Here is a 115,343-nt window from a genome sequence, read left to right as displayed (position 1 = left end):
CTTCGTCTGTACAGCCGGGGATGCCGGTTGGAACGACGGAACCAGAGGACGATAAAAAAGTGGTATACCTTACATTTGATGATGGCCCTTCTGAAAATACAAAAAAAATACTGGATATCCTTGAACAGTATGATGCGAAAGCTACGTTTTTTATAACTGGTGCAAATGAAGACTGCCGGCATTATATAAAGGAAGCCTATGACGCCGGTCATACGATCGGGCTTCATACATACACTCATGATTATGACAAAGTATATGAGTCTGATGAGGCATACTATGATGACCTGGAGAAGATTGGAAATGTCGCCAGGGAACAGATAGGATTCGTTCCGTGCTTTATCCGTTTTCCTGGTGGGTCTTCGAATATGGTATCAGCCCAGTACAATAAGGGGATTATGTCGAGACTGGTCGAATCTGTCGCTCAAAAGGGCTACCAGTATTATGACTGGAACCTTGACAGCGGCGATGCGGCAGGATGCGGCAAAGGTGAGATAGAGCAGAATGCGGTTACTGACAAAATGAATCATATCATGATCCTCTTCCATGATACACAGACAAAAGATGCGACAGTTGAGGCGCTGCCAAAGATTTTGGAGTATTATAAGGAAAAAGGATACGAATTTCAGGCAATAGACAGAGATAGTTATGTATGCCACCACAGCGTGCAGAATTGATGCGGGGGCAGGATTTATACAGGTGGAGTATAATGAAATAAAGCTTTATCGACTTATACCTCTTTCTGTGCTATGATTATGAAGGCATAATTATAGAACAGAAAGGGGTATTTTCTATGGGAAATACGTCTGATAATAATAAAGAGAACAAGACAGCGGGGCAGCGGAAGAGACGACTCAACGTCGGTATCCTCGCCCATGTGGATGCAGGAAAAACAACATTATCGGAGGGAATGCTCTACCTGAGCGGCAGCATCCGTGATATGGGAAGAGTGGATCACGGGGATGCATTTCTTGATACATATGAGATGGAAAGGGAACGGGGCATCACGATATTTTCCAAGCAGGCGGTCCTTAGCTGGAAAGATATTGAGCTCACTCTTCTTGATACGCCGGGGCATGTGGATTTTTCTGCTGAGATGGAGCGTGTGCTGCAGGTGCTTGATTATGCTGTCCTGGTGATCAGCGGTACAGACGGAGTGCAGGGGCATACAGTGACTCTGTGGCGTCTGCTGAAGCGTTACAATGTTCCGGTATTTTTATTTATCAACAAAATGGATCGGGAAGGAACGGACCGGAATGCGTTAATGTCGGAACTTAAAGGCAGGCTCGACGAAGGCTGCACAGATATTGAAGCAATCCGGGAAAATAATCCGGACAGACTGGAAAGTCTCGCCGTCTGTGACGATGCGATGCTGGAGGAGTATCTTGAAACAGGCAGTATCTGCAAAAATACACTGAGACGGACCATAGCAGAGCGTAAAGTATTTCCTTGCTGGTTCGGTTCGGCCCTGAAAGCAGAAGGAATAACAGAGCTTCTGGACGGAATCAGGGAATATAGTATCAGTCCGGAGTATCCGGAAAAGTTCGGGGCAAAGGTATATAAGATCGCCAGGGATCCGCAGGGGAACAGGCTGACTTATCTCAAAGTGACAGGCGGAGAACTGAAAGTAAAAGAACTGATCCCGGGCATAGAAGGAAAAGTAAACCAGATCCGTATCTATTCCGGAGTCAGATATGAGCTGGTGCAGAGTGCGCAGGCAGGAATGGTCTGTGCAGTGACTGGGCTCGAAGGAACGTATCCGGGGCAGGGAATGGGAGAAGAGAAAGACTCTGATATCCCGGTACTCGAACCAGTGCTCACTTATCGAGTAGAACTGCCGGAAGGATGCGATGTCCATACAATGCTGACGAATCTTCGTCAGCTTGAGGAAGAGGAGCCGGAGCTTCACATCGTGTGGGCAGGAGAAACGCAGGAGATACACATCCAGCTTATGGGAGAGGTGCAGACTGAGGTGCTGCAGCGACTGATCAAAGACCGGTACGGAGTTCTCGTAGAATTCAGAGAGGGCAGGATCATATATAAAGAGACGATCGCAGGCCCGGTGGAAGGCGTCGGACATTTTGAACCGCTGCGTCATTATGCGGAAGTACATCTTCTGCTGGAGCCGGGAGAGCGAGGATCCGGCATGCAGTTTTCTTCCGAGTGCAGTGAGGATATCCTGGACCGTAACTGGCAGAGACTGATCCTGACACATCTGGAGGAAAAAGAGCACAGGGGCGTGCTCACAGGCTCTGTGCTGACCGACGTGCGCATCACCCTTGTGGCCGGAAGAGCACACCAGAAGCATACGGAGGGCGGAGATTTCCGGCAGGCCACATACCGGGCAGTGCGTCAGGGGCTGATGAAGGCAGAAAGCGTCCTGCTGGAGCCGTATTATGAGTTCCGTATGGAGCTCCCTATGGAAAATGTAGGGAGAGCTATGACAGATATCCAGAGGATGAACGGGACTTTTGAAGGCCCGGAGGCAGAGAATGACCAGGCGGTCCTTACGGGGAGCGCCCCGGTATCTGAGATGCGCGGCTACCAGAAAGAGTTTGCCGCATATACAGGCGGATTCGGCCGGCTGTTCTGTACATTGAAAGGGTATGATGTCTGTCATGATGCGGAAAATGTTGTCGAGGAGATCAACTATGATCCGGACAGCGACATCGACAATACGGCGGATTCTGTATTCTGTGCCCACGGAGCCGGTTTTATCGTGCCGTGGTATCAGGTGGAAGAATATATGCATGTTGAGAGCACGATGAAAGCTGCAGAGGAACAGGGGGAAGGAACGGACCGGCGGCAGGCGGCACGGCTTGTACGGGCTCAGGCTGCGTCGAGGACGATCGAACTTACCCGGGAAGAACTGGATGCTATCTATGTTCGTACACCGGATCCTGTCAGAAGGAATATCAGCAGTACTCCGGTAAAAGTATCGGCTGCCAGCGAAGACGACAGATGGCGGAACCGGGATACATCAGCAGACAGGAAGAGAAAGACAAGTGGAGAGGAATACCTTCTTGTAGACGGATACAATATCATTTTCGCGTGGGACGAGCTGCGGGAGCTTTCCGAGATCGATCTGGCGGCGGCCAGGGGGAGGCTTGCGGATATCCTGTGCAATTACCAGGGATACCGGAAATGTACTTTGATCCTTGTGTTTGATGCATATAAGGTGGAGGGTAATCCGGGCGAAGTCGCGAAATACCACAATATCCATATAGTCTATACGAAAGAGGCTGAGACAGCGGATCAATATATAGAGAAGACGGTACGGAAGATTTCAAAACACCACAGTGTCACGGTGGCCACTTCGGATGCGCTGGAACAGGTCATCATCCTTGGGCAGGGGGCACACCGCATGTCCGCAGCGGGACTGAAAGAAGAGGTAGAGCTTGCACTGAAAGAAATCAGGGGAGAACATCTTGAGAAAGGGGATATCCTGCGGACATACCTGTTTGACTATCTCGGAGAAGACACGGCAAAAGAAATGGAAGAGATCAGACTGGGAAAAGGAAACTGGCCTGTATAAAAAAGAAGAAACTGGACGTTTTAATAAAACCAGTTGGGTGATAATATACTGTAGCAGATAAGTATATAGAAAAGGGGAATCACCTATGGAAAGAAGAAATGAAACGTTGATCAAACTTGCGCAGACCGGATTATTAGCGGCTCTGTGTTTTGTGACTTTTACATTTGGACAGATCAAGATACCGCTGCCTGGTGGAGGGGCTACTTCCTTTCATGTAGGAAATGCGTTCTGCGTACTGGCGGCGCTGATCCTTGGTGGATGGTACGGGGGACTTGCAGGAGCGATCGGGATGGGAATCGCTGATATTATTGACCCGGTATATATTACAGGCGCTCCGAAAACATTCATACTTAAGCTCTGTATCGGACTGATCGTGGGCCTGGTAGCGCACAGGATCGCAAAGATCAATGAGAGCACAGACAGAAAATATATCCTTCGCTGGAGCGTGATCGCCTCGGTCGCAGGCCTTTTGTTCAATGTGATCGCAGATCCGCTTGTCGGATTTTTCTATAATCAGTACATTCTGGGACAGCCGCAGCAGATGGCGGAAGTGCTGGCGAAGTGGAGCACGGCGACAACATTTGTCAACGCGATTCTGTCTGTTATAATAGCCGGCGTGCTGTACAATGCGCTCAGACCTGTACTTCTCAGACTGGGGATGATCCATCCGGTAAAAGTGAAAACTGCTTAAGGGGGATTTAAAGCAGCTCTGATGGAATTTAACAAAGTTTTTGATGATTTTTAGCTCATTCGATGGTATTATAAATGCAGTACTGCAATAAGTATAATACGATTTGAGAGTGAGGTATGCAAAATGAATTGTACCAATTGTTATCAGGAAATTCCGGACGGTTCAAGATTCTGTCCGCACTGCGGAGCAAAGCAGCCGGAACCGGCGGCTCAGACAGAAACAGACCAGTCCGCTTCTGATGCGTATTCAACATATACACAGACAAACAGTACGCAGCAGGATACTCAATATCAGGATCCAAATGCACAGAATTACGGATATGACTATCAGAACAGCCAGTATCAGACCCCACCGGTATATCAGTCGGCATATGAGCCGGAAAAACCGATCAACTGGGTGCCGTATCTTGTACTTTCTATTATATCGACAGTATGCTGTCTTCCGTTTGGTATAGTAGGTATTGTATATGCTGCAAAGATCAATAGTGCGATGAATGCCGGCGATTATGCGGAGGCAGAGAGGTCTGCGAGACTGGCAAAGATATGGATTATCGTTGCTTTTGTAGTCGGCATTATAGTAAATGTCATTTACACACTGATGATCTTCGCAGGTATAGGAAATTATTATTACTATTAAAATCCTAAAAAGGAACAGGCTTATCATATGATGAAGTTGGCAGCGCGTATCCGGCGGAACAGAAAAATGAGGGTTGCTCTCGTACTATGTGCGGGAGCAGTTTGTCTTATCGGGGCGGTTTATCTGTATTTTCATAATCCGTACAGCTATCCCCTGCCCTGTATTTTTTATTCCATAACAGGGTTTTATTGTCCGGGATGCGGGGCTGGAAGAGCATGCTATTCTATTCTCCACTTGCGTTTCGCGGATGCGTTCTGCTATAATCCTCTTATGACTATACTGCTTCCATTGATCGGGATTTATATCGCGGCCCGCGCGATTGACTGGATGATCACGGGCGGTAACCATATCGATGGAAAAATCAGTGTGAAACTGCTCGTATGGATACTGATAGTTATTTTTATATACGGAATACTCAGAAATATCCCGGTATTTCCGTTTAATCTGCTGGCCCCGGGAGGGCTTGCGCAGGTTCTGTGAGAGCGTCTGAAGGAAGAGAGACTTCGGGCGTTTCTTTTTGTTTTACTATAGTGGGGACTTATGGTATGATAATTGACAGGTACATTTGAGAAAATGGAGGAAGAGCAGATGATTAATAAATTAGTGGAAAAGATCAAAAAGACAGGAGCGCCGATCGTAGTCGGACTCGATCCGATGCTCAATTACATTCCGCAGCATGTGCAGGATAAGGCGTTTGCGGAATATGGAGAGACACTTGAGGGAGCTGCGGAGGCAATCTGGCAGTTCAATAAGGAAATCGTGGACAAGACTTATGATCTGATACCGGCTGTAAAACCACAGATTGCTATGTACGAGCAGTTTGGTGTGCCGGGAGTCATGGCATTCAAAAAGACGGTAGATTACTGTAAGTCAAAAGATCTCGTGGTGATCGGAGATATTAAAAGAGGTGACATCGGGTCTACTTCTGCTGCATATGCGACAGGACATCTCGGAAAGGTGAAAGTTGGAAGCAAAGAATATGATCCTTTTGACGAGGATTTCGCTACAGTGAACCCGTATCTCGGATCTGACGGAGTAAACCCGTTCATCAATGTGTGCAAGGAAGAGAAGAAAGGTATCTTCGTGCTCGTCAAGACATCCAATCCGTCCAGCGGAGAATTCCAGGATCGCGAGGTCGACGGACGCCCGCTCTATGAGCTGGTAGGCGAGAAGGTTGCCGAGTGGGGAGCTGACTGTATGGGCGACGAGTACAGCTATGTGGGCGCTGTAGTCGGAGCAACTTATCCGGAGATGGGAAAAGTCCTTAGAAAGATCATGCCGAAAGCATACATCCTCGTGCCGGGATACGGAGCACAGGGCGGACAGGGCAAAGACCTGGTACACTTCTTCAATGAAGACGGGCTCGGCGCGATCGTGAATTCCTCGAGAGGCATTATCGCGGCATATAAGCAGGAGGCTTATGCGAAGTACGGCGCAGAGAATTTCGGCGATGCGTCCAGGGCAGCAGTCGAGGCAATGATCGCCGATATCAGCGGGGCGCTGGCGGAGAAATAAATGTAACAGTTCAGCCATCAGCGACGGGTGCGGGCTGAATTGCCAGAACGTGTGAAAAGGAGCAGTTATGACAAGCAAGAAAAAAGAAAACGCGCAGGTCATCTCTCAGGAGAGGATCGCGCAGGGGATTTACAGCATGTGGATCAAAACTGAGGCTGCGGCTGAAGCAAAGCCGGGGCAGTTTATCTCCATGTATACCAATGACGGAAGCAAGCTTCTTCCCCGACCGATCAGTATCTGTGAGATTGACAAGGAAAACGGCAGCCTTCGTGTTGTGTACAGAGTGACCGGAGAAAATACGGGAACAGAGGAATTCTCCCGGTTGAATGCCGGAGATACGATCCCTGTGATCGGGCCTCTCGGGAACGGCTTTCCGACAGAGAAGGCGGCTGGAAAACGGGTATTCCTGATGGGAGGCGGTATTGGCGTTCCGCCGATCCTTGAGCTTGCAAAGCAGATGGAATGTGAGAAGAAACAGATCGTGGTAGGCTATCGTGATGCTGAGACATTCCTGCGGGAAGAATTTGAGCAGAACGGAGAGGTATATATATCGACAGAGGATGGCAGCGTCGGCACAAAAGGAAATGTAATGGACGCCATTCGGGAGAATACTCTTGAGGCAGATATCATTTACGCCTGCGGTCCGACGCCTATGCTCCGTGCGATCAAGTCATATGCAGAGGAGAACGGCATCGAGTGCTACATTTCTCTTGAAGAGCGCATGGCTTGCGGGATCGGAGCCTGTCTGGCGTGTGTGTGCCAGTCAAAGGAGAAAGACCACCACAGCAACGTACACAACAAGCGGATCTGCAAGGACGGTCCGGTATTCCTTTCTACGGAGGTGGAGATCTGATGAATATGAAAGTAAATATCGCCGGTGTAGAGTGGAAGAATCCTGTTACAGTAGCATCCGGAACTTTTGGCTCGGGCGCGGAATTTGCGGATTATGTGGATCTGAACCGTCTTGGCGCCGTGACAACAAAAGGCGTGGCAAATATCCCGTGGGCGGGAAATCCGACACCGAGAGTTGCGGAAACGTACGGCGGGATGATGAATGCCGTTGGGCTGCAGAACCCGGGCATTGATGTTTTCTGTGAGAGGGACATCCCTTTCTTAAGACAGTATGATACGAAGATCATCGTGAATGTGTGCGGGAAGTCTGAAGAGGATTACTGCGAAGTAGTGGAACGTCTGGCTGGTGAGGATGTGGACATGCTTGAGATCAATATCTCCTGTCCGAATGTGAAGGAAGGCGGTATCGCCTTCGGTCAGGATCCGAAAGCGGCAGAAGCTATCACAAAGGCTGTGAAGAAATATGCAAAACAGCCGGTGATCATGAAGCTGAGCCCGAATGTGACGAGCATCGCCGAGATGGCAAAAGCTGTGGAGGCAGGCGGCGCGGATGCAGTCTCCCTGATCAATACGATCACGGGAATGAAGATTGATATTAACCGCAAAAGCTTTGTCCTGGCAAATAAGACGGGCGGTGTATCAGGCCCGGCGATCCATCCGATCGCGGTGCGCATGGTCTACGAGGCGGCGAATGCGGTGAAAGTGCCGATCATCGGTATGGGCGGCATCGCTGCGGCTGAAGACGCTATCGAGATGATCCTCGCAGGGGCAAGCGCTGTGTCTGTTGGAACGGCGAACTTCCACGATCCGGGCGTGACGATGAAGATCGTGGACGGGATTGAAGAATATATGAGACGACAGGGATTCGAGTCAGTTGATGAAATGGTCGGGCTCGTGAAATAATAAGAGATGCGGACGGGATACTTTTGGATCCGCATTACAGTGCAGGTGTAAAGCTGTTAGGTCGGCTTACACCTGTTTTCTGATTTAAACAGATTTTAACATTTATCATACATACATTGAACGCAGTCTTGAAGAAGGAGCTTCTCTTTTCTGATAAAGTAGTAACGTAGGCATACAGAAAGGAGAACAGACAATGAACAAACACTGGAAAAAGTTACTTGCAGGCGCATCTGCATTTGCGCTCACTGTATCGCTTCTTCCTTCAGATCTGACTGTGTCGGCAGCAGAAACGGAGGCGGGCACACCGTATACAGCAGAGGGGGCCTATGATGTGACAGTACCCCATGTGATCGTCAATCAGGTTTACGGCGGATCGGACGATGGAGCTGCAAGTCACAGCTTTATTGAATTATATAACCAGACAGCTGAAGATGTAGATCTGTCAGGGTGGAGACTGGCTTACCGATCCAGTGAGGATGGTGACGACAGTGAGCAGTGGAGCTATTTGGAACTGACAGGCGTGATCAGGGCGAACGGGTATTATCTTGTACGCTGCGGAGCGACAAGCGGAACAGACTATACGGTACCGGCAGGAGATCAGGAGTGGGATATCCAGCTTCACAATAAAGGAGTATCTGTAGTGCTTCTGGATGAAAGTGCGGAAGACCTGACAGACACATTTACAGGAACGGTAACAGAGGAAAACCGGCCGGAAGGATATATAGATCTTCTGGCCGTGCAGGGAAATGATACAGAAGATTCCCAGATCCCTCCGGTATATGAAGGGGCATATGAGGATCTTCAGTCTAAGAAGAAAGCAGTGCGAAGAGATGATTTTGCAGATACGGACAACAACGCAGATGATGCATCTGACGTGGATTATGAAGATCCGGTAGATGCGGAGATCGGGCCTCATGGTCCGGAAGAGAGCGGAGACGGTACGACCGATCCCGGAACAGGCGGCGAGGGCAGTACGGAACCTGGAACAGGCGGCGAGGACGGCACTGAGACTCCGTCACAGACATACTGGAATGACAGTTTTAACGGGGAAGCATCTCTTCAGATGAGCCGGACAGGCGACGTAGCACTCGGTACGGCGAATGCCGACGGCGGTGTAGCAGAGATCGTGTCTTACAATCCGGATAACAATAAAGCTTATGTAGTAAACGGGCAGGCGGGCGTTCTGAACGTAGTTACAGTAAACGCTGACGGAAGCCTGACTACAGAAGAGTCCATTCAGGTACAGGAGCTGATCGGTGGATTTACATATGGCGATATGACCAGTGTGGCGGTGGATCCGGTCAATGACCATGTTGTGATCGCCCTGCAGGCGGCAGACTATGCGGCGGCAGGACGCATTGCAGTCCTGGACTATGACGGAAATCTGCTGAAAAGCTATGAGGCAGGCGTACAGCCTGATATGGTTACAGTCAGCAGTGATGGAAAATGGATCCTCACCGCAGATGAGGGAGAACCCCGGGAAGGTTACGGAGCAGGGACAGCAGACCCGGCAGGAAGCGTAACACTTGTAAATACGGAGACTGATGAAGTGAAGGTGATCGGCTTCGAGGGATTTGATTCAGCGGCACTTGCGGGACAGGGAATCCTGTTCAATAAAGTGGACGGACAGATCCTGAGCGCTGCACAGGATCTGGAGCCGGAGTATATCGCGCTGAGCAGCGATAATTCAAAGGCTTACGTTTCTCTTCAGGAGGCCAATGCCATCGCAGCACTTGATATTGCGTCCGGAGAATTTACATCGATAAAAAGTCTCGGTTTTCAGGATCTCTCGGATGAGGCAAACAGCGCAGACCTTGTAGAAGACGGGGGATATACTGTGGCTTCTTATGAAAATGCTCTGGGTGTGCGCATGCCGGACGGGATCAGCACATTTGAAGTAAACGGCACGACTTACCTTGCAACAGCAAACGAGGGTGATGCGAGAGAGTGGGGCGATTTCATCAACGAGGCGGAGGTGTCTCTAACGGATACTGACGGAAATGAAGCTGAGGATGTAAGAGTCCTGGATCCTGAGGTGACAGCAGGTCTTACCGAGGGAACGAACTATCTCTTTGGCAGCCGGTCTTTCAGCATATTTAATGCGGATACGATGGAACTGGTCTATGACAGTGGCAATGATTTTGAGAAGCTGACAGCAGATTATCTGAGCTGGTGGTTCAACAGCTCTAACGATGACATAGATATCGACAGCCGCAGCGCGAAGAAAGGACCGGAGCCGGAGACAGTTACGGTGAAACAGATCGGAGACAGATGGTACGCTTTTGTAGGGCTTGAGCGAATTGGCGGCGTAATGGTATACGACGTGACGAACCCGTCCGGGGCGTCCTATGTAAATTACATCAATACGAGAGATTTCTCGAGTGAGATCGCAGGAGACGTGGCACCGGAAGGCCTTGCATTTATTCCGGCCGCGGACTCTCCGTCAGGCGGTCCAGTCCTTCTGGCAGCGTGCGAGGTGTCCGGTACATTAGCTGCTTATACCTTAAGCGGAAGTGCGGTGCCGGCACCGGAAGATCCGAAATCTGAGGGTGCAGTCGTGCTCTACACGAATGACGTGCATTGCGCTACAGACGGATATTCTTATCTGGCAGCATATCGTGCGCAGCTGATCGAAGATGGATATGATGTGATCACTGTTGACGTGGGAGATGCGATCCAGGGAGAAGCTATTGGTTCCACCTCGGAAGGCGCGGCTATAGTGGACATGATGAATACAGTGGGGTATGATTACGGAGTGCCGGGGAATCACGAGTTTGATTATGGGCTTGAGAGATTTCTGGAGATCGCCACAGGGGATGCGCCGGAGGCACAGTATAAATATCTGAGCAGCAATTTTGTGGATCTTCGGACAGATGAGACCGTGCTTGCTCCATACGATATTGTAGAGATGAACGGTGAGGACGTAGCTTTTGTCGGTATCAGCACACCGGAGACTTATACAAAGTCAACCCCGACCTATTTCCAGGATGAGAATGGGAATTTTATCTACAGTTTTTCAGAAGATACGTTCTACGATACTATACAGGATGCAGTCGACAATGCTCGGGCAGAAGGCGCTGACCGGGTGATCGCGGTAGGCCATCTGGGAATCGAGGGAACCACAGAGGGATGGAAGTCCACAGATGTGATTGCCAACACGACAGGAATTGATGCGTTTATTGATGCACATTCCCATGAGACAATAGCAGAAAATGAATATGAAAACGCGGATGGCGAGATGATTCCGCTGACATCTACAGGAACTAAATTTGCAAATTTTGGTGTGATGACATTGAATGAGGATGGTACATACACGACAGAGTTAGTGGCCCCGTCCAGTGTGGATGTGCAGAGTTCAGATGCAGCTGCATCTGCATACAGAGAAGTGCAGGACAAAGTGGACGAATATAACGAGGAGCTTGCATATCTCAATGAGAAACTGGGAACATCTGAAGTGGAGCTTACGATCAATGATGCGGACGGCGTGAGAAGAATCCGCAATGGAGAGACTAACATGGGAGATTTCGTTGCTGACGCCTACCGTACAATGACAGGGGCAGATATTGCTCTGGTAAACGGTGGTGGAATCCGCGATTCTATAGCGGCAGGAGATGTGACGAGAAAAGATCTGATGGATGTGAACCCGTGGAATAATGAGATGTGCGTGATCCGTGCCACCGGACAGCAGATCCTTGACGCTCTTGAGCACGGAGCGAGAATGAATCCCGAGGAGAGCGGCGGATTCCTTCAGGTATCCGGCCTGACGTATGAGATCCATAATTATCTGGAAAGTCCTGTTATTACAGACAGCATGGAAATATTCCAGGGCATCGATGAGACGAAAGACAGACGCGTGCAGAACGTAATGATCGGCGGCGAGGCGCTGGATCCGAATAAGACTTACACAGTGGCGGGAAGCTGCTATACGCTGCAGGAGCAGGGAGATGGCTTCTCGATGTTCCAGGGAGCAGAGGTAGTAGAGCAGGAAGGACTTCCGGTCGATTCCGAGATGCTGATCAACTATTTTACTGAAGAACTGGACGGCAAGGTAACTGCAGAACAGTATGGCAATCCGCTCGGTGATGGCAGGATTACAATCCTGACTGAAGCACAGGCTGGGACGGAAGATCCGGAGAATCCTTCAGGAGACCCGGGCGATGAGCCGGCAGGCGGAAGTGAAAATGGTAATACTGATGACAAAAACAGTAACGGATCAGATGGCAGCGTGAAACCGGTCCAGACCGGAGATGACAGCCGGATCTGGCCGATAGCCATCGTCATGGCGGCGGCATTGATCGCAGCAGGCGGATCAGGCATCTATATGATCAGAAGAAGAAAGAACTATTAGTAACCGGCGAGGGGCACTTCATTCTTATGAGGTGCCTTTCTTAATTGAAAATACTATTGACTTGTGTTAAAATTGTAAAGAATCAGAGATCATTATGCCCTGTACATAACGAAAACAGAGGCATCTTATGCATACAGGAGGTTATTATATGGAACAGTATAAGCAGGAATTTATACAGTTTATGGTGGACAGTGATGTGCTCAAATTCGGAGAATTTACATTAAAAAGCGGAAGAAAATCTCCGTTTTTTATGAACGCAGGGGCATATGTGACGGGCTCCCAGTTAAAGAAACTCGGCGAGTATTATGCAAAAGCTATCCACGATAAGTATGGCGATGACTTTGACGTACTGTTCGGGCCGGCTTACAAAGGTATTCCGCTCAGTGTCGTGACAGCTATCGCTTACAGCGAACTGTATGGCAAGGAAGTACGCTATTGTTCTGACCGCAAAGAAGAAAAAGACCATGGTGCAGACAAGGGAAGCTTCCTGGGCAGCAAGTTAAAAGACGGAGACCGTGTGATCATGATCGAGGATGTGACTACATCCGGAAAATCTATGGAAGAGACCGTGCCGAAGGTAAGAGGAGCGGCTGATGTGACCATCGTCGGACTTATCGTCTCCCTGAACCGTATGGAAGTAGGCAAAGGCGGTGAAAAATGCGCGCTCGACGAGATCAAAGATCTTTATGGATTTGACACGGCAGCGATCGTGACCATGGAGGAAGTGGTAGAGTGCCTGTACAATAAAGAATATAACGGAAAAGTTGTCATTGATGATACATTAAAGGCGGCAATTGATACATACTATGAAACATATGGTGTAAAATAAGGAGGCGCGTAATATGGAAAAAGCATATACGACAATGAAGAGCAGCGGTGTCGGAAGTATCGTGATCGGGATCGTTATCCTTACAGTTGGAGTTACAGCAGGTATTCTTTCCATCGTGAGCGGCGCCTGCCTGCTGAAACATAAAAAAGAAATTACGTTTTAATGGTATGGTCAGTGCCGTTCGGTGAACACTGCACGGTAACCCATCATATTCAGATAGCAGCATAAGGGGGCGGCAAAAAGAGCCGGTCCCCTTTTCAAAGTGTCAGGGGAATTGTCTTGGGTATAAAAAAAGCGAAGATTATCAGGGCGTTTGGCAAGGTCCTGTTTTTGTTATATGTTGGTTTTCTGATCTACTTTCTGTTCGTCGCAGAATGGTACGGAAGGACGGAAATCGCGGAAGATTACCGGTATAATCTGGAACTCTTCAAAGAGATCAGGCGTTTTATCACATACAGGGAGCAGCTGGGTACATTTACTGTATTGGCAAATCTGGCCGGAAATATACTCATTTTTGTCCCGTATGGATTCTTTATCTCCATGGCGAGCAGGTCGAGAGGCTTTTTTAAGACCCTTTTCTGCAGTATGGGTCTGAGCCTGGCAGTGGAGATTGTCCAGCTCTTTACGAGAGTGGGGAGTTTTGATGTAGATGATATCCTGCTTAACACTATCGGCGGTGTGCTGGGATATATTTTATTTGTGATATGTAATGGCATAAGGAGAAAATATCATGTTCGGAGTCGGAAAAAGCGCTGAGGAGCGCCAGAGAGAGAAGGAGAGGAAAAAGAGGGGAACGAGAAAATACGGACAGGCGAATTTAAAACAATCCCGAAAAGGTGTGCTTTCCTGTATAAACGGTTTCGGCGGGCTGCTTATCCTTGCCGGCTGTATTTTCTATGCTTTTATGGCAAGAGGAAATGCTCATGGCATTGTCGGCGGGCTTGCGATCCTGGCACTGGTCCTGGCTGTTAACGGGATCCGCCTTGCGATCGGCGGCTTTTACGAGCGGGAGCGCAATTATCTGACGTGTAAGGTCGGGCTTCCGGTCAGTTTCGTATCGGTGATCTTTTTTCTCGCAATATTCATAGGCGGCTTAAGCTGATTTAAAGGAGGTCTTTTCAGATGAATATAAGAGAAATACAAAAGGAGAGAAATGCACAGTATGAAGAGCGCCATGCCCTGGCGGTCGGAAGGCTGCGCGGAATCGTTTCTGAGGAGACGGTGCCGGAGCAGTATCTGCCATATTTCCAGGATGTGGCGATTTTTTTATTGGAACTTGAAAATGTAAGACGTAAAGTGGAAAACGGAGAATGGGAGAGATACAGCATTGAGGAGATGAAGAGTCTCAATGAGATCCTGTACAGTGATGTTCTGGAAGAACACTACGGAAGAAGCTATGCAAACCCGACCTATGCAGCGGATAAATATGGCCTTGAAATGGGAAGGCTGTTAAGTATGCTCTATGCAGAAATGCGCTCGGGCATCCCGTATTCATTCGAAAACAGGATGGACTATCTTACAATCTTATATGAGTTATTCATCGAAGTATACAATTCATTTGAGAATACTGAGCAGGAAAAAACGCAGGGAATACAGGAAGATACGAGCTCTGATGTCAGGACGGTACGGGATATTCTTTACTGGTATGCAAGTGACTACTGCGATGTGTTTCTGACGGATCGTATTATGGAGCAGATTGATCCGACGTACTCGCCGTTTGCAGCTGATATTATTGAAAGTGCGGACCTTGATAATGACAGATACTTATATAGTTTTGGCGAATTTATTACGGCGAATGAGCTGGGAACAGCACGGCATCTGCGCACACTCCCGGAGGAGACGCTGAGGAAGATGGCAGATGTGTACACGGAAGGTTACCGCATCGGATTTATCAATACAGGCAAGGACCTGTCAAAGAAATCGGTGGTAAACATCCGATACAGTCTCGGATTTGAGAAGGTCATCCGCATTGCTATAGAAAATTTCAGGAAAATGGGGCTGGAGCCGGTTATTTACCGTGCGGCTTCCGGCATTATCACAAAGCGGGAACATCATAAGATCGGCTATTACGGCGCAGTGGCAAACTGGCAGTATGAGTATGATCACCGGCAGGATCAGGCTCTTATCATGGACAAACGTTATATCGAGCGGCGGCTGGAAGTGCTGAAAACTGTCTATGAACAGCACCGGGAGCAGGCGGCACAGTTTGCGGGTCCGGCGGTCATGGAGACATTCGGGGAGAAGCCGTTCTCACCGAAAGCGGTTTCGGAAGCATCTGCCTATAATGACGAACAGAAAAAAATGGCGGTCAGCTATGACAGCCGCTCCGGTCAGATTACAAATGAGTATATCAGAGGGGAGGAGCGCAGCTTTACGATCGTAGCGTATCCGGTGCCTGAGATAGGGGAAAACTATCCGGAGATATTTAATGAAGTGATACGCATCAACACACTGGATGCAAAGCTTTATGAAAAGGTACAGCAGACAATCATCGATGCCCTTGACCAGGGACAATATGTCTGTGTGAAGGGCAAGGGAGAGAACCGGACTGATATCAGAGTGACGCTGCATCAGCTCGAAGATCCGCAGAAAGAGACGATTTTCGAAAACTGTGTTGCGGATGTCAATATTCCGGTAGGAGAAGTGTTTACTTCGCCTGTACTTGAAGGAACATCCGGGGTACTTCATGTAAGCCGGGTATATCTGGAGGGACTGCAGTATACGGATCTGGAACTGACATTTAAAGACGGAATGATCACGGATTACCGCTGCGGAAATTTTGATGATCCGGAAGAAGGCGGCAGATATATAGCGGACAATGTGTTGAAGGGGCATGAGTCGCTGCCTCTCGGAGAGTTTGCGATCGGCACGAACACGACAGCTTATGTGGTCGGGAAGAAATACGGTATTGAGGATAAGATGCCGATTCTTATTGCGGAGAAGACCGGCCCGCATTTTGCTGTTGGGGACACATGCTATTCATGGAGTGAGGATATCCGGGTATACAATCCCAACGGGAAAGAAATCATTGCGAAAGATAATTCTGTCTCCATTAACAGAAAAGAGGATGTATCGAAAGCATACTTTAACTGTCACACAGATATAACCATACCTTATGAAGAGTTAGAAGAAATATGTGTAGTGACAAAAGAAGGGAAACACATTATACTATTAAAAGACGGAAGATTTGTTCTGCCGGGAACGGAAGTATTAAACGAACCGTTGGAGAAACTTGAAAGATTGTAACAGTTCAGCCCGCGCCATTCGCAAAACCGCACTTCGTGCTTATTGCGGCTGCCGCCGCTGTTTTGCTCATTGACGGGCGCTCAGCTCATCTGATTATCAGGCGCCGGATCTTTATGCAAGCATAAATCCGTCGCCTGATATCAGATGGCTGAACTGTTAGAAAAGTTCATTTATAAGGAGGAGTTATGATGCCAAAAGTAGCAATCGTAATGGGCAGCGATTCAGACCTGAAGGTGATGAGCAAGGCTGCATCAATGCTTGAAAAACTGGGAATTGACTATGAGATGACGATCATTTCCGCACACAGGATGCCGGATAAATTTTTTGACTGGGCAAAAGGGGCAGAGGACAGAGGTGTGAAGGTGATCATTGCGGGAGCAGGTATGGCAGCACATCTTCCGGGAATGTGCGCAGCACTCTTCCCGATGCCGGTGATCGGCGTACCGATGTCCGGTAAGAATCTGGACGGCATGGATGCACTTTATTCGATCGTACAGATGCCGCCGGGAATCCCGGTAGCGACAGTTGCAATTGACGGAGGCATGAATGCGGCGATCCTTGCGGCTAAGATCCTTGCTGTGTCGGATCCGGCGATCCTTGAGAAATTAAAAGATTATTCTGAAGAGATGAAAGCAGGCGTTCAGGCGAAGGCAGACAAGCTGCACGAGATCGGATATGAAGCGTATTTAAATAATTAGTTCAGCCAAACGAAAATTTCGAAAAATCAAGAATAATTAACAGGAGAACAGAGAATGGATTATAAGAAAGCAGGCGTTGATATCGAGGCCGGTTACAGATCGGTGGAACTGATGAAAGAGCATGTGAAAAAGACGATGCGTCCGGAAGTGCTCGGCGGGCTCGGCGGATTTTCCGGAGCGTTTTCCCTTGCTAAGATTAAGGAGATGGAGGAGCCGGTCCTTCTGTCCGGTACAGACGGATGCGGCACTAAAGTGAAACTGGCAATGATCATGGAAAAGCATGATACGATCGGGATCGATGCGGTTGCGATGTGCGTTAATGATATTGCGTGCGCAGGAGGAGAGCCGCTCTTCTTCCTGGATTATATTGCATGTGGGAAGAATGAGCCGGAGAAGATCGCAGATATTGTCAAAGGTGTGGCAGAAGGCTGCCTGCAGGCAGGCGCAGCTCTGATCGGCGGAGAGACAGCGGAGCATCCTGGCCTTATGGCTGCTGACGAGTACGATCTCGCCGGCTTTGCAGTAGGTGTCTGTGATAAAAAAGATATGATCACCGGAGAGAATTTAAAGGCTGGGGATGTGCTCATCGGAATGGCGTCAACAGGTATCCACAGTAACGGATATTCTCTTGTGAGACAGGTATTTAATATGAAGCGCGAGGCTCTGGATACATATTACGACAGTCTCGGATGCACACTGGGAGAGGCGCTTCTTGTTCCGACCCGGATTTACGTAAAAGCTCTTAAGAGCATTAAGGATGCAGGCGTGACAGTCAAGGCTTGCAGCCATATCACAGGCGGCGGATTTTATGAAAACGTACCGCGCATGTTAAAAGAAGGCACAAGGGCAGTGATCAAAAAAGACAGCTATCCAATCCCGCCGATCTTCAAGATGCTCTCAGTAGACGGAGATATCGAAGAGCAGATGATGTACAATACTTTCAATATGGGACTCGGTATGATCGTAGCCGTGGATGAAGCGGATGTAGACCGCGCCATGGAAGCGATCCGCGCTGCGGGTGATGCGCCGTATATAGTAGGACGCATCGAGGCAGGAGATAAAGGAGTAGAATTATGCTAGAGAGCACAGGTGCAGCGGTGAGAGAGCCGCTGCGCGTTGTCGTGATGGTGTCAGGCGGCGGAACAAATCTACAGGCGATCATCGACGGCGTAAAAGACGGTACGATCACAAACACGCAGATTGTCGGAGTGATCAGCAATAATAAAAATGCATATGCTTTAAAACGTGCAGAAGAGAACGGGATATCATCCCGGTGCGTGTCACCGAAAGATTTTGAGACCCGGGGCGATTTTAATGTCAAACTGCTGGAAACTGTGGATGGTTATGAACCGGATCTTGTCGTGCTGGCAGGCTTCCTTGTAGTTATCCCGCCGGAGATGATCGAAAAATATGAGAACCGAATGATTAATATCCATCCGTCTCTTATCCCGTCTTTCTGCGGAAAAGGATACTACGGACTGAAAGTTCATGAAGCAGCGCTGGAGCGCGGCGTAAAAGTAGTTGGCGCTACGGTGCATTTTGTGGATGAAGGAACCGACACAGGGCCGATTATCCTGCAGAAGGCGGTGGAAGTTCAGCAGGGGGATACACCCGAGATCCTTCAGCGCAGGGTGATGGAACAGGCAGAGTGGAAGATCCTGCCCAGGGCAATCGATCTGATCGCAAACGGAAAGGTGAGGGTTGACGATCATAAAACAATGATCATGCCGTAACGGGCTGCAGCCCGGAGACGGCAGGCAGTTTAATTCAGAGCATTATAAGGGCAGAACCGAGTGAGGAGGTTTACAGATGAAAATACTGATCGTGGGAAGCGGCGGAAGAGAACATGCTATCGCGGCGAGCGTGGCGAAGAGCCCGAAAGCGGACAAAATCTATTGTGCGCCGGGAAATGCAGGAATCGCAGAATATGCTGAATGTGTGGATATCGGCGCCATGGAGTTTGACAAACTGGCGGCATTTGCTAAGGAAAATGAAATCGACCTGTGTATTGTGGGAATGGATGATCCGCTGGTAGGCGGTCTTGTGGACGTTATGGAAGATGCGGGAATCCGCACATTCGGACCGAGAAAAAATGCAGCTATCCTCGAAGGATCGAAGGCATTTTCAAAAGATCTGATGAAAAAGTATAATATTCCGACAGCAGCATATGAGAACTTTACAGATTCCGATAAGGCTCTGGAGTATCTGGAGAAGGCAAAGTTCCCGATCGTTCTGAAGGCTGACGGACTTGCACTCGGCAAAGGCGTACTCATATGTCAGAATCTCGAAGAGGCTAAAGAGGGCGTGAAAACGATCATGCTGGACAAGAAATTCGGCACAGCAGGAAATGAGATGGTCATCGAGGAGTTCATGACCGGACGTGAGGTATCTGTCCTTTCCTTTGTAGACGGTAAGACGATCAAGACGATGACAAGCGCTCAGGATCACAAGCGTGCCGGCGACGGAGATACGGGACTGAACACAGGCGGTATGGGAACATTTTCTCCGAGCCCGTTCTATACAAAAGAAGTAGAAGAATTCTGTGAGAAATATATTTATCAGCCGACAGTTGATGCTATGGCTGCAGAAGGACGTCCGTTTAAGGGTGTTATCTTCTTCGGACTGATGCTGACAGCGGACGGGCCGAAAGTGCTGGAGTACAACGCGCGTTTCGGAGATCCGGAGGCCCAGGTAGTACTGCCCCGCATGAAAAACGATATCATCGATGTGGTAGAGGCGTGCATCGACGGCACACTGGATCAGATCGATCTGCAGTTTGAGGACAATGCTGCTGTCTGTGTAGTGCTCGCATCCGACGGATATCCGGTGAAATATGACAAAGGTTTCCCGATCAAAGGTCTGGATGAGTTTAAAAAGCATGAAGGCTATTATTGCTTCCACGCCGGAACAAAATTCGACAACGGACAGATCGTGACCAACGGTGGCCGTGTCCTCGGCGTGACGGCAAAAGGAAAAGACCTTAAAGAAGCAAGAAAGAACGCCTATGCCGCGACAGAGTGGGTAGAGTTCGAAAATAAATATATGAGACATGATATCGGTAAAGCGATTGATGAGGCGTGATTCACATCCGGCGATGGAGTCAAGGCTGATTCTGGCTCCGGTTACAGGGAATAAGGCAAACTAACAAAGCAGGAAAATGGTTAAAAACAAGTGGAAAAACGAGCAACTCGCAAAGCTCAGACAGTCTCGTTTTTCCACTTAACACCATTTCCCTGCTTTTAATTTTGGTGTGTCCAGCAAAGCTGGACCACACTAGCCGGTGCAAGTCCGGTCACAGTAATCGCCAGTGAGCTGTGTAGCTAAACTCGGTGCGTTGCAGTAATGCAGGGTACTAAGCGAGTGGATAAAGTAGCCTCGATAAGAGGAGCGAGCAATCATGCAGACCGTAACATAAAGTGAATTCTGCCGTATCGTTAAAAAGGTCTCGAAAGAGAGCAAAGAGAAGTTGAGTCCTGCGAATATGGGCGAAAACCATGGAACGTGTGAAGAAACTGGAAAGCAGCACGGAAGAATCTCTCGGTATAGAGGAAGCGGTATGTATGAAAAGTGTGGTTCGGAACTGGAGAGACCCTACCCATCACCGAAGGGTAAAGAGAAAGCGTATAAGCTTGGCGAAATCGTATTTCTGATGGGAGGGAGTCGGAGAGGAACATAGTACCGATAATGGCTGTGCAAGAAAACGCAGTCTATGGGAAGGTTCCTTACTTCATTCATGTTTGTAGAGAGGGTAAGAGTGAGAGAATGTCATGCAGACTAATAACTCCAAGGAAAAAGTTCGACAACTTCAAAACAAACTATATCTAACAGCCAAGAAATGTGCTAGCCGAAGATTTCATGCACTATACGATAAAGTATACCGGGATGATGTACTTTTCGAGGCATGGAAACGGGTAAAAGCTAATAAGGGTTCCAGTGGAGTGGATGGTATCGGAATTGAGGATATTGAAGCGATAGGAATTGAGAAATATCTGACAGATATAAAAGCAGAACTGGCGGACGGCAGATACAAACCGTCCCCAGTAAAGCGGGTGATGATACCAAAGCCAGACGGAAGTAAAAGACCCCTTGGAATACCAACGGTCAAAGACAGAATCGTGCAGATGGCTGCAAAGATAGCTATAGAGCCAGTTTTTGAAGCAGATTTTAGAGACTGCTCCTATGGCTTTAGACCCAAAAGAAGTGCTAAGCAGGCGCTTGAAAAAGTCAGAAAAGCATGTAACAACAAAGGCTACTATGTAGTAGATGCAGATATTGAGAAATTCTTTGACAATGTAAACCAGGACAAGCTGATGGTGTTAGTAGAACAGAGAATATCAGACCGGAGAATACAAAAGCTGATAAGGCAATGGCTGAAATCAGGAGTATTATACGGGAATATACTGACAATCTCTGAACTGGGCACAAGTCAGGGATCAGTTATATCTCCGGTACTGGCAAATATCTACCTGAACACACTGGACAGATTGTGGGAAAAGTATGGACTCACCCACGGTATTCTTGTGAGGTACGCAGACGATACAGTAATCATTTGCAAAAATAAGAAAAGTGCAAACCATGCACTGAACTTATTGCGTTACATCATGGCAAAACTGGACTTAAAGCTGCATCCAAAGAAGACGAAGATTGTCAGCATGTGGGATGGAAAAGAGGGATTTGATTTTCTCGGAATGCATCACAGAAGAATGACAACGGAAACAAGCAAAGGACAACTGTATAAGGAAACATATCAGTATCCAAGCAGAAAAGCCATGAAGAAAATGAAAGCAGAAATCAAAAGGAATATAAACAGCCGAAGTCTGCTGGTAGCAAAAGAGGAAGATTTAATAAAGAATCTGAACCCGAAAATCACAGGGTGGAAGAATTACTATTCTACCAAGACAAACGAAAGGTGGATGCAGACGCTCGACTGGTACATTATCTGTACTTTTACAAGATGGTATAACAAGAAACACCAAAGGCGTAACCATATGTCAAAGGTGGGATCTGTTAGAAATAGCATTTACGAAAAAGGATTAAAGAAAATGGCTAGAGCATGACGTAATGCTGTAGAAAGAAGAATGTCGGAAAGCCGTGTGAGGGAGAACCTCATGCACGGTTTGATGAGGGGAAAGAGGGCCAAAGCCCTCTAACCTACTCTACCCTAATCCCCTTTCACAGTCGCCATCATCAGTCTTGCCCCATCTACGGAACGTGTATCAGCCCTGTTACATCTTACGAAGTTTTTCTCTACGAGCATGAATATATGTGGATATGACCATGGGGTATGGTATAATTTAAATAATAAGAGATGATATGTTTTGAAGGGAGGAGGGCGATGTTGTTATGAAGAAAATAGTGTATGCTGCCCTGGCGGCGATCGGTATTTTTGTTGTGCTTATTTTTATAGTGCAGCTTTCTGGGGAAATGGAATCCAGCATGTCAAATGAAAAACCGGTCATCTATCTGTACCCCGAACAAGAGAAAGAGGTATCTGTCCGGCTGGATTATGACGGGAAACTGACCTGTACTTATCCTGAGTATGATGATGGCTGGAATGTGACTGCTGCGCCGGATGGCCGGATCACAGATGAGAACGGGCAGGAGTATAATTACCTTTACTGGGAAGGAGAGACGGAGCAGGAGTACGATTTCTCCGAGGGCTTCTGCGTGGCAGGAGAGGATACGGCAGAGTTCCTTGAAGACGCCCTTGAGAAGCTTGGTCTCACACGCAGGGAAGCAAATGAATTCATTGTATACTGGCTGCCCAGAATGGAACAGAATGAGTACAATCTCATTTCTTTCCAGAGCGAAGCATATACGGACCATGCCCGCCTTTCCATACAGCCGGAGCCGGACACCGTGATCCGCGTCTTCATGGCATATAAGCCTGTGGAAAATGAGCAGGAGATACTGGAACAGACGCTCGCGGCGCCGGAGCGCAGCGGCTTCGCAGTTGTAGAATGGGGTGGCTGCGAACTGCCCTGAATCTTAAGAAATTCTTTGGAATCTTATATCAGCTCCCTTTAGATTTACAGCTTATCCTGTAATCATGAAAGGGGGCTGTATTCTTTATGACTATTCAGGAACTTACCCGTTATTTTCTCCAATACGGTGCTTTTTTCATTTACCTGATCGTACTTTTGGAATATCTGAATCTTCCGGGATTCCCTGCAGGTGTTATCATGCCGTTGGCAGGGATCTGGGCGGATCGGGGAGCGATAAGTTTTCCGGTTGTCATGGTGCTTACAGTGGCGGCAGGGCTTACAGGAAGCTGGGCTCTCTATCTGCTTGGAAGATTCGGCGGCAACAAGGTGCTCGGATTCTATTTTAAGAAATTTCCGAAGCATAAGCCTGTCATTGAGGAGAAGATGAGTTATCTGAGAGAGAAGGGATGTATCGGCGTATTCGTGAGTAAACTGCTTCCGATGGTGCGCACGCTCATCTCGATTCCGGCAGGCATGGTAAAGATGGATTTTGCAAAATATACAGTGAGCTCCGTCTGCGGAATATTCCTCTGGAACCTGACATTTGTCGGAGCAGGATATTTCTTCGGAGATGCGGCAATCAATTTTTTTACATAGAGGAGGGGCAGGACATGAAGATCGCAATGCTGACGAATAATTACCGGCCGTTTGTGGGAGGAGTCCCAATCTCAGTGGAGCGGCAGGCACAGGAGCTTGTAAAGCTGGGGCATCAGGTGACAGTATTTGCGCCGATGTACGAAAGCGACGAAAAAGAACAGAATGAAAGACTTCAAAAGGAGATACAGGCAGAAGATGAGAGATCGCCGGAGCGCGTCATCCGCTATCACTCCCAGAAGAAAAAGATGGATAACGGGATGGTCTATCCGGGAATTTATCCGGCGGAAATATTTGATGTATTTGAAAGAGAGCGATTTGACTACATACATGTGCACCACCCGATGTTTGTCGGGCCATGGGCGCTGTGGCTGGGAAGAAAGTACGGCATACCGGTCATCTATACATACCATACGAGATATGAAGACTATCTGCATTACATCCCGTGCTTCAGGACCAGAGAGGAAAGCACTGTTGTAAAAAGAAAAGCAGTAGAGTGGATACAGAAGAAAGTCATTCCGGCTTATATGAGATGGTTTTGCAACCGGTGTGATCTTGTGCTCGCGCCGTCCGAGGGGATGCAGCAGATGATAAAAGGATATGGAGTAAATACGCCGGTCGCAGTATTCCCGACCGGACTTGATGAATCATTCTTCAGAAAAAATGCCAGGCGGGCGCAGGAGATCAGAGAAACATGCAGCAGAGGAAAACGTCATCTCCTTGTCACAGTATCCAGACTGGAAAAAGAAAAAAATTACGGTTTTCTCCTGCGGGGGATCGCAGAGCTTGAGAGAAAGATGGGAGATGATTTCCACGTACTTATTATAGGAGATGGAAGCCAGAAGGCAGAGCTGAAGGTGAGAGCATCTATCCTCGGGATTCGGGATAAGGTGACTTTTGCCGGAAACATTCCCAATGATCAGGTGAAAGACTATCTGAATGCAGCGGATCTGTTTTTATTTGCATCAAAGTCGGAGACTCAGGGGATTGTGCTCGCGGAGGCGCTTGCGGCGGGAACACCGGTCGTGGCGGTGCATGCGGTGGGATCGGATGACATCATCAGGAATGGAGAAAACGGATTTCTGACTGCTGAGCGGGAAGACGAGTGGGCGGAAAAAGTCATCGAGACGCTGCAGGAAGAAAATCTTGAGAGGATGAAGAGTGCGGCTTTTATATCTGCCGGTAATTACCGCTCCTCAAGACTTGCCATCTACGAGGAGATGCTCTACAATCAATGTGGGTTCAGGAAAGGAGACAGACTTTATGAGACTGAAGAAGGTCGGAGAGAACGCTCTGCAATGGCTCTTCGTTAATTATCTGAGATGGATCGAGCGGACTGTTACGATCCGGTGGAGTGAGGAGAACCGGTACGGGGACAGCCAGATATTCGGGTTCTGGCATGAAGACAGCTTCTTTATGAATCTTGTCCTGGAGAAACTGGCGCATAAGACAACGCCTGTAGATGTGATCGTGACTGCGGATACACGCGGAAACTATATAGAGAACATGGTGAAAAGATGCGGCGGAAATGCGCTGCGTGTGCCGGACGGATATAAAGCCTTTGCAGCGCTGAAAAAGATCATTCAGGATTCCTATGAGAAGACACACTCTATTGCCGTGGCGCTGGACGGACCGCTGGGGCCGAGACACGAGCCTAAAAAGCTGGCATTTTACCTGTCAGAGCATGCAGAAGAAGATTTTGTCGGTATCTGTCTTGCGTATTCTTCCTGCATCAGGCTGAAACACCGCTGGGATAAATATGTAATACCGCTGCCGTATACTACAGTGACGGTAGAGGTAAAGAATTACGGAGTGGTAATGAAAAACCGGATACCGGAACTTCCGACAGCGGCGGGGAAGACAGAAGCGGCTGCGGCGGCAGGAATCTTTTCGGCATATTAAAAAGATAATTTGAAAAAACAAAGGGAGAAGAGGAGACATCATGGAGACAAATAACATATTGATCGTAGAGGATGACAAGGAGATCCGCGAGGGCGTCCAGATATATCTGCAGAGTCAGGGATATAAAGTGTTTCAGGCTGCAGACGGCATTGAAGGGCTTGAGATCATTGATAAAGAGGATATTCACCTGGCCATTGTAGATATCATGATGCCCAGGATGGACGGTATCCGAATGACGATGAAACTGAGAGAAAAGCATGACTTTCCGGTGATCATGCTGTCGGCAAAGTCCGAGGAAGTGGATAAGATCACGGGATTGAATATCGGAGCGGATGATTATGTGACGAAGCCGTTCACCCCGATGGAACTGATGGCGAGGGTAAATTCACAGCTCAGGCGCTACCGTAAGTTTCTGGAGAAACTGGCGCCGCAGGAAAATGTGCATGTGATCGGCGGACTGGAGATCAATGAGGATGCAGTGGAAGTGACGATGGACGGAAAGCCGGTCAAACTGACACCCATCGAGTATAAAATCCTGCTCCTGCTGGCGAAGAATCCGGGGAGAGTATTCTCCTCCGAGGAGATCTACGAGCGGGTATGGCAGGAAAAGGCGATCAATACGGATACGATCATGGTGCATGTAAGAAACATAAGAGAAAAGATCGAACTTGATCCGAAGAATCCTAAATATTTAAAGGTGGTGTGGGGAGTTGGATACAAAATCGAAAAACAGCCGTAAGACAGGGATTATCGTAGTCGTTATATTTTTAAGTATCTGTTCCATGATCATGATGTCGCAGTACGGCAATATGAAGTACGCTATAGACAGTGCAAATACCGAGACTACTGAGGAGAACACGCAGTCGGCATTATATGAGAATGCGCTCTTATCTATCAGCTATGATCTGGCAGAAGGCAATTTCCTTCTTTATAATGAGTATTCCGGGGAGACTGATCCGGCTGAAGTGCTGGATGAATATGGACAGAGAGATTTCGATTTGACGAAAAAATATTTGGATTACGGTGTGTTTGATGAAGAAGGGCAACAGCTTCTTGACAATATAGATGAAGAAACAGTTGAGCGGCTGGATTCAAATGGTGAGGCTGCTTCCGGTTATGCATTCCGGGCTCATTATACTTTTTCTGATAGCGGGGAACTTTCTTCTGTTCAGATTGATGGAACTGCAATGAGTCCCGAGGAAGAATATAATCTGGAATCCACGTATCTGTCATCCGCCCAGGAAGTGGAATACAATGAGGAAATTTCAAGTATTGCGGTTCCGGAGAGTATTTCTGTGATTTATGGAATGGATCAGGAAAATCTGGAGGAATTTACTGAAGCCTATTCCCTGGAATATGGAGAGTATGAGGTACAGCTTAATAGTGTGGCGGATACATCATATTATGGAGAGACACTCCGGACTCTGTGCTTTGTCGTGTTCCTTGTGGCGCTGCTTCTTCCGGTCAGAAGAAAACTGGATATCAGTGATATGAAGATATTTGATGTTCCCTTTGAAGTGCCGATACTAGTATGGCTCTTTATATATATGGTTTATCTGGATGAACTTCCGGTACGGATTGTGGATCTGACGATAGAGGGGACGCTGCTTCCAGGTATGGGGCACGGAATGGAAATCCTTGCAACGGCATTGAATTTTGTTATGTGGTTCTTTATCTTTGGCCTGATATTCTGGAGCGTGACATCTCTGCGTGCTATGTTCCGCATGAAGGGAGCATACTGGCGTGAGAGGACATTGACGATGAAGCTGATCCGGCACTATCGCGGTCAGGGAACAGAGAGCGATGAGGAGATGGTGAGAAAGGCAGGCGGTCTGATAAAAAGAATCAAGGGTTTTCTTGCGAAACAGTATGACGCACTGCAGCATATTGATTTCCGGGAGAAGACGAACCGGACGATCCTTAAGATCGTGATCATCAACTATATCATTCTGGCGATCGTATGTTTCTTCTGGTATTACGGAACACTTGCACTTATCATATATTCAGTGCTCCTGTTCTTCTTCCTCAGAAAGTATGTAAAGGATCTGCAGGAAAAGTATAAGCTGCTCTTAAAGTCAACAAACCAGCTTGCGGAAGGCCATCTGGACGTACCGATCGAGGGGGATATCGGAGTGTTCAACCCGATCCAGGAGGAGCTGAAGAAGATTCAGAAAGGCTTTAAGAAAGCAGTAGATGAAGAAGTAAAAAATGAGCGAATGAAGACTGAACTGGTTACAAATGTTTCTCATGACCTGCGGACGCCTCTGACGGCGATCATCACATATACGGACCTTCTGAAAAATGAAAAGGACGAAGAAAAACGAAAAGAATACATCGATGTGCTGGAGCGCAAGTCGCTGCGTCTGAAAGTCCTCATTGAAGACCTTTTCGAAATCAGCAAGGCGGCAAGCAAGAGTGTCACAATGCATTTTATGAAAGTGGATATTGTGGATCTTCTCAAGCAGGTGGGGCTTGAAAATGACAGTAAGATAAAAGGCGCTAATCTTGAAATTCGATGGAAACTGCCGGAGCACAAGCTTGTCATGTGGCTGGACAGCCAGAAGACATACCGGATCTTTGAGAATCTCATCGTGAATATTACAAAATATGCGATGCCCCATACGCGAGTCTACATCGAGATGACGGAGCAGGAGAATGACGTGCATATTTCTATGAAGAATGTCTCGGCAACAGAGCTGAACTTCGACACCGAGGAGATCACTGATCGTTTCGTACGAGGAGATACTTCGAGAAATACCGAAGGTTCCGGTCTTGGTCTGGCGATCGCCAAGAGTTTTGTGGAACTGCAGCACGGTACACTGAAAATTTCTACGGAGGCAGATCTATTTAAAGCAGATATCACACTGCCCAAACTGGAAATCCCGCCGGAGTAGTTACTCCGACGGGATTTTATGATATTATGTCAGTAACGAATAAATGGAGTGAAAAAAGGAGAAAAAATATGAAGTATGAAGTTAGAGGCAATGAACTCCCAGTGGTAATCTGTTATCTGGAAAGCGGGGAATCTATGATAACCGAGCGCGGCTCCATGAGCTGGATGTCGCCGAATATGAAGATGGAGACGACGTCCAACGGCGGGATCGGGAAGGCTCTTGGCAGAATGTTTGCCGGAGAGGCAATCTTTCAGAACAGATACACAGCGATGGGAGGCAATGGAATGATCGCGTTTGCATCCAGTTTCCCCGGACAGATCAGACCGTGGGAGATCAGGCCGGGAAATGAGGTTATCGTTCAGAAGACGGGATTTCTTGCGGCAGAGGAGAGCGTGGAACTGTCCGTGTTTTTCCAGAAGAAGCTGGGTGCCGGATTCTTTGGCGGTGAAGGATTCATTATGCAGAGGCTTTCCGGTCATGGCATGGCGTTTCTTGAATTCGACGGTCATGTAGTGGAATATAATCTTCAGCCCGGCCAGCAGATTGTAGTCGATACAGGATATCTTGCGGCGATGGATGTTACCTGCAGTATGGAAATTAAAAGTGTTCCGGGTCTGAAAAATATGGTCTTTGGCGGTGAGGGAATATTCAATACAGTGATTACCGGGCCGGGGCGGGTATGGCTTCAGACAATGCCGCTGTCAGGCGTTGCAGAGCAGATACTTAAATTCCTGCCGCCGAGCAAATAAGGGGGAGGTCAATATGGCAGACAGGTTACACACTGCGCAGCTTGTGATAAATGAAGTAGAAAAAGCAGTCGTGGGAAAGCGGGACATACTTACAAAGATCATGACAGCGATTCTTGCAGGAGGACATATATTGATAGAGGATATTCCGGGGACAGGTAAGACAACAATGGCGCTTGCATTCTCAAAGGCTATGGGACTCGAGGCCCGGCGTGTGCAGTTTACTCCGGATGTGCTCCCGTCGGATTTGACGGGGTTTACCGTTTATCAGAAGGAAACGGGACAATTTGTATATCAGCCGGGAGCGGTCATGTGCAATCTTCTGCTGGCTGACGAGATCAACAGAACGTCTCCGAAGACCCAGTCTGCCCTGCTGGAAGTAATGGAGGAGCGGCAGGTTACGGTAGATGGAGTGACCCGCCGGACAGGGGAGCCATTTATCGTGATCGCCACCGAGAATCCTGCGGGATCAGCAGGCACCCAGCTTCTGCCGGAGTCCCAGCTTGATCGTTTTATGATCTGTGTCAGTATGGGATATCCTACTGTGGAGGAAGAGATGGAGATCCTGCGCAGGAGTCAGGATGAGGACCGGACTGCAGGAATCTATCCGGTTCTTGACGCGGCGGCTTTGCAGGAAATGATACGCGAAGCGAGAGAAATTTATATGCATGACAGAATCTGCCGGTACATTGCAGAGCTGGCCAGAGCATCCAGGGAAAACACATGGACAGAATTAGGCTTAAGTCCGAGAGGGACAGTTGCGCTGACTGCGATGGCGAAAGCCTGTGCCTGTCTGAAAGGACGCGAGTATGTAGTCCCGTCTGATGTAGAAGAAGTATTTCCATGTGTTGCAGCCCACAGGATCATTCTGAATATGAAAGCTAAGGTAGGGCATGTGAAAGTTGAAGAAGTAGTCCGGCAGATTCTTGAAAGTACGGAAAAGCCGGCATTAAAGACAAGGCGGTAGTGAAATGGTCAGAAGAACAGCAGGATATCTGGCGGTGCTGCTTGTCACCGCGTACCTGTTTTTTATGTATGATGCTCCGGTACTGTCCGGTATACTGGTGTTTTGTGCCGTTTATCCGGCAGCCTCCGGCGTATATCTCATAGCAGCGGGGAAAAAAGTTGTCCCTGATCTTGAGAGAGTTCCGCCGCTGGGGGAAAAGGGGAAGAAAATCAAGGCTGGAATATCTGTAAAAAACAAATCAGGCAGGCTGAGTCTGCGCTATGAGTTTCAGGTGGCGGTCAGAAACAGCAGCGGCAGAAAATGCGGGAAAAAGCGCTTCCGTGGCGTACTCATTCCAAAAGGAGAGGAAACGGTCTGGCTAACATTTGACACAGAGTATTGCGGCGTTATGGAAATTTGTCTTGACAGCATAAGAATATATGATTTCCTCGGTATATTTTACAGAAAAGTAAGGTGGAAGAAAACTGCCGGAATCAAAGTGATGCCCCAATTTGAACTTATGCCTCTGGAAATCACGCGCAGGACGAGAGAGTTTCAGGCGGACGCGCAGGAGTTTTCCCAGGAGAGACGGGGAGATGATCCGTCGGAGATCTATCAGGTCAGAGAATATCGAGAGAAGGACTCTCTGAAGGACATTCATTGGAAATTAAGTGCAAGAGAAGAGCAGCTTATGGTAAAAGAACGGAGCTTCCCTCTGGGGTGTGTAGTACTGATCTACATTGATTACCGGTCAGGAGATCGGTCGGTAGCAGGATTTTCAAAGATGCTGGAGACGGTTGCTTCTCTTACGATTACTCTGGTTTCCGAAAAATGTATCCATATGGCGGCATGGTATGAAGAAAAAAACGAGAGACTGGTCAGATGGCGTATCTCTGACGAGGAGAGTGCGTGCGATATGATATGGAATCTTATGGAGATACAGCCGTACCGGGATGCAGAAAAAGCACAGGTGTGTTACGATGACGCATTTCGGGGTCAGGAATTTTCCAGTGTTGTTACTATAGACAGATACGGAAACATGAAAAATAATGGGGAAGGCTTTGAGTTCCTGAGATTATGACAGTGTCAATGCGCAAAGAGAAACGGAGAGCGGCGAAAATGAGAAACAGGAGTTCAGGTATAAAAATATATCGGGCGGGGCCGGAGGAGAGGAAAAGAAACAGGGGAAGTCTTTCAATTTTTCTCCTTCAGGCAGCAGCCATGTGTTTTCTTATGATTGCGTGGTGGAATGCATTTCTGTCGGTATTCCGGCTGCCGCTTCACACTGGATGGCTGTATGGTGGGACTGTGGCTGCAGTTCTCCTGCTGGGTACAGTTAACCGGAGATTCGGTGCGAGGGCAGTGGGGGCAGGGCTGGCTGTTGCAGCAATTCTTCTCTGGTATGGCAGAGATCTGGCTATTAACCTCTATGAGTGGATCGGGCAGAATTATGAGACACTGTTTTCGGCACAGCCTGCAGGGCAGGCAGCCTACAGCTATGCGTCGGTACTGATCAGTGTGCCTGTCCTGGAATTGCTGCTGTGTGTACAGCGGACAGGGAGAGGAAAGGCAGCGGCAGGGCTTGTGATCTGTGCACCTTTCATCACTGCGGCCTGCGCGGGATGGTTTCAGACCGTGCTGCCGTCCTGGCTGCTGATCATGGGAGCGGCTGCATACTATGCTTCTTCGGTTTCCGGGGCAGGAAGGACAGGCAGAGGGCTGTTCATGTGGAGACATGCCCTGCTGACGATGGCAATGTGTTCAGTGCTGGCTATTCTGTCCTTTCAGGCAGGAAAAGGTCTGGATGCGGGAAGGGAAGCGGAGGACAGCTTCTATTTCCGGATGCGAGGAACGATTACATCGGAAGTAGTCGGAGGAATAGAGGATCTGATGACAGCTGTGACAGGGGAAGACCGGACGGAAGAAGCAGCGGAAGAAGAAAATACGGATTTGGCAGATGACGAGACTTTGGAGGGGATGCAGCAGGATGAAAACATTCAGGACGAGTTCCGGCAGGATGATATAGCTGCAGAGGAGGCGATACAGGAGGATATCACAGCAGGGAGCGTATTCGACAGTCCGTCTTATCATGCGGAGAGCGATACAGTTAATCTGGGAAGTATTGCCCGTTTTGAACCTTCCACGGCTGAAATGCCTGAAATAAGAATGGACAGGAGGCCGGAAAGTACAGTATACGTTGCAGAAAATCTGGGGGGTGTCTATTCTGATAATTCCTGGAACATGACAGATACCCGGCCGTCGGATGAGGAATGCAGGGAGTATCCGGCGGAACTTGAAGAAACACTGGCGGCATTGTGCGGAAGCTGGGCAGACGGTTCTTTTGAGGAGGTGCGGCAGGGAATCAGCCGGGAACTGACAAGTCGTGCCGTGTATGATACAGCCCCCGGAGCGACGCCGGCGGGCGAGGACTTTGTGGAGTATTTTTTGTTTGAGAATCATAAAGGGTTCTGTGTCCATTTCGCTACAGCGGCTACACTGATATATCGTTACTGTGGATATACTGCGAGATATGCGGAAGGGTATGCCATACCTGCTTCTGCTTTCCATGAAGACGAAACAGGAGGGTATGTGGCTCAGATCACGGGAAATATGGGACATGCATGGTGCCAGGTGTATGATGAGCAGACAAGGGAATGGCTGGATATGGAGCATACACCTCCTGCACCGGCAGATACATCCGGAGCGCCTCCGGCAGCAAGTTCTGAATATGAAGAGACGATCAGAGAAAAAGTAGTGTATGAAATCCTGCCCGTCCTGCTCCCGGTATGCCTGACAGTCTTTCTGTGCGCCGCACTTTTCTTCGGGCAGGCCGCACTCAGGAGCGCGCGGCGCGAGCAGCGGTTCCGGAAGAAAAAAGACGGTGAGGGAATCAGAGAGATGTATGCGGCTGTTTTAAAAACGGCAAAGTTTCAGGGGGTGGAGATCAAAGAACCTCTGGCTGAGGATATGGCGGAGCAACTGTATACAGAATATCCCGAACTTGAAGAAAAAGAATGGGAATGGATGTACAATCGGGCAATGGAAAGCATGTTTTACCATCTGGATCATGAGAAAAACGACTGGGTGAAAATGAGAACATTGTATATACATTTCCGGAAAGCAGCTCTCGGACGTATGAGCCGGGGACAGAGATGGCGGTTCCGGTATGTATACTGTTTATAAAAAACGGTAAAGGGGACGTAGTAAAACCGCGTTTTACTACGTCCCCTTTACCGTATTCGGTTAATCAGAAGCGAAAATCTCTTCTGTTATCCTGTTCAATGAGTCTTAAATTTTCCAGTACGACAGCGCGCGCCTTTTCATTCGGCACGTTGAGGACTTCTCTGTCGATCAGTTTATCTCCGATTGCCTTTGTCTCCGGAGATGCGTAATCCATCAGGTATTCTTTGAGTGTCATAAGTGCATTGGGATGGCAGCAGTTCTGGATCTGTCCGCTCTTGCACAGTGACATGAATCTGTCTCCGGTACGTCCTTCGCGGTAACATGCAGTGCAGAAGCTCGGGATGTAATCCATCTCCATGAGCCAGCGTACGACTTCATCCAGTGTGCGGTTGTCGCTGACGTCGAACTGCTCGGATTTCTCATCCTCCGGTTCCGGCTCGCAGTAGCCGCCCACGCTTGTTCTGGAGCCGCCGCTGATCTGGGAGATTCCCAGATGCAGGACGCGCTCTCTGGTCTTCTGGTTTTCGCGCGTGGAGATGATCATGCCCGTATAAGGAACGGCGATGCGGATGCAGGCGACGATTTTGGCAAATGTATCATCATCGATGCCGTTGTCAAAGTCCTCGGGATTAATGTCATCCGCGTGTTTCAGTCGCGGTACGCTGATCGTGTGCGGTCCCACGCCGAATGCTGCTTCCAGATGTTCCGCATGCATCAGGAGTCCTGCGAATTCGTAGCGGTATTTGTCCAGGCCGAAGAGGACTCCCAGTCCTACATCATCGATACCGCCCTCCATGGCGCGGTCCATTGCCTCTGTGTGATAGTTGTAGTCGTGCTTTGGACCCGTCGGGTGCAGTTCGAGATAGCTTTCCTTGTGGTAGGTCTCCTGGAAAAGGATATAAGTACCGATCCCTGCTTCTTTGAGGAGGCGGTAGTTATCGACAGTCGTTGCCGCAATATTGATATTCACGCGGCGGATGGCGCCGTTTTTGTGTTTGATGCTGTAGATAGTCTCGATGGATTTCAGATAATAGTCCATCGTATTTCTTACCGGATCTTCACCGGCTTCCAGGGCGAGACGCTTGTGCCCCATATCCTGGAGTGCGATGACCTCTCTTCTGATATCTTCCTGGGAAAGCTGTTTTCTCGGGATGTGTTTGTTCTTTGCATGATACGGGCAGTAGGTGCACCCGTTGATGCAGTAATTGGACAGGTACAGGGGAGCAAACATCACGATTCTGTTTCCGTAGAAATCTTTCTTGATCTGTTCTGCCAGCTTATAGATTTCCTGATTCTTTTCCTCAATAGGACAGGCGAGCAGTACGGATGCTTCCCTGTGAGTGAGCCCTTTTCTCTTCTTTGCCTTCTCGATGATCGAGTCGATGAGTTCGATATTTTCTTTGTTTTCATCGGCATAAGCAAGTGTCTCAAGGATTTCCTCGTGATTGATAAAATCATCTGCACATTTTGAATTTACGTCATACATTATACATTCCTCCTATTTCAGTAAATTAAATTTTGTCTGCAGCAGTTCCGCCCGCTGACATCAGATGGCTGAACTGTTTTATATATTCAGTGAATCGCCCCGGTCCACAGTGATGTGATATCCGATTTTTTCCATTCGTTCTTTCAAATTGTTCAGGCTTTCAGCCGCCTCGTCTCCGGTACAGATCTTATTGTCATACAGAAGATACTTTTTCCTGACCTGTGCGGGGGATAGATTCGGCATGACTACATTTGCTCCGGCAAGTATGCCTTTTTCCCTTCCATCAGGATCAATGGTCCCGAGTGCAGTGGTGGCCGGGAGCAGCACGCGGGGCAGCAGGAGCCGGATCAGTCCGAGCATGAAGACCGTCAGCTCTGCAGTTCCGCCGGGCGCATCGGCAAACGGGGTGTCATGGTGCGGGACAAAAGGGCCGATTCCGACCATCTGGGGATTCAGTCTTGCAAGAAACATCATATCGTCCGCAAGATTTTCCGGTGTCTGATATGGGGATCCTACCATGAACCCGGTGCCCACCTGGTAGCCGGTCTTCTTAAGATTCCACAGGCACTTGCGGCGATGTGAGGCGGAGAGCTGCGGCGGATGCAGTCTGCCGTAATGCCCGCAGTCATATGTCTCGTGGCGGAGCAGATACCGGTCAGCGCCGGCATCATAAAGTCTCTGGTAACTCTCAGGGGAGCGCTCGCCCACCGAGAGGGTGATCGCACAGTCGGGGAAACCGGTGCGTATTGAAGAAACGATATCGCAGAGGCGGTCATCGGTAAAATATCCGTCTTCGCCGCCCTGGAGCACGAAGGTGCGGAATCCGAGTTCATACCCGTGCTCACAGCAGGAGAGGACCTCCTCTTTTGAGAGGCGGTATCGCTGTGCGTTTCCGTTGCTTTTGCGGATGCCGCAGTAGTAGCAGTCGTTTCTGCAGTAGTTGGTGAACTCGATCAGTCCGCGGATATAGATATCGTGACCGTAATAGCGGATACGGACAGCCCGGGCCAGCTCAAACAGATATTCGGCGGTGCCGTGGGTACGCTCCCGGATGAGCGTGACCCATTCGTCACGTTTCAGTTCCCGTGTCAGGCAGAGCTTATCGATGAGCGCTTTTACTTTTGCTTCTCTGTCATTCGGCGTCATATGTTTTTCCCGTAGATCGTCTTTGTGCTCACTCCGGGCAGCATCCCCAGTTTGCCTGAGAGGGCACTTATGATATTGTTCGGCGCATCCATCGCCACACTGATGACATGGATGCCTTTCTCCCTGTAGGGAATCCCCATCCTGCCGATCACATATTCTCCGTATTCGCTCAGCAGATGGTTCAGTTCATCGACAGACTCTCTTGACTCGAGGATGATGCCGATGAGGGCGATTCTTGTCTCCATATAAACCTCCTGAAAATAAAAACAGCGCCGTACGGCGCCTGAGTATCAAAAGCAGAGAGGGATAAGCCCTCTGTACAGCTTCCGGTATGCGCGCCTTTTTGCTCAGGTCATATATATTACAGCCTTTGCAGTCAGAACGTATGTCTCCTCAAGTATATCATGAGGAAAACTATTATACAAGCATGACGCGGTTTACGGTATAACATTGACGGTTTACGTTATCTGTTATTTTTACAGTAGAAAAGATGCTATGATAGCATCAGTGAATCAGGGGTATGACAGTGGCATACTGATGAAGAAGAAAGGAGCACACGGGGAGCTATGAGAAAGCTGGATTTTAACAGAGGATGGACGTACAGACGGGCCCGGGAAGAAGGAGCCGGAAAGGAAATAAGGCTTCCGCACGATGCCATGATATCCGAGCAACGTACTGAGGACAGCGCGGGCGGCATCAACACAGGATGGTTTGAGGGATTTGATTATATTTATGAGAAGGAATTTGATGTCCCGAAAGAGTATGAAGGGCAGTATGTCAGTTTTGAATTTGAAGGAATATATCATAATGCAGAGGTATATCTGAACGGGAAAAAGGCGGCATTCCGGCCGTACGGATATTCCGACTTCTATGTCGATGCGGCAGGATATCTGAAATACGGGGAGAAGAATCAGATACGCGTGATCGCCCGCAATGCGGACCAGCCCAACAGCAGGTGGTATTCCGGCGCCGGGATCTACCGCCCGGTGTGGATGTATACGGCGCCGGCGGGACATATCCTGACGAACGGCATCCGGATCCGCACCCTCAGCACAGATCCTGCAATGATCGAGGTGGAGATCCGAACTACCTGCGCGGGAGAACTGAACATACAGATCATGCCTTTGGCGGAGGACGGGAAGGCAGAGCCTGCTGTGGTCACGATAAGTGAGTATACGGACGGGGCGGCTGTCATTCAGGCGGAGATCCCGGACGCTCGGCTCTGGAGTCCGGACACGCCTGATCTTTACCGGCTCAGGGCGGAGTTTTCCCCGGAGTATCAGCTCCCCGTGGAGACGGTGAGCTCAGACCGGGATCATGACACGGAAGAGATCACGTTCGGTCTTCGCATCGTCGGCTGGGACACGGAGAAAGGTTTCTCCATCAACGGGAAAAGGGTGATCTTAAGAGGCGCATGTATCCACCACGACAACGGTGTGCTGGGCGCCTGCTGTTATCCGGAAGCTGAGGAACGTAAGGTACGGCTTCTGAAAGAGAACGGCTACAATGCCATCCGTTCTGCCCACAATCCGTGTTCCAAAGCGATGCTTGAGGCATGCGACCGTCTGGGAATGCTCGTGATGGATGAATTTGTAGACGTATGGTACATCCACAAGACCGAGTATGATTATGTCAGTTATTTCGAGGAGTGGTGGAAGCAGGATCTCAAGGATATGGTACGCAAAGACTATAACCACCCGTGCGTTGTCATGTATTCGACCGGAAATGAAGTGTCTGAGACTGCGCAGCCGAAAGGAATCCACCTGACGAAGAAGATGACAGAATACCTGCACCATCTGGACAGAACCCGTCCGGTGACCTGCGGCGTCAATATTTTCTTCAATTTCTTAAGTTCTATCGGCTTTGGAGTGTACAGTGACAAGAAAGCGAAGAAAGAAGCAGAGAAAGCAGAGAAAAATAAGGCGGGCGGTCCGAACCAGAAGAAGAAAAAAGCGGTCGGGAGCCAGTTCTTTAATGATCTGGCGGGAATGCTCGGAAGCGGATTTATGAAGACCGGAGCTACATTTTACGGATGTGACGTGAAGACGAGGGACGCCTTTGCCAATATGGACATTGCAGGATATAACTACGGCATCAAGCGATACCGCCACGACCTGAAAAAGTATCCGGACAGGCTGATCCTCGGAAGTGAGACATTTTGCTCGGACGCGTATGAATTCTGGGAGATGGCAAAGAAGAATCCGAGGATCATCGGAGACTTTGTTTGGGCCGGAATAGATTATCTCGGAGAGGTGGGAGTCGGTTCCTGGGAGTACAGTGACTATGCGCCGGACTTTTCCCACGGACCGGGCTGGATCACGGCGGGGAGCGGAAGGATCGATCTGACCGGAAAGCCTCTCGCAGAGGCAGGCTATACAAAGACAGCTTTTGAACTGACAGACAGACCGGTCATTGCAGTGCGTCCGGTCAACCACACAGATGAGAAGCACTCTCCGTCGGCATGGAAGATGACCAATGCAGTAGAGTCCTGGTCCTGGGCAGGCTGCGAAGGGAAGAAAGCGTATGTGGAAGTATATGCCCGCGCTGCAAAGATCGCTCTCTTCCTGAATGGAAGACTCATAGGCAGCAGGGAATTAAAGAACCGGTGTGACACAACATTTACTGTGGAGTACAGACCGGGCAGGCTTGAGGCAGCAGCCTATGATGCCGGCGGCAGAGAGATTTCCAGAAGCGCTCTTGAAACAGCGGGCAGTGAGACAGTACTGCGGGCTGTGCCGGAGAGGAAGAACGTGCGGCCGGCCGGACTGTGCTTTATCCGGCTTCAGTATACTGATAAAGCAGGAACAGTCAAGCCGCTTGAGAGGGGGATCCTCCGTGTAAATGTGACGAACGGAGAGCTTCTCGGTCTGGGAAACGGGTGCCCGTACAATGAGATCGGATACTGTGAAGATAAGACGGACACATATTTCGGCGAGGCGCTTGCGGTCGTGAGAGCTGCAGAAGGCACGGGCGCGAGACCTGTTGTTGTGGAAGTGACTGACGGGAAGCGGACCGGTCTGACGGAAATTGAGATTGAATACAGCGCAGCGGATTCTGAGTGATTTACTGAAAAAGTGTAACAGTTCAGTCCGCGCCATTTGCAAAGTCGCATAAAGATATATAGATGGGCCTACAAGACAAAACACGTCAAAAGAACGACCATTCACGGACGTTTTGATCTGCGGAAGAGGTAAAGTGCTATGATAGCGACAGTGAAAGGAGTTTTGGGTGAGGGGCCTAAGAGGAGGAAAAAGTAATGCTGAAAATCAGCAGTCTGACAGTAGAGCATCTGTCGGAAGGGTGTGTGACGGATAAGCCGGATCCGGGGATCTCATTCCGGCTTACGAGCGACCGGCAGAATGTGAATTTGAAAAAGGCAAAGATTACAGTAAACGGATGGACGGAAGAGACGGATTCCCAGATCCTCATACCGTACAGAGGAAATGCACTGCAGCCGTTTACCGTGTACCGGGTAAATGTTACGGCGGAGGACGATGCCGGAGAGACAGCACAGGCAGCAGTCTCTTTTGAGACCGGCAGGATGGGGACGCCGTGGAATGCAGAGTGGATCTCGGACGGAGCATACAGCTTTACGGAAAAGAAAGTGTCTCCGGTACCGATGATGTTCCGGAAAAAGATCAAGTGCACAAAGAAAGTGAGAGAGGCGAAGCTGTACGCAACGGCGCTGGGGATTTATGAACTGGCTGTGGACGGGAAAAAAGTGGGAGACAGGTATTTTGCCCCCGGCTTTACTTCATATAAACATGAGATGCAGTATCAGGTCTATGATGTCACTGATATGCTCACAGGAGATAACACACTGACAGCGGTCGTCGCCGGAGGATGGGCGGTCGGTTCCTTTGTATTTACGAGGATCAACCGGCATGATGCCGACCGGCAGGCACTTCTGGCGGAATTGAGGATCACTTATGAGGACGGCACGCAGGAGGTGATCGGCACTGACAGCTCGTGGGAAGTGACTGAGGACGGACCATACCGGATGGCAGATATCTATGACGGCGAAACTTATGATGCTTCGGTAGATGAAGAAAAAATCATATGGAGGCAGGCCCTTCCCGAACGATTGAAATTCGTCCCGGACCTGAGGGCGGATTACAGCAGCCCGGTGCGCTCCCATGAGGAGATAAAGCCCGTATCCTGCAATAAACGTTCCGACGGGACTTTGATCTACGACTTCGGTCAGAACTTTGCAGGTGTGATAAAGCTTAAGATAAGAGGAAGAAAGGGCCAGGTCATTAAAGTAAGGCATGCGGAGATCTTAAACAAAGACGGCAGCCTGAATGTGGAATTCCTGCGCACGGCTAAAGCGACAGCCACGTATACATGCAGGGACGGACAGCAGGAATACAGCCCCCGGCTTACCTATATGGGATTCCGCTATATCAGTGTAGAGGGGATCAGGCAGGAGGATATAGAGGTCACGGCTCTGACCCTGTATTCGGATATAAAGGAGATAGGGAATTTTATCTGTTCGGATGAGAGGATCAACCGCCTCCAGAGAAATATCCTCTGGAGCAGCAAATCAAACTTTGTGGAAATCCCTACAGACTGTCCGCAGAGGGACGAGCGTATGGGATGGACCGGAGATATCGCGGTATTCGCTCCGACGGCATGTTTTAATTTCGATATCGGCCGTTTTATCAAAAAGTGGCTTATCGATGTCAAGGCGGAACAGCTGCCCACCGGAGGTATCCCCAATACGGTTCCGGCACAGGGATACGGTTTCCCGGCGACTATGCCGTCCATGGCGATCGACTGGTGGGGCGACGCCTGTGTGCTCGTGCCATGGGCACAGTACATGGCGGCAGGAGATGAACAGGTCTTAAGGGACATGTATCCTGTCATGAAAAAATATGTGAAGGCCTGCCGTTTCTGGGCAGGATTCGGCATAGGCAGGCACAGATATATCTGGAATACTCCCTCTGTGCTGCATTTCGGAGACTGGGTAGCCCCGGATGTGCCGAAGATGTCCCAGTGGCAGAAGAGGAGCAAGTGGACAGCAACAGCCAGCCTGTACAATACGAGCCGTCTTACGGCAATGACAGCAGATATCCTGGGAGAAAAGGAAGACGCAAAATATTTTAATCAGCTCTCCGAAAGAGTTGCGGATGCATATATCTCCGTATTTACAGACGGAAACGGAAAAATGAAAGAAGAATTCCAGACCGCATACGTACTGCCTCTGTGGTTTAAGATGTTCCCGGAAAATGTACAGAAGAAAGCAGCGGAAAACCTTGCAGAACTGGTGAAAGCATCGGATTACTGTATCGGTACCGGTTTCCCGGGCACGCCTTATATATTGTTTGCGCTTGCAGACAACGGGCAGGAAGATACGGCATTTAAAATGCTGACAAATACAAAGTGTCCGTCATGGCTCTATGAGGTAAAATCCGGAGCAACTACTATATGGGAGCGCTGGGACGGGCTGGACGAGAACGGAGAATGCCCGATCAGCGACGATGGAACCGACATGATGATCTCTTATAATCACTACGCTTCCGGCGCCGTAGGGGCGTTCCTCTATGAGAGGGTGGCCGGAATCGAGGCGATAGAACCGGGATACAGGACATTTCGGATCCGGCCTCTGGCGGGCGGCGGCATCACTTACGCAAGAGGAACTACAGTCACTCCGTACGGCAGGATCGTATCAGACTGGAAGATCGCGGACGGAACATTTTACCTGGACATAGAAGTTCCTGTGGGAACAAAGTGCGCAGTCACTATGCCGGACGGGCGTACATCGGAGTACGGCAGCGGGAATTATCATCTGAGCTGTCCGTACACATAGACGATGTCCGGGAAGATAAGCAGTGCCCGCACAGTTTGCGCGGCAGATGATCCGGAGCATTCCGCTCTGTTTATAGAAAGAAAAGAGAAAGGAAAAGGGGAATTATGAGTCGGCAAAAACAATCAAACTTCTGGAATACACCGCTGACATCCTCCCTGATCAAAGGGAAAGATGTCCGCCCTCCCGAGATGCTGATTGGGTATTTTATCGGACCGATCGGAGGACTTCTCTCATCGGGGATATTTACCAGTATCCTGAACACCTATTTTACAGATGTTCTGAAACTGGATCTGACATTTCTGACGACGCTGCAGCTGTTTTCAACGATACTGATCGTCATAGCGAACCTGGTTGTCGGACAGCTGATCGAGAGAACGAGGGTGCTTGCGGGAAAGGCAAGACCATGGATACTTCTGTCAGCTCTTACACTGTCAGTGGCATCGGTACTGATGTTTATCGTGCCTTTTGATGGTGTGATGAAGATGGTATGGATCGCGATCGCATACAATTTGTTCTACTCGGTCGCATATCCGATCTATAACACGGCAAACTCTACACTTGTCGCTGTATCCACGAGAAATTCGGATCAGAGAGGACAGCTGGCTTCCTTCAACAATATTGCAGGACTTGTGGCAATGGGAGCGGGATCCATGGTTTTCCCGATCCTCGTGTCATTTGCCCTGAAGGAAAACCAGGCATTGTGGTTTGCTGCGATGCTGGCAGTGGGCATCATTACGGCACTTACGATCTTCCTGCAGTATAAGTTCAGCCGGGAGCGCGTCACGGAAGAGCTCATGGCCGGCGGAGCGGGAGAGGAAGAAGGTAAGTCAAAGGTAAAAACAGCATCCATGGGAACACAGTTCAAAGCCGTGGCATCGGAAAAATGGTGGTGGGTCGTCATGATCTTCTATATGATCTTCCAGTTTTCCGGCGCCATCAAGAACGGATCTATGTCTTACTTCTGCCGGTGGGTACTTGACAACTCCGCGCTGGGACCGGATGGCTGGGGCACTTATCAGTCGATCCTTGCCGTGATGGGAGCAATCCCCATGGCGGTGGCAATGCTCTTTGTAAATCCGCTGTGTCAGAAGTTCGGCAAGCGAAAGACAGTAAGTGCTTTCTTAATACTCGGTGTTATCGGAGGCGTAATCGCCATTATGGGCGGAAGCAATATTGTTCCCGTGGCAGTCGGAGTAGCGCTGAAATGTCTGGGATCTTCGCCGGCATGCTACATGATCCTTGCCATGCTGGCTGATGTCATCGACCATATCGAGTGGAAGACAGGGCTTCGTACAGACGGCCTGACGATGTCTATCTACAGCTCACTCATGGTAGCGGCGTCGCCGGTCATGAATGCGGTATTCTCAGCCATCCTGAATATGGTGGGATACGATCAGAACCTGGTAGTCGGAACTGACATGCAGAGTGCTCTGGCACAGACGGGAATCTCGGTCAGCTATATCTGGTTCGAGACGATCGCATACGTGATATGCGCGATCCTTCTGTTCCTGTTCTTCCGCGTGGAAGATAATCTGAAAGAAGAGCAGGCCGAGATCGAGAAGAGGAACAATACGGATCTCACAGCTCATTAAGCTGAAAAAATAGATCAATAATCAAAGGAGGAGAAATTATGAGAGCAAAAAAACTTGCACCTGTCATGCGCGGTCTATCAGCGATAACTGCTTCCGTGATGGCACTGTCTATCGTGGGCGCGGACATTGCAGACGGATACCGCGCACGAATCGACGACTTTCTGGGAACCCAGAGTTACGTTACTAATACGGATGAGGATTCGGCACGATTTGTCAGTGACTATGCGACCTTCGAGGAAATGAAAGCCGCTGCGAAAGACATTGCCGTGCGGGAAGGAGAAGAGGGTACAGTCATTATGAAAAATGACAACAATGTACTGCCTCTTTCCGGCAAGAGTGTGGCACTGTTCGGTCTGGCAGCTTACGCGCCGTATCCTTATGCGAGCGGCGACCTTAAGGCGGGAAATGAAGATGCGGTGGATCTTGTACAGGCATTTCAGGATGCCGGGATTGAGATCAACCAGACTGTGATGGACTTCTACGAGAATGGCATCCTCAACGAGCATACGGAAGAGGTGCCGAACCAGTGGACCGGTGAGATAGAGATCCAGACAGCGTACGACAATATTTACGTGACTTCCCCGGGAGATATGACCACATATCAGATCAACGAAATACCGCCGTCAGAGTATGAGAACTTCGGTGCTCCGGCTGACTGGGAATCACAGATTGACAAGGATAATACAGTGGGAATCTGTGTATTTGCCCGCGGAGCAGGCGAGAGTAATACATATGCGCCCGGTTCAGCTGTAAATTATGCAGGAGAGGAGACCGGAGAAGATCCGCTTGCTCTCTCAGAGGATGAACTGGCCGTGATCGATGCGGCGAAAGAGACATGTTCCCAGGTAGTCGTTCTCATCAACTCGGGAAATACAATGATGCTCTCAGACATCGCAGCAGGCGGTGAGCACGAAGTAGACGGTATCGCATATATCGGATGCCTCAATGACTACCAGGCAACAGGCGTTGTCAATGTCCTTACAGGACAGATCAATGCGACCGGAGCCCTTCCGGATACTTATGTAGCAGATAACGCATCAATTCCGGCAGTACAGAACTTCGGCGGCGGCTACTATGCCGACTACGAAGTTGTAAACAGCGACGGAGATGATTCCCGTTATCCGGGTACAACTATTGAAAATGTTGAGGCAGGTTCTTTCGGCGGTACATCACCTACATATAACGGAGGAACTTATATTGTAGAGGCCGAAGGCATTTACGTCGGATATAAATACTATGAGACAAGATATTATGATTCCATTGCAAATCCGGATTCCGGAGCTGCTTCGAGTGCAGGCGCTACGCAGTCTGATGCATGGAATTACAATGAGGAAGTGATCTACGACTTCGGTCACGGTCTCAGTTATCTGGATTACGAGCAGTCTCTCAAGAGCATCGATGTAGACAGGACTGAGGACGGCAATATTACTGCGGTAGTTGAGATTACAAACAACAGCGATCAGGACGGACGATTCCTGGCTCAGCTGTATGTACAGCAGCCGTATACAGATTATGACAAAGAAAACAATGTAGAGAAATCTGCGGTAATGTTCCTTAACTCGGCGAAAGTAGACGTAGCTGCAGGGGCAACAGAAGAAGTTACGATCACGATTCCGACCAAGTATCTGGCAAGCTACGATTACACAAATGCCAAGACATATATCCTGGATGAAGGCGACTACTACTTTACGGCAGCAGCAGGTTCCCACGAGGCGGTAAACAACATCCTTGCCGCACAAGGCTATACGACTGCAGACGGTATGGACGCAGAGGCTTCCGGAGATGTACAGACATGGAATCTTGCAGAGTTTGATAATACCACATTTGCTATATCCAATGATACAGAAGTCACAAACGTGGCGGACGATGCAGATCTGAACTACTGGACAGAAGACGATACTGTAACATATCTGTCCCGTCAGGACTGGGAGGGCACATGGCCCGTTAACTACAATGAAGTTGAGATCAATATCAGCGACAGTCCGAAGAGTGAGGAGTGGATCGCAGAGCTTCGTGGCGAGACTTATACGATCCAGGATGGGGATGCCGCGACAGAGGGAACAGACAATGGACTCAGATTTGATACGACAAACATTCAGTACGAGCAGCTTGAAGATATTGCAGATCCGTTCTGGACAGAGCTTGTCGGACAGATCACGATCGATGAGGCAGTAGGAGCTGTCATCCACGGCGGAAGCCAGACAGATACACTGACCAATGTTGACAACCCGGTTGTTGTACAGAACGAAGGTGTCAGCGGTTTTACGGCTACATATACAGACGAAGAGACAGGTGAGACTTACCGGTTCAACGTACATTCACAGACACTGCTCGGATCATCTTTCAATCCGGAACTGGCTTACGACTGGGGACGTGTGGAAGGAAACTCCGGACTCTGGCTGCAGCGTTACCATCTGTGGGGCGTCGGTCTGACACAGAGACGTACACCTTACAATGGACGTAACTATGAGTACATTTCCGAGGATCCGATGCTGACGAACCGCATGGGTTACGGCGTGCTCCAGGGATGCGCTGACATGGGTATCCTCAACGGCCCGAAACACATGGGATTCAATGATCAGGAGCACAACCGTGCAGGTATCTCTGTTTACCTGAATGAGCAGAAATTCCGTGAGACAGATCTGCGCTGCTTCCAGGGCGGACTTGAGGATGCCGACGGCATGGCTGTAATGATCGCCTTCAACCGTATCGGTGCAACAAATGCTTCACACTATGCGCCGATGCTCCAGACGATCCTCCGCGGTGAGTGGGGATACACAGGTCTGATCTCGACCGATATGATGAACAACAACTATTACTTCAATCCGGAATCCATGATCATGGCAGGCATCACACAGGTTGCCGACTTTGCGACGAATGATAACCACATTAACATGGGAGACGGAGGAACAGACGCTACATGGGCTTATATTTCCGAGGATGCGGTGGCAAATGATGCTTCACTCGTTGATCAGGCCCGTGAGAACCTGAAATATCAGTTGTATACTTTCGCAAACAGTGCTGTTATGAACGTTTCCACAGAGAGAGTCCAGACATGGTGGGATACTGCCATCAGTACCGTGACATACGTCAGCGGAGCTCTGGCCGTGATCACACTTGCGGCATGGATCGTGCTCACTGTGAAACCGGCGAAGAAAAAGGAGGACTAACTATGATTAAGAAACAGTCTGTCGGAATCTGGTTTAATATTATCGTGGCGGTACTGACGATTGTATCCGTCATTGTCTACAGCGTGAATATTTCCGGCGAAGGATATTTCCAGAATGCTTCTGTTGCCAATCTGGTCGCATATTGCGTGATTGCCGTGGTCATGCTGGCGGCGGTCATTGCCCTGGCACAGCCAAAGGTAACCGGAACGGCTGCTATTGTGACAGAGATCATTTCCGGACTTTTAAGGATAGCGGTTCCGGTACTGCTCACACTCTGTCTGGTCAATCTGATCAGCGCAAGAGCGGAAGGACTGGGCTTCATCTATTTTTCGAATGCTGATGTCCTTCAGGAAGTACAGACGCCGGCAAATATGTCTTCCGCAACCGGAACGATCGCAAATATGATCTGCCTGGGAGCTGCTGCTGTATTTGCTATGATAGCTGCTTTCTTCACACTTCGCAAAAAAGAGGCATAGAGAAGCAAATAAACTGAATATGAGATAAAATATTCCGGCTGCGGATCTGACGTGAACAGAACACGTCAGGTCTGCAGCCGGTTGAATTTTGTTTTCATATTAGTGTAAAAGATGGTATACTGATACATAGGATGCCGGGAGTAAAAGTTACTTTGCACCAACAGATACTGAGGAGGAAAGGAGAGGCGGGCATGTACCATATCGCAGTAGTGGAAGATGATAAGATGTATGCCGCACAGTTGAAGGAATACCTGAAGCAGTACGAAAAAGAGAAAAAGCAGAAGATATCTGTCACTATGTTTTCTGACGGAGAAGACATCGTGACGGATTACTCTGCAGATTTCGATATCATCCTCATGGACATTGAGATGAAATTTTTAGATGGAATGTCTGCGGCGGAGCGGATCAGGGAGAAAGACTCCGAAGTTATTATTATATTCATAACTAATATGCCTCAGTATGCGATTCAGGGATACCGTGTGGATGCGCTGGATTACGTGCTCAAACCGTTGTCTTATTTTGCGTTTTCTCAGCGGATCGACAGAGCGCTTTCAAGGATACGGAAGAACGATGTACGGTTTGTCGTGATTCCGCTGAAAGGAGGCAGAAGGAAGGTGGACGTATCGCTCCTGTGTTATGTAGAAGTGCGGGATCATGATCTGATCTACCATACAGTCGATGGGAATTTTACGACAAAAGGAACAATAAAAGACGCGGAAGATGCTCTGAAAGAAGAGAATTTCTTCCGATGCAACCGCTGCTATCTCGTTAATCTCGATTATGTGGAGAACTTTCAGGGGAGCGATGTTACGGTGAACGGGGATGTGATACAGGTGAGCCGTTCGCGGAAGAAAGTATTTCTTGATGCACTGAACGACTATATGAATGAGGTGGGAAAATGAGCGGAATTGTGAATACGCCGGGATATTACTATTCCATCGCGTATATTCTTGCCGCGTTTATTGTGACGTGTACGAATCGCAAAAGAGTTACGGGATGGAAGAGATATCTGACACATTTTATATTTTTTGCCGCCCTTATCTGCTTCATGTGGATGACGGACGGCGTGCGGCAGGTGCTGTTCCTGCCGGCGATGACAGTGTCGATCACACTGATCATGCTCTATCTGTATGTGAGCTGTGAATTCACTGTTTCTGAAGCGGGCTACTATTGCGCCAGGGCGTTTATTACGGGAGAGTTTGCGGCATCCCTGTGCTGGCAGATCTATTTCTACACGAGAGGAAGTATCCAGGACGGGCATGATTCCCTCTGGAAATGGGGAGAACTGATCGTGGTATACGGCATTATTTTCCTGGTCATCTGGCTGATCGAGAGGGGGCTTCAGAAAGACGTGGTGAATGTCCGGATCAACAGGCGGGAGCTGATGACGGTCATCGTGATCACGATTGCCGTGTTTGCTGTGAGTAATATGAGCTATCTGGATCAGAATACGATGTTCAGCAGCCCGTTTGCAGGGGAAATGTTTACGATCCGCACTCTGGTGGACCTAAGCGGCATGGCAGTTCTCTACGCCTACCATATCCAGACGAGAGAGCTCCAGATGAAGTTCGAGGTGGATACTCTCCAGAATATCCTGGAAATGCAGTATAAGAACTATCAGCTCTCTCAGGAGAGCATAGAGATCGTCAATCAGAAGTATCATGACCTGAAGCACCAGATCACACTGCTGAAAGCAGAGGCAAACAGCAGGAAATCGATAGAGTATCTGGAAGAAATGGAACAGGATATCCGCTCCTATGAAGCACAGAACAAGACAGGGAATAAGGTGCTCGATGCGGTGCTGACAAGCAAGAGTCTTTACTGTCAGAATAATGATATCAATCTGACCTGTGTGGCGGACGGCACGCTCCTTGACTTCATGGCAGAGATGGACATCAGCGCCCTGTTTGGCAATGTGCTCGACAATGCGATCGAGAGTGTGCAGAAACTGGATGATAAAGAGAAGCGTCTGATCCACCTGTCGGTGGCGGAGCAGAAGAGCTTTTTGAGAATCCGTGTTGAAAATTACACAGAAGAGAAGATATCATTCAGGAACGGAATGCCTGTCACAACTAAGAAGGACAAGCACCTGCACGGATTCGGGATGAAGAGTATCCAGAGCACAGTCAGGAAGTACGGAGGCTCTGTAACCACAGGAGTAAGAGACAACTGGTTTGAGCTTCGCGTGCTCATTCCTCTGAACCAGAGGAGTTAGAAAATCATACAGAGAGGGAGTATGTATATGTCAGAAGTGAGAAAACATATTGTATTTCACGGAAGAGTACAGGGAGTAGGATTTCGCTATACAGCGAAATATCTCGCCCGGTCCATGGATCTCACCGGATGGGTGCAGAACGAGTGGGACGGGACCGTGACCATGGAAGTACAGGGAAGAGAGACACTGATCAATAAGATGCTCGTGGGGCTGAACCACGACAGATTTATCACTGTTGAGTGGATGGATACAACAGAGATCCCGCTGCGCGATGATGAAAGGAGCTTTTCCGTGCGGTGAGCTTTCAAGTCTTATCATAAAAAACAACGAAGGAGAGAATAGACAATGAAATCAGGAAGCATGAAATTAGGATTTATCGGAACAGGAAACATGGCCGGAGCCATTATGGGCGGCATTATAAAGAATAAGATCTTCCGGCCTGAGGAGATCATCGGCGCTGATATCTCCCCGGCAGGGCGGGAGCGTGCGAAAGAGACGTACGGAATCTGTGTGACAGATAACAATCGTGAAGCGGCGGAGAAATCTGAAGTGCTGATCCTCTCGGTAAAGCCGCAGTATTATGCTGACGCTATCGCTGAGATCAGGGACTGCATAAGTGACGACCAGCTCATCATAACGATCGCACCGGGCAAGACGCTCGCATGGCTGGAAGAGCAGTTCGGCAAGGCGGTAAAGATCGTGCGCACCATGCCGAACACACCGGCTCTTGTAGGCGAAGGCATGACTGCTGCATGTGTGAATCAGTATGTGGCAGAAGAAGAGAAAGAATATGCGCTCAAGATTCTCAGCTCATTCGGCAAGGTGGAGATCGTGGCAGAGCATCTGATCGATGCGGTCGTGGCAGTGAGCGGCAGCTCCCCGGCCTATGTGTTCATGTTTATCGAGGCGATGGCGGATGCCGCCGTAGCAGAGGGGATGCCAAGGCCGCAGGCATACCAGTTCGCGGCGCAGGCAGTCTACGGCAGCGCGAAGATGGTACTCGAGACGGGAAAACATCCGGGCGAATTAAAAGATATGGTATGCTCCCCTGCGGGAACGACCATCGAAGCAGTCAGAGTCCTCGAGGAGAAGGGATTCCGCAGCGCGGTCATTGAAGCGATGAAAGCATGCGCGGATGTGTCAAGGAATATGTAAAAAGGTATCGTCCGTTAATTCGGAACGGACTTGCAGACAGGAGAGAGGAAGATGAAGATTCAGGGGCTGCAGAAGGTGACGCTGCTTGATTTCCCGGGCAGAGTTGCGTGCACGGTATTTCTCGCCGGGTGTAACTTCCGCTGTCCGTTTTGCCACAATGCGTCTCTTGTGACGCATATTGATCCGGAAAATGATATTTCTGAAGAAGAGGTCCTGATGTTTCTGAAAAAGCGCGCCGGCGTGCTGGACGGTGTGTGCATTACCGGAGGCGAACCTCTGATCTCTCCGGGGCTGGAAACATTTATGGAAAAGATAAAAGCTCTCGGCTATGAGATCAAGCTGGATACGAACGGGAGTAATGTCAACAGACTTTGTCATCTTACGGAAGCAGGACTTGTGGATTACGTGGCGATGGATATAAAGAATTCTCCTGAAAAGTACGGCGTAACGATCGGGCTTGATGACTATGATATGGAAAATGTAGAAGCGAGTGCCGGTTACCTCATGCAGGGGAATATACCGTATGAGTTCAGGACTACTGTAGTGAGAGAATTTCATAAGCGGGATGACTTTGAGGCAATCGGACGATGGCTGGCCGGTGCTGAAAAATATTACCTCCAGGCATTTGAGGATTCCGGCGACCTGATCAGACCGGGGCTTCGTGCCTACACAAGAGAGATCATGGATCAGGCGCTTGATATTGTGCGCAGATATGTTCCAAATGCCGAATTGAGAGGCATATAGGCAAGAGCCGCGGGACAGAGTATTGACGAAGACTGTCTTTTCCGTACAAGGATTTACAGAACAAGAACACCAATATCTAGTATTGATATGTTTTGCGTAAGTACTAGATATTGGTGCTTTTTATTGACACAGATTCCATACAGGTGATAGAATAGGATCAGATGCCGGCCGGCATAAGGACGGGTGAAGAAAATCATGAATATGACTGAGCAGAATCGGGAAAGGGGCATGAGATTATGTATCAGGTGAAGAAGAGAGACGGTAAGATTGCGGCATTTAATCTGGCCAAGATATCAGAAGCAATACGAAAAGCATTTGAGGCGCAGGAAAAAAACTACAATCAGGATATCATCGATATGCTGGCGCTGAAAGTGACGGCAGATTTTGAGCCGAAGATCAGCGAGAATCTGATCTCTGTGGAGGACATACAGGACAGTGTGGAGTCCGTTCTTATCCAGGCAGGATATGATGATGTGGCGAAAGGGTATATCCTGTACAGGAAACAGAGGGAGAAGATACGCAATTTGAATTCTACTCTTCTCGACTATAAAGAGATCGTGGACAGCTATGTCAAAGTGACGGACTGGAGAGTCAAGGAAAACTCTACGGTGACATATTCGGTCGGCGGTCTGATCCTGAGCAACTCCGGCGCGATTACGGCGAATTACTGGCTCTCTGAAATCTATGACGATGAGATCGGGAAGGCGCATAAGAATGCAGATATCCATATCCACGACCTTTCAATGCTGACAGGTTATTGTGCAGGGTGGTCGTTAAAGCAGCTTATCCAGGAAGGCCTGGGCGGCATCCCTGGCAGGATCACCTCTGCTCCGGCAAAGCATCTGAGTGTCCTCTGTAACCAGATGGTCAATTTCCTCGGGATCATGCAGAACGAGTGGGCAGGAGCGCAGGCATTTTCATCCTTTGATACATATCTGGCGCCGTTTGTAAAGACTGACCGTCTGACCTACCGGGAAGTAAAGAAATGTATCGAATCATTTATCTATGGAGTAAATATTCCTTCCCGCTGGGGAACACAGGCGCCGTTTTCTAATATTACGCTTGACTGGACTGTACCGGACGATCTGAGGAACCTGCCGGCGATCGTAGGCGGGGAAGAGATGGATTTTACATACGGAGACTGTAAGGAAGAAATGGATATGATCAATCGTGCATTCATCGAAACGATGATCGAAGGAGATGCGGAAGGACGCGGGTTCCAGTATCCTATACCGACCTATTCCATCACGAGTGATTTTGACTGGTCTGAGACAGAGAACAATAAACTTCTATTTGAAATGACGGCAAAATATGGAACGCCTTACTTTTCAAACTATATCAACAGCGATATGGAACCGAGCGATGTGCGCAGCATGTGCTGCCGTCTTCGTCTCGATCTGCGTGAGCTCCGCAAGAAATCAGGAGGCTTCTTCGGTAGCGGAGAGAGTACGGGATCAGTCGGTGTCGTGACGATCAATATGCCGAGAATAGCATATCTCTCGGATAATGTGGAAGAATTCTATAAGAGACTCGACCGGATGATGGATATTTCTGCAAGATCGCTCCATATCAAACGTACAGTCATTACAAAATTGCTGGATGAAGGTCTGTACCCGTATACGAAGAGATATCTCGGAACATTTGAGAATCATTTCTCTACGATCGGTCTGATCGGCATGAACGAAGCGTGCCTGAATGCAAAATGGCTCCGCCGGGATCTGACGCATACAGAGGCGCAGGAATTTACAAAAGCCGTGCTGAATCATATGAGGGAACGCCTCTCTGATTATCAGGAGCAGTACGGGGATCTCTACAATCTGGAGGCGACTCCGGCAGAATCTACCACGTACCGTCTGGCAAAGCACGATGTGGCACAGTTCCCGGATATCATTACGGCGGCAGAGAAGAATGGCACGCCGTATTATACGAACAGCTCCCATCTTCCGGTAGGGTATACGGACGATGTGTTCGAGGCGCTTGATATTCAGGACGAGCTGCAGACGCTCTACACGTCCGGTACAGTATTCCATACATTCCTGGGAGAAAAACTGCCCGACTGGAAAGCAGCGGCCTCCCTCGTGCGGAAGATAGCCGAAAATTATAAACTTCCATATTACACGATATCGCCGACGTATTCTATTTGTAAGAATCACGGTTACCTCCCGGGTGAGCAGTTCAAATGCCCGCACTGTGGAGAAGAGACAGAGGTCTACAGCAGGATCACGGGATATTATCGGCCGGTCAAAAACTGGAATGACGGAAAGACCCAGGAGTATAAAGAAAGAAGAGTGTATGACATCACACACTCCCGTATGAGACCGCGTACTGCGGCGGCAGCGGAAGAAGCGGAAAAATCAGATCCGGAAAGCGGCGGAGAAGAGTTAAAGACACTGCTCTTTACTACAAAGACATGTCCCAACTGCCGTGTGGCGATGAATTCTCTGGAGAAAGCCGACATATCATATGAAGTAGTCGACGCAGAGGAGCATATGGATCTGGTAGAAAAATATGGTATCATGCAGGCGCCAACCCTGATTATAGTAAAAGATGGTCAGGTGACGAAACTGGCAAATGCATCAAATATAAAAAAATATGCAGAAAAGGAAGGTTGATCATATGTACGATATTGGTATCATAGGCGGTGGAACCGCCGGAATGACAGCTGCCATCTACGGGCAGCGGGCCGGAAAACAGACGGTCATTATTGAAGGCAGCACATTCGGAGGCCAGATTACATCTTCACCTAATGTGGAAAATTATCCGGGAATCGCCAGCGTGAGCGGAAGTGAGTTCTCTATGAACCTGCTGGATCAGGCGATGAAACTGGGAACCGAGACAGTAATGGAACAGGTGACGGGGATTCGAGACGAGGGTGCGGTCAAGGTCATTGAGACTACCGGTAAAGAGTATCCATGCAGAAGTATCATTCTGGCAACCGGTGTGACACACCGCCATCTCGGAGTACCGAATGAGGAGCGCCTGACAGGGGCCGGAGTCTCCTATTGTGCTACATGTGACGGTATGTTCTTCCGAGGAAGAGACGTAGCTGTCGTCGGCGGCGGGAGCACGGCACTTCAGGATGCCGAATTCCTCTCCAATTACTGCCGTAAAGTGTACCTGATCCATCGGAGAGATGAGTTCCGCGGGGAGGACAGTATCGTAAAACGTCTGCAGGGAAAAGAAAATGTAGAATTTGTCCTGAATACAATAGTAAAAGAAATCATTGGTGACACATCAGTTGAACGGCTGATCGTGAATAACAAAAAGACAGGAAAAGAATATAAGCTGGAAGTATCCGGCGTGTTTATTGCAGTCGGCCAGATTCCGCAGAACGAAATTTTCGCAGAGACTGTAAAACTGGACGGGAACGGCTTTATCCTTGCCTCAGAGGACTGCATGACATCCCACCCGGGAATTTTCGCCGCGGGCGACTGCCGCACAAAAGAAGTAAGACAGCTCACTACAGCAGCGGCAGACGGAGCAGTGGCGGCACTGGCCGCGTGCAAATATATAGCAGAGTAAATTCATTCATATTGAACAGATAGTACTGCGGTAGTAAAGAGATATACTAACCGAACAGCAGTCCACTTATTCTCATCCGTAGCGCTATCTTTCAACAAACATTCATACAAATCGGAAGAGATCGGAACTTCATCGACTGCCGTTCCTTTTCAATAGGTTTCTAGGTTGTCTATACTGACAGTCTGTCTGACAAAAACGAAAGTTGTAAAAACTGGTGGAAAAAGGATCGTAGTTGAGAAAGCACCGGTTTTGTTCCTCCCGATAGAAATTCGATTTTCGGAATGGGAAAGAAAGCAGCCGGGAGGTATGTATTGTGTACGCACCGTTGGAGCCGCGCCGGCACTTGGAGCGCGTCCTTTGCGCTCCTATGTACCGCTGAGCGGCGACCGAGTGAAAACGTGTGCGCTAACAATACATACCTCCCGGCGGAAACTTTGTCAATCCGAGAAATCGGATCTAATCCTGAAACATCTTCATTCCCATCCATTGTTTCATATGATCTGTCATCTTTGCATCGGGTTCGATGTAAATGCATATATTTTTCTGATCCATTGGCATCATGATGGCATAAGCTTTCGCATCCGGATTGCCGGAGCTGTAGTCGTATACTTTGTCCGGTTTATAAGAGTTCAGTCTCGGTGAACCTTTCGGTGCGATGATCTCAGCTCCCTGTATGTCAATGCTCTGCTGGCGTTTGCGTTTTGCCTTGTTGTAGATCGCATCGATCTGCAGGTCATGATTGAGGATAATATATTCGTATTCCACATTAAGCTTTGGGAAGATAAAATAATAAGCGACCACCGCCAGAATAACAGCGATCACAAATGACAAAAAGCCGATAAACGGCATGCCGAGCACTGCTACTGCCACGATAACGAGGATTACAAGGATACGGACCGGCAGGTCGTATGCCTTTGGTCTGCGGGAGATTAGCTGTTCATATAATGCGTCGTTCATAGTTTAATGGTTCCTTTCTGATTGTAAGTAGTTAAGCACCATAATGGCGATCTTAAATGTCATGGCATCTTCAAAGAGCCGCACATCGAGTCCTGTGCGTTTTTCAATCTGTTCCAGACGGTAGATCAATGTGTTGCGGTGCATATGAAGCTGACGGGAAGTCTCTGCAATATTAAGGTTATTCTGAAAGAAACGGTTGATTGTTCCGAGTGTGTCATCATCAAATGATTCCGGTACATCAGGACCAAAGATTTCCTTCAAAAAATTCTCACAGAGAGTGACCGGGAGCTGATAAATCAGCCGGCCGACTCCGAGTTCATTATACGGAAATACAGTCTGTTCTGAATAGAAAAGCTTGCCTACCTTCAGAGCAAGACTTGTTTCACGGAATGCTTCGGGAAGGTCCGCAAGGCTTTTGAATATAAAACTGTAAGATAACTGTACTTGGGCGAGAGCTTCCGTATTCAGCGTATCCACGATTGTGCGGGCAATACGGCGGCTGTCTGCCTCTGTTTCACCGGGGCGTACAGGGCGCAGAAGCGCGAGCGTATTTTCTGTGACGGGCACAAGATAAGTCTTCGTCTGTGCGGGAAACATGTTCTTTAATATTTCGCTGACAGTCTCATCAATATGCCTGGATTCCAGGAGAAAAAGGACGCGTTTGTCATCCGGATTGATATGAAGGCGGTTCGCGCGTTCGGCAATGTCGTAAGCCGGGATTCCGCCCGTCATCAGCCCCTGAAGAAAATCAGATTTATTATATTTTTCTTTATAAGCCGTGCACAGGCATCGTATTTGTATGACAGCCTGTTCCGCTGCTTCGGGCGTATCGATATTGACCTCCAGCGTGATGCCGGTAATGCGTTTCAGTTCTGCGAGTGCTTTTGTCAGTTCCTGTGTGAGATCCATTCTTCTTCTCCTGGCTGATAAAAAGGCTGCACTCGTTATCCAAGTGCAGCCCCTCATATTATGATAGATAAGCGGTAAGCTTGCCGGTCAGGCAGACCAGCGGTGAATAGCATCTTTGCAACCGCTCAGCTGCTATCCCAATTTTAAAACATTAGTTTGTAATCGTCAACTCTGTATCTTTATCGAATACGTGGATCTTCTCCATGTCGAGTGCGAATACAGCTTTGTCGCCTGTTCTCAGTGTTGTACGCGGATTGACACGTGCTGTCATCTGTGTTCCCTCTACGTCGAAGTACAGGAATACCTCAGCTCCGAGCAGCTCGTAAACTTTGATCGTAGATGTGATCACGCTGTCCGGTGAGTTGCTGATGAATGCTTCTGAATCATGTACATCCTCAGGACGAATTCCGAGAACAACAGTCTTTCCATTATATCCGCCATCAATGAGAGCTTTCTTCTTGGAAGCCGGTACTTTAAGTACATGCTCGCCGACTGTAAGTGTTACATCGTTGCCCTTGATGTTACATACAGCATCCATGAAGTTCATCTGCGGTGATCCGATGAATCCTGCAACGAACAGGTTGCAAGGTGTATTGTAAAGGTTCTGAGGTGTATCTACCTGCTGAACAACACCGTCTTTCATAACAACGATTCTTGTACCAAGAGTCATAGCCTCTGTCTGGTCATGTGTTACGTAGATGATCGTAGCGCCCAGATTCTCATGAAGTTTGGAGATCTCGATACGCATCTGAACTCTCAGCTTTGCATCTAGGTTGGAAAGCGGCTCGTCCATCAGGAATACTTTCGGGTTACGGACAATCGCACGTCCCATAGCAACACGCTGTCTCTGTCCACCGGAAAGAGCCTTCGGTTTACGGTCAAGCAGTTTCTCAAGGTCAAGGATTCTTGCTGCTTCGCGAACTTTTTTGTCAATCTCGTCTTTCGGAACTTTACGAAGTTTCAATCCGAATGCCATGTTGTCATATACTGTCATGTGCGGATACAGAGCATAGTTCTGGAATACCATTGCAATATCACGGTCCTTCGGCTCTACATCGTTCATAACTTTTCCATCGATCTTAAGTGTACCACCGGAGATATCCTCCAGACCTGCGATCATACGAAGTGTTGTAGATTTACCACATCCTGACGGTCCAACGAAGATGATGAACTCTTTATCTTCAATCTCAAGATTAAAGTCTTTAACTGCGTGGAATCCGTTCGGATAAATTTTCTGAATACCCTGAAGTGATAAACTTGCCATTTTTATGTAGCCTCCTTAAAAATAATTGTTTTCCTTGAATCTGGAATTAGTATAATCCAGAAGCCGGCAGCGGACAATGTTACGAGTGACTAAAAAATAGAAAAAATAATGTACATTTCAACCATATGAAAATTCAGGATATAAAAACAGTATAGGCTGCAGCACAGTAGCTATACTGTTCATTATGGATGTGATACAATTATGATGTTGTCATTACCCGATCCGGCAACGGAAAGGGGTGTAGTCAAGTATACGCCGGAAAGGTGAAAGATTGACGTTCTCAGAGAAATTCGATACAATATCTGTGTTTGAATATTATTGAAAGAAAGGGAAATTATTATGGCTAATCCAGTTGTAACATTTGAGATGGAAAACGGTGACATCATGAAGGCAGAGCTCTATCCTGAGATTGCTCCGAATACGGTAAGAAATTTTATTTCATTAGTAAATAAGGGATTTTATGACGGGCTCATTTTCCATCGCGTGATCCGCGGATTTATGATCCAGGGCGGATGCCCGAACGGAAACGGAATGGGAGGTCCGGGATATTCGATCAGAGGAGAGTTCTCTCAGAATGGATTCAAAAACGACCTTGCACACGACCCGGGCGTTCTTTCTATGGCGAGAGCAATGCATCCGGATTCGGCGGGCAGCCAGTTCTTTATCATGCATGAGAAGTCTCCGCATCTTGACGGTGCATATGCGGCGTTCGGAAAGATTATCGAGGGGATGGACGTAGTGAATAAAATTGCCGAAACTGCTACAGACTACAGCGACCGTCCGCTGCAAGAACAGAAAATGAAGAAAGTAACTGTAGAACTGTTTGGGGAAACGTATGACGAACCGGAAACAGTATAACTTATTAAAATTAAGATTGGAATGAATTGTTAGCACTCTATTTAAAAGAGTGCTAATTTTCTATTGACTTTTCATTTTCTGTGTACTAGAATGTATTGCAGGCATAGAAAACGGTCTGCGACAGCTGCGGGTGAGAGCCGGCAAATGCAGCTGCAGATAGTCAGACATTTTTTTAAAGAGGTGTTAGTGATGGAAGTTAAAAAAGGTAACTTATCGATCGACAGTGAGAATATATTTCCTATTATAAAGAAGTGGGTATATTCTGATCATGATATTTTTGTGCGAGAGATGATCTCAAACGGATGTGATGCGATCACGAAACTGAAAAAGCTGGATATGATGGGAGAATATGAACTCCCGGATGGTTATAAAGCAAAGATCCAGGTGATCGTCAATCCGGAAGAAAAGACGATGAAGTTTATCGATAATGGTCTCGGAATGACAGCGGAAGAGGTGGAGGAGTATATTACCCAGATTGCATTTTCCGGTGCGACGCAGTTCCTTGAGAAATATAAAGACAAAACGACAGAAGATGATATGATCGGACATTTCGGACTCGGATTTTATTCAGCATTTATGGTGGCTGATGAGGTCCAGATCGATACTCTTTCCTATAAAGAAGGAGCGACACCTGTACACTGGGCCAGCCAGGGCGGCACGGAGTATGAGATGCAGGACGGCAGCAAGGAAACAGTCGGTACGGAAATCACACTGTTCCTTAATGAGGACAGCCTTGAATTTGCAAATGAGTACCGGGCGAGAGAAGTGCTTGAGAAATACTGTTCTTTCATGCCGGTAGAGGTCTTCCTCTCCAAGGCAAATGCAGAGCCGGAGTATGAGACGATTGACGAAGAAGATCTGCTGGATACAGACGAGGTTGTCGAGCGTATCGAAGAGGAGAAGAAAGAAGGAGAAGAGGGCGAACCGAAGAAGAAAGTTAAGATCGTGAAACGCCCGGTGTCTTTAAGTGATACACATCCGCTCTGGGGCAAGAACCCGAGCGAGTGTACAAAAGACGAGTATATCGCATTTTACCGCAAGGTATTTATGGATTATAAGGAGCCTCTGTTCTGGATCCACCTGAACATGGACTATCCGTTCAATCTGAAAGGTATCCTGTACTTCCCGAAGATCAATACAGAGTACGAGTCCATCGAGGGAACGATCAAGCTGTACAACAACCAGGTATTTATCGCGGATAATATTAAAGAAGTGATCCCGGAATTCCTGATGGTATTGAAAGGAGTTATCGACTGTCCGGATCTGCCGCTGAATGTATCGAGAAGCGCGCTGCAGAACGATGGCTTTGTAAATAAAGTTGCAGATTACATTTCCAAGAAAGTAGCTGACAAGCTTACGGGAATGTTCAAGACAGACAGAGAGAATTACGAGAAATACTGGGATGACATCAGCCCGTTCATCAAGTTCGGATGCCTCAAAGACGAAAAGTTCGGCGAAAAGATGAAAGACTCCATGATCTACAAGAATCTGGACCACAAGTACCTGACTCTGGAAGATGTGATCAAAGAGAGCAAAGGCATGGATGAGACAGAGGACAGCGGTGCAGAGAACAGTGAGAACACAGATGCCGCAACAGAAGGCAGCACATCTGACAGCGCGGATTCAGACGCAGATAAAGATGCGGACAACGCCAAGGAAGAGAAGAAGACGAGCATCTATTATGTGACCGATGAGGTACAGCAGAGCCAGTACATTAACATGTTCAAGGCTCAGGGACAGGACGCTATCATCCTGACACACAATATCGATTCCGCATTTGTGACATATCTGGAGCAGAAACATCAGGATGTGCAGTTCCTGAGGATCGACGCAGATGTTCATGAGTCCTTGAAAGATGAAGTCTCTGAGGACGAGAAGGAATCATTCCAGAAGACAGCAGACAGCCTTGTGGAAATCTTCCGCAAAGAGCTGAATAATGATAAGCTGGATGTGAAAGTTGAGAAATTAAAAGATGAAAAGGTCGCATCTATGGCAGTGCTTTCCGAACAGGAGAGACGTATGGCGGAGATGATGAGAATGTACGGCATGAACGGTATGGATCCGTCCATGTTCGGAACCCAGGCTACTCTGATTCTGAATGTGAATCATCCGCTGGTTAAGTTCCTTGTCGAGCACAAGCGCAGCAAGAATGTGCCGATCATCTGCAAACAGCTCTATGATCTGGCAATGCTGGCACATAAACCGTTAAGCCCGGAAGAGATGACGGCGTTCGTACAGCGGAGTAATGAGATCATGATGCTGCTGACGAAATAATTATTTAGCGGTAAAAATTGTATTATTATAAAAGGTGAAAGAAAACCTGGAGTGATGGTTTCTTTCACCTTTTTATATTTTAATATCAAATTATTGCTGTTCAAAAGGAATTCCTTTCTGGTGTAGAAACTTAGTTACCATTTCATCCCATACATGTTCCAATGTCTTATCCAATGTGAATGTCTTAAAAGAGGTTCCGGTCACACAGGTGATGCGGCTTCCGTCAAAGTGTACGTTAAGATATAGTCCATTTACATCCTCAGGATGAATGGAAGGAACATTCTGCGAGACGAGTCGTTCGATGTTTTTGGGAGAGAGACTAAATATAAAGCGGAAACTTAAAGGTGTTCGTTTCCCTTTGATTATATTAAAGCAGTATTCACGTACATTTTTCCAATAGGAATATTCCGGGAGTACGGTATCTGTATCAAAAAATCCCTTCTGAACGAATCCATCGATGTGAAACGTATTAAAAGTTACGATATCGCCCTCAATAAAACAGAAGCTGTCAAAACTGTCTTTCAGAAAAAGCTGCGATGTAAAGTCTTTTATGTCGGGGATAGATACTGATATCATTCAAAAATTTCCTCCTGATCTGTGCTTGTTTTATCATACCACAAAGGAATACGTTTTGTAATCTGTTTCATAAGGAAATGGTGTACCAAAGATGTACAGGGCGGAAAACATAATGAAATAATAGGGAATCTATGGCAGGCAGTCTTCGGACTTCTTGCCATTTTGCTATGAGATTGACTTTTACTGTGAAAAACTTTATTATTATAAAGTACCGTGGTTTACTACAGCCTAAAAGCAGACATATAAAATTTATTCAGAGAGAAAGTCAGAAGAATTTATGATAAAGATAAAGCGAAAGACAAAGAGGTATCTTGTTATCTTAGGTTTGGCGGCAGTGATCATTATACTGGCCATTGTTATTGTACGGGGCGTGAGCGGCCTGATCAGGCCGAGCGTAGATACTTCTGCCGGACTGGAATATATTCAGGAACAGGAGGCAGGAGATGTTACGGAAATCGAGAGTAAAATAAGCCTTCTTGAACAGCAGGACAGTCCGGAGGACGGAGAAGACGACAGGAGTGTGCGAGAGAAGTTCGGCGGGGCGGTTGTGATAGGGGACTCTGTGACAAATGGATTTACAGTGTATGATGTCCTTAATGCGTCCAGTGTAATATCCAAGATAGGAGTCCATCTGTACGAGACGGATGAACTGATCGCTCAGGCTAAGGAGATAAGTCCGGGCACGATCTTTCTTGCTCTGGGCAGAAATGATCTTGCTGCCACAGAAGGAGATGTGGATGAATTTATCTCTCAGTACACGGAAGTACTGAACAAGATTGCCGAGGAAGTGCCGGATGCAAATATATTTGTTAATTCAATCTTTCCGGTACAGGAAAGCGCGATAGAGGAGGACCCCTATCTGGCGTATATATCCGATTATAATACGGCGCTGAAAGAACTGTGTGACAGCAAAAGCATTGCTTTTATTGACAATACTGATCTTGTGGAAGACCGGTATTTTGAACAGGACGGCCAGCATTTTATAGCGGATTTCTATCCTATATGGGCGGAGCACATGGCGGAGGTGGCTGCACTATGATGTCTAAGAAACCGGGCATTGCCCATATCATGAAATATGTTGTATTTATGCTGATCGTAGTATTTGTTGTTCTTCTCATGCTTTTTGCCAGCGGAAGTAACAAATCATTCGATGAAGTCAGGCAGGGGGTGGAAGGCTCCCTTGACACGGAGGTGCTGACAGAACAGGAGCCTGCCGTATTTAAACGCAACTTCAGTCTGAATGCGGCGGATTATGACGGGGTTATGTATTATTCTTCCGGCTCGAATATATCGGCGGAGGAAGTCCTTCTGATCAAAGTCAAAAGTGAAAGCCAGATACAGGAAATCACGGATGCGATCGATCAGAGAGTAGAGGCGCGTATAAATGATTTCGACGGATATGCACCGGATCAGGTAAAACTGCTTGAAAATGTCAGGCAGAGTGTGAGGGGGACGTATATCTTCTTCGCATGTTCCCAGGATGCAGATGCTTATCTCAGCGCGTTCAGCAGCAGTCTGTAAGAGAGAGGAAAAGGGCGGATGTTATTCAGCAGTATCACATTTTTGTTTTTATTTCTGCCGATCGTACTGGCAGTTTATTATCTTGTTCCATACAAAGTGAAAAACATTGTCTTGTTGATCGCAAGTCTGTTCTTCTATGCATGGGGAGAACCTGTCTATGTCATACTTATGATTCTCTCTATTGTATTTAATTATTTCTGCGGTCAGGATATAAAAGTCAATGAAGATGACCCGCGCAAGGCAAAGCACGGCGTGATTTTTGCGCTTGTGGGAAATCTGCTTATACTTGGATTCTTTAAATATTACGGATTCCTTGTGGAGACGCTCAATGCTGTGCTCCCGACAGATATTCCGTACCGGGAGCTTGCTCTTCCTGTCGGGATTTCATTCTACACGTTTCAGGCAATCTCATATATTCTGGATGTGTACTGGAAGAGGGCTCAGGTACAGAAAAATATATTGTACTTTGCATTGTATATAAGTATGTTCCCGCAGTTGATCGCGGGACCGATCGTGCGTTATTCGGACATAGAAGAGCAGCTGCGCAGCCGGAAGATGAACGCGGTGAAGATCGGGAACGGAGCTGTGTATTTTATTATAGGACTTGCCAAAAAGGTGATACTTGCCAATTCGGCGGGCGCTGTCTTCGAGGAGATTTCCGGCATGGCGGCGGGCAATCTGTCGATACTGACAGCCTGGATCGGCGTGATCTCCTATGCGTTCCAGATTTATTTTGATTTCAGCGGATATTCGGATATGGCGCTCGGACTGGGAAAGATGTTCGGATTTGAGTTTCGTAAGAATTTCGATTATCCCTATATATCAAAAAGCGTTACGGAATTCTGGAGAAGATGGCATATTTCTCTGAGTACATGGTTCCGGGAATATGTATATATTCCGCTGGGAGGAAACCGCTGCTCTGTCTCAAGAAATATATTCAACCTTATGGTCGTATGGGCTCTGACCGGTATGTGGCATGGAGCTGCATGGAATTTCGTGGCGTGGGGTGTGTATTACGGTGTCGTGTTGGTGATGGAGAAGTACATATGGGGAGTTTTTGTTGACCGGCTTCCAAATCCGGTGCGCCATATATATACGGCGATCATAGTGCTTGTAGGCTGGGTATTCTTCTTCAGTCCAAGCTTAGGGTATGCGATGAGGTATCTCCTTGCCATGATAGGAGGAGGGGCAGGAATCGTTGATAATACAGGCGTATTCATACTGATCTCCCACTGGCTGCTCTATCTGTTTGCAGTCATCGCCTCTTCATCATTGGGGATAAGACTCATCAAGGCTGTGATACGTGTGCCGCGGAATCAGTATGTACAACTGACAGTGGCAGCAGTTATTTTTATCGGAATGTTCCTGATTTCGGTTGCATTCCTTGTGACAGGTACTTTTAATCCATTTTTGTATTTCAGATTTTAGGCGGGATTATTATGAACAGCAGAAAAAGAAAAGCCAGAATAGCAAATCTCATCGGGAAAATATTTATTATGCTGCTTTTCCTTGTAATGATCATAAATGTGGCAGTGCCTGACAGGGAAGAGTCAGAGATGGAGAACCGTACGCTGGAATCACGCCCGAACTTTAATATGGCGACGATACTGACGGGCGATTTTATGGAACAGTGGGAAAACTATCTGAGTGATCAGTTTGTCGGAAGAGATATATGGCGGAGCGTAAAAGTAAGTATCGACCGTCTGGGCGGCAGCAGGATGGAGAACGGCATATATATCGGGAGAAACGGACAGCTCATGGAGGATATTGAAGTGCCAGGGGAAGGGCAGATGGATGAAAATGTCTCTGCGATCAGGAATTTTGCCGATACTTATGATGACGTTTCCGTCACGATGATGCTGGTGCCGGATGCCGCATGCATTTTAAGCGACAGTCTGCCGGCATTTGCGGAAGTGGAAGATCAGCGGCAGCTTTTCAGTATGGCAGAACGCGGGCTGGGCGATTCAGTCAACTGGATCGATACGGTCTCCGTACTGAATAATCACAAATCAGATAAGTTATACTATAAGACGGATCATCACTGGACAACACAGGCCGCATTTTATGTTTTCCAGGATGCAGCTCCGGTATTGGGGATCGAAGGGGATGTATCAGATGATTTTGTCTCTTATGCAGTAACGGACAGCTTTAACGGTGTTCTTGCTTCCACGAGCGGAGTAGGGCTTGATGAGCAGGAACAGATCGATATCTATGCCCCGACCGAAGGAGACGACGATCTGGTGGTAAGCTATGTGGATGAGGGGAGGAAGACAACGTCACTGTATGATTCGTCAAAGCTGGAAGAACGCGATAAGTACGGTGTCTTTCTGGGAGGAAATACTTCTGTTATAGATATCAGGACAGTTTCTACGAGTCAGAAGCGTCTTCTCGTTGTCAAGGATTCTTTTGCAAACTGTTTTATTCCTTTCCTGGCGCCGTATTACCGTGAGATCGTTGTGGTCGATCCGCGCTACTACAGCGGAACGATGACGGATATCATGGATACTTACAGGATTACGGATGCCCTGATCCTGTACAGCGGCAATACATTTTTTACAGACAATAATATCAGCGGAGTGTTTGCAGGTGAGTAATCGTATCAGAGAAGAGTTTTTACAGAAAACAGAGCCGGTAAGGTTGAACAAATATTTAAGTGAGGCGGGCGTGTGCTCCAGGAGGGAGGCAGACCGCCTCATTGCAGATGGGCGTGTCACAGTGGACGGCAGGATTGCACAGACCGGGATGAGGATCAGCCCCGGTCAGGAAGTGCGCGTGGGACGAAAGGTCGTATCAAAAAGGGATGAGATGGTAGTCCTTGCGGTCAATAAGCCAAAGGGGATCGTATGCACCGAGGAGAAGAGGGAGAGAAACAGTATTGTACGTTTTTTGAATTATCCGATCAGAGTCACTTATATCGGACGGCTGGATAAAGATTCCCGAGGGCTCCTCCTGATGACAAATAACGGAGATATTATCAACCGTATGATGCGCTCGGCCAACTGTCATGAGAAAGAATATAAGGTCACGGTAGATAAAGAGATTACGGAAGAATTTATAGAAAAAATGTCGGGCGGAGTTCCGATCCTGGATACGGTGACAAGACCGTGCCGCGTCACAAAGATCGGGAAATATACGTTCTCGATCATACTTACACAGGGACTGAACCGCCAGATCAGACGGATGTGCGGGGCGCTCGGGTACGAGGTCAGGGATCTGCTCAGAGTGCGGGTCATGAACATACGTCTGGGCAGTCTGAAAGAAGGCGAGTACAGAAAGCTGACAGACGAAGAGCTTGAGGAGCTCTATAGTCTCATACAGGATTCGCCGAAACGATAAATGACAGAAATCAGGATGGGGAGAATATGGATAATAATACAGAAAACAGAGTGGAAGATAAAACAGCAGATAAGATGGCGCATATGCGTGAACTGGTAGATATACTGAACCGTGCACGCCGTGCTTACGAGCAGGAAGATAAGGAGATCATGAGCAATTATGAGTACGACCGTCTCTATGATGAACTGTTTGAGCTGGAGAAAGAGCTGGGAACAACTCTTGCGGCGAGCCCGACAGTCAATGTGGGATATGAAGTGCTCAGCAATCTTCCTAAAGAGCGTCATGAGCGTCCGATGCTTTCGCTCGATAAGACAAAAGAAGTAGAGAGACTCAGGGAATTCCTCGGAGATCAGAAGGCTATGATCTCGTGGAAACTGGATGGCCTTACCATCGTCCTCACCTACAGAAACGGTTCGCTCGAGAAGGCCGTGACACGCGGAAACGGGGAAGTGGGAGAGGTAGTCACAAATAATGCGAGAGTGTTCAGGAATATTCCGCTTGCCATCCCTTATCAGGGTGAACTAGTCCTGAGAGGAGAGGCCGTTATCTCTTATAAGGATTTTGAAAAGATCAATGAAGAGATCGGAGATGCCGACGCAAAATACAAGAATCCGCGGAATCTGTGCAGCGGTTCCGTCCGGCAGCTCAACAATGAGATCACGGCAAAGAGAAATGTCAGATTTTATGCATTTACCCTTGTACAGGCTGACGGAGTGGATTTTAAGAATTCCAGGCTGTATCAGATGCAGTGGCTCAAGAGTCAGGGATTCGATGTGGTGGAGAATCATCCGGTGACGGCAGAGACGGTGGACGAAGAGGTTGCTTGGTTTGCGGAACATATCGGGGAAAATGAAGTCCCGTCGGACGGACTGGTGCTTGTATATGATGATATCGCTTATGGACAGTCGCTCGGAAGCACGGCGAAATTCCCCCGGGATTCGTTTGCATTTAAGTGGGCGGATGAAATCAGGGAGACGACGCTTACCGGGATTGAATGGAGTCCGTCCAGGACCGGACTTATCAATCCAGTGGCGATCTTTGAGCCTGTGGAGCTGGAGGGTACGACAGTGAGCCGCGCCAGCGTCCATAACATCAGCATTATGGAAGATCTGGAGCTTGGGATTGGCGACAGGATCACGGTGTATAAGGCCAACATGATAATCCCCCAGATCGCGGAGAACCTGACAAGAAGCGGTGTGAAAGACATCCCGGAGAAATGTCCGGTGTGCGGCGGCCCGACGAGGATCGCCATGGAAAATGAGACGAAGACACTCTTTTGTACTAATCCGAAGTGTCAGGCTAAGCATGTTAAGTCGTTTACCCTTTTTGTAAGCCGTGACGCCATGAATATCGAGGGGCTTTCCGAGGCCACTCTTGAAAAGTTTATCATGAACGGCTATGTCAAAGACTTTACCGATCTGTTCCATCTCGACAGATATGAAGAAGAGATCAAGCAGATGGACGGTTTTGGGGAAAAGTCCTTCGTAAATCTTCAGAACAGCATCCAGAATGCGCGTAAGACGACGCTTTCCCGTCTGGTATACAGCCTGGGAATCCCGAATGTCGGGAGCGCCAATGCAAAAGTGATATGCAGAGCGCTGGGAAATGATCCGGAGCGTATTTTAAACGCTACTGTGGAGGAACTGAGTGATATTTCAGGTGTGGGCGGCGTGATCGCCGGCACATTTGTCGATTATTTTTCTGACGGGGAACACAGAGATATTTTTGAACGACTGCTGCAAGAAGTTGAAATCCCGCAGGAAGAAACAGCAGAGGATTCTCAGAAATTTGCAGGAGTAAACTTTGTGATAACCGGGAGCGTGCATCATTTCGCTAACCGGGCAGAAGTAAAAGAAGAAATTGAAAAGAGAGGGGGAAAGGTGACAGGAAGCGTAACATCGAAGACAAATTATCTTATCAACAATGATGTGAATTCAACCTCTTCAAAAAACAGAAAGGCAAGAGACTTGAATGTCCCGATTATATCGGAAGAAGAGTTCTTAAATATGTTGAACGGATAATATAAAAAGCAGAAAGGCAGGTAATGAGTGAATTTTAAAATCGCAAAACTGAAAGAAAAGCTACTGGAAAAATGGAACGAAACTTTAAAGGCGGTGCTTCCGATCATCGCGATCGTGCTGATCTTATGCTTCTCGATCGTACCTCTGGAGCCGGGTATCCTGCTGGCTTTCCTTCTGGGAGCCGTGTTTCTTATCGTGGGGATGATGTTCTTTACCCTCGGCGCGGAGATGGCTATGACGCCTATCGGTGAGAATGTGGGAACAAGCATGACACAGACGAAAAAACTGTTGCTGATGGTGCTTCTGACATTCATTCTCGGATTTATCGTGACGATATCAGAACCTGATCTGCAGGTGCTTGCCGAACAGGTCCCCTCAGTCCCGAACATGGTACTCGTGCTGTCTGTTGCATTTGGTGTAGGGATATTCCTTGTAGCATCGCTGCTGCGTATGCTGTACAATATTTCATTGGCGCACATGCTGATCGTGCTCTATATTATTGTATTCATACTGGCGTTTCTGGCTCCGGATGAATTTGTTGCCGTTGCATTCGATTCGGGAGGCGTGACGACAGGACCTATGACTGTACCGTTCATTATGGCGTTTGGTATCGGTATTTCTGCGATCCGAAGCGATGAAAGAGCGGAGGACGACAGTTTCGGACTCGTAGCGCTTTCGTCTGTAGGACCGATTTTGTCAGTCCTTGTACTGAGCCTGATCTACCGGCCAGAGAGCGCCCGGTATGTGCCGGAGAGTATTCCGGATATCAGTGATTCTATAGGTCTCTGGAAGATATTTGCGGAAGGAATACCGGAATATATGCAGGAGATGGCAGTATCCCTGCTGCCGATCATTGTATTCTTTATCATCTTTCAGCTCGTCTTTCGGCGGGTGCAGAAGAGGATGCTCATCAGGATCGGTGTAGGTATGGTATACACATACGCAGGGCTTTTCCTGTTCCTGACAGGGGTAAATGTAGGATTTATGCCGGCAGGAAACTATCTCGGGCAAGTGCTTGCGGATAATCCGTATAAATGGGTGATCATTCCTATTGGCATGATCATCGGATACTTTATCGTGCGTGCCGAGCCTGCTGTGTTTGTCCTCACCCGCCAGGTAGAGGATATCACCTCGGGGACGATAAGCGCAGGAGCTATGAGCCTGAGTCTCTCTATCGGAGTAGCAGTATCTCTCGGACTCGCCATGGTGCGGGTGCTCACGGGGATATCTATCTTTTGGTTTGTAATACCCGGATATGCGATTGCGCTTATACTGTCGTTCTTTGTTCCGAAGATATTTACGGCGATCGCTTTCGACTCCGGCGGTGTGGCTTCCGGACCGATGACTGCGACTTTTCTTCTCCCGTTTGCCATAGGGGCATGTACGAGTGTGGGAGGAAATATCGTGACAGATGCTTTCGGCGTGGTCGCCATGGTCGCCATGACCCCTCTTATCACAATACAGATACTGGGGCTTGTGTTTGAGCTTCGGTCCAGGCATCTCGAGAAGATGGAAACAAGAAAAGCAGCGGCTGCTTTTGCCCTGCTTCCAGATGATGATATCATAGAACTTTGACAGGGAGGACTATCACTATGAGCGAGATATATATGCTGATGACAGTTGCAAAGAGATCTGTAGGACGCAGACTTCTGGCATGTTACGAAAAGATTGGTTTGTCGTCCATCCTGTGTACTCTGGCGCAGGGGACTGCGACCAGTGAGACGCTCGATTATTTCGGGCTTGAGGTAACAGAGAAGATGGTGACTCTGACTGTGGTATCGAATGAGACATGGAAGCAGGTGAAGAGAGAGCTTGAGGACAGATTCCAGATCGATGTTCCGGGTACGGGTATCGCCTTTCTGATGCCGCTATCCAGTGTGGGAGGCAGGAAGGTGCTGCATTTCCTGACTGACGGACAGAAGATTGAAAAAATAGAGGAGAGCGTCATGAAAAATACAAATTATGAACTTATTATCGTAGTGGCAAATCACGGACACAGCGAGGAAGTGATGGAGGCTGCCAGAGCAGAGGGCGCCGGAGGGGGAACGGTGATCCATGCAAAGGGGACAGGGCTCGAGCGGGCGGAAAAGTTCCTCGGCGTATCTATTGCAGATGAGAAAGAGCTTATTCTGATCGTCACTAAGACAGAGTCCAAGAACGCGATCATGAAATCTATTATGGATCATGCGGGACTCGCGAGTAAGGCACGCTCCGTTGTATTTTCTCTTCCTGTGACGGATACAGCGGGACTGAGACTGCAGGAAGTACAGTAGTGCAGCTTTAGAAAAAGTTCATTTGTATAACTTTTATAAGTGTACTATAATAAAAAAGCCGGATGTTCCGTCTGGAAGAGAACTGCGGACAGCCGGACACTAACTAAGTGCAGAAGGGAATTAATATGTCAGACAATGATTTCATCTTAGTAGATGAGGAAGATAAAGAAAATGACGGGCACGGCAGCCATTCTGATCCGGATCAGAAAAGTGAAGTCGTGTCTGCTGAGAATACGGGAAAGGGCAGCACTTCTGAAGAGAAAGACGACAGAGAGTATGAGAAGGTCTGTTTTATCTGTCATCGTCCGGAAAGCATAACAGGAAAGATGATTGACCTTCCGAATAATATCACTGTGTGTCCGGACTGTATGCAAAGAAGTTTTGATGCTATGACTAACGGTTCAGTGGATCTGAGCCGTCTGATGAATATGCCGGGCGTTCAGCTTTTCAATATGTCAGATTTGGAGAACATGCAGCCGAAACCCCGGACTGTCAAGAAGAAAAAGGAAAAGCCGAAGGAGTTCCACAAGCTTGATATTAAAGATATTCCGGCTCCGCATAAGATCAAGGCAAAACTCGATGAGTATGTAGTCGGGCAGGAATATGCGAAAAAGGCCATGTCTGTGGCAGTGTACAATCACTATAAGCGGGTTGCTACGGATACCATGGACGATATCGAGATTGAGAAATCAAATATGCTCATGATCGGACCGACGGGAAGTGGAAAGACATACCTGGTCAAGACACTGGCCAGACTGCTTGATGTGCCGCTTGCGATCACAGACGCAACGTCTCTTACAGAGGCGGGATACATAGGTGATGATATCGAGAGCGTTGTTTCCAAGCTGCTTGCCGCTGCAGACAATGATGTGGAAAAGGCTGAACAGGGAATCATCTTTATCGATGAGATCGATAAGATCGCAAAGAAACATAATTCGAATCAGAGGGATGTGAGCGGAGAGTCCGTTCAGCAGGGAATGCTCAAGCTCCTGGAAGGCAGCGATGTAGAAGTACCCGTTGGGGCGAACAGCAAGAATGCAATGGTTCCGCTGACGACTGTCAATACGAAGAATATACTCTTTATCTGCGGTGGTGCATTCCCGGATCTCGAGGAGATCATAAAGGAACGTCTGCAGAAGAAGACTTCGATGGGATTTAACTCGGAACTGAAAGATAAGTTCGAGCATGATAAGGATCTTCTGTCAAAGGTGACAGTTGAAGATTTGAGAAAATTCGGCATGATTCCGGAGTTCCTGGGACGTCTGCCTGTCATATTTACATTGAAACCGCTTGACAAAGATATGATGGTCAAGATATTGAAAGAGCCAAGGAACGCCATCTTAAAACAGTATCAGAAGCTTCTCGCTCTCGATGAGGTGAAACTTGACTTTGACGAGGGAGCCCTGTCAGCCATTGCAGAGAAGGCTATGGAGAAAGATACCGGAGCACGTGCCCTGAGAGCCATCATCGAGGAGTTCATGCTGGATATTATGTACGAGATCCCGAAGGATGACAGCATTGGAGAGGTCGTGATCACGAGGGAATATATCGAGGGTACCGGAGGACCGATCATCCGATTAAGAGGTCAGGAAGTACCCAGGCTGGAGTAGGATGAAAGAGGCAGGTTCAATGAAACCGCCGGAAAACAGATTATATTATAGCAATATAAAAATGTAATATATTAAGCGCAGTGCACGGGCTACAAGTCGTGCACTGCGCTTAATACTGTTTTATGACGGGTTATCTTATAACTGACGCATTGCCTCGAAGGTATTGTAAAGATTAAGCTGTCCGTATCCCCATTCCCGATTCGGATATTCCATTGTTTTCGGACGTACGGCTCCGAGGATCAGGAGACTTTTGATCTGAAAAGAATCTATCCCCGGAACTTCCTGGATATCGAGCAGCCATTCCAGCATCAGGGCTACCGCTCCGGCTGTTATCGCGGCTGAGATACAGGAACCGGAGCGGGAAGAAAACCTTCCGCCGGAGACCGCGCCGGTGACATTGACACCGGGAGCCGTGATATCAGGCTTCATGCGGTTTGTACGCGTATATCCCCTGCCTGATGTCTGAGAGACAGCGCCTGTATTTCCGTCATAATAGGAGACGACGACAGGACTGTCTACATTCGCAGGATTTGTTAGTGTGTAGTATGGGTCAGACTCCAGGAAAAATACTTCTCCGCTTAAGAATTCTGTCATGGGCAGCCAGATGTGGAAACGCCCGTCTGCAATGGAAAGAGGCTCTACGATGATCTTCCAGATGCCGGGAGCGGGTGCGTTAAAACGGAAAAATACCAGTTCGGAACTGCTTTTTTCCACGAGGAGGCGATAGTCGACTGCCACTTTCGTCCGCTCAAAGAGAAAATCTATCTCTGCGCTCGCTCCTACGCGGAACGGGATACGAGAAGTGTTTTCTCCGGACGGAGAAATGATAGATATGGAGAGGATGTTTGGTACTTCGGTCCACAGCTCCATCGAGAAGCCCGATACATTCTCTCCGACTCTGATCTCCACTGTTTTTGTATCCCTCTCGTTCTCAATAGTGTTGAAGTAGTGATGACGTTTGTCTGCTTCATTTCCCGTGCCGATCACGGTGATATGATTTGCAATGGTACTGTAGCCATCAATCAGAAACGAGAGAGGGAGCGTGCCGATATGTCCGCCCATAGTGGTGCCGCATGTGATACATACGACAAGAGGCATTTCAAGAGAATCAGCCAGGTCATTCAGGAATTTAAGTCCCAGCATTATGTCTGTCTCCTGATAACATACGGTATTGTCGGGAATATAATAATAGTTCCGCAGATACTGTTTTGCCTGCTTTAATTTCACGACCGCAATAGAAGCTTCCGGCGCAGCTCCCAGAAACTGTTCTCCGACATCTGCTCCTCCGGCAGCAAGGCTTGCGGCATAAGTACCGTGGCCTGTATCGTCTGTCGACGGGACAATCTCGAGTGGATTCTCGGACAGAAGCGCTTCATTGATCTGTTCACGGGTGAATTCACTGCCGTATGAAAAAGCCTGCGGCGGAGTGCTGCTCTGTACGGTCTGATCCCATATGGCGGCGATCCGGGTAGAGCCGTCGAGATTTCGGAAGATTGTATTGGAATAATCGATCCCGCTGTCCAGAAACCCGATCAGTACACCGCTGCCTTTTAATTGCAGAGTAGGATAATTCTGAACGGGAAGAATTCCGGTCTGATTCAATGTTTCCATGCTGACAGGAGCATAGCATTTCGGTATGGAGTTATATGAAAATTTCGGAAGAGTGACAGGATCGACCGATGATGCCGGCAGATAGAAGCACTTGTATCCGAAGCCGGCATCCTGTTCACAGTGCCCGGTCTGCATGATACTGTCGAAAAAAGAAGTGCGGACGTGATTGCCGATAAAATCGCGGTAGTCTTCCGAGAGGATATATTCCCTGCAGGTTTCAGTATCTGTTGGCATAGCAGTTCCTCCTTCAGGATAATACGGGTTTGTGAATTATATCTGAATCATCATATGCGGGACATGGATCATGTATGTTTGCAGATATGTTTTCAGAAGAGAAGATAGAACCTCCGGAGACGTTAAAAAAGTATAAAATCACCGCTATTTTATTGAAGTTGACAGATAATAGGTTATAATGAATACTATTAAAGTGTTCAGTTATACTGTGAAAAAAAGCAGTGTGAATAGGGAAAGGAGAAGATCAGTATGAGAGATTTTTTTGAAGATTTAGGGAAACGCATCGGTGAGACTGCCGAGACAATGACAAATAAGGCGGGGGACGCGATCGAGATCCAGAGACTTAAAAGTCAGATCCGTGGTCTGGCAAGAGGCAATGCGGTAGACCTTATGGAACTTGGAAAGTCGATCTACGACAGATATAAAGCCGGTGAGGCTGTTGAGGAGAGCGCGCAGGGGCTCTGCGATGCGATCAAAGACCGGGAGGCGGCGATCGCCGGATACGAGAAAAAGATCGCACGCATCAAAGGAGCTTCCGAATGTTCCAAATGCGGCAGGATGGTGGCAAGAGATATGGCATTCTGCCCGTACTGCGGTGAGAAAGTAACAGCCTCTGAAGAGATGGCAGAAGAGGCGGAGGATGAGGCGGCAGATGACTATGCCGATCAGGTAAAAGAGAAGATGGCTGATGCAGCGGAGACAGTTGCAGATAAAGCCGATGAAGCTGCGAAGAAAGTCGGCGATATGGCCGGGAAGGCTGCTGCGAAGACAGGAGATATAGCGGAAAAAGCAGCGGAAAAAACAGGTGAGATGGCGCAGAAAGCTGCGGAGAAGATCAACGATGCGGCGGAAAAAGTCTCAGACAGGTTGAATGAAAAGTAGACAGCCGTTGTACGGAGAAAATAAGAAGGCAGGCGGGGTACCAGAATGAAAAGAAAGTGGTTTCTTATCGAGACAGCAGGATTATTTGCAGCAGATCAGCTGTTGAAGACATATGCAGAGCAGAATCTGGACAAAAAGGAAGAACGCAGGCTCGCAGGTCCGGCTGTTCTCAGAAGAGTCCATAATAAAGGTATGTGTATGGGTGTTCTGGACAAAAAACCGGCGGCGGTGCAGGGACTGTCGCTTGCTGCGGCAGTCGTAGTGACAGCGGGACAGGCGGTCTCGCTGATCCACCGGAAAGGGTTCTGGAAAAAGAGTGGATTCTGCCTGCTGGCCGCAGGTGCCTGGAGCAACACGTTTGATCGCTTTGTCCGGGGATATGTGGTCGATTATATCGGTTTTTCTGTAGAAAATGACAAGGCGGCAAAGATTACGTACAATCTGGGGGATTTCTTTATAGCGGCAGGAGCCGGGCTCCTTACAGCGTGTGCGGTATTACGGCCGTCAAAAAAGAAAGATGCTGTATCGGACCACTCAGAAACCGATGGCGGCCTTTAATGGTCCGATCTCTCCCGTAAACACGATGCCGTCCATGCCGAGAGACTTTCCGGCATCAATATTTCTTTTTAAATCATCGACAAAAAAGCACTCTTCAGGCTTAAGTGAGTAGGTCCGGAACAGATATTGATACATGGCAGGATCAGGTTTTGCTGTTTTCAGCGGCGCGGAGAAAACAACGCCGCTGAATTTTTTTAGTACTTCGTATCTGTCAGCCCACTCGGCAAAGTAAGTCGGCGCGTTGGAGAGGAGATAGACAGGGATATTTCTCTCCACAAGTTCATCGATAAAAAGCAGAGTTTCTTCTATTGGGGTGATGTGACGCGGCCAGTCCTGAAAGAAAGCGCGGGCCTGACCTGACAGGCGCGCCGGCAGCCGGCGTATGCATTCTTCTGCATATTCATTATAGTCGAGCGTTCCTTTGTCAAGTTCATTCCATTTTTCATAGATAACGGAACAGAGCAGATTGCAGTCTTCTTCCGAACTGCAGAACTGTTCCATTATATATTTCCCGTCAAATTTTCCTATTACATTTCCAAAATCAAATATAATATTCCTGTATTTCATAAGCAGCTCCCTGTGTTTTGTGTCATTTGGGGCATAGGCGAGGGCATCCTTCTACCATCCAACTTGATGATAAAATGATGCCCTCTTTTTAAGCTGGAGTATACGGGAGTCGAACCCGTGGCCTCCACAATGCGAATGTGGCGCGCTCCCAACTGCGCTAATACCCCGAAATGGAAACAACGGGGCTCGAACCCATGACCTCCCGCTAGTCAGGCGAGCGCTCTCCCAGCTGAGCTATGTTTCCATTGAGTGGAGCTGGCGGGAATCGAACCCGCGTCCAAAAACCCATCCCATGTACTTCTACTATCATAGTCCGTTCTTTTTCATTCCCTCTGCTGCACGGAAACGAACATCCTTGCAGGGTCAGTAGCTTCATAATACGCCTGCCGGCTCAAAGCTTTGCCGGCATCGTTTCTCACATGTTTGATACCGGATTCCCGATGTGTGAGTGCATCAGGAGCGGCATGCAGCATTTAGGCTGCAGCTAATTCGTAATTATCGTTAGCGTTTAATTTTAAGTTTGCGATTTGACGCATCAGCCTGCGGATAGCTTCTCCATCTTCAGGATCCCTGTCGAAACCAGTACAACCCCTGGTGTTAAATACAGAGTATTCTGTAAGAATAAAAAAGTGTGCTAACGACTGCACAATATATAATATAGGACCGGAGGTGGGAAAAGTCAAGATGTCTTACAGAAATTATGGTATACAAAAATTTAACATTGAAAAGGTTCAGAGTGCTGGATTTTTTACATGGGATATGTGATAATAAACTATGTATGGACAGTTATGCGTCAGTATGGATACGCAGGCATCCTACAATATTGCATCAGAAAAGGGGAAGATATATGCCTACAACATACGCACACTATAAGTTCGGAAAAGAAGTTATCAGCGCGCTGCCGCGTCCGCTCCAGAGTTCGATTGAGAATAACAGGGAATTGTTTGACATCGGCGTTCATGGGCCGGATCTTCTTTTTTATTATAAAGCACTTTCGAAAAATCCGGTGAACACACAGGGGTATGAACTGCACGATAAGATGTCGGATGAGTTTTTCAGAAATGCTGTCGAAGTGATCAAAAAAGCAGAAGATCCTGCCGCGGCGAGAGCTTACATTTATGGCTTTATATGTCATTTCGCACTGGACAGTGAATGCCATCCGTATATTGAGAAAATGATTCAGACCAGCGGGATCAGTCACTCCGAGATAGAGATGGAGTTTGACCGCATGCTTCTGAAGGAAGATTACATCAATCCGGTGAGGTATCTGGCTACCGGACACATTCATCCGAATATGGAGAATGCCTCTGTGATCGCTCCGTTTTTTAATGATATGACACCGGAACTCATTGAGAAGTCCATGCGTTCCATGATCTTCTGCCACAAGGTACTCCTTGCGCCGGGCAAAGCGAAGAGAAATCTGATCTTCAGCTGTCTGAAACTGGCGGGACATTATGAGGACAAGCACGGGATGGTGATGAGTCTTGAGCCGAATCCGGCATGTAAAGACTACTGTCAGCTTTTGAAACGTCTTTATGCAGGGGCTGTGCCGCTGGCAGCAGGACTGATCATCCAGTATCAGAAAGCGCTGTTTGACGGGAAAGAGCTGCCGGAGCGTTTCCACCGCACGTTCGGCGCGGGAGACAAATGGGAAGAACTGCGGCTGTAAAGCGCATGATGCCCTGTAAAAAATAAAAAGTAGGAAGAGAGAAAAAACATGAAATTTAAACTGACTCCATTGGAAAAGAAATGGGTGCTCTACGATGTGGGAAATTCGGCGTTTACCATGATGGTATCCACAATTTTTCCGATCTATTTTAACTATCTTGCAGAAAATGCAGGAATATCTGATGTGGATTATCTCGCATACTGGGGATATGCCACATCGATCTGTACACTGATCGTTGCAATTTTAGGTCCGACACTCGGAGCGATCGCAGACACGAAGAATTTTAAGAAGATTATATTTTCCATTTCGATGGGAGTCGGAGTATTCGGATGTATCCTGCTGGGATTCCTGTCCTCGTGGATATGGTTCCTGGGAGTTTTTGTACTCGCGAAGACCGGATATTCGGCCAGCCTGGTATTCTATGACGCCATGCTTACCGATGTGACAGAGCCGGACAGGATGGATTCCGTCTCGTCCCACGGATATGCCTGGGGATATATCGGAAGCTGTATTCCGTTCGTTGCCTGTCTTGGTATTGTGCTTGGAGCAGGAAGTCTTGGAATCAGCATGCAGACTTCTATGATCCTGGCGTTCATTATCACAGCGCTCTGGTGGCTGTGTTCCTCGATACCGCTTCTGCGCTCCTACCGGCAGAAATATTTCTCCGAGGCAGGGGATCATGTGGTGAGGAACAGTTTTAAGCGGCTGGGCAGGACGTTCGTTGAGCTGACAAAGGAAAAGCATATTTTCGTATTCCTGCTTGCATTCTTCTTCTATATTGACGGAGTCTATACGGTGATCGACATGGCTACTGCATACGGACAGGCTCTCGGGCTGGACAGCACAGGTCTTTTGCTGGCACTGCTCGTAACACAGATCGTTGCATTTCCGTGCGTGCTCATCTTCAGCAGGCTCGTGAAGAAAGTAAAACCGGAGACAATCATTACAATCTGCATCGCAGCTTATTTCTGTATTGCAGTCTATGCATATTGGCTGGATACACAGTTTGACTTCTGGCTTCTGGCAGTTATGGTAGGTATGTTCCAGGGGACGATCCAGGCATTGTCCAGATCTTACTTTGCGAAGATTATTCCGGCAAAGAAGTCCGGGGAGTTTTTTGGAATCTATGATATATGCGGCAAGGGGGCGTCGGTTATCGGAACAGCTCTCGTGTCTGTACTGAGCCAGGTGACGGGAAGCATCAACATCGGTGTAAGCGCACTTTCGGTCATGTTTTTGATCGGACTTGTGTTATTCCGGTATTCGGCTAAGCTTAATTCTAACCGGAAAAAAACAAAAGTGTGAAATTAATCTGAAATCACCTGAAAATTCTCAAAATTTTTTGAATTCATGTTATAATTGAATATAGAAAATTGCACAGAGCGGATACATGGGAAGTATCCGCTTTCTTTTTCCTGAAGCGGCTGAAAACAGTCACAAAAGAGACGGTACAGGAGTGATATAGTATGAAAGAATTTGTTGTATTGCAGGATATCACGAAAATATACAAGATGGGAGAGATTGAGATCCGGGCGGCGGATAATATCAGTTTCTCCATTGATAAAGGCGAGTTTGTTGTTATTGTCGGTCCGAGCGGTGCGGGAAAGACAACAGTTCTTAATATTCTCGGTGGTATGGATACAGCTACGAGCGGAAAACTTCTTGTGGATAGTGAGGATATTACGGCATATAATTCGAGAAAGCTGACCGAGTACAGGCGCGAAGATATCGGATTTGTCTTTCAGTTTTACAATCTGGTGCCGAATCTGACGGCACTTGAGAACGTGGAACTGGCGCTTCAGATCTGCCGTGATCCGCTGGATGCGAAGGAAGTGCTGGAGGAAGTAGGACTTGGCGACAGGCTGAATAATTTCCCGGCCCAGCTGTCGGGAGGGGAGCAGCAGAGAGTATCTATTGCGAGAGCTCTTGCCAAGAATCCGAAGCTGCTGCTCTGTGACGAGCCGACGGGGGCTCTTGATTATAATACAGGTAAATCCATTCTGAAACTGCTGCAGAATATGTGTAGGGAAAGGGGGATGACTGTAATAGTAATCACCCATAATCAGGCAATTGCACCTATGGCGGACAGACTGATACATATTAAGAACGGACAGGTATCACAGATGGAGCTTAATGAAAATCCAATATCAATCGATGATATAGAATGGTAGGGTAACGGCAGATGAAAAAGAAAGCGTTGAGAAAAGATTTTTATATGGAGATCAGGCGCAGTCTCGGGCGGTTCCTGTCCATTTTTTTCATCGTGGCGATCGGCTGTGCGTTTTTCTCCGGAATCCGTGCTTCAGAGCCGGATATGCGCTATTCAGGGGATACATATTTTGATAAGAAGAATATGATGGATATTCAGGTTATCAGTACTCTGGGACTTACGGACGATGATCTGCAGGCAATTGAATCTGTGGACGGAGTGGAATACGCAGAAGGCAGCTACTCTGTTGATGTCCTGTGTACGGAAGGCGATAATCAGATTGCGGTACATGTCATGGCTCTTATGCCGACTATGAATCAGGTGCAGCTTGAGGAAGGGAGACTTCCGGAAGCTGAAGATGAATGCGCACTTGATGTGGATTATCTGAATGAGAGCAGCCTTGAGATAGGGGATGAGATTACCTTCTCAAGCGGAAGCGAAGATGAGATCACAGATACATTAAAAGCGGATACGTTTACAATAACGGGAGCCGTCAGCAGTCCGAATTATATCTCTTTCCAGCGGGGAAGCACGACAATTGGAAACGGAAGCCTGACAGCATTTATCGTAGTTCCGGAGAGCAGTTTTGTGCTGGACGTCTATACAGAGATTTATGCACAGGTGGACGGAGCAAAAGATCTGACTGCATTTACAGATGCATATGACGAGCGCATCCAGGAAGTGATGGATCAGATTGAAGAGATCAAGGATGAGAGACAGAAAGCCCGGTATGACGAGGTTGTTGACGAGGCAGATGAAGAGCTTGAGAAAGCCCGTCAGGAAGTCGCTGATGCAGAGAAGGAGCTGGAAGACGGCAGGGTTGAGGCGGAAACAGAACTGGCAGATGCAAGACAGAAGCTCGAGGATGCCCAGGCAGAGGTGGACAGCGGACGCCAGGAGATCGAATCATCCAGGGCAGAACTGGAATCCTCCAGGCAGCAGCTTAAAGACAGCCAGGAACAGGTGGATCAGGGGCAGGAAGAACTAAACGCCAATATTGACACTCTGAATGAACAGATTGATGAACTCAACGCGGCGAAAGAACAGTACAATGCCCTCGCAGCAAGCGGGGCCACGGACGATGTGACGATGGCAGCTTTGAAGGCGCTGTATGAGCAGATCCAGAGCGGTGAGGCGGCAATTGCCCAGGCTCAGGCTCAGATCGACTCGGCAAAGGCTGAGCTGGAATCCGGGCAGGAGCAGATCAACAGCGGATGGGCTCAGATCACAGATGGTGAGCAGCAGCTGGAAGATGCCGAAGCAGAGCTGGCAGAGGCTGAAGCAGAGATCGCAGACGGCTGGGAAGAGTATTATGAGGGCGAAGCAGAGGCTGAAGCAGAGATCGCGGACGGAGAGCAGAAGATTGCAGATGCAAAAGCAGAGCTGGCGGACGCTGAGCAGGAGATCGAAGATCTGGAGGAACCGGAGTGGTACATATATGACAGATCGAACCTGCCGGATTATACGGGGTATGGAGAAAATGCGGATCGCATGCGTGCCATCGGAGAAGTGTTTCCGGTAATCTTCTTCCTGGTGGCGGCGCTGATCAGTCTGACTACCATGACACGTATGGTGGAAGAACAAAGAACACAGATCGGAACGATGAAGGCGCTCGGATACGAACGGCATTCCATTGCGGGCAAGTATCTTGGGTATGCGCTCCTCGCGACAGTATCGGGCAGTGTGGTGGGTATCCTGTTCGGTGAGAAAGTGTTCCCATATATTATCATTAATGCATACGGGATCATGTATCAGCACATGAATGACATCGTCATACCGTACAATGTCCGGTACGGACTCGGAGCTGCGGCTGCAGCGCTTGCCTGTACACTTCTGGCAACGATCCTTTCCTGCTATAAAGAACTGAGGGAACAGGCTGCAGAACTGATGCGCCCGCCGACTCCGAAACAGGGGCGGAGGGTGTTCCTGGAACGTGTGAAGTTTATCTGGAAGCATCTGAATTTCTCGTGGAAAGCGAGTATCCGTAATCTTGTGCGATATAAGAAAAGGCTTTTCATGACAATATTCGGGATTGGCGGATGTATGGCTCTGATGCTGGTAGGATTCGGACTGAAAGATTCAATTATGGCGATAGTGGATATCCAGTATGAAGAGATCCAGCTTTATGACGGGAATATTATATTGACTGACGACGCTACGGATGCAGACAAGAATAACATTGTTGCAGAACTGGAAAAGGACAGCGCAATGGCGGGAGCGACTGAAGGTATTCTTACCCAGATTTCCGTAGGAGCCGGAGATGAATGGCACGACGTGTATCTGGATGTGCCGAAAGACGTAGAAGAATTCTCCGAATTTGTCGTGCTGCAGGACCGCGTGACAAATGAAAAGTATCAGCTTGATGATTCCGGAGCCATAATAACGGAAAAAATGTCAACAGAGCTTGATGTGGAGCAGGGGGATACGATCATTATACGTGATGATGACAAGGGGGATCTGGAAGTAAAGATCAGTGCTGTCTGTGAAAATTATATGGGGCATTATCTGTATATGACACCGGAATTTTATGAGAAAATATATGGAGAGACTCCGGATTATAACTGTATTTTCTATAAAACTGCAGACAGGATTACAGAAGAAGCGGAGAGACTTGGAGAAGAGGCGCTTGCAATGCCCGGGGCATTGAGTATCAGCTACACGACAGATTTGAGAGAACAGGTGGACAATATGCTCGGCGCTCTCGATGAGGTTATAGTAGTACTGATCATTTCTGCAGGTATGCTGGCATTCGTGGTGCTCTATAACCTGAATAACATTAATATAACAGAGCGCCAGAGAGAGCTTGCTACGCTTAAAGTGCTCGGTTTTTATAACGGAGAGGTAGCAATGTATGTGTATAGAGAGAATATTGTCCTTACATTCCTTGGGGCTGTCTTCGGTATCGTGCTGGGGAAGATCCTGCACCGCTTTATCATTGTGACGGTGGAGATAGAGTCCGTTATGTTCGGGCGCAACATTGATCTGAGCAGTTATATATATGCCTTCCTGCTGACGATTCTGTTCTCACTCTTTGTCAACGGGGTAATGCATTTTAAACTGAAGAAGATCAATATGGTAGAGTCGCTGAAAAGTGTAGAGTAGATAAACTACAGAACCAGTTCTGCGGCCCATACGAGCAGAGGAATCGTCACTACTGAGAGAACCGTGGACATTGCAAATATCTCCGATGAATATGTGTAATTCTGCTTAAAGCGGATTGCCATCATCGTTCCGGTCGTGGCAGCGGGACATGCTGCTGCGATCAGCATTGTCATAGATATTTCAGACGGCAGGTGAAACAGCATAAGCAGCGGGATCGTACAGAGCGGTATGATGAGCAGCTTGACTGCCGCTGTATAATACAGTCTCAGATTTCTGCACATTTTCCGGATGTCAGCCTGGGCTACCGAAAAGCCGGCGACCATCATAGCGAGAGGTGTGTTCATATCTGCGATGTAATTCATCGAGTCCAGAAGGACAGCCGGAATTTTTAACTGAAGGAAGAACAGAAGGACCGCAGTGAGTGTCGCAATGAACATCGGAGAGAGGACGCCTTCTTTGAGATTCTTCGGGGTGAACTTTTTCTCCATCAGTGTGACGCCGTGTGTCCAGGAAAACAGATTGAACATGACCATATAGGCGGTGAGGTAGAAAACACCGGTGTCGCCCAGGACGCTGCCGATCAGGGGGATGCCGATGAAACCGCAGTTGGAATACATGGCATTGAATCTTTCGATACAGTAATCGTTACTGCTTTTCGGCCGGATTATCAGGGTGGAAATTATGATGCCAAGCACATGTGCCGCTGCTGCAGCAGCAAAAGCGAGCAGGAGGCCCCGGACAAGGCTGGGGTCATAGTCTGTCTGATAGACTGTTATGATGAGAATCGGATTTACGACCATAAGAAGGAGATTTGAAACCGATTTGTTTCCGTTCTGATCTACCAGTCCGATTTTGTAGCATACAAATGCAAGCAGCAGGATGAAGAACATCTTCATAAGCTGCTCAAAAATAAGAATAAACATGATAATATACTCCGTTTTATTTGAATGACAGTATCTGTAAATTGGGGGATTATAACAGTTCTGCCATGGAACTGTTACGAAATATTACCGATGGATGCCCGACTGAAGTTCATCGGCCCAGGACTGCAGGCTGTATGTGTGCCCGTTGAAAAGTTTCAATATCACTCCTGTCGGATTATCTTCATTGGCAAAAGCATTTGCCTCATCCGTATCTACATGCATGGCGAGTGAGTAAGACGGGCTGACTCTTACGACTACATCGGAAAAGATCAGCGAACGTTCATAGCTTGTAGTGATCACAAACACGATGTCGTTATCTTTCACATGAGCGCGGATTGCGTCTACGGGAGTCATATGGATGTGGCGCTTTGCAACGATGACGCCTTTTTCAAGTTCTATTTTCCCTTTCGGCCCGATCAGAGTACATCCCGGTGTGCCTTCCAGGTCACCGGACTGGCGGATCACACTCTTTATTCCAAGGCGCCTGGCGTCTGTTACTGAAATTTCTACCTGTGTCTCACTGCGGCAGGGCCCCAGGATAACAACTTTCTCGAATCGTCCTTTCGGTCCGGCGACAGTCAGTCTCTCTTTACATGCATATTGTCCGGGCTGGCTCAATTCTTTGGCAAATGTAGGCCGGGTTCCCTCGCCGAACAGTGTTTCAAAATCTTTCTGCGTGATATGGATGTGACGCGCAGAAGTTTCGATCGGTATTGTTAAACTCATCGATTTTCTCACTCCTTTACCTTATTAGATTTTAGCAGAATAAAGTGCCGTTTTCAATAATGAGTTACGGGCCTGAGAGGCCGGAGAAAGGCATGTATGCTGCATAAAATGTAAAAGATATGTCAAATATAAGTAAAAATAATATGAAGTTTATGTAAAATATCGTTGACACATAATGATACCCCGTGTTATTTTGAGATTAGCGCGCAAATCACGCGTGGAAAGTAAACAGACAACTACATATCGACAAACAGCAGCGCCGGTAAAAGGGTAAATTACCGCAGCCGCTGCAATTCGCAAAGGAGAAAAAGGAATGGGAATAACAGATATACTTTCTTTGTTAGGCGGCCTTGCCCTGTTTTTATTTGGTATGCAGACGATGAGCAACGGTCTCGAGGCAGCTGCAGGGAACAAGATGAAATCAATCCTTGAGAAACTGACTTCCAACCGGATCATGGGAGTTTTTGTCGGAGCCGTGATCACGGCTGTTATCCAGTCTTCGTCAGCTACTACGGTTATGGTCGTTGGATTTGTAAATTCCGGTCTTATGACACTGAATCAGGCTGTGTGGATCATCATGGGAGCCAATATCGGAACCACGATCACAGGTCAGCTTATTGCTCTGGATATTGGAGCGATCGCCCCGTTGTTTGCGATCATCGGCGTCGGGGCAATCATGTTCTCGAAGAGTGAAAAGGTCCATCATATCAGTGGCATCATTGCCGGACTTGGTATCCTGTTTATAGGTATGGATATGATGGGAGCAGCGATGGAGCCGCTTCAGGAGTCAGAGGCTTTCCTCAATCTGATGACACAGTTCAGCAATCCGCTGCTTGGTATTCTCGTAGGTGCGGTATTTACTGCGGTTATCCAGTCGTCTTCTGCATCTGTAGGTATCCTGCAGGCGCTGGCGGCAACAGGTATGATCCCGCTTGAAAGTGCGGTTTATGTGCTTTTCGGACAGAATATCGGAACCTGTATCACGGCGGTTCTTGCGTCTATCGGAACTAAGGTGAATGCGAGACGTACCACGGTCATCCATCTGATGTTTAATATTATCGGTACGACTATTTTTACGATTATCTGTATGACTACACCATATGTTCATCTGGTTGAGTCAATTACACCGGGTGACCCGGTTGCGCAGATAGCAAATGCACATACGATATTCAACATAGTGACGACACTGATCTTACTGCCGTTTGGAAATTATATGGCAAGAGCTGCTGAGAGGATACTTCCGGACAGCAAGAAAGAAGACGACGAAGATCTCCGTCTCAAGTATATCCGGCCTTTTGATTCCTCATATTCAGTCGGAAACAGTGCGATCGCTGTTACTCAGGTAAAAGACGAGGTGAACCGGATGCTGGATATGGTATCAAAGAATATTGGAGATGCTTTTGACACACTTATAAAATATGACGAAAAGTCACGGCAGAAAGTTGAAGAGAGAGAGGAGTACATTGATTATCTGAACAAAGGAATATCCGAGTACATCGTATCTCTCATGTCGGGTGAGATGAATGCTGACGATTCACGGAAGATCAACGGCTATTATGCTATTATCAGCAATCTCGAGAGGATCGGGGATCACGCAACAAATATCGCCGAGTATGCTGACGATATGAAAAAATGGGATCTGCAGTTCTCGGACAATGTGCTTGATGAATTGGAAGAGATGAAAAAACAGTGCATAGCATCGCTCAAAAACCTGAAAAATGCAGATTCCGGTGATGCGCAGAAAGTACTCTCCCAGGCAGAGATCCTGGAGCAGCAGACAGATGACATGCGGGATAAATATTTCAAGAAGCAGATGCAGAGACTTAAAAAAGGCAAATGTAAACCGCAGAGTGGCATTGTGTTTTCAGAAGTGCTGACAGATTTTGAGAGAATGGGAGACCATGCGCTCAATATTGCCCAGCAGTATAAAGAGATGGGCTGATGAAGATATGAATAAATTCCTCCGTTTTACAGATACTACATTTACTGACAGAAAACAGTAGTTTATGAAGATATCTGTAAGACGGAGGAATTTTTATATGAAAGCAACAGGCATTGTACGAAGGATCGACGATCTGGGGCGTGTCGTCATTCCGAAAGAAATCAGAAGGACGCTTCGGATCCGCGAGGGAGATCCGCTGGAAATATTTACAGACAGAGAAGGGGAGATTATATTGAAAAAGTATTCCCCTATCGGGGAACTCGGGACTCTTGCGAAACTCTATGCGGAGAGTCTGGCCCAGACGCTTGGCTGTACCGTATGCATTACGGATACAGACCAGGTTGTGGCGGCGTCCGGAAACGGAAAAAAAGAGCTGCAGGATCAGTTTATAGGAAGGGAACTGGACCGTCTGCTCAAAGAGAGAGGACAGGTGCTGGCTGAGAGCGGAGATTCATCATACGTCAAAGTGATACCGGATATGAAAGAGTTTCGGGATGAGGCAATCTGTCCTATTATCAGTGAAGGGGATGTGATCGGTTCAGTAATACTTCTGGGGAAAGATCACAAGAAGCGGTTTGGAGAGGTGGAACAGAGAATCGCTTCGAGCGCAGCCGATTTCCTCGGCCGTCAGATGTCATAGCCTGTTTAGAATTACGGTCATAAATCCTGAATATCCAGCATACTATTTTAGTGTAACAGCTCAGCTGTCAGGGATGGGCGGAACTGTTGCATTTCATCAGTAGGACAAAGACTGACTGGTATATAGTATAGATTCGGGAGGAAAAAGATGGAGAAAAAGACCGGTAAAGGACAGGGAATGGAAAAAAAGGCAGTCGATATATTAAAAGCACTCCTATGTGCCTATGTCATGACGGGGATTCTGCTTCTTATATTGACAGTTCTGCTCTATAAAGCAGGGTTAAGCGAAGAAAATATAAATGCAGGAATCATCCTGACGTATGTGATATCGACATTTTCGGGTGGGTTTGTAATCGGTAAGCTCGCCGGAGTGAAAAAGTTCCTGTGGGGACTTCTGCTTGGTATAATGTATTTTGTGCTTCTGTTGTTGATTTCACTGGGAATTTATCATTCGCTGCAGTCCGATATGATGAACCTGGTAACGACTTTTCTTCTCTGTGCGGGCGGGGGGATGCTGGGGGGCATGGTATCGTAAGCATCAGCTCCTTGTATATAGATGGGTGAACTGATAAAAAGTACTTTAAAATCCTCAGGGCTTGTGATATAATATTACGAACATAAGAAGGAATATAGGAGGACATAATATGAAACACATTAAGACATTAAATACACAGACACTGAACAATACAGTAAAAAAAGGCGGATGCGGCGAGTGCCAGACATCATGCCAGTCAGCATGCAAGACATCCTGTACAGTAGGAAATCAGACTTGTGAGAACAGAAAGTAATTGACGGTTACGGAAGTAACTATTTGCAGTAACAAAAGAACAACGGGGGAAGGCAGCGGTCTAAAAAGCCGCTGCCTTATGCATGTCCGCCCGGTCTGGAAACGGACATGTCCTGCTGAAATGTTTTAGAAAAAATGAAAGAGAGGTACTCTTGTGATACATCTGTATCAGAACAATGGATATAACATCGTTCTCGATGTAAACAGCGGTGCAGTCCATGTGGTGGACCAGGCAGCATATGATGTGATCGGCGTGCTTGAGAAGCAGAATGAATTCCATACGCCCGAGACACTGAGAGAGCCGGAAACTGCAGCTGATCTGAAAAAGGAGCTGGGCAGCCGTTACGGAGAGGAAGATATCGAGGACATTCTCGAGGCAGTCATTACCCTGACGGAAGAAGGCCGCCTGTTTACCCGGGATGTATATGAAGATTTTATTGATGAAGTAAAGCAGAGGAAGACGGTTGTGAAGGCACTCTGCCTTCACATTGCCCACGACTGCAATCTTGCATGTAAATACTGTTTTGCAGAAGAGGGAGAATACCATGGACGCCGGGCGCTCATGTCATTTGAAGTCGGAAAGAAAGCGCTTGATTTCCTGATCGCAAATTCAGGAAAACGCCGGAATCTGGAGGTGGATTTCTTCGGCGGGGAACCTCTGATGAACTGGCAGGTCGTAAAAGACCTGGTGGCTTACGGAAGAGAGCAGGAGAAGATCCACGACAAACATTTCCGTTTTACTCTTACGACAAACGGAGTGCTCTTAAACGATGAGGTCCAGGAGTTTGTCAACCGTGAGATGGACAATGTGGTCTTAAGCCTTGACGGAAGGAAAGAAGTCAATGATAAGATGCGTCCGTTCCGGAATGGAAAAGGGAGCTACGACCTGATCGTACCTAAGTTCCAGAAACTGGCAGAGAGCAGGAACCAGCAGAAATATTACATACGCGGTACATTTACAAGAAACAATCTGGATTTCTCAAAGGATGTACTGCATTTTGCCGATCTCGGATTTGAGCAGATATCTATTGAGCCGGTAGTAGGAGAAGATACGGACGCCTATGCAATCCGCAGGGAGGACCTGCCGGTGATCTTTGAGGAATATGACAGACTGGCGAAGATCATGGTGGATCGGGAGAAAGAGGGAAGGGGATTTACTTTCTTCCACTTTATGATCGATCTGGAAGGCGGGCCTTGTGTGTCCAAGCGCCTGTCGGGATGTGGCTCAGGAACAGAGTATCTTGCCGTAACTCCGTGGGGAGATCTGTATCCGTGCCATCAGTTTGTAGGGCAGGAAGAGTTCCTTATGGGAAATGTAGACGACGGTATCACGAAACCGGAGATCGCGGATGAATTCCGCGGATGCAGCGTTTACTCAAAAGAGAGCTGTAAAAAGTGTTTCGCCAGATTCTACTGCAGCGGAGGCTGTATGGCGAACTCATATAAATTCCATCATACGATCAACGACACATATGAAGTGAGCTGTGAGATGGAGCGCAAGCGTGTAGAATGCGCGATCATGATAAAAGCCGCTCTCGCCGATCAGGAAAGCGCGGAGTAAAACGCCGGAGCAGGACGTGATCCATCCGGGGCAGAACGGATCGGAAGAGCGGAGAAACTAAGAAAGGATATGAAAAATCATGAAAAAGAGCAGAGGTATATTAAGTTTGATCCTGATCGCTGCTGTCATGGTGTTTCTCGGAGTAACCTCGGTCAACGGCCTGAATTCAAAGGGCATGGGAGCAGCGCGGAACATCAAGCTCGGTCTTGACCTTGAGGGCGGCGTCAGCATTACGTATCAGGCTGTAGGAGAAACACCGTCCGATGAGGATATGAAGGATACTGTCTATAAGATGCAGAGGCGTGTGGAAGAGTACAGCACAGAGGCCCAGGCGTATCAGGTAGGCGATGACCGGATCAGTATAGAGATTCCAGGAGTTCAGGATGCCAACCAGATTCTGGAAGAACTGGGACAGCCGGGTTCACTGTATTTCATCAGGCATCTGGACAGCGACGGAAATGAGAACTATACTCTCAATTCAGAAGGAACAGGTTATGAGCTGACAAAGACGATCGATGAACTGCAGGAAGACGGCTCCATTGTTCTGACAGGTACCGAAGTAGAGAGCGCTTCGGCAGGTGCAAGCTCCAATTCCACAACAGGAGCGACAGAATACGGAGTTAACCTGACGCTTACTGATGAAGGAACAGAAGCGTTTGCAGATGCGACAGAGGAGGCGTATAACAACGGACAGGATACGATTGCTATTTATTATGACGGCGATCTTATCAGTGTTCCAAGTGTAAATCAGGTTATTGAGAATGGACAGGCTTCTATCACGGGAAATATGACATATGAAGAGGCCGACAATATCGCATCAACGATCCGTATCGGCGGACTGAATGTAGAGCTGGAGGAGATCAGCTCTGAGGTGGTTGGAGCACAGCTCGGACAGGAAGCGGTCAGCACCAGTCTTCTGGCAGGGGCAATCGGACTGGCAATTGTATGTATCTTCATGATCGTGGTATATCTGCTTCCGGGATTTGCATCCAGTCTTGCCCTTCTGATCTATACAGGTCTGATTCTCGTGCTTCTCAACGCATTCGACATCACACTGACCCTGCCTGGTATTGCAGGTATTATCCTTGGTATCGGTATGGCGGTAGATGCAAATGTTATTATATTTGCACGTGTGAAAGAAGAGCTGACCGACGGTGCGACAGTACACGGAGCACTGAAGGCCGGATTCCACAAAGCGATGTCTGCTATTATCGATGGTAATGTGACGACGCTGATCGCAGCCGGAGTACTGTGGCTGCGAGGAAGCGGAACAGTCAGGGGATTTGCACAGACTCTTGCTCTTGGCATCGTGGTATCTATGTTTACTGCGCTGGTCATCACGAGAGTGATAATTTATGCTTTCTATGCTATTGGAATACGAAATGAAAAACTGTATGCCAAGAAACTCAAAAAGCGTAGAACAATCGACTTCCTCGGCAAACAGAGAGTATTCTTTATTATTTCGATTATTATGTGTCTGAGTGGATTCGTCGGAATGGGAATCAACCATGGACGTGGAATCGGCGCAATGAATTACAGCCTTGATTTCGTAGGCGGTACTTCTACGACTGTTACTTTCGCCGAGGAATATACACTGGATGAGATCGACAGCGAGATGATTCCGGATCTGGAGGACATTACAGGAGACCCGAATATCCAGGTTCAGACTGTGCAGGACAGCACACAGGTTGTATTTAAGACACAGACACAGGATCTCTCTGAAAGAGAAGCATTTGCCCAGTACATGTCTGATAACTACGGTGTTGCGGAAAAGGATATTGTAGTCCGGAATATCAGCGGTACTGTAAGTTCGGAGATGCGTACGGACGCGGCTGTCGCGGTTATCATCGCAACAGTCTGTATGCTGATCTATATCTGGTTCAGGTTTAAGGATATCAGGTTCGCGACCAGTGCCATCATTGCGCTGGTGCATGATGTACTCGTTGTGCTGTCGTTCTATGTGATTGCCAGAGTATCAGTCGGAAATACATTTATTGCATGTATGCTGACTATCGTAGGATACTCCATCAACGCAACGATCGTTATCTTCGACCGTATCCGTGAGGAGCTGAAACTGAACAAGAAAGAAGACCTGAAAGAGCTGGTCAACAGATGTATCACACAGACACTGACCAGAAGTATCTATACAAACCTGACGACATTTATCATGGTTGTCGTACTCTATGTGCTGGGCGTAAGCTCTATTAAAGAGTTTGCGGCACCGCTGATGGTAGGTATCGCCTGCGGAGCGTATACATCCGTATGCATCACGGGCGCGCTGTGGTATGTCATGAAAATGCGCACGGATAAAGCAGCCGTCGCGGCATCTGCTGTTAGGCATGAAGAAGTAAAAGCTGTGGCGGATAACAGTGATAGTAATGCAGGTGCACAGAAAAGAACAACAGGTAAAAAACATAAGAAAAAGAAAAGAAGACATTAAATAAATTCCGGATTTATCGTACTGGCTGATAGTACGGAAAACGTCCGAAATGCAGTAATATACAGCCACCCGACTCACGTGTACGCAGGCGGAGAAAAAGGTTGATCCCGGCTCCGGTTACAGGAAATAACTCAAAGTAACAAAGCAGGAAAATGGTTAAAAGCAAGTGAAAAAATGACGAACTCGCAAGCTCAGACAACCTCATTTTTTCACTTAACACCATTTCCCTGCTTTTAACTTTTCCTAATTTCCTTCCAAAGTCGCCGTTCTCAACCTTTTTCTCCCTCTGCGTAAGGTGCATCCAAACGTCTGTAATCGTCCATTTTGACGTTTTACCGACTAACAGACCAACCCGAAAAATCCTCATACAAACAGAAAGAAGTGGGAGCTTTGTTCCTTCTGTTTGGAATTCGATTTTCGGGATGGGAAAGAAAGCAGCCGGGAGGCGGCAGAGGAAAAGGCGGATGATATTCCTTATTATTTCATGGGACATCATGCATTTATCGCAAAGAAGTGCGATGAACGGTTCCGCAGAGAGGACGGAAAATGCGGGAATATCATTTATAGTAAAGAAAAACTATTTAAGAAGTGTTGACGAATCTATAAGTTGCTCATACAATAGTTGTATCTACAACTATTGAAAGGCGGCGTCACATATGTTGAGACGGATCTTCTCGTATTCAGGGAAATACAAGAAATATCTGGTTTTTGCGGCTCTGTGCATTACGGCGGAGTCGCTTTTTGAGCTTCTGATTCCTCTGATCATGGCGGACATCGTAGATATCGGAGTGGCAAACAGTGATAAAGAATACATTTTCCGCCAGGGAGGCTGGATGCTCGTCTGCGCTGCTGCAGCGCTCCTGCTGGGAATCGGCAGCGCACAGTTTTCCGCGATCGCAGGGCAGGGGCTGGGCGCAAATTTGAGAGAGGCGGAGTATGCCAGGCTGCAGAAGTTCTCATTCGCGAATGTGGATCATTTCCAGCTTTCCTCCCTTGTCACACGTATGACGAGCGATGTGACGAATATCCAGAACAGTATTTCAAGCGGTATGCGCCCGGCCTGCAGAGGCCCGGTCATGCTTGTGGCAGCTACAGCCGTGGCATTTTCCATCAATGCAAAGCTGGCGCTCGTATTTATGGTGGCTCTTCCGACGCTGGCCGTCTGCCTGTGGCTGATCATTACAAATGTACGCCCGCTTTACGGGAAGATGCAGGAGGCGATCGACATGGTAAATCGCATTATCCAGGAGAACCTGACAGCGGTGCGGGTTGTAAAAGCATATGTGCGCGGAAATCATGAGATTGGCAAGTTCAACAAAGTGAACACAAATCTTCAGACACAGTCCGAGAAGGCGTTTAAACTTGCGACGACCAATATGGCTGCCATGCAGTTCGTTATGTACGGGACGATCATCAGCATCCTCTGGTTCGGAGGCGGGATGATCCGTATCGGTACCATGCAGGTAGGAGAACTGACAGGGTTCTTAAGCTATGTTCTGCAGATCCTGAATTCACTTATGATGATCTCTAATATCTTTCTCATGCTGACGAGATCTCTCGCTTCTGGAAAACGCATTATTGAGATCATGGATGAAGAAATCGATATCAAAGAAGATCAGGCGGAGGAAATTGAAGTCCAAAGAGGAGAGATCGAGTTTTCCCATGTATATTTCAAGTACAGGGAAAAAGCGAAGGAATATGTGCTCTCTGACATCAATCTTCATATTCGAGCAGGGCAGACTGTGGGCATTGTAGGACAGACCGGTTCTGCCAAGACGACGCTCGTACAGCTTATCCCCAGATTATATGACGTAACAGAAGGAAAACTCCTGATTGACGGAAAGCCGGTTGAAAAATATCCGCTGCGTCATCTCAGGGATTCTGTCGCTATGGTGCTGCAGAAGAATACTCTCTTTTCCGGTACGCTGCGTGAAAATCTCCTCTGGGGAAATAAAGATGCTTCGCAGGAGGAACTGGAGGAAGCATGCCGGATCGCCGGGGCGGATGAGTTTATCGGGCGGCTGGAGAGAGGGTATGACACAGAGATGGGGCAGGGCGGCGTCAATGTCTCAGGCGGACAGAAACAGCGCCTGTGTATCGCAAGGGCCATACTCAAGAAACCGAAGGTACTCATACTGGATGATTCCACCAGCGCGGTGGATACGGCGACGGAGGCCCAGATCCGGACTATGCTTCAGGAAAAACTTCCTCATATGACAAAGATCATTATTGCACAGCGGATCTCATCCGTGCGCCATGCAGATATGATCATAGTACTCGATGACGGCAGGATCAAAGGCTGCGGCACTCACGAAGAACTGTTGGAAAACAACAGGATTTATCAGGAAATCTATGAGTCCCAGAAGGAAGGAGCTGATCTGTAATGGCAAGATATACAGGATATAAGCGCCCTCAAAATACGACAAAGGCACTCCGGCAGCTTTTTCACTATATGGGGTATCACAGATGGCTGCTCCTTGTGGTCGCTGTCCTTGTCCTGATCAGCACCGGTGTCAGTGTTGCGGGAACTTATCTTCTCAAACCGGTGATCAATGATTTTATTCTTCCGGGAGATGTCAAGGGGTTGGTTTTTGCGCTGGCGGGTATGGGCATCATGTATCTGTGCGGAGCGCTGTCTACATTCGGATATAACCGGCTGATGGTAAAGACATCCCAGAAGGTGGCGGGGGATATCCGGCGGGACCTGTTCGCCCATGTGCAGACTCTGCCGCTGAAATATTTTGACGCCAATACTCACGGAGAACTGATGAGCAGGTTTACCAACGACGTAGATACGATACAGGAGGCGCTCAACAACAGCTTTACGATGGTGATCCAGAGCTCTCTGACTCTGACCGGCACTGTAGTTATGCTTCTTGTGCTGAATGTGCGGATGGCTCTTATCGTGATCGTATTCCTTCTGATCATGTTCTGGTTTATCAAATGGAACGGGAAGAGGAGCAAAGCGTATTTTGACCGGCAGCAGGAATATCTGGCAGCGATCAACGGATTTACAGAGGAAATGGTAGCAGGGCAGAAAGTTGAGAAGATTTTTAATCACGAAGAAGAGGACATGAAAGTTTTTCGCAGAAAGAATGAAGATTTGCGCAGGGCATCTACAAAAGCTCTTGCATATTCATCCATGATGATCCCGAGTATTGTCAGTCTCTCTTACGGATGCTATGCAGTCTCAGCCTGCGCGGGCGGGCTTCTGGCTATTGCCGGCATGATGGATCTTGGCAGCCTTGCAGCGTATCTTGTCTATGTACGGCAGAGCGCCATGCCTCTGAACCAGTTTACACAGCAGGTCAACTTTATACTCTCGGCGCTGGCAGGCGCAGAGCGTATTTTTGAAATGATGGAAGAACCGGCGGAGATTGATGAAGGTACTGTCTCACTGGTGCGTGTACATGAGAACGGGGACGGAACGCTTACAGAAATCAGAGACGGAAGAGCTGCTGATGCAGATATTCTCAAGGAGGAAAAGGCAGAGTATGCATGGAAAGACGCGGGAGGAAATCTGACACTTCTGCGCGGAGATGTCAGGTTTGAGAACGTTGTATTCGGATATGTTCCCAGAAGAAGAGTACTCTCGGGTATCAGCCTCTATGCAAAACCGGGACAGAAGATTGCTTTCGTAGGTTCCACAGGCGCCGGTAAGACGACGATTATCAATCTGATCAACAGGTTCTATGAGATACAGGGAGGACGTATTCTTTATGACGGGATCGATATAAGAAAGATCAGAAAAGATGATCTGAGGCGTTCCCTGGGGATGGTCATTCAGGATACCCATCTGTTTACGGGGACGATCGCCGAAAATATCCGGTACGGAAAGCTTGATGCTACGGATGAAGAAGTGATAAGGGCGGCTGAACTTGCCAATGCGGATTCCTTTATCCGAAGACTTCCCGACGGATATAACACGATGCTGTACAGCGACGGAAGCAATCTGTCGCAGGGACAGCGGCAGCTCCTCGCGATTGCGCGGGCGGCCATTTCACAGCCGCCGGTGCTCATTCTCGACGAGGCGACCTCATCCATCGACACAAGGACAGAGCGATTGATTGAAAAAGGAATGGATGCTATTATGGATGGCAGGACAGTATTTGTGATCGCCCACCGTCTGTCAACCGTGAGGAATTCAAAAGCTATCATGGTGCTGGAACAGGGAAGTATTATCGAGCGTGGAAGCCATGAAGAACTATTAGAATTGAAAGGCAGATATTATCAGCTCTATACGGGAATGTATGAGCTGGAGTGACTGTACGGGCGCGGTATGCCGTCTGGCGCGGAACAGGCTGCAGTCATGAACGAGACAGGATATGGAAACGAGGTGCAGACAGGATGAAACAGAGACTGAGGCAGCTCCTGTTTGAAATCGAACAGCTGAAGCGGAGCAAAGTGCAGGAATTTCTTCTCGGCATCGGACTTACACCGGGACAGGGGCAGGCGAGGATACTGATGTCACTGGAGTCTTCAGAGCATGTCACTCAGAGAAAACTGGCGGACGAATGTATGCTGGACGTGACAACTATGTCACGTACCCTGGACAGACTGGAGAAGCAGGGACTCATCGAAAGAAGAAGGGATCCCGGCTGCCGGCGGGCTTATCTGATCAGCCTGACGGCTGCAGGACGGGTGAAAGCAGGGGAGGTAAAAGCCGGATTCCGGCAGCTGGAAGAGATACTGTTTGACGGGTTCGGGCAGGAAGAAATGGATAGCCTTGCCGGGAAACTGGAGAGGATAAAGTATAATTTAGAGGGAAAAATGTACGAAAAACAGTGACTGTCCGGCCGCGGCGTGGAATTGCCTGAAAAAATTACCTATAATAAGAGATTATTCCTCTATGCTGTTAATGCTATGTAGAGTAGTATTTATTATAGAAGGTATAATCAGAAAGGCAGGGAAAGCGATATGGTAAGAAAGGGATTTAAAATGAAGCTCTATCCGGGGATGGAAGCAGAATACGAAAAACGTCACAACGAGCTGTGGCCCCAGATGCGGGACATGATCCATGAATACGGAGGAAAAAACTATACGATCTTTCTTGACAGAGAGACACTTGTCCTGTACGGATACATTGAAGTAGAAGATTCGGCGAAATGGGATGAGAGCGCGGATACTGCGATTAACCGTAAGTGGTGGGATTTTATGGCTGATATCATGGAGACGAACCCGGACAACAGCCCGGTGTCTGTGGATCTGCATGAGGTGTTCCATTTAGATTAGGTGAATCAGAAGGAGAGAGTTGTGTCTTTAAAATAGCAGCAGGAGAGGCTGATATACCGTTTCCCTGCTGCTGTTTTGATTATGAGACATGATAGCGTCAGTGAACTATGCATATTGACAGAAGCATATATAATATAATATGAAAAGAAACCTGCAAGCGGCATCCGATACAAGATTTTCCCTGCGGATGTGGATTGATCTGCACAGGAGTGTATGCATGAATGAAATGGAACAATGATGTATTTAAGCGTTATATGGAAGCAGGACTCGCGGTGCTGATCGTCCTCACGCTCGGGCTGGCCGGTGCTGCAGGAGTTTTATCACCACGTGCCGCTGAGAGTGAGCAGACTGAGGCGGCTGCCGGGGATGACAGCACAAATGCCAGTCAAGAAAATGAGAATAAGGATTCTGTAACAAACCCGGATATGGCAGAGGCGCAGGAGACAATAGCGGACGGGCAGTATCCGATCATGGGAAGCAGCGATATCACAGTTCAGGAGATGGTCGATTATTTTAATGCATCAGGAGAGGTATATCCGGCAGAAGAGCTGTCTGAGGGCGGCGCGGATTCTATCGAGACTTTCTGCCAGATGTATTATGATGAAGCGACTGCGGAGGGGGTCCGTCCTGAGGTGGCATTTGCCCAGACGATGAAGGAGACGGGATTTCTACAGTACGGAGGCGATGCTTCTATCGAGCAGTTTAATTTCGCCGGTCTGGGTACGACAGGAAACGGCGTGCCTGGAAATTCCTACCCGGATGTACAGACCGGGATACGGGCACAGATACAGCATCTAAAAGCATATGCTACATCAGATTCCCTGAATCAGGAGTGTGTGGATGACCGATACGAGTATGTCAAGAAAGGCTCCGCACCTTATGTGCAGTGGCTCGGGCAGCAGGAAAACCCGGAGGGGCTTGGCTGGGCCACGGGAGACAATTACGGGTATGATATCGTGGGAATGATCGAAGAGATGATGTGACGTATTTTACTGAAAAGTAGTAGAAGGTAATAGGAAATTCATGCTATAATTTCCCTGTTACCGCCTCCAAATCTGGTGACAGAGAGGAGGTGAATCATATGGAGTTCATTATTTCTCTTTGCCTAGTGGCATTATAGCATATGCGATTTTGAAATGCAATATTCCAATATCGATATAGCAGACTCGCCATCTGATATCTTAAGATTTCCTAAATATCTTGACAAATCAGCCTCTTGCGACTATAGTATTTCATAGTTAATTTTTAGTTAATACTATTGTAACAAAGGTGAAGAGGAAGAGGAGTACATTATTACTTCCGCCAGAGAGAACCGCCCTCAGGCTGTAAGGCGGTTTCGGAAAAGGATAGTGGAAGGTAGCTTTTGAACCGGATAGCCGAAGAGCATCTGAGGATGGCTGATATGATCAGCAGGCGGGATGCGGGTAAGTTATCCCGGAGTGGTCCACGTTACAGGACTTGAGAGATATATTTCCCGGAGCGGAACAATCACGCGGAAACCGGGGAAATGTATGAAATAAGGTGGTACCGCGGAATCTTCGCCCTTTACATTAGGTAAAGGGCGTTTCTTTATGTAATTGTGAAAAATCCGTGAACACCGGGGGATTAAAGGAGAATACAATGAGCAAAGAATTGGCAAAGACTTATGATCCGAAAGCGATCGAAGAGAAACTGTATGAAAAATGGTGTGAGAACAAATACTTTCACGCGGAAGTGGACCGCAGCAGAAAACCGTTTACAACGGTGATGCCGCCTCCGAATATCACAGGAAAGCTTCACATGGGCCACGCCCTTGACAATACGCTTCAGGATATCCTGATCCGTTATAAAAGGATGGAAGGATATAATGCGCTTTGGATTCCGGGAACAGACCATGCGGCGATTTCCACAGAAGTCAAGGTGACTAACCAGCTCAAGGAAGAGGGAATCGATAAGAAGGAACTCGGCCGCGAGGGCTTCTTAGAGAGAACCTGGCAGTGGAAAGAAGAGTATGCGGGCACGATCGAGGGACAGCTCAAGAAACTGGGCGTCTCCTGTGATTGGGACAGAGAGCGTTTTACCATGGACGAGGGATGTTCCAAGGCGGTCGAGGAAGTATTTATCAGCCTGTATAAAAAAGGATATATTTACAAAGGATCAAGAATCATCAACTGGTGCCCGAAATGTAAGACTTCCCTGTCTGATGCAGAGGTAGAGCACGAAGAGCAGGAAGGGCACTTCTGGCACATCAAATACCCGATCGTGGGAACAGACCGTTTCCTCGAGATCGCGACTACACGTCCGGAGACAATGCTCGGAGATACTGCGATCGCCGTTCATCCGGATGATGAGCGTTATCAGGATATCGTAGGCAAGAACGTGATCCTGCCGCTTGTAGGACGAGAGATCCCGATCGTTGCGGATTATTATGTAGACAAAGAGTTCGGTACCGGAGCTGTGAAGATCACACCGGCTCACGACCCGAATGACTTCGAAGTAGGCAAGCGTCACAACCTGCCGGAGATCAACATCATGAACGATGATGCCACGATCAATGAAAATGGCGGCAAATACGCGGGCATGGACCGCTACGAGGCGAGAAAAGCTATCGTAAAAGAACTGGAGGAGCAGGGATATCTTGTAAAAGTTGTTCCGCACACACACGCGGTAGGAACTCATGACCGCTGCGGCACTACGGTAGAGCCGCTCATCAAACAGCAGTGGTTCGTGAAGATGGATGAACTGGCGAAACCGGCGATCAACGCATTAAAGACCGGCGAGCTTAAATTCGTTCCGGACCGTTTTGACAAGATCTATCTGCACTGGCTTGAGAATATCAAAGACTGGTGTATTTCCCGCCAGATCTGGTGGGGACACAGAATTCCGGCATATTACTGCGACGAGTGCGGTGAGTTCGTCGTAGACAGACAGGCGCCGGAGAAATGTCCGCACTGCGGATGCACGCATTTCACACAGGATGAGGATACTCTGGATACATGGTTCTCATCAGCCCTGTGGCCGTTCTCTACCCTTGGGTGGCCGGACAAGACAGAGGATCTGGATTATTTCTATCCGACCGATGTGCTTGTGACCGGATATGACATCATCTTCTTCTGGGTTATCCGTATGGTATTCTCAGGATACGCGCACACAGGAAAGTCGCCGTTTCACACCGTGCTCATTCACGGACTGGTACGTGATTCTCAGGGACGCAAGATGAGTAAATCTCTCGGAAACGGTATTGATCCGCTTGAGATCATCGACAAGTATGGCGCTGACGCGCTTAGACTGACGCTTGTGACCGGAAACGCGCCGGGCAACGACATGCGTTTCTACAACGAGAGAGTAGAGGCGAGCAGGAATTTTGCAAACAAGGTATGGAATGCATCACGTTTCATCCTTATGAATATGAAGGAAAATGTCATCGACAAACCGGATGACGCACTCCTGACGCCGGCTGACCGCTGGATCCTCTCCGCGGTGAACACACTGGCAAAAGACGTGACAGAGAACATGGACAAATACGAGCTCGGTATCGCAGTACAGAAAGTCTACGACTTTATCTGGGATGAATTCTGTGACTGGTATGTGGAGCTTGCGAAATACCGTATCTACCACGCAGAAGAAGATCCGGAAGCTGCGAACTGCGTTCTGTGGGTACTGAAGACGGTTCTCGGACAGGCGCTGAAACTGCTCCATCCGTTCATGCCGTTTATTACAGAGGAAATCTACAGCGCGCTTGTACCGGAAGAAGAGTCTCTGATGATGTCAGAGTGGCCGAAGTACAAAGACGAGTGGAATTTCCCGGCGGACGAGAACGTGATGGAACATGTGAAAGCGATCACGAGAGGTATCCGTAATATCCGTTCTGAGATGGATGTGCCGAACAGCAGGAAGACGAAAGTATATATTGTCTGCACTATGGAAGAACTCTGCAGCGGTATTGAAGCGGTCAGCGCGTCTGTGAAACCGCTGATGATGGCAAACGAGATCCTGATCCAGGGAGACAAAGAAGGTATTGCAGACAGTGCGGTATCTGTTGTTGTTCCGGATGCAGTCGTATACCTGCCGCTTGAGGATTTGGTAGATTTTGAGCAGGAGAAGGAAAGACTTGCTAAAGAAGAGGCAAGACTGAATAAAGAGATAAAGAGAGCAGAAGGAATGCTCTCGAATGAGAAGTTCGTGAGCAAGGCTCCGGCGGATAAAGTCCAGGCGGAGAGAGACAAACTGGAGAAATACACCCAGATGCTCGCACAGGTGAAAGAGAGAATGGCGGGGCTTGTAAAATAGTTTACAAAGATTTCCTCTTGGAGAAGAAAGGATGTAAGATCATACATGAAACGTATTCATATCAGGAAACCTGATATCAAAGGATTTTTTACTAAAGTCAGAAATCTGAAAAAAGAAGATATCAAGCGTCATTTCAAGGAGAAGAAAGAGCGCAGGCAGCGCATACTGGAAGAACGGCGGAACAGTAAGTTCGCGAAGAAAATGCAGCCGGTCTATAAGTGGATGAACAGGCTCTCCCTGCCGCTCCACTTCCTTCTTGCATGTGTGATCAACTTCCTGATCGAGACTATATCCCGTCTGTCTCCTTTTGAGGCGTGGGATTACATGACAGGAACACCTCTTGTGTTCCTGTATAATTCGTTTATGATATTTGCGACATTCTCCATCGTATATCTGGTGAGAAGGAGAGTGTTTGCCCGAATACTGGTCAGTGTGTTCTGGGTGGTTTTAGGTATCTGTAACGGATATCTCCTCACTAAGAGAGTGACGCCGTTCAATGCGCAGGACCTGAAAGCAATGTCGGAAGCACTGGCGGTGATGAACAGCTACTTCAATGCTTTTGAGCTTGTTATGATCATTATCGGCGTGGTGGCCCTTATTTTCTGGGTTGTTTCCATGTGGAGAAGAGGCGGGCAGTTTACGGGAAAGATGCACAGGTTTATTGCCCTGTGCGGCGTCGGAGTCTCATTTGCTGCATGCCTGTGGCTGACAGATGTGGCCATAGATAAACGTGTAATCTCGAATTACTTCGGGAATATTGCTTTTGCCTATGAAGACTACGGCTTCCCGTACTGTTTTTCTGCCAGCCTGTTCAATACGGGTATCAATGAGCCGGCAGGCTACAGTGAAGAGACGATGAATGAGATCACGGATAACGGGAAACTGACTCAGAGCAGTACCGGACTTTCGGAGGACGAGGTGCCTAATATTATGTTTGTGCAGCTGGAGTCTTTCTTCGATCCGACGGAAGTGGAGTGGCTCAGGTTCTCCGAGGATCCGATCCCGAACTTAAGGAAACTGTTTGACGAATATTCCAGCGGGTATTTTAAAGTGCCTTCCGTGGGAGCCGGAACAGCCAACACAGAGTTTGAAGTCCTTACCGGCATGAGCATGCGTTTCTTCGGACCGGGAGAATATCCGTATAAGACTTACGCGAAGTTTAACCAGATGGAGAGTGCTGCCAGCGCGCTGAAAGCCCTCGGCTACGGTGCAGAGGCGCTGCACAATAACGGTGGTAATTTCTACAGCCGCGCACAGGTTTTTAACAAGATGGGGTTTGACCATTATACGAGCAAGGAGTTCATGAATATCCTTCAGACTACGCCGAAAGGCTGGGCGACAGATGATATCCTCGTGCCGAATATCATGGAATCTATGGATACGACAGAAGGTCAGGATTTTGTCTTTACGATAAGTGTGGAGGGGCATGGAGAATATCCGACAGAAAAGGTCCTTGAAGATCCAGAGATCGTTGTAAGCGGTGTCGAGGACGAAGGAGAGAGAAATGCCTGGGAGTATTATGTCAATCTTGTCCATGAAATGGATAAATTCGCGGGTGAGCTGATCGAGGCGGTAGAGTCCAGAAATGAACCTACAGTGCTTGTGTTCTACGGGGACCACCTCCCGACCATGAACCTTGAAGCGAAAGATCTTAAGAGCAGATACCTCTACAATACAAACTATGTGATCTGGGATAATATCGGGCTGGAGAAACAGGACGAGAACATAGCGGCATATCAGATCATGGCAGAAGTGTTCGAACGTCTGGACATTCATTCCGGCACAGTGTTTAATTATCATCAGCAGCGCCGTGAAACAAAGAATTATCTGGCGGATCTGGAGCTGCTCCAGTATGATATGATGTACGGCGACCAGTATGTGTATGGCGATTCCGGCATGCCTGTTCCCGAGGAGCATATGGTCATGGGTGTTAAAGACGCAGAAATCTCCCAGATGGTCGTGCAGGCTGACGGAACGACTTACAGTATTTACGGTGACAACTTCACGAAGCAGAGCAAAGTCTATATCAACGGAGAGAAGCAGACGACAACATTCCTGAATAATACAAGACTGGATCTGAAAGAATCCGAGATCAACGATGGCGACACAGTCATGGTGGCGCAGGTTGGTTCAAGTAATACAATATTCAGGGAGTCGAAGACATACGAATATAACAATGGAACCCTGACCGAGCTTCCGGCAGATCCGGAAGCGCCGCAGAACGGACGTCAGGCGTTTGTAGAGCAGGAAGAAGAACAGGAAGAATGACATACGAAGAAGCAGTAAAGTATATACTGGAAATTCCTAAATTTACAAAGAAGAATGATGCGGTACACACGAAGACCTTTCTGAAATATCTCGGCGACCCACAGGATGGCCTGAAGGTGATCCATGTGGCGGGAACTAACGGAAAAGGTTCCGTGTGTGCGTATCTTGACGGGATGCTCCGTTCGGAGGAAAAACGGACGGGGCTTTTCACTTCCCCCCACCTGGTTAAGATCAATGAGCGTATCGTCGTTGACGGCAGCCCGATCGATGATGAGTCTTTCAGAGAAAACTTTGAAAAGGTACTGGGGGCTGTGAAAGCCATGGATGAGAGCAATCTCTCTCATCCGACTTTTTTTGAATTCCTTCTTGGAATGGCGTTGTGTGCATTCCGCGAAGCGGGAGTGGAGTATGCGATCCTTGAGACAGGGCTTGGCGGAAGGCTGGATGCGACCAGTGCTGTTGAGACGCCTCTGGTCTGCGCGATCACTTCCATCGGGTACGACCACATGCAGTATCTGGGAGATACTCTGGCGCAGATCGCGTCGGAGAAGGCCGGGATCATCCGTCCGGGCGTGCCTGTATTTTACGCCGGATCCTCGGTCGAAAGCGACAGCGTCATTGAAAAGGCAGCGCAGAAAAACAGAAGCTTCTGTAAAAAAATCGGGAAAGATGCGTACGAAATTCTCGGAATAAAGGACAAACATATTGCATTTTCCTGCTCCAGTGCTTATTATGGAAATACCACGTGGGAATTAAACAATACGGGAATATATCAGCCGGGCAATGCCATGCTGGCCATGGAAGTGATGAGACATCTCTTTGGAGAAAACGCTCACACGGCGCGGTGGAGAAAAGTCCTGTCCGGGTTGAAATGGGCCGGCAGGATGGAAGAAGTCCTTCCGGAAGTGTACGTGGACGGAGCTCATAATATAAGTGCAGTCGAGGCATTTATTCAGAGCATTCCGCAGGATGAGACCGGGAATATGATATTATTTTCTGCGGTGAAAGACAAAGAATATGAGAAGATGGCGGCCGTACTGTGCAGGGATCTGAGGGCTGACTTATATGTGGTGACGCATATCGACGATTCCCGCGGAACAGGGGCAGAGCGGCTGGGGGCTGTTTTCAGGAAATATACGGAAAAGCCCGTTGTAGTGAAAGAATCTGCAAGAGAAGCTTTTGTGTGGGCGCTTGAACATAAGGACAGCCGCAGACTGTACTGTCTCGGCTCACTCTACCTGACGGGCATGATAGAGGAATTGATTCAGGAGGTAAAGTCAGATGCTGAATTACGAAGAGGAATTAAAGAAGTTTAAACCAAGTCTTGAAGTCGAGGAAATTGAAGATGCAGTTTATCAGGAAGACCTGTCGGATATGACAGATCTTTTAAAACAAGTCATGGATCAGAATAAATAAGATACAGAATGGTGGGTATAAATGGATTACACGAAGAAGATCGTATATCAGTCTAATTACTGGTATAACGACGGCTTGCGCAAGGCTCAGATCAGGGACATGTCCGGTGCGATCGTCTCGCTGCGGCGCAGCCTGCAGTTCAACAGGGAAAATATTGCGGCGAGGAATCTTCTGGGGCTTGTCTATTACGGGATCGGTGAGGTGCCGGAGGCACTGGTGGAATGGATTATCAGCAAGAATCTGCGTTCTTATAATAATATAGCGGATTATTATATCAACACAGTACAGGCATCCGCAAAGGAACTTGAGACGATCAATCTGGCAATCAAGAAATATAACCAGTGTCTGGGCTACTGTCAGCAGAACGGGGAGGATCTGGCGATTATCCAGCTGAAGCAGGTGGTGGCATCGCATCCAAGCTTTTTAAAGGCGCATCAGCTCCTGGCTCTTCTTTATCTGCATACCGGACAGTATACGCGCGCACGTCAGATGGTACGGCAGGCGAGAAAGCTGGATACCGGAAATGAGCTGACATTGAAATATATGCATGAGCTCACACATCAGAGAGGTAAACAGCGGCGCAGAGCCGGGAAAAAGAAAGAGGATGCAGTAGAGTACAGCCTCGGAAACGAGACAATCATTCAGCCAAAGCACTCCCGAGTCAAAGCCATGGCAAGCCATCTGGCGGTGGCAAATATTTTTATCGGAGCTGCGATCGGAGCGGCAGTTATATGGTTTCTCGTGGCACCTGCCGCAAACCAGTCGGAAACAGACAGGCTGAATAATCAGATGCGGGACTACAGCGAGCAGATAAAGACACTGGAAGCTCAGGTCAGTGCTCAGACAAGGACACTGGATAATTACCGGGCATCCGGAGAAGAAGTAGAAGCAGATACAAATCAGGCCCAGACGACACGTGACAGTTACGAGAGCCTTATGACAGTAAGCGAACAGTATAATTCGGGAGAATACAGTTATACGACGATGGCGGATTCTCTGATCGGCATCAACAGAGACTCTCTTGGCGAGAGCGGGCAGTCGAGATATGATGAGCTGACGGATGCGATCTATCCAAGCGCATGCGAGACGAATTTCTCTACGGGTACAGAAGCATTAAATGCGGGAAATTATCAGGGAGCTGTCGATGCATTTTATAAAGTTGTCCGTATGAATGCAGGATATAACAACGGACAGGCGCTTTTTAATCTTGCGCAGGCATATAGGGGTAATGGCGATAATGAAAATGCTATTACATATTTCCAGAGGGTTGTGGATGAATATGCAGACTCGGATTACGCTGAGGAGGCACAGACAAATCTGGACAGTCTTTCGTCGGCCGCAGACAGCAGTTCATCAGATGACGGGAGCACGGACAGCAGTTCGTCAGGAGACAGTTCTTCGAATGAGGGACAGTAAACCGGATAAACACGTAACAGTTATATTAAGATACGAATGAAAAGGGATGTACCGGATGGTATGTCCCTTTTTACTCGGCCAAATTACAGAAACTGGGACCGGGTGGCTGATAAAAACGAGGAGGAGTAGTATGAAATATCAGGTTCAGGAGAACTGTCTGACGATTTATCTGCCCCGCGAGGTGGATCACCACAATGCGGAGGAGATCAAGAGGGAGGCAGATGCCGTGATCGACAGAAACCACATTAAATATGTGATCTTTGATTTTGAGATGACGGACTTTATGGACAGTTCGGGAATAGGGGTTATCATGGGAAGATATAAGACTGTCAGTCTGATCGGCGGAGAAGTGTGGGCGGTCCACACAAATGCAAGGATCAAAAAGATACTGACACTTTCAGGGGTGACGAAAATAATGCAGATCTATGAGGAGGAAAGAGCATGAAAAATACGAATGAAATGGAGATCAGATTCGACAGCCGTTCGGAAAATGAAGGATTTGCCAGAGTGGCGGTGGCGTCATTTATGACCCAGCTTAATCCTACAGTAGAAGAAGTGGCAGATGTTAAGACCGCTGTGTCAGAGGCGGTGACAAATGCGATCATACACGGATATGCAAATGAAGTGCATAAAGTATCTATCCGGTGCAGGATATCAGAAAATGTGCTTACAGTAGAAGTCAGTGACAGCGGCAGAGGAATAGAAGATGTACAGAAAGCAATGCAGCCGATGTTTACGACAATGCCGGAACAGGACCGTTCAGGCATGGGATTTGCGTTCATGGAGGCTTTCATGGACAGCGTGGAAGTGGAGTCTGAACCGGGAAAAGGCACCCGCGTGAAGATGAAGAAGACCGTCGGAAAAGGAAGGGAGATATGGACCACACAATCGCTTTGATCAGGAGATCACACGACGGGGATAAAGAGGCGAGAGAACAGCTTGTAGAGGAGAATATCGGGCTGATCTGGTGCGTTGTGAAGCGTTTCGGCGGACGCGGGGTGGAGACGGAGGACCTCTTTCAGATCGGAAGTATCGGTCTGCTCAAAGCGATCGATAAGTTTGATCTGTCTTATGATGTGAAATTTTCCACTTATGCGGTCCCTATGATCTCCGGAGAGATCAAGCGGTTCCTGCGGGACGACGGAATGATCAAGGTCAGCCGCTCTTTAAAAGAACTCTCCTGGAAAAGTCTGAAGGCCGGAGAGCGGCTCACGGACAGACTGGGCAGGGAGCCTACAATGGACGAGCTCTCAGAAGAGCTGGGAGTAGAGAAAGAGGAACTGGTGCAGGCGATGGAGGCAGGGGGAGAAGTGGATTCCCTCTACCGTCCGATCCACCAGAAAGAAGGAAGTGAGATCCGTCTGTTGGACAAGATTGAAGAAAAGGAAAAAAGTGAGGACAAGATCCTGGACCGGATCGTATTAAAACAGCTGCTGGAGTCTCTGGATCCGCAGGAGAGGCGGCTCATATGGCTGCGTTATTTTGCCGACCGGACACAGTCCGATGTGGGAAAGATCATGGGAATCTCTCAGGTACAGGTATCAAGGATGGAAAAGAAGATCATGGAGAATCTTAAAAAGAGAGGCTCATAAATTCTGAGAAAACATGCGGTAAAATATTTTAAGATGCATAATTTTTCCGCAAACCCGAATACTAATCCACAGAAAGGACAGGTGGATACAATGGATGACGGAAAGAAAAAGATATGGATCTGCCTTCTCGTTGTTGTTCTGGCGGCAGTTGTGATCGGTGTCCTGTATTATTTCAGCGTGCCGTCAGAGAACGGCAGTGAGGGATTCCTGATCCGGGTGCAGGATTGCAGAGGTGTGACTCTGCTGTCAGAGGAGGAAAGAGCGGATGGCATCTGACAGTAAAATTCTATATATCAAAGGGGACAGGGATGTAGAAGTCACGAAGCCCGATGTAACGCTGGGGGATCTCCTGAGTATGGAATGCACTGACAAACTGATGCTTGCCAAAATCAAAACGCTCAGGATTGTGAAGTTTAAGAAAAGCGGGAGACAGAGATGTGTGGTCTCAGTGCTTAAGATCATATCCTGCATCCATGAGAAATTCCCGGGGGCTGATGTCCAGAATCTGGGAGAGGCGGATATTATCGTGACTTATGAAGACCAGAAGACGCCGGCACTTGCCTGGCATATCATAAAGACTGTGTTTGTGGCTGCGGTGACATTTTTCGGGGCGGCTTTTTCAATCATGGCATTCAATAATGATGTAGATGTGACGAAGCTTTTCGGGCAGATGCACGAGCTTGTCACCGGCCAGGATGCAGGCAGATTCACGATACTGGAGATAACATACTCTGTCGGGATCACAGCCGGTATCCTGATCTTTTTTAATCATTTCGGCAGGAAACGATTCACTGTAGATCCTACGCCGATGGAGATACAGATGAGGCTGTATGAAAATGATATCCAGACGACACTGATCGAAGATGCAGAACGGAAAGGAGAAGAGATCGATGTGGGCACAACAGGTACTTCTGGCAGTAATCGGACTTAGCGCCGGGGTCGCCGTGGCGGGCGGCCTTTTTTCTTTTATTGTGGAACTGGGAGTGATCGCGGATTTTGCAGACCGGACGCACACGGCGGATCAGATCCTCTTCTATGAGGACTGTACGGCGCTCGGAGGCATTCTGGGTAATCTGGTCTATGTCTTTCAGATCGGGATACCTGCGGGAGACTGGGGACTCGCTGTATTCGGCATATTCGGAGGGATATTCGTAGGATGCTGGGCAATGGCGCTGGCTGAGATCCTTAATGTATTTCCAGTCTTTATGCGGCGTGCGCGCATCGTACGTTATATCTCCGTATTTGTCATCAGTCTGGCTTTGGGTAAAGGATTCGGAGCCTGTGTACATCTGTTTCAGGGATGGTAAATGTAATAAAACTTTCATAAAATGTATTTACGAAAATTTTACTTACATTTTATCGATTCGTGATTTCACCAATATCTTCATCTCGTTATAATAGGCACTGTAGTTAAAGCAGTTCATCAGATGGCTGAACTGTTAATGATAAGAACAAGAGAGTAATGGAGGAGATAATCATGAATCCGCAAAACAAGATTTCACAGTCACAGAAACTTATGGTGTTTGTCCTTTCTATGTCACTTTACGGACTGGCGACTTTGTTTACAGAGCTGATCCCGTCCTTCCAGGTGGGAATCGTGGAGTTCTCAGTTGAGTACTTCCTGTTTATCCCGCTGACACTGGCGATGCTCTTTGATCCGCTTTCCGCGGGCTTAGGCGCAGCGACCGGCGAGCTCGTATTCAGCGAGATCATGCTGGGGCAGTTCGGGGGCTTAGGCGAACTGGAGAAATTCCTCACAGTGACGATCGGCGTCTATGTCGCAGGCCGCCTTGTGAAGAACCCGAGAAACCGCGCGGCAGTAGCAGGCGCTTCTATCTTTGGTGTATTCCTTCAGCTCTTCATGGGAACTGTGGTAGATATCCTGAAAGTGCAGTTTGCAGTGGAAGACTTCGAGGCTGTCGCGGGACTTCCGGAAAGTGTATTTGCCACAGAAGGATTCGCCTGTCTCAACGATCTTCTGTTTTCCGGCATCCTCTTCTGTATGCTGCCGACCATGTTCCTTGTACCGAAGCTCTACGGTAAGATCGAGCCGCTGCTCGGCATGAAACCGCGTGACGAGAAGACCATGACAGGAAGCGCGCTTTCTGCAAAGTCTATCGGGCTTTGTCTCGCAGGATTTGTTGTTGCGATCGTGGCACAGCTCCTGGCAAAAGGCGGATATGCACTGATCGACTGGGAAGCTGCATGGGCTGAGAGCACGACGGCGATCATTGTTGCGATCGTCGCAGCAGTTGTAGTGGCGCTGATCGTGATCGGCGTGATCCGCAGCAGAGCCAGGAGCAGACAGTCAGCATAAGTAACGTATCAAGAACACGAGATAACAGGAAGGTGCCCGCAAGTGAGTATTATAGAGATCAGAAATCTTACATTTACATACCCGGGGGCATCAGAGCCGACATTAAAAAATGCATCAGCAGAGATTGAAAAAGGGGATTTCCTTGCAATCGTTGGAAACAACGGCTGCGGGAAATCTACTCTTTGTAAGACACTAAACGGCCTGATCCCCCATTTTATCGTCGGGGACATGGACGGCGACGTCCTCATCGACGGAATGAACACGAAAGAGCAGGAGATCGGTACACTTGCCCGCAAGGTCGGGTATGTGTATCAGGATTTTGAGAACCAGATCGTCTGTCCGACTGTACTGGAAGACGTGTCCTATGCGTGCCTCAATTATGCCATGCCGGACTATGAGGAGAAAGGCAGGGAAGCACTGAAGGTCTGTGGATTGTCATCTAAGACCGGTGATTATGTATGGCAGCTCTCCGGAGGACAGAAGCATCTGCTCGCCCTTGCGGGAACTGCGGCTTTAAGCCCTGATATCCTGATCCTTGACGAACCTATTGCACAGCTTGATCCCGCCCATGCGGATGGAATCTATGATGTGTTAAAAGAGCTGAATGAGAAATACGGCAAGACGATCATCGTGATCGAACATCACACAGACTATATCGTAAAATACTGCAGACATGTCATGCTCCTAAAAGACGGAACCGTGCAGTGGACTCTGCCGGCAAAGGAGGCCATGCGCCGCACGGAGGAGCTGCAGGCATGCAACATATTCCCGCCGCAGGTAGCGATCGCGACAGAACGGATGATCGACGGCGGCCTTCTCCCGAAAGAGCCGTTCCTTAAAAGAGACCAGGTGCTTCCGGTAGATGTAGAGGAGGGAATGCATGTATTTACGCCTTATCTGAAAAATAAAGGACCGGCCTGCAAACAGACGGTGACAAGACAGAAGCAGAGAGACGCGATCATCGACTTTAAAAATGTGACGGTAAAATACCGTGCAGTCAAAGGAGAGCCGCCGAAGATCTTTGATGACTTTTCCCTTCAGATCGGAAAAGGAGAGAAGATCGCGCTGATCGGGTCCAACGGAGCCGGCAAGTCTACCATGCTTAAACTCATGATGGGCCTGATCCGCCCGGAGTCCGGGCAGGTGCTCCTAAACGGAAGGCCGACGGCGGATCTTCCCAAGGAAGAACTGGGGCGCAGCATCTCGATAGTCTATCAGAACCCGGAGGAGATGTTTATCAAAGACTCTATCCGCAAGGATATCGAGTATGCCATGATGGTGAGAAAGGTCGAAGATTATCAGAAGAGGACGGATGAACTGCTCGAGATGTTCCGTCTTACGGATCTGCAGGACCGTGACGGCAGGCTGCTCTCGGGCGGGCAGATGCGGCGGGCATCCCTTGCCATCGGTATCGCTCTTCAGCCGGAGATCCTGCTCCTTGACGAACCTACGGCGAACCTGGATATCGCTACGAGGCGGGAGATCATGAAGACGCTTCAGCTCCTCAAAGGGGTTACGGACACTGTTGTCATCGCCACACACGATATGCAGCTTGTGTGCGACTGGGCGGAACGCCTGATCGTACTTTCTGCGGGATATGTGATCGCGGACGGAACAAAAGAGGAAATCTTTGCCGATATGTATGTGCGTCAGCAGGTGGGGATACGCCCGCCGCAGATCTATGATATGGGAAGGACTCTCGGTATTGAGAATCCGTGCTTTACGATCGATGAATTCATGGAATATTTCCGGGGGTAAGAGATATGCGTAAACTTTCAGAAAATATATTAGATAAAATATCCATTGATTTCCTGAGAAATCAGGTGCTCAAAAATGCATATGGAAACGATGACACGGTGATCGCAAAACTGGACCCGCGCATCCTGCTCGTCTGGTACCTGTTTTTCGGACTTGTCCCGTGGTTCTTAAACGATGTGGTGCTTCTGCTGGGGATCTTTGTGTTTGTAGCGCTTACCACGAGAGCGGCGAAGATCGCTCCGCTTGTTCTGTTTCTGTTCTGCGTGGGCGTCTTTTCACAGACCGGTTATCTCTTTATCGTGGCGCTCTTCTTCGGAGGAAACACAGAGACGATCGCCCCGCTCCTTGTAATGACGCTGAAGGTGGCGGTCGTATCGCTTGCATCGATCACGGTGTTCTCCGGGCTTGACCCGGACCGTCTGGCCAACGGACTGCTCTGGTACGGCTGCCCGGGACAGCTCTCATTCAGTATATCTTTTGCTTACCGCATTCTGCCGGTACTGATGGAAGAGTTCCAGAATATCCTCCTGTCCTACCGTCTCAGAGGCAATCCGCCCCACAAAAACGGTTTGATCGGAAAAATCCGGTATCTCGGATATCAGGTCAAGATGATCATACAGGCTTTCTACCCGCTGATGCTCAATACAGCAAAACGCTCCAGAACTACGGTAGAGGCACTGGAACTTCGGGGATACCGGTATTCGATCCAGAATCCGGAGGTAAAGAAGATGAAGTTATCAATGCTGAAAGTCACGCAGGCAGATATCATTTTTTTATGCATCTCGGCGGCGTGGGTAGGCGCAAGCATCGGGCTGTCTGTCGCACTATAACAGGAGGATGAGAACATGAAAATTGATTTTCACACACACGGGAAACTGGCCAAGAAGCTTCCCTTTTCAAAAGAATATACGGACTGGCTCTTTGGCGAAGCACAGAAGACAGGTCTGGATGCCCTCTGTCTGACAGAGCATTTTAATACGCTGGGATTTCAGGAAGTATACCGGTACATATCCGGACGCTGCACAAGAGAAGGTGATTCCCTGGTGACAGAGAGCGGATTCCGAATCTTCCCGGGTATGGAGACGGACATCGCTGAGGGCGGCCACACGCTGATCATCGGGCCGATGGAGTGCATCCTGGAGATGAACCGGCGGCTGGAACCGAATAAAGAGAAAGGTAAATTCCTGCCTTTTGAAAAACTCGCGGAAATGGTGGAAGAGTATCCGGTGATTTTCGGCGCGGGGCATCCCTACAGAGAGGGAGGGCACATTCCGGAACTTCCGGATGACATGCTGAAGAAATTTTTCTTCCTCGATGTGAACGGAAAAGACCTGGCGCGAGACTGCGACGGCACATGGGAGAAGATGAGGGCGCTCTCCCGCAGACTGGACCGTCCGCTCGTAGCAGGCAGCGACACACACCAGTCCTTCCAGTATGGATGTGTCTGGAATGAATTCAGCCGGACCGTCGATACGGTACGGGATCTGGCAGCGGAGATCACAAAAGGTGCGTATGAGATCCGGATGTCTGATGCGCTCGGCTTTAAAGTAGAGTCAGCGGGAATCTTAAAACGTGCGCTAAAAGAAATCGACGCGCTGGGCGGAGATTACGTATCTGTACTGTTAAAAGGTGCGGAGATATGAGGAAACCAGTTCGACCATCAGGAAAGGCTGGAATGAATTATGCTTGCATAAGGTTCATTTCGGCCTTTTCCTGATGAGGCGAGCGCCAGTACATGAGTAAAGAAGCGGCAGAGCCGCGGTAAGCACGTTAGTGCGGCTTTACGAATGGCGCGGTCGAACGACCATCAGGAAGGTATTTAAACGGAGATCCTACCTTGGGATCTCCGTTTTATAATGCTCTTTTAATCTGTACAGGCTGTCGAGCTGTCCGGATGAGGTTTCCTTAAGCTTTGCTCCGAGCATTACCACAAGGGCGTCGAGAAGGGCGGCGGGAGCTGCCATGGAATGGTATTCTGAGGGCTCGCCCCGAAAAACATACAGAGGGATTACCGTTTCATGATCCAGTGAATGATAGAGACGGCTTGTGAAGAAGATGCATTTGTAATGTATTTTTTTCTGATAATCGAGAAGCACCGATGCTTCCTTTGGCGTCTTCTGAAATCCGAAGAGGATCACAAGGTCTTTTTCAGTAAAGAAATTCATATATTCAAAGAGCTCTGAACTGCCGGCGGGGAGAAGGATCACTCTTCTGCCAAAGCGGTTCAGTCGGAATTTGAGCAGATCAGCCATGGACACAGAGGCACCTTTGGCGTACACGTAGATCGTTTCAGCATCCAGGATCGCGTCCGCAGCATTATCCAGAATTTTATCATCAAGAAATTCCAGTGTCCTTTCGATACAATACTGCTGACGCCGGAGAAATCCGTCAGGCGTAGAAGCAGACTCGTTTCCCAGAGTAGAACTTAACTTTCCTGCCGGAGGATTCTCTTCGGACACATGCTGCAGGACGGCATTTTTCAGCTCCTTGAAATCCGCATATCCGCAATGCCTTGCAAAGCGCGAAACAGTCGGTTCCGAACTGCCGATGCATCGCGCGACTTCCCCGATACTCCTGCGGATGAACTCCTGCGGACTGGCAATAATATACTCGATAATTTTCTTCTCTGTTTTTGTAAAATGGACGTCGGACTTTACAAAATATATATCAGTCATAAAGAAACTCCTTTGCTGTGTATCTATGGCTAAGATGAATTATACCACTAAAAAGTAAAACGTAGATGCAAACTATGTAAAATTAAAATAATCATATTTATTTACTTTATGTACAGTGACAAATACGGTGTAATTCG

The 115,343-nt window shown here is 48.2% G+C and carries 97 protein-coding genes, 2 tRNA genes, 1 other RNA gene and 1 other annotated feature (1 of these 101 running past the window's edge); of the genes, 85 read left to right on the top strand and 15 right to left on the bottom strand.

The window, feature by feature from the left end; genetic code table 11:
• From FNY66_RS05780 to FNY66_RS05640, 29 genes are all read left to right on the top strand, one after another.
• Window positions 1-674, top strand: the 3' portion of a protein-coding gene (locus FNY66_RS05780; RefSeq protein WP_087150972.1) for a polysaccharide deacetylase family protein. 130 nt of this gene lie to the left of the window's left edge; 674 of the gene's 804 nt are visible here — the last part of the coding sequence; its start codon lies beyond the left edge, outside the window; it ends in the stop codon at window positions 672-674.
• A gap of 116 nt (window positions 675-790) precedes the next feature.
• Entirely contained in the window at window positions 791-3,532 is a 2,742-nt protein-coding gene (locus FNY66_RS05775; protein ID WP_150310549.1) for a translation factor GTPase family protein, read from the top strand.
• A gap of 85 nt (window positions 3,533-3,617) precedes the next feature.
• Window positions 3,618-4,223 (top strand): ECF transporter S component, encoded by a 606-nt coding sequence (locus FNY66_RS05770; RefSeq protein ID WP_150310548.1) that lies wholly within the window; start codon window positions 3,618-3,620, stop codon window positions 4,221-4,223.
• 123 nt (window positions 4,224-4,346) lie between these two features.
• Complete coding sequence (locus FNY66_RS05765) at window positions 4,347-4,859, top strand: CD225/dispanin family protein (protein WP_150310547.1); 513 nt, start codon at window positions 4,347-4,349, stop codon at window positions 4,857-4,859.
• 27 nt (window positions 4,860-4,886) lie between these two features.
• Window positions 4,887-5,339: a DUF2752 domain-containing protein gene (locus tag FNY66_RS05760; RefSeq protein WP_150310546.1), complete on the top strand. Its 453-nt coding sequence runs from the start codon at window positions 4,887-4,889 to the stop codon at window positions 5,337-5,339.
• A gap of 108 nt (window positions 5,340-5,447) precedes the next feature.
• On the top strand, window positions 5,448-6,374 hold the full coding sequence (gene pyrF, locus FNY66_RS05755) for an orotidine-5'-phosphate decarboxylase (protein ID WP_150310545.1): 927 nt from the start codon (window positions 5,448-5,450) through the stop codon (window positions 6,372-6,374).
• 67 nt (window positions 6,375-6,441) lie between these two features.
• Window positions 6,442-7,227 carry a dihydroorotate dehydrogenase electron transfer subunit gene (locus tag FNY66_RS05750; RefSeq protein ID WP_150310544.1) on the top strand — a complete coding sequence of 262 codons (786 nt, stop codon included), beginning with the start codon at window positions 6,442-6,444 and terminating at the stop codon, window positions 7,225-7,227.
• The gene (locus FNY66_RS05745; RefSeq protein ID WP_150310543.1) at window positions 7,227-8,129 is read left to right on the top strand and encodes a dihydroorotate dehydrogenase; all 903 of its coding nucleotides are present in this window, start codon (window positions 7,227-7,229) and stop codon (window positions 8,127-8,129) included. The genes FNY66_RS05750 and FNY66_RS05745 overlap by 1 nt, the downstream gene beginning before the upstream one ends.
• 193 nt (window positions 8,130-8,322) lie before the next feature.
• Window positions 8,323-12,477, top strand: coding sequence for a choice-of-anchor I family protein (locus FNY66_RS05740; RefSeq protein ID WP_150310542.1), 4,155 nt, complete (start codon window positions 8,323-8,325; stop codon window positions 12,475-12,477).
• 148 nt (window positions 12,478-12,625) lie between these two features.
• Complete coding sequence (pyrE, locus tag FNY66_RS05735) at window positions 12,626-13,306, top strand: orotate phosphoribosyltransferase (RefSeq protein ID WP_087150913.1); 681 nt, start codon at window positions 12,626-12,628, stop codon at window positions 13,304-13,306.
• 13 nt (window positions 13,307-13,319) lie between these two features.
• Complete coding sequence (locus FNY66_RS15455) at window positions 13,320-13,469, top strand: hypothetical protein (RefSeq protein ID WP_164488317.1); 150 nt, start codon at window positions 13,320-13,322, stop codon at window positions 13,467-13,469.
• A 116-nt stretch (window positions 13,470-13,585) separates the two neighbouring features.
• Window positions 13,586-14,062 (top strand): VanZ family protein, encoded by a 477-nt coding sequence (locus tag FNY66_RS05730; protein WP_087150914.1) that lies wholly within the window; start codon window positions 13,586-13,588, stop codon window positions 14,060-14,062.
• On the top strand, window positions 14,037-14,408 hold the full coding sequence (locus FNY66_RS05725; protein WP_087150915.1) for a hypothetical protein: 372 nt from the start codon (window positions 14,037-14,039) through the stop codon (window positions 14,406-14,408). The genes FNY66_RS05730 and FNY66_RS05725 overlap by 26 nt, the downstream gene beginning before the upstream one ends.
• Window positions 14,409-14,428: 20 nt before the next feature.
• A complete protein-coding gene (locus FNY66_RS05720; RefSeq protein WP_190324795.1) occupies window positions 14,429-16,552 on the top strand; it encodes an aminopeptidase in 2,124 nt (707 codons plus the stop codon).
• A gap of 188 nt (window positions 16,553-16,740) precedes the next feature.
• Window positions 16,741-17,250, top strand: coding sequence for a 5-(carboxyamino)imidazole ribonucleotide mutase (gene purE, locus FNY66_RS05715; protein WP_150310569.1), 510 nt, complete (start codon window positions 16,741-16,743; stop codon window positions 17,248-17,250).
• 54 nt (window positions 17,251-17,304) lie between these two features.
• Window positions 17,305-18,330: a phosphoribosylformylglycinamidine cyclo-ligase gene (purM, locus tag FNY66_RS05710; protein WP_087150917.1), complete on the top strand. Its 1,026-nt coding sequence runs from the start codon at window positions 17,305-17,307 to the stop codon at window positions 18,328-18,330.
• Entirely contained in the window at window positions 18,324-18,983 is a 660-nt protein-coding gene (purN, locus tag FNY66_RS05705; RefSeq protein ID WP_087150918.1) for a phosphoribosylglycinamide formyltransferase, read from the top strand. Before purM ends, purN begins: the two co-directional genes overlap by 7 nt.
• 76 nt (window positions 18,984-19,059) lie before the next feature.
• Entirely contained in the window at window positions 19,060-20,331 is a 1,272-nt protein-coding gene (gene purD, locus FNY66_RS05700) for a phosphoribosylamine--glycine ligase (protein WP_087150919.1), read from the top strand.
• A gap of 686 nt (window positions 20,332-21,017) precedes the next feature.
• A complete protein-coding gene (ltrA, locus tag FNY66_RS05690; RefSeq protein ID WP_150310541.1) occupies window positions 21,018-22,307 on the top strand; it encodes a group II intron reverse transcriptase/maturase in 1,290 nt (429 codons plus the stop codon).
• Window positions 22,308-22,593: 286 nt separating this feature from the next.
• Window positions 22,594-23,235: a hypothetical protein gene (locus FNY66_RS15725; protein ID WP_150310540.1), complete on the top strand. Its 642-nt coding sequence runs from the start codon at window positions 22,594-22,596 to the stop codon at window positions 23,233-23,235.
• A gap of 86 nt (window positions 23,236-23,321) precedes the next feature.
• Window positions 23,322-23,831, top strand: coding sequence for a DedA family protein (locus FNY66_RS05680; RefSeq protein ID WP_150310539.1), 510 nt, complete (start codon window positions 23,322-23,324; stop codon window positions 23,829-23,831).
• A gap of 14 nt (window positions 23,832-23,845) precedes the next feature.
• Window positions 23,846-25,141, top strand: a complete 1,296-nt coding sequence (locus FNY66_RS05675; protein WP_150310538.1) for a glycosyltransferase — start codon at window positions 23,846-23,848, stop codon at window positions 25,139-25,141.
• Window positions 25,092-25,730, top strand: a complete 639-nt coding sequence (locus FNY66_RS05670; RefSeq protein WP_229409453.1) for a lysophospholipid acyltransferase family protein — start codon at window positions 25,092-25,094, stop codon at window positions 25,728-25,730. Before FNY66_RS05675 ends, FNY66_RS05670 begins: the two co-directional genes overlap by 50 nt.
• A gap of 40 nt (window positions 25,731-25,770) precedes the next feature.
• Window positions 25,771-26,469 carry a response regulator transcription factor gene (locus FNY66_RS05665; protein WP_087150923.1) on the top strand — a complete coding sequence of 233 codons (699 nt, stop codon included), beginning with the start codon at window positions 25,771-25,773 and terminating at the stop codon, window positions 26,467-26,469.
• A complete protein-coding gene (locus tag FNY66_RS05660) occupies window positions 26,441-28,624 on the top strand; it encodes a sensor histidine kinase (RefSeq protein ID WP_150310537.1) in 2,184 nt (727 codons plus the stop codon). The genes FNY66_RS05665 and FNY66_RS05660 overlap by 29 nt, the downstream gene beginning before the upstream one ends.
• Window positions 28,625-28,692: 68 nt before the next feature.
• Window positions 28,693-29,373, top strand: coding sequence for a TIGR00266 family protein (locus FNY66_RS05655; RefSeq protein ID WP_150310536.1), 681 nt, complete (start codon window positions 28,693-28,695; stop codon window positions 29,371-29,373).
• 13 nt (window positions 29,374-29,386) lie between these two features.
• Window positions 29,387-30,337, top strand: coding sequence for an AAA family ATPase (locus FNY66_RS05650; RefSeq protein WP_087150927.1), 951 nt, complete (start codon window positions 29,387-29,389; stop codon window positions 30,335-30,337).
• Between the two features lie 4 nt (window positions 30,338-30,341).
• A complete protein-coding gene (locus FNY66_RS05645; protein ID WP_150310535.1) occupies window positions 30,342-31,397 on the top strand; it encodes a DUF58 domain-containing protein in 1,056 nt (351 codons plus the stop codon).
• A 38-nt stretch (window positions 31,398-31,435) separates the two neighbouring features.
• Window positions 31,436-33,499, top strand: coding sequence for a transglutaminase-like domain-containing protein (locus tag FNY66_RS05640; RefSeq protein WP_190324794.1), 2,064 nt, complete (start codon window positions 31,436-31,438; stop codon window positions 33,497-33,499).
• Between the two features lie 64 nt (window positions 33,500-33,563).
• Here the strand turns inward: FNY66_RS05640 and hydG are convergent, their stop codons facing one another.
• From hydG to FNY66_RS05625, 3 genes are all read right to left on the bottom strand, one after another.
• Window positions 33,564-34,985 (bottom strand): [FeFe] hydrogenase H-cluster radical SAM maturase HydG, encoded by a 1,422-nt coding sequence (hydG, locus tag FNY66_RS05635; protein ID WP_087150930.1) that lies wholly within the window; start codon window positions 34,983-34,985, stop codon window positions 33,564-33,566.
• 78 nt (window positions 34,986-35,063) lie between these two features.
• Window positions 35,064-36,131, bottom strand: coding sequence for a [FeFe] hydrogenase H-cluster radical SAM maturase HydE (gene hydE / locus FNY66_RS05630; protein WP_150310533.1), 1,068 nt, complete (start codon window positions 36,129-36,131; stop codon window positions 35,064-35,066).
• Complete coding sequence (locus FNY66_RS05625) at window positions 36,128-36,376, bottom strand: TM1266 family iron-only hydrogenase system putative regulator (RefSeq protein WP_087150932.1); 249 nt, start codon at window positions 36,374-36,376, stop codon at window positions 36,128-36,130. Before FNY66_RS05625 ends, hydE begins: the two co-directional genes overlap by 4 nt.
• A 321-nt stretch (window positions 36,377-36,697) precedes the next feature.
• Between FNY66_RS05625 and FNY66_RS05620 the strand changes: the two genes are divergently transcribed.
• From FNY66_RS05620 to trxB, 12 genes are all read left to right on the top strand, one after another.
• A complete protein-coding gene (locus tag FNY66_RS05620; RefSeq protein WP_150310532.1) occupies window positions 36,698-39,193 on the top strand; it encodes a glycoside hydrolase family 2 TIM barrel-domain containing protein in 2,496 nt (831 codons plus the stop codon).
• 194 nt (window positions 39,194-39,387) lie between these two features.
• Window positions 39,388-41,940, top strand: coding sequence for a family 78 glycoside hydrolase catalytic domain (locus FNY66_RS05615; protein ID WP_087150934.1), 2,553 nt, complete (start codon window positions 39,388-39,390; stop codon window positions 41,938-41,940).
• Window positions 41,941-42,044: 104 nt separating this feature from the next.
• Window positions 42,045-43,532 (top strand): MFS transporter, encoded by a 1,488-nt coding sequence (locus FNY66_RS05610; protein WP_150310531.1) that lies wholly within the window; start codon window positions 42,045-42,047, stop codon window positions 43,530-43,532.
• Between the two features lie 38 nt (window positions 43,533-43,570).
• On the top strand, window positions 43,571-46,702 hold the full coding sequence (locus FNY66_RS05605) for a glycoside hydrolase family 3 C-terminal domain-containing protein (protein WP_087150936.1): 3,132 nt from the start codon (window positions 43,571-43,573) through the stop codon (window positions 46,700-46,702).
• Between the two features lie 2 nt (window positions 46,703-46,704).
• On the top strand, window positions 46,705-47,178 hold the full coding sequence (locus FNY66_RS05600; RefSeq protein ID WP_087150937.1) for a hypothetical protein: 474 nt from the start codon (window positions 46,705-46,707) through the stop codon (window positions 47,176-47,178).
• Window positions 47,179-47,369: 191 nt separating this feature from the next.
• Window positions 47,370-48,080, top strand: a complete 711-nt coding sequence (locus FNY66_RS05595; RefSeq protein ID WP_087150938.1) for a LytR/AlgR family response regulator transcription factor — start codon at window positions 47,370-47,372, stop codon at window positions 48,078-48,080.
• Complete coding sequence (locus FNY66_RS05590; RefSeq protein ID WP_087150939.1) at window positions 48,077-49,393, top strand: ATP-binding protein; 1,317 nt, start codon at window positions 48,077-48,079, stop codon at window positions 49,391-49,393. The genes FNY66_RS05595 and FNY66_RS05590 overlap by 4 nt, the downstream gene beginning before the upstream one ends.
• A gap of 27 nt (window positions 49,394-49,420) precedes the next feature.
• Window positions 49,421-49,693, top strand: a complete 273-nt coding sequence (locus FNY66_RS05585) for an acylphosphatase (protein WP_087150976.1) — start codon at window positions 49,421-49,423, stop codon at window positions 49,691-49,693.
• Between the two features lie 60 nt (window positions 49,694-49,753).
• The gene (gene proC / locus FNY66_RS05580; protein ID WP_150310567.1) at window positions 49,754-50,548 is read left to right on the top strand and encodes a pyrroline-5-carboxylate reductase; all 795 of its coding nucleotides are present in this window, start codon (window positions 49,754-49,756) and stop codon (window positions 50,546-50,548) included.
• Between the two features lie 51 nt (window positions 50,549-50,599).
• Window positions 50,600-51,292: an anaerobic ribonucleoside-triphosphate reductase activating protein gene (locus FNY66_RS05575; RefSeq protein WP_150310530.1), complete on the top strand. Its 693-nt coding sequence runs from the start codon at window positions 50,600-50,602 to the stop codon at window positions 51,290-51,292.
• A 236-nt stretch (window positions 51,293-51,528) separates the two neighbouring features.
• Window positions 51,529-53,904 (top strand): ribonucleoside triphosphate reductase, encoded by a 2,376-nt coding sequence (locus tag FNY66_RS05570; RefSeq protein ID WP_150310529.1) that lies wholly within the window; start codon window positions 51,529-51,531, stop codon window positions 53,902-53,904.
• A gap of 4 nt (window positions 53,905-53,908) precedes the next feature.
• A complete protein-coding gene (trxB, locus tag FNY66_RS05565; protein ID WP_087150942.1) occupies window positions 53,909-54,814 on the top strand; it encodes a thioredoxin-disulfide reductase in 906 nt (301 codons plus the stop codon).
• Between the two features lie 456 nt (window positions 54,815-55,270).
• Here the strand turns inward: trxB and FNY66_RS05560 are convergent, their stop codons facing one another.
• From FNY66_RS05560 to FNY66_RS05550, 3 genes are all read right to left on the bottom strand, one after another.
• Window positions 55,271-55,771 carry a DUF6106 family protein gene (locus FNY66_RS05560; protein WP_087150943.1) on the bottom strand — a complete coding sequence of 167 codons (501 nt, stop codon included), beginning with the start codon at window positions 55,769-55,771 and terminating at the stop codon, window positions 55,271-55,273.
• 3 nt (window positions 55,772-55,774) lie between these two features.
• Entirely contained in the window at window positions 55,775-56,680 is a 906-nt protein-coding gene (locus FNY66_RS05555) for a PucR family transcriptional regulator (protein WP_150310528.1), read from the bottom strand.
• Between the two features lie 151 nt (window positions 56,681-56,831).
• Window positions 56,832-57,944: an ABC transporter ATP-binding protein gene (locus FNY66_RS05550; RefSeq protein ID WP_150310527.1), complete on the bottom strand. Its 1,113-nt coding sequence runs from the start codon at window positions 57,942-57,944 to the stop codon at window positions 56,832-56,834.
• Between the two features lie 339 nt (window positions 57,945-58,283).
• On the opposite strand from FNY66_RS05550, the gene FNY66_RS05545 reads away from it, so the two are divergent.
• Together FNY66_RS05545 and htpG are read left to right on the top strand one after the other, a co-directional pair.
• The gene (locus FNY66_RS05545; RefSeq protein ID WP_087150946.1) at window positions 58,284-58,802 is read left to right on the top strand and encodes a peptidylprolyl isomerase; all 519 of its coding nucleotides are present in this window, start codon (window positions 58,284-58,286) and stop codon (window positions 58,800-58,802) included.
• 189 nt (window positions 58,803-58,991) lie between these two features.
• Window positions 58,992-61,076, top strand: a complete 2,085-nt coding sequence (gene htpG / locus FNY66_RS05540; protein ID WP_150310526.1) for a molecular chaperone HtpG — start codon at window positions 58,992-58,994, stop codon at window positions 61,074-61,076.
• A gap of 90 nt (window positions 61,077-61,166) precedes the next feature.
• On the opposite strand, the gene FNY66_RS05535 is transcribed toward htpG, so the two are convergent.
• Window positions 61,167-61,652, bottom strand: a complete 486-nt coding sequence (locus FNY66_RS05535; protein ID WP_150310525.1) for a DUF5721 family protein — start codon at window positions 61,650-61,652, stop codon at window positions 61,167-61,169.
• A gap of 277 nt (window positions 61,653-61,929) precedes the next feature.
• Between FNY66_RS05535 and FNY66_RS05530 the strand changes: the two genes are divergently transcribed.
• The 9 genes from FNY66_RS05530 to clpX all read left to right on the top strand — a co-directional run bounded on the left by FNY66_RS05530 (window position 61,930) and on the right by clpX (window position 72,413).
• Window positions 61,930-62,691 carry a GDSL-type esterase/lipase family protein gene (locus FNY66_RS05530; protein WP_150310524.1) on the top strand — a complete coding sequence of 254 codons (762 nt, stop codon included), beginning with the start codon at window positions 61,930-61,932 and terminating at the stop codon, window positions 62,689-62,691.
• Window positions 62,688-63,173, top strand: a complete 486-nt coding sequence (locus FNY66_RS05525; protein ID WP_150310523.1) for a DUF4358 domain-containing protein — start codon at window positions 62,688-62,690, stop codon at window positions 63,171-63,173. Before FNY66_RS05530 ends, FNY66_RS05525 begins: the two co-directional genes overlap by 4 nt.
• An 18-nt stretch (window positions 63,174-63,191) precedes the next feature.
• The gene (locus FNY66_RS05520) at window positions 63,192-64,601 is read left to right on the top strand and encodes an MBOAT family O-acyltransferase (RefSeq protein WP_087150951.1); all 1,410 of its coding nucleotides are present in this window, start codon (window positions 63,192-63,194) and stop codon (window positions 64,599-64,601) included.
• Window positions 64,602-64,612: 11 nt separating this feature from the next.
• Window positions 64,613-65,767, top strand: coding sequence for a DHHW family protein (locus tag FNY66_RS05515; RefSeq protein WP_150310522.1), 1,155 nt, complete (start codon window positions 64,613-64,615; stop codon window positions 65,765-65,767).
• Window positions 65,760-66,509, top strand: a complete 750-nt coding sequence (locus tag FNY66_RS05510; RefSeq protein ID WP_150310521.1) for a pseudouridine synthase — start codon at window positions 65,760-65,762, stop codon at window positions 66,507-66,509. Before FNY66_RS05515 ends, FNY66_RS05510 begins: the two co-directional genes overlap by 8 nt.
• A gap of 26 nt (window positions 66,510-66,535) precedes the next feature.
• Window positions 66,536-68,530, top strand: coding sequence for an NAD-dependent DNA ligase LigA (ligA, locus tag FNY66_RS05505; RefSeq protein WP_330581277.1), 1,995 nt, complete (start codon window positions 66,536-66,538; stop codon window positions 68,528-68,530).
• A gap of 27 nt (window positions 68,531-68,557) precedes the next feature.
• A complete protein-coding gene (locus FNY66_RS05500) occupies window positions 68,558-70,105 on the top strand; it encodes a DUF1538 domain-containing protein (RefSeq protein WP_229409452.1) in 1,548 nt (515 codons plus the stop codon).
• 17 nt (window positions 70,106-70,122) lie between these two features.
• Window positions 70,123-70,803, top strand: coding sequence for a P-II family nitrogen regulator (locus FNY66_RS05495; RefSeq protein WP_150310520.1), 681 nt, complete (start codon window positions 70,123-70,125; stop codon window positions 70,801-70,803).
• Window positions 70,804-70,928: 125 nt separating this feature from the next.
• The gene (clpX, locus tag FNY66_RS05490) at window positions 70,929-72,413 is read left to right on the top strand and encodes an ATP-dependent Clp protease ATP-binding subunit ClpX (protein ID WP_087150955.1); all 1,485 of its coding nucleotides are present in this window, start codon (window positions 70,929-70,931) and stop codon (window positions 72,411-72,413) included.
• A 135-nt stretch (window positions 72,414-72,548) separates the two neighbouring features.
• On the opposite strand, the gene FNY66_RS05485 is transcribed toward clpX, so the two are convergent.
• Window positions 72,549-74,258: a S8 family peptidase gene (locus FNY66_RS05485; protein WP_150310519.1), complete on the bottom strand. Its 1,710-nt coding sequence runs from the start codon at window positions 74,256-74,258 to the stop codon at window positions 72,549-72,551.
• 249 nt (window positions 74,259-74,507) lie between these two features.
• On the opposite strand from FNY66_RS05485, the gene FNY66_RS05480 reads away from it, so the two are divergent.
• Both FNY66_RS05480 and FNY66_RS05475 read left to right on the top strand, forming a co-directional pair.
• Window positions 74,508-75,140, top strand: coding sequence for a zinc ribbon domain-containing protein (locus tag FNY66_RS05480; RefSeq protein ID WP_087150957.1), 633 nt, complete (start codon window positions 74,508-74,510; stop codon window positions 75,138-75,140).
• Window positions 75,141-75,185: 45 nt separating this feature from the next.
• Window positions 75,186-75,698, top strand: a complete 513-nt coding sequence (locus FNY66_RS05475) for a signal peptidase II (protein ID WP_087150958.1) — start codon at window positions 75,186-75,188, stop codon at window positions 75,696-75,698.
• On the opposite strand, the gene FNY66_RS05470 is transcribed toward FNY66_RS05475, so the two are convergent.
• The 4 genes from FNY66_RS05470 to ssrA form a co-directional block, all read right to left on the bottom strand.
• Window positions 75,675-76,265: an HAD family hydrolase gene (locus FNY66_RS05470; RefSeq protein ID WP_150310518.1), complete on the bottom strand. Its 591-nt coding sequence runs from the start codon at window positions 76,263-76,265 to the stop codon at window positions 75,675-75,677. The two genes, FNY66_RS05475 and FNY66_RS05470, sit on opposite strands and share 24 nt — an antisense overlap.
• Window positions 76,266-76,359: 94 nt before the next feature.
• Window positions 76,360-76,432 (bottom strand) — tRNA-Ala (locus FNY66_RS05465).
• A gap of 4 nt (window positions 76,433-76,436) precedes the next feature.
• A tRNA-Val gene (locus FNY66_RS05460) sits at window positions 76,437-76,509 on the bottom strand.
• Between the two features lie 3 nt (window positions 76,510-76,512).
• Window positions 76,513-76,857: a transfer-messenger RNA gene (gene ssrA, locus FNY66_RS05455) on the bottom strand.
• Between the two features lie 255 nt (window positions 76,858-77,112).
• Here ssrA and FNY66_RS05450 point away from each other — a divergent pair.
• From FNY66_RS05450 to FNY66_RS05435, 4 genes are all read left to right on the top strand, one after another.
• Window positions 77,113-77,934: a zinc dependent phospholipase C family protein gene (locus FNY66_RS05450; protein WP_150310517.1), complete on the top strand. Its 822-nt coding sequence runs from the start codon at window positions 77,113-77,115 to the stop codon at window positions 77,932-77,934.
• A gap of 48 nt (window positions 77,935-77,982) precedes the next feature.
• Complete coding sequence (locus FNY66_RS05445; protein WP_150310516.1) at window positions 77,983-79,239, top strand: MFS transporter; 1,257 nt, start codon at window positions 77,983-77,985, stop codon at window positions 79,237-79,239.
• Between the two features lie 161 nt (window positions 79,240-79,400).
• On the top strand, window positions 79,401-80,105 hold the full coding sequence (locus FNY66_RS05440; RefSeq protein WP_150310515.1) for an ABC transporter ATP-binding protein: 705 nt from the start codon (window positions 79,401-79,403) through the stop codon (window positions 80,103-80,105).
• Between the two features lie 11 nt (window positions 80,106-80,116).
• Window positions 80,117-83,245 (top strand): ABC transporter permease, encoded by a 3,129-nt coding sequence (locus FNY66_RS05435; RefSeq protein WP_150310514.1) that lies wholly within the window; start codon window positions 80,117-80,119, stop codon window positions 83,243-83,245.
• A gap of 5 nt (window positions 83,246-83,250) precedes the next feature.
• Here FNY66_RS05435 and FNY66_RS05430 read toward each other — a convergent pair whose 3' ends face one another.
• Window positions 83,251-84,168, bottom strand: coding sequence for an AEC family transporter (locus tag FNY66_RS05430; RefSeq protein WP_150310513.1), 918 nt, complete (start codon window positions 84,166-84,168; stop codon window positions 83,251-83,253).
• Window positions 84,169-84,252: 84 nt separating this feature from the next.
• The gene (locus tag FNY66_RS05425) at window positions 84,253-84,894 is read right to left on the bottom strand and encodes a PduL/EutD family phosphate acyltransferase (RefSeq protein ID WP_087150965.1); all 642 of its coding nucleotides are present in this window, start codon (window positions 84,892-84,894) and stop codon (window positions 84,253-84,255) included.
• Window positions 84,895-85,207: 313 nt separating this feature from the next.
• On the opposite strand from FNY66_RS05425, the gene FNY66_RS05420 reads away from it, so the two are divergent.
• The 27 genes from FNY66_RS05420 to FNY66_RS05295 all read left to right on the top strand — a co-directional run bounded on the left by FNY66_RS05420 (window position 85,208) and on the right by FNY66_RS05295 (window position 114,174).
• Complete coding sequence (locus tag FNY66_RS05420) at window positions 85,208-86,836, top strand: Na/Pi cotransporter family protein (RefSeq protein WP_087150966.1); 1,629 nt, start codon at window positions 85,208-85,210, stop codon at window positions 86,834-86,836.
• A gap of 97 nt (window positions 86,837-86,933) precedes the next feature.
• On the top strand, window positions 86,934-87,476 hold the full coding sequence (gene spoVT, locus FNY66_RS05415; protein ID WP_087150967.1) for a stage V sporulation protein T: 543 nt from the start codon (window positions 86,934-86,936) through the stop codon (window positions 87,474-87,476).
• 147 nt (window positions 87,477-87,623) lie between these two features.
• Entirely contained in the window at window positions 87,624-88,010 is a 387-nt protein-coding gene (locus tag FNY66_RS05410) for a TIGR04086 family membrane protein (protein WP_087150968.1), read from the top strand.
• A gap of 109 nt (window positions 88,011-88,119) precedes the next feature.
• Window positions 88,120-88,263 carry a six-cysteine ranthipeptide SCIFF gene (gene scfA / locus FNY66_RS05405; protein ID WP_072524833.1) on the top strand — a complete coding sequence of 48 codons (144 nt, stop codon included), beginning with the start codon at window positions 88,120-88,122 and terminating at the stop codon, window positions 88,261-88,263.
• A 153-nt stretch (window positions 88,264-88,416) separates the two neighbouring features.
• Window positions 88,417-89,823, top strand: a complete 1,407-nt coding sequence (scfB, locus tag FNY66_RS05400; RefSeq protein WP_150310512.1) for a thioether cross-link-forming SCIFF peptide maturase — start codon at window positions 88,417-88,419, stop codon at window positions 89,821-89,823.
• Window positions 89,824-89,902: 79 nt separating this feature from the next.
• Window positions 89,903-92,263, top strand: a complete 2,361-nt coding sequence (gene secD, locus FNY66_RS05395) for a protein translocase subunit SecD (protein WP_150310511.1) — start codon at window positions 89,903-89,905, stop codon at window positions 92,261-92,263.
• Between the two features lie 403 nt (window positions 92,264-92,666).
• Window positions 92,667-92,858 (top strand): hypothetical protein, encoded by a 192-nt coding sequence (locus FNY66_RS05390; protein WP_150310510.1) that lies wholly within the window; start codon window positions 92,667-92,669, stop codon window positions 92,856-92,858.
• Between the two features lie 64 nt (window positions 92,859-92,922).
• A complete protein-coding gene (locus FNY66_RS05385; protein ID WP_408631284.1) occupies window positions 92,923-94,647 on the top strand; it encodes an ABC transporter ATP-binding protein in 1,725 nt (574 codons plus the stop codon).
• Window positions 94,647-96,527 (top strand): ABC transporter ATP-binding protein, encoded by a 1,881-nt coding sequence (locus tag FNY66_RS05380; RefSeq protein ID WP_087151560.1) that lies wholly within the window; start codon window positions 94,647-94,649, stop codon window positions 96,525-96,527. The genes FNY66_RS05385 and FNY66_RS05380 overlap by 1 nt, the downstream gene beginning before the upstream one ends.
• An 83-nt stretch (window positions 96,528-96,610) precedes the next feature.
• Window positions 96,611-97,051 (top strand): MarR family winged helix-turn-helix transcriptional regulator, encoded by a 441-nt coding sequence (locus FNY66_RS05375; protein WP_087151561.1) that lies wholly within the window; start codon window positions 96,611-96,613, stop codon window positions 97,049-97,051.
• 129 nt (window positions 97,052-97,180) lie between these two features.
• The gene (gene rhaM, locus FNY66_RS05370; protein ID WP_150310508.1) at window positions 97,181-97,495 is read left to right on the top strand and encodes an L-rhamnose mutarotase; all 315 of its coding nucleotides are present in this window, start codon (window positions 97,181-97,183) and stop codon (window positions 97,493-97,495) included.
• 221 nt (window positions 97,496-97,716) lie between these two features.
• Window positions 97,717-98,478, top strand: coding sequence for a glucosaminidase domain-containing protein (locus FNY66_RS05365; protein WP_087151563.1), 762 nt, complete (start codon window positions 97,717-97,719; stop codon window positions 98,476-98,478).
• A gap of 280 nt (window positions 98,479-98,758) precedes the next feature.
• Window positions 98,759-99,044 (top strand) — a binding site (T-box leader).
• 71 nt (window positions 99,045-99,115) lie between these two features.
• Window positions 99,116-101,764, top strand: a complete 2,649-nt coding sequence (locus FNY66_RS05360) for a valine--tRNA ligase (protein ID WP_150310507.1) — start codon at window positions 99,116-99,118, stop codon at window positions 101,762-101,764.
• Window positions 101,765-101,809: 45 nt separating this feature from the next.
• Entirely contained in the window at window positions 101,810-104,032 is a 2,223-nt protein-coding gene (locus FNY66_RS05355; protein ID WP_150310506.1) for an LTA synthase family protein, read from the top strand.
• Window positions 104,029-105,348: a bifunctional folylpolyglutamate synthase/dihydrofolate synthase gene (locus FNY66_RS05350; protein ID WP_150310505.1), complete on the top strand. Its 1,320-nt coding sequence runs from the start codon at window positions 104,029-104,031 to the stop codon at window positions 105,346-105,348. The genes FNY66_RS05355 and FNY66_RS05350 overlap by 4 nt, the downstream gene beginning before the upstream one ends.
• Entirely contained in the window at window positions 105,314-105,448 is a 135-nt protein-coding gene (locus FNY66_RS15910; RefSeq protein WP_267872924.1) for a hypothetical protein, read from the top strand. Before FNY66_RS05350 ends, FNY66_RS15910 begins: the two co-directional genes overlap by 35 nt.
• Before the next feature lie 21 nt (window positions 105,449-105,469).
• Entirely contained in the window at window positions 105,470-106,864 is a 1,395-nt protein-coding gene (locus tag FNY66_RS05345) for a tetratricopeptide repeat protein (protein ID WP_087151567.1), read from the top strand.
• Between the two features lie 130 nt (window positions 106,865-106,994).
• The gene (locus tag FNY66_RS05340; protein ID WP_087151568.1) at window positions 106,995-107,309 is read left to right on the top strand and encodes an STAS domain-containing protein; all 315 of its coding nucleotides are present in this window, start codon (window positions 106,995-106,997) and stop codon (window positions 107,307-107,309) included.
• Complete coding sequence (gene spoIIAB / locus FNY66_RS05335; protein ID WP_150310504.1) at window positions 107,306-107,761, top strand: anti-sigma F factor; 456 nt, start codon at window positions 107,306-107,308, stop codon at window positions 107,759-107,761. The genes FNY66_RS05340 and spoIIAB overlap by 4 nt, the downstream gene beginning before the upstream one ends.
• Window positions 107,740-108,456 (top strand): RNA polymerase sporulation sigma factor SigF, encoded by a 717-nt coding sequence (gene sigF, locus FNY66_RS05330; protein ID WP_087151570.1) that lies wholly within the window; start codon window positions 107,740-107,742, stop codon window positions 108,454-108,456. The genes spoIIAB and sigF overlap by 22 nt, the downstream gene beginning before the upstream one ends.
• Before the next feature lie 90 nt (window positions 108,457-108,546).
• A complete protein-coding gene (locus tag FNY66_RS05325) occupies window positions 108,547-108,732 on the top strand; it encodes a hypothetical protein (protein WP_087151571.1) in 186 nt (61 codons plus the stop codon).
• The gene (locus FNY66_RS05320; protein ID WP_087151572.1) at window positions 108,722-109,387 is read left to right on the top strand and encodes a stage V sporulation protein AA; all 666 of its coding nucleotides are present in this window, start codon (window positions 108,722-108,724) and stop codon (window positions 109,385-109,387) included. Before FNY66_RS05325 ends, FNY66_RS05320 begins: the two co-directional genes overlap by 11 nt.
• The gene (locus FNY66_RS05315; RefSeq protein WP_150310503.1) at window positions 109,347-109,763 is read left to right on the top strand and encodes a stage V sporulation protein AB; all 417 of its coding nucleotides are present in this window, start codon (window positions 109,347-109,349) and stop codon (window positions 109,761-109,763) included. Before FNY66_RS05320 ends, FNY66_RS05315 begins: the two co-directional genes overlap by 41 nt.
• 170 nt (window positions 109,764-109,933) lie before the next feature.
• Complete coding sequence (locus FNY66_RS05310) at window positions 109,934-110,773, top strand: cell division protein FtsQ (RefSeq protein ID WP_150310502.1); 840 nt, start codon at window positions 109,934-109,936, stop codon at window positions 110,771-110,773.
• Between the two features lie 42 nt (window positions 110,774-110,815).
• Entirely contained in the window at window positions 110,816-112,531 is a 1,716-nt protein-coding gene (locus FNY66_RS05305) for an ABC transporter ATP-binding protein (protein WP_087151575.1), read from the top strand.
• Between the two features lie 5 nt (window positions 112,532-112,536).
• Complete coding sequence (locus tag FNY66_RS05300) at window positions 112,537-113,361, top strand: energy-coupling factor transporter transmembrane component T family protein (protein WP_150310501.1); 825 nt, start codon at window positions 112,537-112,539, stop codon at window positions 113,359-113,361.
• A 15-nt stretch (window positions 113,362-113,376) separates the two neighbouring features.
• Complete coding sequence (locus FNY66_RS05295; RefSeq protein WP_150310500.1) at window positions 113,377-114,174, top strand: PHP-associated domain-containing protein; 798 nt, start codon at window positions 113,377-113,379, stop codon at window positions 114,172-114,174.
• Window positions 114,175-114,363: 189 nt separating this feature from the next.
• On the opposite strand, the gene FNY66_RS05290 is transcribed toward FNY66_RS05295, so the two are convergent.
• Entirely contained in the window at window positions 114,364-115,206 is an 843-nt protein-coding gene (locus tag FNY66_RS05290; protein ID WP_087151578.1) for a MurR/RpiR family transcriptional regulator, read from the bottom strand.
• Window positions 115,207-115,343: the final 137 nt, after the last annotated feature.

Source organism: Mediterraneibacter catenae, from assembly GCF_008691045.1.
GTDB classification, from domain to species: Bacteria; Bacillota; Clostridia; order Lachnospirales; family Lachnospiraceae; genus Mediterraneibacter; species Mediterraneibacter ornithocaccae.
Note: the sequence above shows the minus strand (reverse complement) of the source record. Positions and strands in the feature narration are given on the sequence as shown.

Excerpts from the sequence above, each read along its gene's own strand:
- FNY66_RS05775 (WP_150310549.1), top strand. The coding sequence starts at position 791 with ATGGGAAATACGTCTGATAATAATAAAGAGAACAAGACAGCGGGGCAG.
- FNY66_RS05770 (WP_150310548.1), top strand. The coding sequence starts at position 3,618 with ATGGAAAGAAGAAATGAAACGTTGATCAAACTTGCGCAGACCGGATTA.
- FNY66_RS05765 (WP_150310547.1), top strand. The coding sequence starts at position 4,347 with ATGAATTGTACCAATTGTTATCAGGAAATTCCGGACGGTTCAAGATTC.
- FNY66_RS05760 (WP_150310546.1), top strand. The coding sequence starts at position 4,887 with ATGATGAAGTTGGCAGCGCGTATCCGGCGGAACAGAAAAATGAGGGTT.
- pyrF (WP_150310545.1), top strand. The coding sequence starts at position 5,448 with ATGATTAATAAATTAGTGGAAAAGATCAAAAAGACAGGAGCGCCGATC.
- FNY66_RS05750 (WP_150310544.1), top strand. The coding sequence starts at position 6,442 with ATGACAAGCAAGAAAAAAGAAAACGCGCAGGTCATCTCTCAGGAGAGG.
- FNY66_RS05745 (WP_150310543.1), top strand. The coding sequence starts at position 7,227 with ATGAATATGAAAGTAAATATCGCCGGTGTAGAGTGGAAGAATCCTGTT.
- FNY66_RS05740 (WP_150310542.1), top strand. The coding sequence starts at position 8,323 with ATGAACAAACACTGGAAAAAGTTACTTGCAGGCGCATCTGCATTTGCG.
- pyrE (WP_087150913.1), top strand. The coding sequence starts at position 12,626 with ATGGAACAGTATAAGCAGGAATTTATACAGTTTATGGTGGACAGTGAT.
- FNY66_RS15455 (WP_164488317.1), top strand. The coding sequence starts at position 13,320 with ATGGAAAAAGCATATACGACAATGAAGAGCAGCGGTGTCGGAAGTATC.
- FNY66_RS05725 (WP_087150915.1), top strand. The coding sequence starts at position 14,037 with ATGTTCGGAGTCGGAAAAAGCGCTGAGGAGCGCCAGAGAGAGAAGGAG.
- FNY66_RS05720 (WP_190324795.1), top strand. The coding sequence starts at position 14,429 with ATGAATATAAGAGAAATACAAAAGGAGAGAAATGCACAGTATGAAGAG.
- purE (WP_150310569.1), top strand. The coding sequence starts at position 16,741 with ATGCCAAAAGTAGCAATCGTAATGGGCAGCGATTCAGACCTGAAGGTG.
- purM (WP_087150917.1), top strand. The coding sequence starts at position 17,305 with ATGGATTATAAGAAAGCAGGCGTTGATATCGAGGCCGGTTACAGATCG.
- purN (WP_087150918.1), top strand. The coding sequence starts at position 18,324 with ATGCTAGAGAGCACAGGTGCAGCGGTGAGAGAGCCGCTGCGCGTTGTC.
- purD (WP_087150919.1), top strand. The coding sequence starts at position 19,060 with ATGAAAATACTGATCGTGGGAAGCGGCGGAAGAGAACATGCTATCGCG.
- ltrA (WP_150310541.1), top strand. The coding sequence starts at position 21,018 with ATGCAGACTAATAACTCCAAGGAAAAAGTTCGACAACTTCAAAACAAA.
- FNY66_RS15725 (WP_150310540.1), top strand. The coding sequence starts at position 22,594 with ATGAAGAAAATAGTGTATGCTGCCCTGGCGGCGATCGGTATTTTTGTT.
- FNY66_RS05680 (WP_150310539.1), top strand. The coding sequence starts at position 23,322 with ATGACTATTCAGGAACTTACCCGTTATTTTCTCCAATACGGTGCTTTT.
- FNY66_RS05675 (WP_150310538.1), top strand. The coding sequence starts at position 23,846 with ATGAAGATCGCAATGCTGACGAATAATTACCGGCCGTTTGTGGGAGGA.
- FNY66_RS05670 (WP_229409453.1), top strand. The coding sequence starts at position 25,092 with ATGAGACTGAAGAAGGTCGGAGAGAACGCTCTGCAATGGCTCTTCGTT.
- FNY66_RS05665 (WP_087150923.1), top strand. The coding sequence starts at position 25,771 with ATGGAGACAAATAACATATTGATCGTAGAGGATGACAAGGAGATCCGC.
- FNY66_RS05655 (WP_150310536.1), top strand. The coding sequence starts at position 28,693 with ATGAAGTATGAAGTTAGAGGCAATGAACTCCCAGTGGTAATCTGTTAT.
- FNY66_RS05650 (WP_087150927.1), top strand. The coding sequence starts at position 29,387 with ATGGCAGACAGGTTACACACTGCGCAGCTTGTGATAAATGAAGTAGAA.
- FNY66_RS05645 (WP_150310535.1), top strand. The coding sequence starts at position 30,342 with ATGGTCAGAAGAACAGCAGGATATCTGGCGGTGCTGCTTGTCACCGCG.
- FNY66_RS05640 (WP_190324794.1), top strand. The coding sequence starts at position 31,436 with ATGAGAAACAGGAGTTCAGGTATAAAAATATATCGGGCGGGGCCGGAG.
- hydG (WP_087150930.1), bottom strand. The coding sequence starts at position 34,985 with ATGTATGACGTAAATTCAAAATGTGCAGATGATTTTATCAATCACGAG.
- hydE (WP_150310533.1), bottom strand. The coding sequence starts at position 36,131 with ATGACGCCGAATGACAGAGAAGCAAAAGTAAAAGCGCTCATCGATAAG.
- FNY66_RS05625 (WP_087150932.1), bottom strand. The coding sequence starts at position 36,376 with ATGGAGACAAGAATCGCCCTCATCGGCATCATCCTCGAGTCAAGAGAG.
- FNY66_RS05620 (WP_150310532.1), top strand. The coding sequence starts at position 36,698 with ATGAGAAAGCTGGATTTTAACAGAGGATGGACGTACAGACGGGCCCGG.
- FNY66_RS05615 (WP_087150934.1), top strand. The coding sequence starts at position 39,388 with ATGCTGAAAATCAGCAGTCTGACAGTAGAGCATCTGTCGGAAGGGTGT.
- FNY66_RS05610 (WP_150310531.1), top strand. The coding sequence starts at position 42,045 with ATGAGTCGGCAAAAACAATCAAACTTCTGGAATACACCGCTGACATCC.
- FNY66_RS05605 (WP_087150936.1), top strand. The coding sequence starts at position 43,571 with ATGAGAGCAAAAAAACTTGCACCTGTCATGCGCGGTCTATCAGCGATA.
- FNY66_RS05600 (WP_087150937.1), top strand. The coding sequence starts at position 46,705 with ATGATTAAGAAACAGTCTGTCGGAATCTGGTTTAATATTATCGTGGCG.
- FNY66_RS05595 (WP_087150938.1), top strand. The coding sequence starts at position 47,370 with ATGTACCATATCGCAGTAGTGGAAGATGATAAGATGTATGCCGCACAG.
- FNY66_RS05590 (WP_087150939.1), top strand. The coding sequence starts at position 48,077 with ATGAGCGGAATTGTGAATACGCCGGGATATTACTATTCCATCGCGTAT.
- FNY66_RS05585 (WP_087150976.1), top strand. The coding sequence starts at position 49,421 with ATGTCAGAAGTGAGAAAACATATTGTATTTCACGGAAGAGTACAGGGA.
- proC (WP_150310567.1), top strand. The coding sequence starts at position 49,754 with ATGAAATTAGGATTTATCGGAACAGGAAACATGGCCGGAGCCATTATG.
- FNY66_RS05575 (WP_150310530.1), top strand. The coding sequence starts at position 50,600 with ATGAAGATTCAGGGGCTGCAGAAGGTGACGCTGCTTGATTTCCCGGGC.
- FNY66_RS05570 (WP_150310529.1), top strand. The coding sequence starts at position 51,529 with ATGTATCAGGTGAAGAAGAGAGACGGTAAGATTGCGGCATTTAATCTG.
- trxB (WP_087150942.1), top strand. The coding sequence starts at position 53,909 with ATGTACGATATTGGTATCATAGGCGGTGGAACCGCCGGAATGACAGCT.
- FNY66_RS05560 (WP_087150943.1), bottom strand. The coding sequence starts at position 55,771 with ATGAACGACGCATTATATGAACAGCTAATCTCCCGCAGACCAAAGGCA.
- FNY66_RS05555 (WP_150310528.1), bottom strand. The coding sequence starts at position 56,680 with ATGGATCTCACACAGGAACTGACAAAAGCACTCGCAGAACTGAAACGC.
- FNY66_RS05550 (WP_150310527.1), bottom strand. The coding sequence starts at position 57,944 with ATGGCAAGTTTATCACTTCAGGGTATTCAGAAAATTTATCCGAACGGA.
- FNY66_RS05545 (WP_087150946.1), top strand. The coding sequence starts at position 58,284 with ATGGCTAATCCAGTTGTAACATTTGAGATGGAAAACGGTGACATCATG.
- htpG (WP_150310526.1), top strand. The coding sequence starts at position 58,992 with ATGGAAGTTAAAAAAGGTAACTTATCGATCGACAGTGAGAATATATTT.
- FNY66_RS05535 (WP_150310525.1), bottom strand. The coding sequence starts at position 61,652 with ATGATATCAGTATCTATCCCCGACATAAAAGACTTTACATCGCAGCTT.
- FNY66_RS05530 (WP_150310524.1), top strand. The coding sequence starts at position 61,930 with ATGATAAAGATAAAGCGAAAGACAAAGAGGTATCTTGTTATCTTAGGT.
- FNY66_RS05525 (WP_150310523.1), top strand. The coding sequence starts at position 62,688 with ATGATGTCTAAGAAACCGGGCATTGCCCATATCATGAAATATGTTGTA.
- FNY66_RS05520 (WP_087150951.1), top strand. The coding sequence starts at position 63,192 with ATGTTATTCAGCAGTATCACATTTTTGTTTTTATTTCTGCCGATCGTA.
- FNY66_RS05515 (WP_150310522.1), top strand. The coding sequence starts at position 64,613 with ATGAACAGCAGAAAAAGAAAAGCCAGAATAGCAAATCTCATCGGGAAA.
- ligA (WP_330581277.1), top strand. The coding sequence starts at position 66,536 with ATGGATAATAATACAGAAAACAGAGTGGAAGATAAAACAGCAGATAAG.
- FNY66_RS05495 (WP_150310520.1), top strand. The coding sequence starts at position 70,123 with ATGAGCGAGATATATATGCTGATGACAGTTGCAAAGAGATCTGTAGGA.
- clpX (WP_087150955.1), top strand. The coding sequence starts at position 70,929 with ATGTCAGACAATGATTTCATCTTAGTAGATGAGGAAGATAAAGAAAAT.
- FNY66_RS05485 (WP_150310519.1), bottom strand. The coding sequence starts at position 74,258 with ATGCCAACAGATACTGAAACCTGCAGGGAATATATCCTCTCGGAAGAC.
- FNY66_RS05480 (WP_087150957.1), top strand. The coding sequence starts at position 74,508 with ATGAGAGATTTTTTTGAAGATTTAGGGAAACGCATCGGTGAGACTGCC.
- FNY66_RS05475 (WP_087150958.1), top strand. The coding sequence starts at position 75,186 with ATGAAAAGAAAGTGGTTTCTTATCGAGACAGCAGGATTATTTGCAGCA.
- FNY66_RS05470 (WP_150310518.1), bottom strand. The coding sequence starts at position 76,265 with ATGAAATACAGGAATATTATATTTGATTTTGGAAATGTAATAGGAAAA.
- FNY66_RS05450 (WP_150310517.1), top strand. The coding sequence starts at position 77,113 with ATGCCTACAACATACGCACACTATAAGTTCGGAAAAGAAGTTATCAGC.
- FNY66_RS05445 (WP_150310516.1), top strand. The coding sequence starts at position 77,983 with ATGAAATTTAAACTGACTCCATTGGAAAAGAAATGGGTGCTCTACGAT.
- FNY66_RS05440 (WP_150310515.1), top strand. The coding sequence starts at position 79,401 with ATGAAAGAATTTGTTGTATTGCAGGATATCACGAAAATATACAAGATG.
- FNY66_RS05435 (WP_150310514.1), top strand. The coding sequence starts at position 80,117 with ATGAAAAAGAAAGCGTTGAGAAAAGATTTTTATATGGAGATCAGGCGC.
- FNY66_RS05430 (WP_150310513.1), bottom strand. The coding sequence starts at position 84,168 with ATGTTTATTCTTATTTTTGAGCAGCTTATGAAGATGTTCTTCATCCTG.
- FNY66_RS05425 (WP_087150965.1), bottom strand. The coding sequence starts at position 84,894 with ATGAGTTTAACAATACCGATCGAAACTTCTGCGCGTCACATCCATATC.
- FNY66_RS05420 (WP_087150966.1), top strand. The coding sequence starts at position 85,208 with ATGGGAATAACAGATATACTTTCTTTGTTAGGCGGCCTTGCCCTGTTT.
- spoVT (WP_087150967.1), top strand. The coding sequence starts at position 86,934 with ATGAAAGCAACAGGCATTGTACGAAGGATCGACGATCTGGGGCGTGTC.
- FNY66_RS05410 (WP_087150968.1), top strand. The coding sequence starts at position 87,624 with ATGGAGAAAAAGACCGGTAAAGGACAGGGAATGGAAAAAAAGGCAGTC.
- scfA (WP_072524833.1), top strand. The coding sequence starts at position 88,120 with ATGAAACACATTAAGACATTAAATACACAGACACTGAACAATACAGTA.
- secD (WP_150310511.1), top strand. The coding sequence starts at position 89,903 with ATGAAAAAGAGCAGAGGTATATTAAGTTTGATCCTGATCGCTGCTGTC.
- FNY66_RS05380 (WP_087151560.1), top strand. The coding sequence starts at position 94,647 with ATGGCAAGATATACAGGATATAAGCGCCCTCAAAATACGACAAAGGCA.
- FNY66_RS05375 (WP_087151561.1), top strand. The coding sequence starts at position 96,611 with ATGAAACAGAGACTGAGGCAGCTCCTGTTTGAAATCGAACAGCTGAAG.
- rhaM (WP_150310508.1), top strand. The coding sequence starts at position 97,181 with ATGGTAAGAAAGGGATTTAAAATGAAGCTCTATCCGGGGATGGAAGCA.
- FNY66_RS05365 (WP_087151563.1), top strand. The coding sequence starts at position 97,717 with ATGAAATGGAACAATGATGTATTTAAGCGTTATATGGAAGCAGGACTC.
- FNY66_RS05360 (WP_150310507.1), top strand. The coding sequence starts at position 99,116 with ATGAGCAAAGAATTGGCAAAGACTTATGATCCGAAAGCGATCGAAGAG.
- FNY66_RS05355 (WP_150310506.1), top strand. The coding sequence starts at position 101,810 with ATGAAACGTATTCATATCAGGAAACCTGATATCAAAGGATTTTTTACT.
- FNY66_RS05350 (WP_150310505.1), top strand. The coding sequence starts at position 104,029 with ATGACATACGAAGAAGCAGTAAAGTATATACTGGAAATTCCTAAATTT.
- FNY66_RS15910 (WP_267872924.1), top strand. The coding sequence starts at position 105,314 with ATGCTGAATTACGAAGAGGAATTAAAGAAGTTTAAACCAAGTCTTGAA.
- FNY66_RS05345 (WP_087151567.1), top strand. The coding sequence starts at position 105,470 with ATGGATTACACGAAGAAGATCGTATATCAGTCTAATTACTGGTATAAC.
- FNY66_RS05340 (WP_087151568.1), top strand. The coding sequence starts at position 106,995 with ATGAAATATCAGGTTCAGGAGAACTGTCTGACGATTTATCTGCCCCGC.
- spoIIAB (WP_150310504.1), top strand. The coding sequence starts at position 107,306 with ATGAAAAATACGAATGAAATGGAGATCAGATTCGACAGCCGTTCGGAA.
- sigF (WP_087151570.1), top strand. The coding sequence starts at position 107,740 with ATGGACCACACAATCGCTTTGATCAGGAGATCACACGACGGGGATAAA.
- FNY66_RS05325 (WP_087151571.1), top strand. The coding sequence starts at position 108,547 with ATGGATGACGGAAAGAAAAAGATATGGATCTGCCTTCTCGTTGTTGTT.
- FNY66_RS05320 (WP_087151572.1), top strand. The coding sequence starts at position 108,722 with ATGGCATCTGACAGTAAAATTCTATATATCAAAGGGGACAGGGATGTA.
- FNY66_RS05315 (WP_150310503.1), top strand. The coding sequence starts at position 109,347 with ATGTGGGCACAACAGGTACTTCTGGCAGTAATCGGACTTAGCGCCGGG.
- FNY66_RS05310 (WP_150310502.1), top strand. The coding sequence starts at position 109,934 with ATGAATCCGCAAAACAAGATTTCACAGTCACAGAAACTTATGGTGTTT.
- FNY66_RS05300 (WP_150310501.1), top strand. The coding sequence starts at position 112,537 with ATGCGTAAACTTTCAGAAAATATATTAGATAAAATATCCATTGATTTC.
- FNY66_RS05295 (WP_150310500.1), top strand. The coding sequence starts at position 113,377 with ATGAAAATTGATTTTCACACACACGGGAAACTGGCCAAGAAGCTTCCC.
- FNY66_RS05290 (WP_087151578.1), bottom strand. The coding sequence starts at position 115,206 with ATGACTGATATATATTTTGTAAAGTCCGACGTCCATTTTACAAAAACA.